This window comes from Aeromonas sp. 600724 (genome assembly GCF_049175135.1).
Classification (GTDB): domain Bacteria; phylum Pseudomonadota; class Gammaproteobacteria; order Enterobacterales; family Aeromonadaceae; genus Aeromonas; species Aeromonas veronii_A.
Window position 1 is genome coordinate 56,476 of the sequence record NZ_JAAKUM010000006.1, and the last position, 115,343, is coordinate 171,818.

Annotated in this window: 106 protein-coding genes and 1 tRNA gene (1 of these 107 running past the window's edge); 49 read left to right on the forward strand and 58 right to left on the reverse strand. The window is 59.3% G+C overall.

Annotation, left to right across the window (positions count from 1 at the left end; translation table 11 throughout):
• Positions 1–30: 30 nt before the first annotated feature.
• A complete protein-coding gene (gene rluD / locus G5168_RS07315) occupies positions 31–1,011 on the reverse strand; it encodes a 23S rRNA pseudouridine(1911/1915/1917) synthase RluD (protein WP_139461818.1) in 981 nt (326 codons plus the stop codon).
• Positions 1,012–1,128: 117 nt separating this feature from the next.
• On the opposite strand from rluD, the gene G5168_RS07320 reads away from it, so the two are divergent.
• Positions 1,129–1,884, forward strand: a complete 756-nt coding sequence (locus tag G5168_RS07320; RefSeq protein WP_005339769.1) for an outer membrane protein assembly factor BamD — start codon at positions 1,129–1,131, stop codon at positions 1,882–1,884.
• Positions 1,885–2,174: 290 nt separating this feature from the next.
• Here G5168_RS07320 and G5168_RS07325 read toward each other — a convergent pair whose 3' ends face one another.
• Both G5168_RS07325 and G5168_RS07330 read right to left on the reverse strand, forming a co-directional pair.
• Positions 2,175–3,857 (reverse strand): ArnT family glycosyltransferase, encoded by a 1,683-nt coding sequence (locus G5168_RS07325; RefSeq protein ID WP_421231105.1) that lies wholly within the window; start codon positions 3,855–3,857, stop codon positions 2,175–2,177.
• Positions 3,844–5,211, reverse strand: a complete 1,368-nt coding sequence (locus tag G5168_RS07330; RefSeq protein WP_216952253.1) for a UDP-glucose dehydrogenase family protein — start codon at positions 5,209–5,211, stop codon at positions 3,844–3,846. Before G5168_RS07330 ends, G5168_RS07325 begins: the two co-directional genes overlap by 14 nt.
• Positions 5,212–5,612: 401 nt before the next feature.
• Here G5168_RS07330 and arnB point away from each other — a divergent pair, with 401 nt between their 5' ends.
• Genes arnB through arnF form a run of 7 tightly spaced genes read left to right on the forward strand, consistent with a single transcriptional unit; the run spans position 5,613 to position 13,039 of the window.
• The gene (gene arnB / locus G5168_RS07335; RefSeq protein ID WP_421252035.1) at positions 5,613–6,749 is read left to right on the forward strand and encodes a UDP-4-amino-4-deoxy-L-arabinose aminotransferase; all 1,137 of its coding nucleotides are present in this window, start codon (positions 5,613–5,615) and stop codon (positions 6,747–6,749) included.
• A 6-nt stretch (positions 6,750–6,755) separates the two neighbouring features.
• The gene (gene arnC / locus G5168_RS07340) at positions 6,756–7,736 is read left to right on the forward strand and encodes an undecaprenyl-phosphate 4-deoxy-4-formamido-L-arabinose transferase (protein WP_421252036.1); all 981 of its coding nucleotides are present in this window, start codon (positions 6,756–6,758) and stop codon (positions 7,734–7,736) included.
• A complete protein-coding gene (gene arnA, locus G5168_RS07345) occupies positions 7,733–9,724 on the forward strand; it encodes a bifunctional UDP-4-amino-4-deoxy-L-arabinose formyltransferase/UDP-glucuronic acid oxidase ArnA (RefSeq protein ID WP_421172617.1) in 1,992 nt (663 codons plus the stop codon). The genes arnC and arnA overlap by 4 nt, the downstream gene beginning before the upstream one ends.
• Complete coding sequence (gene arnD / locus G5168_RS07350; RefSeq protein WP_227341780.1) at positions 9,717–10,616, forward strand: 4-deoxy-4-formamido-L-arabinose-phosphoundecaprenol deformylase; 900 nt, start codon at positions 9,717–9,719, stop codon at positions 10,614–10,616. Before arnA ends, arnD begins: the two co-directional genes overlap by 8 nt.
• 31 nt (positions 10,617–10,647) lie before the next feature.
• Entirely contained in the window at positions 10,648–12,291 is a 1,644-nt protein-coding gene (gene arnT, locus G5168_RS07355; RefSeq protein ID WP_421206351.1) for a lipid IV(A) 4-amino-4-deoxy-L-arabinosyltransferase, read from the forward strand.
• The gene (locus tag G5168_RS07360; RefSeq protein ID WP_216952259.1) at positions 12,291–12,635 is read left to right on the forward strand and encodes an EamA family transporter; all 345 of its coding nucleotides are present in this window, start codon (positions 12,291–12,293) and stop codon (positions 12,633–12,635) included. Before arnT ends, G5168_RS07360 begins: the two co-directional genes overlap by 1 nt.
• Positions 12,632–13,039, forward strand: a complete 408-nt coding sequence (gene arnF / locus G5168_RS07365) for a 4-amino-4-deoxy-L-arabinose-phosphoundecaprenol flippase subunit ArnF (RefSeq protein WP_216952260.1) — start codon at positions 12,632–12,634, stop codon at positions 13,037–13,039. The genes G5168_RS07360 and arnF overlap by 4 nt, the downstream gene beginning before the upstream one ends.
• Before the next feature lie 72 nt (positions 13,040–13,111).
• Here arnF and G5168_RS07370 read toward each other — a convergent pair whose 3' ends face one another.
• The 7 genes from G5168_RS07370 to yqhD form a co-directional block, all read right to left on the reverse strand.
• On the reverse strand, positions 13,112–14,440 hold the full coding sequence (locus G5168_RS07370) for a CoA-disulfide reductase (RefSeq protein WP_421252037.1): 1,329 nt from the start codon (positions 14,438–14,440) through the stop codon (positions 13,112–13,114).
• 98 nt (positions 14,441–14,538) lie between these two features.
• Positions 14,539–15,939 carry an L-cystine transporter gene (locus G5168_RS07375; protein ID WP_005339766.1) on the reverse strand — a complete coding sequence of 467 codons (1,401 nt, stop codon included), beginning with the start codon at positions 15,937–15,939 and terminating at the stop codon, positions 14,539–14,541.
• Positions 15,940–16,072: 133 nt separating this feature from the next.
• Positions 16,073–17,359 (reverse strand): serine dehydratase subunit alpha family protein, encoded by a 1,287-nt coding sequence (locus G5168_RS07380; protein WP_227341777.1) that lies wholly within the window; start codon positions 17,357–17,359, stop codon positions 16,073–16,075.
• Positions 17,360–17,638: 279 nt separating this feature from the next.
• Complete coding sequence (locus tag G5168_RS07385; protein WP_047440371.1) at positions 17,639–18,415, reverse strand: substrate-binding periplasmic protein; 777 nt, start codon at positions 18,413–18,415, stop codon at positions 17,639–17,641.
• A gap of 98 nt (positions 18,416–18,513) precedes the next feature.
• The gene (gene pntB / locus G5168_RS07390) at positions 18,514–19,998 is read right to left on the reverse strand and encodes a Re/Si-specific NAD(P)(+) transhydrogenase subunit beta (protein ID WP_069526987.1); all 1,485 of its coding nucleotides are present in this window, start codon (positions 19,996–19,998) and stop codon (positions 18,514–18,516) included.
• An 11-nt stretch (positions 19,999–20,009) separates the two neighbouring features.
• Positions 20,010–21,536, reverse strand: coding sequence for a Re/Si-specific NAD(P)(+) transhydrogenase subunit alpha (gene pntA, locus G5168_RS07395; RefSeq protein WP_005357557.1), 1,527 nt, complete (start codon positions 21,534–21,536; stop codon positions 20,010–20,012).
• A gap of 507 nt (positions 21,537–22,043) precedes the next feature.
• Positions 22,044–23,207: an alcohol dehydrogenase gene (gene yqhD / locus G5168_RS07400; RefSeq protein WP_005339752.1), complete on the reverse strand. Its 1,164-nt coding sequence runs from the start codon at positions 23,205–23,207 to the stop codon at positions 22,044–22,046.
• Positions 23,208–23,364: 157 nt separating this feature from the next.
• Between yqhD and G5168_RS07405 the strand changes: the two genes are divergently transcribed.
• The 6 genes from G5168_RS07405 (at position 23,365) to G5168_RS07430 (ending at position 27,982) form a co-directional block, all read left to right on the forward strand.
• Positions 23,365–24,267 (forward strand): AraC family transcriptional regulator, encoded by a 903-nt coding sequence (locus tag G5168_RS07405; protein WP_227341775.1) that lies wholly within the window; start codon positions 23,365–23,367, stop codon positions 24,265–24,267.
• 17 nt (positions 24,268–24,284) lie between these two features.
• On the forward strand, positions 24,285–24,797 hold the full coding sequence (locus G5168_RS07410; protein ID WP_227341774.1) for a lipocalin family protein: 513 nt from the start codon (positions 24,285–24,287) through the stop codon (positions 24,795–24,797).
• A 443-nt stretch (positions 24,798–25,240) separates the two neighbouring features.
• Positions 25,241–25,936: a DUF969 domain-containing protein gene (locus tag G5168_RS07415; RefSeq protein ID WP_421252038.1), complete on the forward strand. Its 696-nt coding sequence runs from the start codon at positions 25,241–25,243 to the stop codon at positions 25,934–25,936.
• Entirely contained in the window at positions 25,936–26,859 is a 924-nt protein-coding gene (locus G5168_RS07420) for a DUF979 domain-containing protein (protein ID WP_421212409.1), read from the forward strand. Before G5168_RS07415 ends, G5168_RS07420 begins: the two co-directional genes overlap by 1 nt.
• 14 nt (positions 26,860–26,873) lie before the next feature.
• A complete protein-coding gene (pcp, locus tag G5168_RS07425; protein WP_421212410.1) occupies positions 26,874–27,521 on the forward strand; it encodes a pyroglutamyl-peptidase I in 648 nt (215 codons plus the stop codon).
• Positions 27,518–27,982: a gamma-glutamylcyclotransferase family protein gene (locus tag G5168_RS07430; RefSeq protein ID WP_421249601.1), complete on the forward strand. Its 465-nt coding sequence runs from the start codon at positions 27,518–27,520 to the stop codon at positions 27,980–27,982. The genes pcp and G5168_RS07430 overlap by 4 nt, the downstream gene beginning before the upstream one ends.
• A 64-nt stretch (positions 27,983–28,046) precedes the next feature.
• Here G5168_RS07430 and G5168_RS07435 read toward each other — a convergent pair whose 3' ends face one another.
• Positions 28,047–29,939 (reverse strand): methyl-accepting chemotaxis protein, encoded by a 1,893-nt coding sequence (locus tag G5168_RS07435; RefSeq protein ID WP_421249602.1) that lies wholly within the window; start codon positions 29,937–29,939, stop codon positions 28,047–28,049.
• A 207-nt stretch (positions 29,940–30,146) separates the two neighbouring features.
• A complete protein-coding gene (locus tag G5168_RS07440; protein WP_421252039.1) occupies positions 30,147–30,644 on the reverse strand; it encodes a lactoylglutathione lyase family protein in 498 nt (165 codons plus the stop codon).
• 100 nt (positions 30,645–30,744) lie between these two features.
• Here G5168_RS07440 and G5168_RS07445 point away from each other — a divergent pair, with 100 nt between their 5' ends.
• Complete coding sequence (locus tag G5168_RS07445) at positions 30,745–31,617, forward strand: LysR family transcriptional regulator (protein ID WP_421206333.1); 873 nt, start codon at positions 30,745–30,747, stop codon at positions 31,615–31,617.
• Between the two features lie 146 nt (positions 31,618–31,763).
• Here the strand turns inward: G5168_RS07445 and G5168_RS07450 are convergent.
• Positions 31,764–31,840, reverse strand: a tRNA-Trp gene (locus G5168_RS07450).
• Positions 31,841–32,041: 201 nt separating this feature from the next.
• On the opposite strand from G5168_RS07450, the gene G5168_RS07455 reads away from it, so the two are divergent.
• From G5168_RS07455 to G5168_RS07475, 5 genes are all read left to right on the forward strand, one after another.
• Positions 32,042–32,584, forward strand: coding sequence for a hypothetical protein (locus G5168_RS07455; RefSeq protein ID WP_421252040.1), 543 nt, complete (start codon positions 32,042–32,044; stop codon positions 32,582–32,584).
• A 99-nt stretch (positions 32,585–32,683) separates the two neighbouring features.
• Complete coding sequence (locus G5168_RS07460) at positions 32,684–32,878, forward strand: hypothetical protein (RefSeq protein WP_013724188.1); 195 nt, start codon at positions 32,684–32,686, stop codon at positions 32,876–32,878.
• Entirely contained in the window at positions 32,859–33,779 is a 921-nt protein-coding gene (pyrB, locus tag G5168_RS07465; protein WP_421252041.1) for an aspartate carbamoyltransferase, read from the forward strand. The genes G5168_RS07460 and pyrB overlap by 20 nt, the downstream gene beginning before the upstream one ends.
• Before the next feature lie 15 nt (positions 33,780–33,794).
• Positions 33,795–34,259, forward strand: a complete 465-nt coding sequence (gene pyrI / locus G5168_RS07470) for an aspartate carbamoyltransferase regulatory subunit (protein ID WP_005339730.1) — start codon at positions 33,795–33,797, stop codon at positions 34,257–34,259.
• Between the two features lie 200 nt (positions 34,260–34,459).
• Positions 34,460–34,951, forward strand: a complete 492-nt coding sequence (locus G5168_RS07475) for an arginine repressor (RefSeq protein ID WP_005339728.1) — start codon at positions 34,460–34,462, stop codon at positions 34,949–34,951.
• Between the two features lie 131 nt (positions 34,952–35,082).
• On the opposite strand, the gene G5168_RS07480 is transcribed toward G5168_RS07475, so the two are convergent.
• From G5168_RS07480 to arcA, 4 genes are all read right to left on the reverse strand, one after another.
• Positions 35,083–36,489 carry a YfcC family protein gene (locus G5168_RS07480; RefSeq protein WP_005339725.1) on the reverse strand — a complete coding sequence of 469 codons (1,407 nt, stop codon included), beginning with the start codon at positions 36,487–36,489 and terminating at the stop codon, positions 35,083–35,085.
• A gap of 123 nt (positions 36,490–36,612) precedes the next feature.
• Positions 36,613–37,617, reverse strand: a complete 1,005-nt coding sequence (gene argF / locus G5168_RS07485) for an ornithine carbamoyltransferase (RefSeq protein ID WP_005339721.1) — start codon at positions 37,615–37,617, stop codon at positions 36,613–36,615.
• Between the two features lie 79 nt (positions 37,618–37,696).
• Positions 37,697–38,623 carry a carbamate kinase gene (arcC, locus tag G5168_RS07490; RefSeq protein WP_421252042.1) on the reverse strand — a complete coding sequence of 309 codons (927 nt, stop codon included), beginning with the start codon at positions 38,621–38,623 and terminating at the stop codon, positions 37,697–37,699.
• 62 nt (positions 38,624–38,685) lie between these two features.
• Positions 38,686–39,906, reverse strand: coding sequence for an arginine deiminase (gene arcA / locus G5168_RS07495; RefSeq protein WP_005339718.1), 1,221 nt, complete (start codon positions 39,904–39,906; stop codon positions 38,686–38,688).
• Positions 39,907–40,653: 747 nt separating this feature from the next.
• On the opposite strand from arcA, the gene G5168_RS07500 reads away from it, so the two are divergent.
• From G5168_RS07500 to G5168_RS07510, 3 genes are all read left to right on the forward strand, one after another.
• Entirely contained in the window at positions 40,654–40,830 is a 177-nt protein-coding gene (locus G5168_RS07500; protein WP_216952272.1) for a hypothetical protein, read from the forward strand.
• 97 nt (positions 40,831–40,927) lie between these two features.
• Positions 40,928–41,575 carry an AAA family ATPase gene (locus G5168_RS07505; RefSeq protein ID WP_216952274.1) on the forward strand — a complete coding sequence of 216 codons (648 nt, stop codon included), beginning with the start codon at positions 40,928–40,930 and terminating at the stop codon, positions 41,573–41,575.
• Position 41,576: 1 nt separating this feature from the next.
• Positions 41,577–41,945, forward strand: a complete 369-nt coding sequence (locus G5168_RS07510; protein ID WP_216952276.1) for a CopG family transcriptional regulator — start codon at positions 41,577–41,579, stop codon at positions 41,943–41,945.
• Between the two features lie 735 nt (positions 41,946–42,680).
• Here G5168_RS07510 and hemN read toward each other — a convergent pair.
• The 4 genes from hemN to G5168_RS07530 all read right to left on the reverse strand — a co-directional run bounded on the left by hemN (position 42,681) and on the right by G5168_RS07530 (position 46,579).
• Positions 42,681–44,054: an oxygen-independent coproporphyrinogen III oxidase gene (gene hemN / locus G5168_RS07515; RefSeq protein ID WP_216979906.1), complete on the reverse strand. Its 1,374-nt coding sequence runs from the start codon at positions 44,052–44,054 to the stop codon at positions 42,681–42,683.
• Between the two features lie 31 nt (positions 44,055–44,085).
• The gene (locus G5168_RS07520; RefSeq protein WP_005339712.1) at positions 44,086–44,526 is read right to left on the reverse strand and encodes a DUF2489 domain-containing protein; all 441 of its coding nucleotides are present in this window, start codon (positions 44,524–44,526) and stop codon (positions 44,086–44,088) included.
• An 11-nt stretch (positions 44,527–44,537) separates the two neighbouring features.
• Positions 44,538–45,125, reverse strand: a complete 588-nt coding sequence (yihI, locus tag G5168_RS07525; RefSeq protein ID WP_216979905.1) for a Der GTPase-activating protein YihI — start codon at positions 45,123–45,125, stop codon at positions 44,538–44,540.
• An 836-nt stretch (positions 45,126–45,961) separates the two neighbouring features.
• Positions 45,962–46,579 (reverse strand): c-type cytochrome, encoded by a 618-nt coding sequence (locus G5168_RS07530; RefSeq protein ID WP_005339710.1) that lies wholly within the window; start codon positions 46,577–46,579, stop codon positions 45,962–45,964.
• 142 nt (positions 46,580–46,721) lie between these two features.
• On the opposite strand from G5168_RS07530, the gene yihA reads away from it, so the two are divergent.
• On the forward strand, positions 46,722–47,378 hold the full coding sequence (gene yihA, locus G5168_RS07535) for a ribosome biogenesis GTP-binding protein YihA/YsxC (protein ID WP_064337553.1): 657 nt from the start codon (positions 46,722–46,724) through the stop codon (positions 47,376–47,378).
• 776 nt (positions 47,379–48,154) lie between these two features.
• Here the strand turns inward: yihA and G5168_RS07540 are convergent.
• The 9 genes from G5168_RS07540 to G5168_RS07580 form a co-directional block, all read right to left on the reverse strand.
• The gene (locus G5168_RS07540; RefSeq protein WP_019445781.1) at positions 48,155–48,415 is read right to left on the reverse strand and encodes a DUF1488 domain-containing protein; all 261 of its coding nucleotides are present in this window, start codon (positions 48,413–48,415) and stop codon (positions 48,155–48,157) included.
• Positions 48,412–49,233: a shikimate dehydrogenase gene (aroE, locus tag G5168_RS07545; protein ID WP_227341767.1), complete on the reverse strand. Its 822-nt coding sequence runs from the start codon at positions 49,231–49,233 to the stop codon at positions 48,412–48,414. The genes G5168_RS07540 and aroE overlap by 4 nt, the downstream gene beginning before the upstream one ends.
• Before the next feature lie 103 nt (positions 49,234–49,336).
• Entirely contained in the window at positions 49,337–50,245 is a 909-nt protein-coding gene (hemF, locus tag G5168_RS07550) for an oxygen-dependent coproporphyrinogen oxidase (protein WP_043823181.1), read from the reverse strand.
• Positions 50,246–50,357: 112 nt separating this feature from the next.
• Entirely contained in the window at positions 50,358–50,918 is a 561-nt protein-coding gene (locus G5168_RS07555) for an L-threonylcarbamoyladenylate synthase (protein ID WP_227341766.1), read from the reverse strand.
• A 135-nt stretch (positions 50,919–51,053) separates the two neighbouring features.
• Complete coding sequence (purE, locus tag G5168_RS07560) at positions 51,054–51,557, reverse strand: 5-(carboxyamino)imidazole ribonucleotide mutase (RefSeq protein ID WP_005341951.1); 504 nt, start codon at positions 51,555–51,557, stop codon at positions 51,054–51,056.
• 74 nt (positions 51,558–51,631) lie between these two features.
• Positions 51,632–52,189 (reverse strand): type I DNA topoisomerase, encoded by a 558-nt coding sequence (locus tag G5168_RS07565; protein ID WP_042054851.1) that lies wholly within the window; start codon positions 52,187–52,189, stop codon positions 51,632–51,634.
• Positions 52,190–52,244: 55 nt separating this feature from the next.
• A complete protein-coding gene (locus G5168_RS07570) occupies positions 52,245–52,718 on the reverse strand; it encodes a DUF494 family protein (RefSeq protein ID WP_227341765.1) in 474 nt (157 codons plus the stop codon).
• Positions 52,711–53,826, reverse strand: a complete 1,116-nt coding sequence (dprA, locus tag G5168_RS07575) for a DNA-processing protein DprA (RefSeq protein WP_227341764.1) — start codon at positions 53,824–53,826, stop codon at positions 52,711–52,713. The genes G5168_RS07570 and dprA overlap by 8 nt, the downstream gene beginning before the upstream one ends.
• 1 nt (position 53,827) lies before the next feature.
• Complete coding sequence (locus G5168_RS07580; RefSeq protein WP_227341763.1) at positions 53,828–54,922, reverse strand: LysM peptidoglycan-binding domain-containing protein; 1,095 nt, start codon at positions 54,920–54,922, stop codon at positions 53,828–53,830.
• Positions 54,923–55,030: 108 nt separating this feature from the next.
• On the opposite strand from G5168_RS07580, the gene def reads away from it, so the two are divergent.
• The 5 genes from def (at position 55,031) to G5168_RS07605 (ending at position 60,856) form a co-directional block, all read left to right on the forward strand.
• A complete protein-coding gene (gene def, locus G5168_RS07585) occupies positions 55,031–55,543 on the forward strand; it encodes a peptide deformylase (RefSeq protein ID WP_216952294.1) in 513 nt (170 codons plus the stop codon).
• Between the two features lie 12 nt (positions 55,544–55,555).
• Complete coding sequence (gene fmt, locus G5168_RS07590) at positions 55,556–56,500, forward strand: methionyl-tRNA formyltransferase (protein WP_421172637.1); 945 nt, start codon at positions 55,556–55,558, stop codon at positions 56,498–56,500.
• Positions 56,501–56,560: 60 nt separating this feature from the next.
• On the forward strand, positions 56,561–57,853 hold the full coding sequence (rsmB, locus tag G5168_RS07595) for a 16S rRNA (cytosine(967)-C(5))-methyltransferase RsmB (RefSeq protein ID WP_421252043.1): 1,293 nt from the start codon (positions 56,561–56,563) through the stop codon (positions 57,851–57,853).
• Positions 57,854–57,940: 87 nt separating this feature from the next.
• Positions 57,941–59,317 (forward strand): Trk system potassium transporter TrkA, encoded by a 1,377-nt coding sequence (gene trkA, locus G5168_RS07600; RefSeq protein ID WP_005339689.1) that lies wholly within the window; start codon positions 57,941–57,943, stop codon positions 59,315–59,317.
• Between the two features lie 96 nt (positions 59,318–59,413).
• Complete coding sequence (locus tag G5168_RS07605) at positions 59,414–60,856, forward strand: TrkH family potassium uptake protein (RefSeq protein WP_421172639.1); 1,443 nt, start codon at positions 59,414–59,416, stop codon at positions 60,854–60,856.
• 239 nt (positions 60,857–61,095) lie between these two features.
• Here G5168_RS07605 and typA read toward each other — a convergent pair whose 3' ends face one another.
• Positions 61,096–62,907, reverse strand: coding sequence for a translational GTPase TypA (gene typA / locus G5168_RS07610; RefSeq protein WP_106844305.1), 1,812 nt, complete (start codon positions 62,905–62,907; stop codon positions 61,096–61,098).
• Positions 62,908–63,258: 351 nt separating this feature from the next.
• On the opposite strand from typA, the gene glnA reads away from it, so the two are divergent.
• From glnA to G5168_RS07640, 6 genes are all read left to right on the forward strand, one after another.
• A complete protein-coding gene (gene glnA / locus G5168_RS07615; protein WP_005339672.1) occupies positions 63,259–64,668 on the forward strand; it encodes a glutamate--ammonia ligase in 1,410 nt (469 codons plus the stop codon).
• A gap of 115 nt (positions 64,669–64,783) precedes the next feature.
• Positions 64,784–65,359, forward strand: a complete 576-nt coding sequence (locus G5168_RS07620; RefSeq protein WP_421252044.1) for a DUF4124 domain-containing protein — start codon at positions 64,784–64,786, stop codon at positions 65,357–65,359.
• Between the two features lie 86 nt (positions 65,360–65,445).
• The gene (gene glnL / locus G5168_RS07625) at positions 65,446–66,501 is read left to right on the forward strand and encodes a nitrogen regulation protein NR(II) (RefSeq protein WP_005356202.1); all 1,056 of its coding nucleotides are present in this window, start codon (positions 65,446–65,448) and stop codon (positions 66,499–66,501) included.
• A 9-nt stretch (positions 66,502–66,510) separates the two neighbouring features.
• Positions 66,511–67,929: a nitrogen regulation protein NR(I) gene (glnG, locus tag G5168_RS07630; RefSeq protein WP_227341761.1), complete on the forward strand. Its 1,419-nt coding sequence runs from the start codon at positions 66,511–66,513 to the stop codon at positions 67,927–67,929.
• 141 nt (positions 67,930–68,070) lie between these two features.
• Entirely contained in the window at positions 68,071–69,072 is a 1,002-nt protein-coding gene (add, locus tag G5168_RS07635; protein ID WP_421231118.1) for an adenosine deaminase, read from the forward strand.
• Between the two features lie 157 nt (positions 69,073–69,229).
• Entirely contained in the window at positions 69,230–69,895 is a 666-nt protein-coding gene (locus G5168_RS07640) for a class I SAM-dependent methyltransferase (protein ID WP_421231119.1), read from the forward strand.
• Positions 69,896–69,990: 95 nt separating this feature from the next.
• Here the strand turns inward: G5168_RS07640 and rmuC are convergent, their stop codons facing one another.
• Together rmuC and G5168_RS07650 are read right to left on the reverse strand one after the other, a co-directional pair.
• Positions 69,991–71,331: a DNA recombination protein RmuC gene (gene rmuC / locus G5168_RS07645; RefSeq protein WP_421231120.1), complete on the reverse strand. Its 1,341-nt coding sequence runs from the start codon at positions 71,329–71,331 to the stop codon at positions 69,991–69,993.
• A complete protein-coding gene (locus tag G5168_RS07650) occupies positions 71,328–71,543 on the reverse strand; it encodes a hypothetical protein (protein ID WP_071913737.1) in 216 nt (71 codons plus the stop codon). Before G5168_RS07650 ends, rmuC begins: the two co-directional genes overlap by 4 nt.
• A 141-nt stretch (positions 71,544–71,684) precedes the next feature.
• Here G5168_RS07650 and G5168_RS07655 point away from each other — a divergent pair, with 141 nt between their 5' ends.
• The gene (locus tag G5168_RS07655; RefSeq protein ID WP_033114761.1) at positions 71,685–72,206 is read left to right on the forward strand and encodes a ferredoxin-type protein NapF; all 522 of its coding nucleotides are present in this window, start codon (positions 71,685–71,687) and stop codon (positions 72,204–72,206) included.
• A gap of 53 nt (positions 72,207–72,259) precedes the next feature.
• Here G5168_RS07655 and G5168_RS07660 read toward each other — a convergent pair whose 3' ends face one another.
• The 6 genes from G5168_RS07660 to G5168_RS07685 all read right to left on the reverse strand — a co-directional run bounded on the left by G5168_RS07660 (position 72,260) and on the right by G5168_RS07685 (position 78,879).
• On the reverse strand, positions 72,260–72,712 hold the full coding sequence (locus tag G5168_RS07660) for an Rrf2 family transcriptional regulator (RefSeq protein ID WP_033114760.1): 453 nt from the start codon (positions 72,710–72,712) through the stop codon (positions 72,260–72,262).
• A gap of 344 nt (positions 72,713–73,056) precedes the next feature.
• Complete coding sequence (locus tag G5168_RS07665) at positions 73,057–73,896, reverse strand: PfkB family carbohydrate kinase (RefSeq protein WP_279486379.1); 840 nt, start codon at positions 73,894–73,896, stop codon at positions 73,057–73,059.
• A 106-nt stretch (positions 73,897–74,002) separates the two neighbouring features.
• Positions 74,003–74,974 carry a LysR substrate-binding domain-containing protein gene (locus G5168_RS07670; protein ID WP_058052042.1) on the reverse strand — a complete coding sequence of 324 codons (972 nt, stop codon included), beginning with the start codon at positions 74,972–74,974 and terminating at the stop codon, positions 74,003–74,005.
• Between the two features lie 183 nt (positions 74,975–75,157).
• A complete protein-coding gene (locus tag G5168_RS07675) occupies positions 75,158–75,886 on the reverse strand; it encodes a glutamine amidotransferase-related protein (protein ID WP_005341988.1) in 729 nt (242 codons plus the stop codon).
• An 83-nt stretch (positions 75,887–75,969) separates the two neighbouring features.
• Complete coding sequence (locus tag G5168_RS07680) at positions 75,970–77,466, reverse strand: CoA-acylating methylmalonate-semialdehyde dehydrogenase (RefSeq protein ID WP_421252045.1); 1,497 nt, start codon at positions 77,464–77,466, stop codon at positions 75,970–75,972.
• Positions 77,467–77,547: 81 nt separating this feature from the next.
• Positions 77,548–78,879, reverse strand: coding sequence for an aspartate aminotransferase family protein (locus G5168_RS07685; RefSeq protein ID WP_216952313.1), 1,332 nt, complete (start codon positions 78,877–78,879; stop codon positions 77,548–77,550).
• Between the two features lie 186 nt (positions 78,880–79,065).
• On the opposite strand from G5168_RS07685, the gene G5168_RS07690 reads away from it, so the two are divergent.
• The 5 genes from G5168_RS07690 (at position 79,066) to G5168_RS07710 (ending at position 83,807) form a co-directional block, all read left to right on the forward strand.
• A complete protein-coding gene (locus G5168_RS07690; protein ID WP_042012327.1) occupies positions 79,066–79,608 on the forward strand; it encodes a cupin domain-containing protein in 543 nt (180 codons plus the stop codon).
• Between the two features lie 125 nt (positions 79,609–79,733).
• Positions 79,734–81,230, forward strand: a complete 1,497-nt coding sequence (locus G5168_RS07695; protein ID WP_421252046.1) for an aldehyde dehydrogenase — start codon at positions 79,734–79,736, stop codon at positions 81,228–81,230.
• A 125-nt stretch (positions 81,231–81,355) separates the two neighbouring features.
• Positions 81,356–81,526, forward strand: a complete 171-nt coding sequence (locus G5168_RS07700) for a hypothetical protein (protein WP_005341999.1) — start codon at positions 81,356–81,358, stop codon at positions 81,524–81,526.
• A 118-nt stretch (positions 81,527–81,644) separates the two neighbouring features.
• A complete protein-coding gene (rarD, locus tag G5168_RS07705; protein ID WP_216952315.1) occupies positions 81,645–82,568 on the forward strand; it encodes an EamA family transporter RarD in 924 nt (307 codons plus the stop codon).
• Between the two features lie 129 nt (positions 82,569–82,697).
• Positions 82,698–83,807: a YeeE/YedE thiosulfate transporter family protein gene (locus G5168_RS07710; protein WP_421252047.1), complete on the forward strand. Its 1,110-nt coding sequence runs from the start codon at positions 82,698–82,700 to the stop codon at positions 83,805–83,807.
• Between the two features lie 129 nt (positions 83,808–83,936).
• On the opposite strand, the gene mgtA is transcribed toward G5168_RS07710, so the two are convergent.
• The 3 genes from mgtA to G5168_RS07725 all read right to left on the reverse strand — a co-directional run bounded on the left by mgtA (position 83,937) and on the right by G5168_RS07725 (position 89,735).
• Positions 83,937–86,699: a magnesium-translocating P-type ATPase gene (gene mgtA, locus G5168_RS07715; protein ID WP_421252048.1), complete on the reverse strand. Its 2,763-nt coding sequence runs from the start codon at positions 86,697–86,699 to the stop codon at positions 83,937–83,939.
• 1,248 nt (positions 86,700–87,947) lie between these two features.
• The gene (ompA, locus tag G5168_RS07720; protein ID WP_421252049.1) at positions 87,948–89,042 is read right to left on the reverse strand and encodes a porin OmpA; all 1,095 of its coding nucleotides are present in this window, start codon (positions 89,040–89,042) and stop codon (positions 87,948–87,950) included.
• 126 nt (positions 89,043–89,168) lie between these two features.
• Positions 89,169–89,735: a TetR/AcrR family transcriptional regulator gene (locus tag G5168_RS07725; RefSeq protein ID WP_182963048.1), complete on the reverse strand. Its 567-nt coding sequence runs from the start codon at positions 89,733–89,735 to the stop codon at positions 89,169–89,171.
• Between the two features lie 76 nt (positions 89,736–89,811).
• Between G5168_RS07725 and G5168_RS07730 the strand changes: the two genes are divergently transcribed.
• On the forward strand, positions 89,812–90,264 hold the full coding sequence (locus G5168_RS07730) for an HPP family protein (protein ID WP_227342965.1): 453 nt from the start codon (positions 89,812–89,814) through the stop codon (positions 90,262–90,264).
• A 68-nt stretch (positions 90,265–90,332) separates the two neighbouring features.
• Here the strand turns inward: G5168_RS07730 and ilvA are convergent, their stop codons facing one another.
• From ilvA to ilvG, 5 genes are all read right to left on the reverse strand, one after another.
• Positions 90,333–91,853, reverse strand: a complete 1,521-nt coding sequence (ilvA, locus tag G5168_RS07735) for a threonine ammonia-lyase, biosynthetic (protein WP_167570662.1) — start codon at positions 91,851–91,853, stop codon at positions 90,333–90,335.
• Positions 91,854–91,856: 3 nt separating this feature from the next.
• Positions 91,857–93,698, reverse strand: coding sequence for a dihydroxy-acid dehydratase (gene ilvD, locus G5168_RS07740; protein WP_041209479.1), 1,842 nt, complete (start codon positions 93,696–93,698; stop codon positions 91,857–91,859).
• Positions 93,699–93,841: 143 nt separating this feature from the next.
• Positions 93,842–94,786 carry a branched-chain amino acid transaminase gene (locus tag G5168_RS07745; protein ID WP_227341748.1) on the reverse strand — a complete coding sequence of 315 codons (945 nt, stop codon included), beginning with the start codon at positions 94,784–94,786 and terminating at the stop codon, positions 93,842–93,844.
• A 12-nt stretch (positions 94,787–94,798) separates the two neighbouring features.
• Positions 94,799–95,077 carry an acetolactate synthase 2 small subunit gene (ilvM, locus tag G5168_RS07750; protein ID WP_005342011.1) on the reverse strand — a complete coding sequence of 93 codons (279 nt, stop codon included), beginning with the start codon at positions 95,075–95,077 and terminating at the stop codon, positions 94,799–94,801.
• Positions 95,074–96,720 (reverse strand): acetolactate synthase 2 catalytic subunit, encoded by a 1,647-nt coding sequence (ilvG, locus tag G5168_RS07755; RefSeq protein ID WP_227341747.1) that lies wholly within the window; start codon positions 96,718–96,720, stop codon positions 95,074–95,076. The genes ilvM and ilvG overlap by 4 nt, the downstream gene beginning before the upstream one ends.
• Before the next feature lie 384 nt (positions 96,721–97,104).
• Between ilvG and G5168_RS07760 the strand changes: the two genes are divergently transcribed.
• The 3 genes from G5168_RS07760 (at position 97,105) to G5168_RS07770 (ending at position 100,617) form a co-directional block, all read left to right on the forward strand.
• Positions 97,105–98,619 (forward strand): YifB family Mg chelatase-like AAA ATPase, encoded by a 1,515-nt coding sequence (locus G5168_RS07760; RefSeq protein ID WP_227341746.1) that lies wholly within the window; start codon positions 97,105–97,107, stop codon positions 98,617–98,619.
• A 126-nt stretch (positions 98,620–98,745) separates the two neighbouring features.
• Positions 98,746–99,645, forward strand: coding sequence for an acyltransferase (locus tag G5168_RS07765; protein WP_005339610.1), 900 nt, complete (start codon positions 98,746–98,748; stop codon positions 99,643–99,645).
• A 6-nt stretch (positions 99,646–99,651) separates the two neighbouring features.
• Positions 99,652–100,617 (forward strand): acyltransferase, encoded by a 966-nt coding sequence (locus tag G5168_RS07770; protein WP_227341745.1) that lies wholly within the window; start codon positions 99,652–99,654, stop codon positions 100,615–100,617.
• Here the strand turns inward: G5168_RS07770 and G5168_RS07775 are convergent.
• A complete protein-coding gene (locus G5168_RS07775) occupies positions 100,542–101,048 on the reverse strand; it encodes a DUF523 domain-containing protein (RefSeq protein ID WP_227341744.1) in 507 nt (168 codons plus the stop codon). The two genes, G5168_RS07770 and G5168_RS07775, sit on opposite strands and share 76 nt — an antisense overlap.
• On the reverse strand, positions 101,045–101,695 hold the full coding sequence (locus G5168_RS07780) for an NUDIX hydrolase (RefSeq protein WP_005339607.1): 651 nt from the start codon (positions 101,693–101,695) through the stop codon (positions 101,045–101,047). The genes G5168_RS07775 and G5168_RS07780 overlap by 4 nt, the downstream gene beginning before the upstream one ends.
• Positions 101,696–101,769: 74 nt before the next feature.
• Here G5168_RS07780 and G5168_RS07785 point away from each other — a divergent pair, with 74 nt between their 5' ends.
• Both G5168_RS07785 and pncB read left to right on the forward strand, forming a co-directional pair.
• Positions 101,770–102,405 (forward strand): nicotinamidase, encoded by a 636-nt coding sequence (locus G5168_RS07785; RefSeq protein ID WP_005357452.1) that lies wholly within the window; start codon positions 101,770–101,772, stop codon positions 102,403–102,405.
• 89 nt (positions 102,406–102,494) lie between these two features.
• Complete coding sequence (gene pncB, locus G5168_RS07790; protein ID WP_042062464.1) at positions 102,495–103,673, forward strand: nicotinate phosphoribosyltransferase; 1,179 nt, start codon at positions 102,495–102,497, stop codon at positions 103,671–103,673.
• A gap of 72 nt (positions 103,674–103,745) precedes the next feature.
• Here the strand turns inward: pncB and G5168_RS07795 are convergent, their stop codons facing one another.
• From G5168_RS07795 to rph, 9 genes are all read right to left on the reverse strand, one after another.
• Positions 103,746–104,354, reverse strand: coding sequence for a thiol:disulfide interchange protein DsbA/DsbL (locus G5168_RS07795; RefSeq protein WP_005339604.1), 609 nt, complete (start codon positions 104,352–104,354; stop codon positions 103,746–103,748).
• Between the two features lie 229 nt (positions 104,355–104,583).
• Positions 104,584–105,573, reverse strand: a complete 990-nt coding sequence (locus G5168_RS07800; protein ID WP_421252050.1) for a serine/threonine protein kinase — start codon at positions 105,571–105,573, stop codon at positions 104,584–104,586.
• 103 nt (positions 105,574–105,676) lie between these two features.
• Positions 105,677–107,128 carry a cytochrome c oxidase accessory protein CcoG gene (gene ccoG / locus G5168_RS07805; protein ID WP_040067623.1) on the reverse strand — a complete coding sequence of 484 codons (1,452 nt, stop codon included), beginning with the start codon at positions 107,126–107,128 and terminating at the stop codon, positions 105,677–105,679.
• 155 nt (positions 107,129–107,283) lie between these two features.
• Positions 107,284–107,547: a YihD family protein gene (locus G5168_RS07810; RefSeq protein WP_005339598.1), complete on the reverse strand. Its 264-nt coding sequence runs from the start codon at positions 107,545–107,547 to the stop codon at positions 107,284–107,286.
• Positions 107,548–107,577: 30 nt separating this feature from the next.
• Entirely contained in the window at positions 107,578–108,732 is a 1,155-nt protein-coding gene (locus G5168_RS07815; RefSeq protein WP_005339596.1) for a GGDEF domain-containing protein, read from the reverse strand.
• Between the two features lie 127 nt (positions 108,733–108,859).
• Positions 108,860–109,249: a Cu(I)-responsive transcriptional regulator gene (gene cueR, locus G5168_RS07820; protein WP_005356117.1), complete on the reverse strand. Its 390-nt coding sequence runs from the start codon at positions 109,247–109,249 to the stop codon at positions 108,860–108,862.
• Positions 109,250–111,679 carry a heavy metal translocating P-type ATPase gene (locus G5168_RS07825; RefSeq protein ID WP_421252051.1) on the reverse strand — a complete coding sequence of 810 codons (2,430 nt, stop codon included), beginning with the start codon at positions 111,677–111,679 and terminating at the stop codon, positions 109,250–109,252.
• 180 nt (positions 111,680–111,859) lie between these two features.
• The gene (gene pyrE, locus G5168_RS07830; RefSeq protein WP_216952344.1) at positions 111,860–112,513 is read right to left on the reverse strand and encodes an orotate phosphoribosyltransferase; all 654 of its coding nucleotides are present in this window, start codon (positions 112,511–112,513) and stop codon (positions 111,860–111,862) included.
• 75 nt (positions 112,514–112,588) lie between these two features.
• A complete protein-coding gene (gene rph, locus G5168_RS07835; RefSeq protein WP_005339589.1) occupies positions 112,589–113,305 on the reverse strand; it encodes a ribonuclease PH in 717 nt (238 codons plus the stop codon).
• A 147-nt stretch (positions 113,306–113,452) separates the two neighbouring features.
• Here rph and G5168_RS07840 point away from each other — a divergent pair, with 147 nt between their 5' ends.
• Positions 113,453–114,316: a YicC/YloC family endoribonuclease gene (locus G5168_RS07840; protein ID WP_042031958.1), complete on the forward strand. Its 864-nt coding sequence runs from the start codon at positions 113,453–113,455 to the stop codon at positions 114,314–114,316.
• 177 nt (positions 114,317–114,493) lie between these two features.
• On the forward strand, positions 114,494–115,343 hold the 5' portion of the coding sequence (locus tag G5168_RS07845; RefSeq protein WP_421252052.1) for a tyrosine-type recombinase/integrase. It continues 356 nt past the right edge of the window; only the first 850 of its 1,206 coding nucleotides appear in the window; it begins with the start codon at positions 114,494–114,496; the stop codon falls past the right edge of the window.

Below are 115,343 nucleotides of genomic sequence, written 5' to 3' on the forward strand. Positions count from 1 at the left end.
GAAGTCGTCGCAACGCTGCCAGATTCACCACTATTTCCAGACCAATTCATCCGGATTGGCGAGGGTATCCGCGCGCAACACCTCCATCAGCTCCACCATATCTTGCGGTGTAGCTGAGTGCCACTGCATCACTTCACCCGTGATGGGGTGAGCCAGTTGCAGCATGGTGGCATGCAACGCCTGGCGGTTGAAGTTGCGCAGTGCCAGGGTCAGCTCGGGGGTCGCGTTGCGCAGCGGGCGCAGACGGCCACCGTAAGCGGGGTCGCCCACCAGCGGGTGTTTGATGTGCGCCATGTGGACACGGATCTGGTGGGTACGACCGGTTTCCAGCCGCAGACGCAGACGGGTGTGGCCGCGGAACTTCTCGTGAACCCGGTAGTGGGTGACGGAAGGACGGCCATTGGGCACCACGGCCATATGGGTACGCTGGGTCGGGTGACGGCCGATGGGCGCATCGACGGTGCCGCCGGCGGTCATGTGACCGATGGCGATCGCTTCGTACTCACGGGTGATCTGGCGCGCCTGCAACGCTTCCACCAGATGGGTCTGGGCGGGTACGGTTTTGGCAACCACCATCAATCCTGTGGTGTCTTTATCCAGACGGTGCACGATACCGGCGCGGGGCACCTCGGCAATGCCGGGGTAGCGGTGCAGCAGGGCGTTGAGGATGGTGCCATCCGGCGTACCTGCGCCCGGGTGAACCACCAGACCGGCCGGTTTGTCGATCACCAGAATGTGTTCATCTTCATAAACAATGTTGAGCTCGATATCCTGGGCATCCCAGCGAGTATCATCTTCCAGCTCGACATTCACATGCACCTGCTGCCCGGCCAGAATCTTCTCGCGCGGGGTGTTGGCAACCTGACCGTCCAGGGTCACTCTGTCCTGTAAAATCCACTCCTTGATGCGGGTGCGGGAGTAGTCTGGAAACAATTCGGCCAGGGCCTGGTCGAGTCGCTGCCCGAATTGGTGATCCTGGAATTCGCCTGTCAGTTCAATATGCTGGCTCATGTATGGTCTCTTGAGCGGGGGGTATCAATTCGAAATAATCCGGGTATTCTAGCTTTTCTTTTAGCCAAGCATAACGGATACTTTGCCAATTTCGTGGAAATGGACCGGATGTTGTTGATGGGAAAGAAGTCTCACCTGCTGATGTCGCTCGCCTTGGTCGCTACCTTGATCACAGGCTGTTCCAGCACCAAACCCAAGGTACCCGACGAACCGCCGGAGACCCTGTACCAGAAAGCACGCCTCAAACTGGACGTTGGCAATTACGTGCAAGCCACTGAATTGCTGGAGGCTTTGGACTCTCGCTATCCGTTCGGTGCCTACTCCAACCAGGTGCAGCTTGACCTCATCTATGCCTACTACAAGCAGGATGATACCGCTCAGGCGATCGCCAATATCGACCGTTTTATCCGCCTCAATCCGGCGCATAAAAATATCGATTACGTCTTCTATATGCGCGGCCTGACCAACATGGCGGCGGATTACAACTTCTTCCAGAGCCTGTTCGGTATCGGTCGGGACGACAAAGACCCTGCTTATGCCCGTCAGGCATTCCAGGACTTCAAGACCCTGCTGCAGAACTACCCCAACAGTGTCTATGCCGCCGATGCCCGCGCCCGCATGATTGGCCTGAAGAATCGTCTGGCCCGATATGACCTGAGCGTGGCCGAGTATTACGTGAAGCGTGATGCACTGGTCGCAGCCGCCAACCGGGCCAAGCTGATTGTCGAAACCTACCCCGACACAGCCGAAACCGAGAAGGCACTGGAGATCATGGTCGAGTCTTACGACGCCCTGAAGATGCCGCAGCTGGCCAAGCATGCCCGCGAAGTGCTGGCCAAGAACTACCCGGAGAACCGCCTCGGCCGTGGCTGAGTGATACGGATAAACCGGTAATAAAAAAACCGATGCCAAGGCATCGGTTTTTTTATCTTTGCAATCCACCAATCCGGCTGGGTGAAGTTCCTGCAACCCATAGCGGTCGCGGCCCCTCACACCCCATCTATCCCATTCATTAGCCACCTGCGAGATGGCCGCATCGTGAAGTTCGCTTATCACCAAGGGTTGCAAACCCGCTGTCAGCCCGACGCCAGGCCGGGAAGAGCGGAACCGTCACCACACGGCCATATTGCCTCATACAGTGCCCCTGAATGGGAATAGATGGCTTAATGGCACTGTAATCCTGTCACCAGAGTCAGTAGTTGCCCTTTGTCCGAGCGCAGAGCGGTCTGGGCCAGCAACTGATAGGGAATCCCCTCCAGCAGCTTGACCCTCTCCCCGGCCGTACCATTGACCAACACGGCATCAAACCGGGCATCACGACAGGCAACCACATCCCTCACTTTCTCCCTGTCCAGATTCATTACCCGCATCTCTTCATAGGCAGATAGCAGACCAAGCTCCGTCTCCCCCAATTGCCAGCCGGCGATGCGATCCCGCTTCTCGAGCGGTATTCCCTCAAGCAACCGGGCCATCTTTCCCGATACTCCCTTGGCGGCATCGATCAAGGGGTAAACCAGTGTAAAGGTGAGCAGAAACATGATGGCCACCGAGCTGGCAACATGAGTAGCGCCATGCACCTCCTTGCGCCGCAACAACAGCGCCAGCGCAATCACGAAGAGCATACTGGCGGGGATATAACGCCACCCCAGCTTGCTGGCGACCTGTAGCACGTCTGCCGGAACATGACTGGCCACCGGTAGTGAAGGGCCCAGCAGAGGTAGCCCTATGACCACGACACAGAACAGCAGCATGAAACAGAGCCATCCCCGACCATAGCGAGCCGTCCATCCCGGCCAGTTCAGGCTGACCTGACCCAGCATGATGGCAAATACCGGCAACAACGGAAAAAGATAGAGGGTGCGCTTGGTGGATGAGAGGGTTAACAGCAAAAGGGTGCCCACTGCCCAGCACAACAGAAATAACCTCTCACGACTCCAGCGTCGCTGTTTGATGGTTTGCCAACCCCAATAGAAAATGAATGGCAACCAGGGGATGGTATATTCAGCCATCCCCAATAAATAATAGAGATAGGCCCCTTTCTTGATATGGCCGAGTTCGGTCGAGGTGCCTGTCAGGCGGCCTACCTGATTCTGCCAGAACCACTCATTCCATAAAGCATCGCCATCGAGATGATTAATTAATTCACGAATCCACGCTGCCACTGGCAATATAAAACAGAGCAGCATCAGCAGATGCTGCCAGATAAATCCTGGCAGTTTTTTGTCGATGGCGGCACATCTTGCAGCGAAGAAGAATAGCGGGAACCAGCCAAAAAAAACTGTCAGTGGCCCAATAGGACCTTTTGCCATAAAACAGCCCGCCAACCCTATTCCGGCCAGTATCGCCATCCACCGACGGCTTACAAGGTAATATTCTGAAAATGCCCAAAGGGTAAATATGACAAAGAAGGCAAGCGCACTGTCCGTTCTGATCCAGTGCGTGTTGATGATAAATCCTTCCATGGTGCCCAGTGCGATCACCGACCAGATCGCGGCCGATCTATTGCCAAGCAGGCGATAGGCCAGCAGGCCGGTAAAGAGCAGCATACCCGCCGCCCAGACCACGCCCGCCAACCGCAGGCTATTGGTCACCCCCAGCCAGGATTCAAACCCATCAAGAAACGGCAGAGCGGCCATATAGAAGAGCGGCGGCTTCTCGATAAAGCTGTGCCCGCCAAGGGTCGGTACCACCCAATCGCCATTGCGGTACATCTCGAGTGCAATGGCTGCCTCACGCGGCTCGTCAGGGGTCCAGAGCTGATGGTCAAACTGGCCAAACAGCAGCACCAGCGTAACCAGCAGCAACATCCAGCAGAGCGTGCGCTCCGAAATATCAGCACTCTGCATGGCTCATACCTTCTGTAATGGTCTCCCCACGCCCGATGGCATAGTAGGAAAAGCCCAGCCCCTTCATCTTGAGCGGATCGTAGAGATTGCGACCATCGACGATGAGGGGGTGCGCCAGCATCTTCCTGATCTGGGCAAAATCGGGCGCCTTGAACTCGTTCCACTCGGTACAGATGACCAACGCATCCGCCCCCGCCAGCGCTGCCTCCCTGGTCCCCATCAGCGACAGCTCGGGCTGGCAACCATAGATACGCTGTGCCTCCTTCATCGCCACCGGATCGAAGGCCTGCACCCGGGCCCCCTCCTGCCAGAGCGCCTCCATCAACACCCGGCTCGGCGCTTCGCGCATGTCATCCGTATTGGGCTTGAAGGCGAGTCCCCAGATGGCGATGGTCTTGCCCGCCAGCGACTCGCCTCGCTCGTGAAAGTGGCAGGCCAGGGTGTCGAAGAGCTTGAACTTCTGCCGCTCGTTGACCCGCTCCACCGCACGAATAAGCGGCGTGTCGTAGTCGAGGGCCGCTGCAGTCGCCAGAAATGCCCTCACATCCTTGGGGAAACAGGATCCGCCATAACCACAACCGGGATAGATAAACTGGTAGCCGATGCGCTGGTCGGCACCAATCCCCTGCCGCACCAGTTCGATATCGGCACCGACCCGCTCGGCCAGCCCGGCCATCTCGTTGATAAAGCTGATCTTGGTGGCCAGCATGCAGTTGGCGGCGTATTTGGTCAGCTCGGCACTGCGAACATCCATAAACAGAATGCGGTCGTGATTGCGATTAAATGGCTCATACAACTCGCGCATCACGGCTCTGGAACGCTCCTTGCCGGTGCCGATAACAATGCGATCCGGGCGCTGGCAATCCCTGACGGCCGCCCCCTCTTTCAGAAATTCCGGATTGGAGACCACATCGAATTCAAACTGCTTGCCAAGTTCGGCCTGCTGCTCCCTGACCCAGTAAAACACCTTGTCTGCCGTACCAACCGGCACGGTGGATTTGTTGACGATGATCACCTCATCTGCACGATGCTGGGCAATCGATCTCGCCACCGCCCTGACGGCGCTCAGATCGGCCGAACCATCCTCATCAGGGGGCGTACCGACGGCGATAAATTGCACGTCACCATGGGTAACCGCCATGGGAATATCCGTGGTGAATGTCAGCGAGCCATTTTGCAATGTCTGGTGTAATAACACATCCAGTCCCGGCTCATATATTGGTAATTCGCCATGGGATAATCTATTTATTTTATCTGCATCGAGATCGATACAAACAACCTGGTGCCCTACATCTGCCAATACAATTGCCTGTACCAGTCCGACATAGCCACTGCCAAACACTGTGATATTCATAACGATTTTTCCATAATGCGTAATGATGGAAACTTTACATCCTTTACTCAATTGCACTACGGGCAATTTGTAACAAGCAATGTCAATTCTGAATGACACCCAACCTGTTGAGCAATAGCAGATGATTTAGATGGCGACAGTCAAAAAAGTGGCTAAACACCAACCTAAAATAAAGCCAAGCGATTTTTTGTTACGAGATATTTCCATATTAAGCCACGCCATCAAAACGGCAGTAATTGTTACCAAGTGTTGCTATGCGCTTGAATAAAAACTCGTTATTCAGCTACTTTCAAAATATATCGAGCAATCTCGACACTTTCCCCAAGCATATTTCCAGTGAAAATCAGCAATGCAGATTTTCATCGTCATTTTATTTTTTGCGACATTAAGACCGGAGTCGTATGAAAGACTTTCTGCCATTCTCAAAGCCTGCCATGGGCGAGGCCGAGATCCGTGCCGTCAGCGAGGTGTTGCAATCGGGATGGATCACCACGGGCCCGAAAAATCATGAGCTGGAGCAGCGTTTCTGCGAGACCTTTGGCTGCCAGCATGCGGTCGCGCTTTGCTCCGCGACCGCGGGCATGCATGTCACCCTGATGGCGCTGGGGATTGGCCCGGGTGACGAGGTGATCACGCCCTCCCAGACCTGGGTCTCCACCATCAACATCATCACCCTGCTGGGGGCCACCCCGGTCTTTGTCGATGTGGACAAGGATACTCTGATGGTCAGCGCCGACCAGATAGCGCAGCTCATCACCCCCAACACCCGGGCCATCATCCCGGTCCACTACGCAGGGGCACCGGTCGACCTCGACCCCATCCTCGCCCTGGGTCGCCAGCACGATATTCCAGTCATCGAAGATGCCGCCCATGCAGTCGGCACCCGCTATCGCGCGCGCTGGGTCGGGGAAACCGGCACCGCCATCTTCTCTTTCCACGCCATCAAAAATCTTACCTGTGCCGAGGGAGGAATGCTGGTGACCGATGACCAGGCGCTGGCCGACAAGGCTCGCATGCTGAAATTTCACGGCCTGGGAGTCGATGCCTTCGACCGCATGACGCAGGGACGCAAGCCGCAGGCGGAGGTGATCATGCCGGGCTTCAAATACAACCTGGCCGACATCAACGCCGCCGTCGCCCTGGTGCAGCTGGCCCGCCTGCCCGAGCTCAATGCCAAGCGGGTCGAACTGGTGTCTCGCTACCATGAACGTCTGGCCAACCTGCCGCTGGCACCGCTGGCCATCCCCACCTACCCCCATCTGCATGCCTGGCACCTCTTCATGGTGCGGGTCGACCCCGAGCAGTGCGGCCTCGATCGCGATCAGCTGATGCAGGCGCTGCAGGAGCGAGGCATCGGCAGTGGCCTGCATTTTCGCGCCGCCCACACCCAGAAGTACTACCGGGAGCGCTATCCGGATCTTTCGCTACCCAACACAGAGTGGAACTCGTCACGGCTCTGCACCCTGCCCCTCTTCCCCGACATGACGCTCTCCGACGTGGATCGGGTTGTGGCAGCCCTGACCGACATACTGGAGTAACAATACGTGAACCATAACGACATCAAACGGGTCTCAGTCATCATCCCCGTCTACAACGAGGAGGCGAGCCTGCCGGAACTGGTGCAACGGGTGACCGACACCTGCGAGCAGCTGAGCCAGGATTACGAAGTGATCCTGATCGACGACGGCAGCAACGACCGATCCGCCACCATCATCAGCGAAGCCGCCAATCGCGAAGGGAGCAAGCTGGTCGCCGTGCTGCTCAACCGCAACTATGGCCAGCATGCCGCCATCATGGCCGGCTTCGAGACGGCAACAGGGGATCTGGTGATCACCCTGGATGCCGATCTGCAGAACCCGCCGGAAGAGATCCCGCGGCTGGTCGCCAGCGCCATGGAAGGGTATGACGTGGTCGGTACCATCCGCCGCAACCGGCAGGACTCCTGGTTTCGCAAAACAGCCTCCCGCTTTATCAACAAGTCGGTACAGCGGGCCACCGGCGTCCAGATGAGCGACTACGGCTGCATGCTGCGTGCCTATCGCCGCCACATCATCGACGCCATGCTCTGCTGTCAGGAGCGCAGCACCTTCATCCCCATCCTGGCCAACAGCTTTGCCCGCCGAACCACAGAGCTGGAGGTGGGCCACGCCGAGCGGGCCCACGGCGAATCCAAATACGGCCTGATGCACCTTATCAACCTGATGTACGACCTGGTCACCTGTATGACCACGGCCCCGCTGCGCCTGCTCAGCATCGTTGGCAGCCTGGTGGCGGGGATCGGCTTCACCTTCTCGATCCTGCTGCTGCTGCTGCGCCTGTTACTGGGCGCCGACTGGGCAGCAGATGGCGTCTTCACCCTGTTTGCCATTCTCTTCACCTTTGTCGGCGTGCAGCTGATCGGGATGGGGCTGCTGGGTGAGTACATAGGCCGCATGTATACCGATGTGCGCGCCCGTCCCCGCTACTTCATTCACCAAGTCGTTCGCTCCACACCAGATGCTTCGCAACAGGAAACTCAATCATGAACGTTGTTGTCTTTGCCTATCACGATATCGGCTGCACCGGTATCGAGTCCCTGCTTCAGGCCGGTTATCAGATCCAGGCGGTCTTCACCCACGCCGATGATCCGGGCGAGAACCGCTTCTTCGGTTCGGTGGCCCAGCTCTGCGCCGAACATGACCTGCCGGTCTACTCTCCCGAAGACGTGAACCACCCGCTCTGGGTCGAGCGTATCCGCGAACTGGCGCCCGAGGCCATCTTCTCCTTCTACTACCGCAACCTGCTCAAGCAGGAACTCCTCGATATCCCGACCGTCGGGGCCTTCAATCTGCATGGATCCCTGCTGCCTGCCTATCGTGGCCGGGCGCCCATCAACTGGTGTCTGGTCAACGGCGAACGCGAAACCGGCATGACCCTGCACCGGATGACAGCCCGTGCCGATGCCGGCGATATCCTTGCCCAACAGGCAGTAACCATTGCCCACGATGACACCGCGCTGACCCTGCATGGCAAGATGCGCCAGGCAGCCCGCGCCCTGCTGGAAGGGGAGCTGGTCAAACTCAAGCGCGGTGACGCCACCTTCACCCCGCAGGACGAGAGCAAGGCAAGCTACTATGGTCGCCGCACCCCGGCCGATGGCGAGCTGCACTGGGATAAGCCCGCCAGGGATCTCTATAACCTGGTACGTGCCGTTACCCAGCCCTACCCGGGAGCCTTCAGCTTCGCCGGTGATCGCAAGCTGACGGTCTGGCAGGCAAAGCCGCTGGCGATCCAGAGCGACCAGCAGCCGGGCACCATTCTCTCCCACGACCCGCTGCGGGTGGCCTGTGGTGAAGGGGTGCTGGAGATCCTGGCCGGTCAGGTCGAAGGGGGGCTCTATGTACGCGGCGCCCAACTTGCCCGCGAGCTGGGGCTGATGGAAGGGATGAAGATCGGCGACAAGGCGAGCAAGGCCATGCGCAAGGCACGGCTGACCCGGGTGTTGATCCTCGGCGTCAACGGCTTTATCGGCAACCACCTCACCGAGCGCCTGCTCAAGGATGGCGGCTACGAGGTCTATGGCCTCGACATCGGCTCCAGCGCAGTGGAACGCTTCATCGGCCACCCCCACTTCCACTTCGTGGAGGGGGACATCAGCATCCACACCGAGTGGATCGAGTACCACATCAAGAAGTGCGACGTGATCCTGCCGCTGGTGGCCATCGCCACCCCCATCGAGTACACCCGCAACCCGCTGCGGGTGTTCGAACTCGACTTTGAAGAGAACCTCAAGATCGTCCGCTACTGCGTCAAGTACCACAAGCGCATCATCTTCCCCTCCACCTCCGAGGTGTACGGGATGTGCGACGACCACAGCTTCGACGAAGATGAATCCCGCCTCATCGTCGGCCCCATCAACAAACAGCGCTGGATCTACTCGGTCTCCAAGCAGCTGCTGGATAGGGTGATCTGGGCCTACGGCAAAAAAGAGGGGCTCAACTTCACACTGTTCCGTCCCTTCAACTGGATGGGCCCACGCCTCGACAGCCTGGACTCTGCCCGCATCGGCAGTTCCCGCGCCATCACCCAACTGATCCTCAATCTGGTGGACGGCACCCCGATCCAGCTGGTGGATGGCGGCGCCCAGAAACGCTGCTTCACCGATATCGAGGATGGCATTGAAGCCCTGTTCCGCATCGTCGAAAACAGTGGCAATCGCTGCAACGGCCAGATCATCAACATCGGCAACCCGGATAACGAGGCGAGCATTCGCGAGATGGCCGAGGTGCTGCTCGCCAAGTTCGAGGCCCACCCGTTGCGCCACCACTTCCCGCCATTTGCCGGCTTCAATCTGGTGGAGAGCAAGTCCTTCTACGGCGACGGCTATCAGGATGTCTCCCACCGCCGCCCGAGCATCCGTAATGCCCGCAAGCTGATCGACTGGGAACCGACCATCGAGATGGAAGAGACCATCGGCAAGACGCTGGACTTCTTCCTGCAGGGGGCGGTCACGACGGGAGTCGAGCATGACTGAAGTGGGTCTGCGGATCGACGTCGATACCTTCAGGGGAACCCGTGACGGGGTTCCCCGCCTGCTGCAACTGCTCGACAAGCATCAGGTGAAGGGGAGTTTCTTCTTCTCGGTCGGTCCGGACAACATGGGGCGCCACCTGTGGCGCCTGCTAAAACCCCGCTTCCTGCTCAAGATGCTGCGTTCCAACGCCGCATCCCTCTATGGGCTCGATATCCTGCTGGCTGGCACCGCCTGGCCCGGCAAGTCCATCGGCAGAGAGCTGGGTTCCCTGATGCGCGACACCGATAAGGCGCACCATGAGGTGGGGCTGCATGCCTGGGATCACCACGGCTGGCAGGCCAATATCGGTCGCTGGGACGAAGCCGAACTGATCCGCCAGACCCGGCTCGGAGTCGATGCCCTGAGCGAGATCCTGGGGCGCGAAGTGGATTGCTCCGCCGCCGCCGGCTGGCGAGCCGATCCCCTCACCACCCAGGCCAAGGAGCAGTTCGGCTTTCGCTACAACAGTGACTGCCGCGGCTGCGGCCTGTTCCGTCCCATTCTGGAGGATGGTCGGCCCGGCACCCCGCAGATCCCGGTCAACCTGCCCACCTTTGACGAGGTGATTGGCAGCCAGGTGACGGCCGAGCGCTTCAACCACTTCCTGCTGGAGCAGCTGACTGCGGCACCGCAACCGGGCCCCCATGTCTACACCATCCACGCCGAGGTGGAGGGGATCGTCATGGCCGAGCAGTTCGATCTCCTGCTCGATGAAGCCAGGTCGCGCGGCATCCACTTCATCCCCCTTGGCAACCTGCTTCCCCCCGACCCAGCCCTCTTGCCGACCAGCCATCTGCTGCGCGGCTCCCTGCCAGGACGCGAAGGGTGGCTCGGTTGCAAGATGACGCCATGAACCCGCTCGCCAGATTGCAACAGAGAATCTCATGAAGATGACCCGATGGGCCCTGCCCCTTTTCTTCCTCGCCTTTTACCTGCTGCCACTCAACCAGCGGATGCTGTGGAGCCCGGACGAAAACCGTTACGCCGAGATCAGCCGGGAGATGATCACCACGGGTGACTGGGTGGTGCCCCACTTCCTTGGCCTGCGCTACTTCGAGAAACCCATCGCCGGTTACTGGTTCAACAGCCTCAGCCAGCTGCTGTTTGGCGAGAGCAACTTTGCGGTCCGCTTCGCCTCGGCCGCAGCCACCGGCCTGAGCGCCCTGCTGATCTTCTGGTTCGCTCTGCAGCTGTGGCAGTGCCGGCGTACAGCGTGGTTCGCCAGCCTGATCTATCTCTCGACCCTGATCGTCTACGGCATCGGCACCTACAGCGTGCTGGATGCCATGGTCACCCTCTGGCTCAATGCCGCCATGGTGAGCTTCTACCTCATCCGGCAAGAAGGGCCGCCCGGTCGCAGAGTGGCAGGCTATCTGCTGTTCGGCCTCGCCTGCGGCATGGGCTTTCTCACCAAAGGCTTTATCGCACTGGCGGTACCCGTGGTAGCCATCATGCCCTACGCCATCTATCAGCGCCGCCTGCGCGAGCTGGTATGTTTCGGGCCGCTGGCCATCCTTAGCGCGGCTCTGCTGGTCGCCCCCTGGGCCATCGCCGTACACCTGCGCGAGCCGGACTACTGGCACTACTTCTTCTGGATTGAGCACATCCAGCGCTTCGCCTCGGAAGATGCGCAGCACAAGGCGCCATTCTGGTACTACCTGCCGATGGGGCTGCTCGGCACCCTGCCCTGGCTCGGCCTGCTGCCGGGGGCACTGAAGCAAGGATGGCAAGCGCGCAAGAACAGCCCGGAAACCCTCTATCTGTTGGCCTGGGTGGTGTTGCCGCTGCTCTTCTTCAGCATTGCCAAAGGCAAGCTGCTCACCTATATCCTGCCCTGTTTCGCCCCGCTGGCCATGCTGATGGCCACCAGCGCCGTGGACAAAATCAAGGAAGGTAAAGAGCGGGCCTTCAAACTCAACGCCTGGCTGAACGGCCTGTTCGGCCTCATCGGACTGGTAGTGCTGACCGTGCTGGCTTTATCCCGCGACCAAGCCATCTACGGTGAAGAGGATCACGGGGCACTGTCGGTGGCCATGGCCATCTTTATCGGCTGGTCCCTGCTCGGACTCATCCAGTTGCAGGCGGTCAGTCGCCGCTGGGTCCTGAGCGCGCTCTGCCCCATGATACTGGCCATCGGCCTGCCCTGGGCGCTGCCGCAATCACTGATCGACTCAAAGCTGCCAGAGCGTTTCATCGAGACCAATCAGGCCGTGCTGCAGGGTTCAGAGACTCTGCTGGCCAGCGATCCGGGACTGGCATCCGCTCTCGCCCGGAGCACACGGCGCGGCGAGATCATGCTGTTCGACGACAAAGGAGAGCTAGCTTACGGCCTGGGCTATCCGGATGCCAAGGGCCGCTATGTTGCCCGTGCAGAGTTCCCGAGATGGTTGGCACAAGCGCGCGAGAAGGGGCAAGTTGCCCTGCTGATGAAGACCGATCACGACGGAGAGACCGGCCCTCTGCCCCCTGCCGACGAGACCCTCGTCAGCCACCGGCTGACCCTGCTCATCTACCATGGAGTACGCTGATGGATATAGTGCTGCTATTACTGGTGTGCCTGCTGACCAGCAGCGGCCAGATGCTGCAAAAGCAGGCCGTTATCTGCTGGCAGCGTAACCCCTGTAACCACCTGCAAAAGCTGCGTTCCCCCTGGCTTGTTGCCAGCGTGGCAGCACTTGGCAGTGGCATGCTGCTCTGGATTTATCTGTTGCAACGACTGCCGCTGAGCATGGCCTACCCCATGCTCAGCATTAATCTGGTGCTGGTGCTGCTCGGCTCACGCCTCTTTTTCCACGAGCCGGTGAGCAGCCACAACTGGCTGGGGGCTGCCACCATCATCGTCGGCGCCCTGCTGCTGGGAGGCCTGCGATGAAGGGCTATCTCTACGTGTTAGGCAGCATAGTGCTGGTGACGGTGGCGCAGCTCTGCATGAAGTGGGGAGCGATCAGCCTCCCTGCATGGCAGGCCGATCCCGCCGTGATGCTGGCTCACCCCCTGCCACTCCTCACCATCGTCATCGGCATCCTCTGCTACGGGCTATCGCTGCTCTGCTGGCTGGCCGCGCTGCACTCCACACCGCTCAATATCGCCTACCCACTGCTCAGCACCAGTTACGGGCTGGTCTATCTGCTGGCGGTGAGCATGCCGGTCTTTGCCGAACCGCTGGTGGCAAGCAAGGCGGCAGGTGTTGCGCTTATCTTCTTCGGCGCCGTGCTGGTCGGCAGCAAACCGGCGACAGGCAAGCCGGAGCGGCAAGATCCCCCTGCCAATCCCTGAGGCAGCTTTAAACAAAAAGAAGAGGCGGCACTCTGTGCCGCCTCTTCTCATTTTCCGCCTGACCAGCGCCTGTTACTTCGCGACGTTGCCCGCCACGTTCAGGGCATCCCAGGTGCGGGAGAAGGGGGGCGCGTAGGCAAAGTCCAGCATGCCTAGCTGCTCGGTGGTCACCCCCATGGTGATGGCAACCGCCAGCGCGTCGATGCGGTGTACCGCCCCCTTGCGACCGAGGATCTGGCCCCCCAGCAGCCGCTTGCTGCCCGCCTCGTAGACCAGCTTGACGTGAATGTCGGACTGACCCGGGCAGTAGTTGGTGTGGCACTTGTCCTTGATCACCACGGTGCGATAGTCGATCCCCATCGCCCTGGCTTCCTGCTCGGAGAGGCCGGTACGGCCCGCCTCCAGCCCCAGCACCTTGAGCGCGGCAGAGCCGAGGGTGCCCGGGAATTCCTGCTCGGCACCCGCCAGGTTCTCGCCCACCATGCGCCCCAGCTTGTTGGCGATGGTGGCGAGCGGCACATAGACCTGCTGCTGCTTCACGGCGTGCCAGACGCTGGCACAGTCGCCGGCCGACCAAACATTGGCCAGCGAGCTGCGCCCCTGCCGGTCCACCTTGATGGCGCCGTTGCCGAGCCGCTCGATGCCGGTATTAGCCAGAAACTCGGTGTTGGGCTTCACCCCGGTGCAGACCACCACGATATCGGCCTCGTACTCGCCCTGGCTGGTGCGCACGCCGGTCACCCGACCATCCCCCAGCAGCGCTTCAACTCGATCACCCAGATGGAGAGAGACCCCCTGCTCGCGCAGTTCGGTTTCGATGTGCTGGGTGATCTCGCAATCAAACGCGTCGGGGATGACCCGATCCGCCAGCTCGATAAGACGCACCTCTTTGCCTTGATGGACCAGCGCCTCGACCACCTCCAGCCCGATAAAGCCGGAGCCAATCACCACGGCGCGGCGATTGTTCTTGTCTTGCACCGCCGCCTTCAGCGCCAACCCGTCGGCCATCCGGCGCAGACCGAATACCCCTTGCTGCTGCAGACCGGGGATGGGGGGCATCACTTCGCGGGCACCGGTGGCAATCATCAGGCGATCGTAGCGATCGGTGAAGGTGTCGCCGTTGTGCTCCACCACCAGAGTCTGGGCAGCCGCATCGACGCTCAGCACCCGATGGCCAATCTTGACCTCGATCCCCTTGGCGGCGAACTGCTCGGGGGTGAACTCGGCCATGTAACCGGGCTCCTGAAACTCGTCACCGACGAAGTAAGGCAGGCCGCAGGCACCGAAAGAGATCACTTCGGAGGCCTCATACACCACGATGTCGGCATCTTTGGCCAGACGGCGCGCCTTGGCGGCCGCACTCATACCGGCGGCTTCGCCACCGATGATCAGAATTCTCATTGTTTTTCCTCTCAATGGCGCAGGGAGGGCATGCCCTCCCTGCGGTCTATGACGGGAAAGAGTCGCCCCTTTCCACGGGCAGATCAACCGACAGCAAATCAGACGGTGGACTCTTCGCCGTCCAGACTCACTTCGTGATCGCTGTTGAACACATGCATGTCGGTCTCGCCCATCAGGCGGCTGGTGACCGTCCCTGCGGTGATGGAACCGGAAACGTTGAGCGCGGTACGGCCCATGTCGATCAGCGGCTCGATGGAGATGAGCAGACCGGCCAGCGCCACCGGGAAGTCCAGCGCGGAGAGCACGATCAGCGCGGCAAAGGTGGCGCCACCGCCAATCCCGGCCACCCCGAAGGAGCTGACTGTGATGATGGCGATCAGGGTCATGATAAAGCCGGGATCCATCGGGTTAACCCCGACGGTCGGCGCAATCATCACGGCCAGCATGGCCGGATAGATACCGGCACAGCCGTTCTGGCCGATGGTGGAACCGAAGGAGGCGGCGAAGTTGGCGATCCCCTCCGGAATACCCAGCGACTTGGTCTGGGTCTGCACGTTCATCGGGATGGAGCCCGCACTGGTGCGCGAGGTGAAGGCAAACGCCAGCACCGGCGTGATCTTCTTGAGGAAGCGCAGCGGGTTGATGCCGACCATGCTCACCAGCAGCAGGTGCACGACAAACATGATGGCGATGGCGCCGTAAGAGGCCATCACAAAGCTGAGCAGGTTGAGAATATCTGCATAGTTGGAGCCGGAGACCACCTTGGTCATCAGCGCCAGTACGCCAAACGGGGTCAGGCGCAGCACCAGAGTCACCATTCGCATTACGATGGCATGAGCCACTGCCACGAAGTGGCTGAAGCTGGCGAAGATCTCCGGCTTCTTGCGGGCGATGCCGGTAGCGGAGAGGCCGATGAAGATGGAGAAGATCACCACAGCGATGGTGGAGGTCTTGCGCGCCCCGGTCATGTCGAGGAAGGGGTTGGCGGGAATGAACTCCAGCATCATCTTGGCGAACGACATGCTCTCGACGCTGCCAAGGGTGGTCTGCAGCGCGGCGCCACGAGCGCTCTCGGCGGCACCGGAGGTGAGCCCTTCAGCAGTCAGGCCAAACAGGTTGGACATCAGGATGCCCGCCCCGGCGGCGATGGCGGTGGTGAAGATCAGCACGCCGATGGTCATGGCGCTGATCTTGCCCAGCGCAGTGCCGCCATTGAGCTTCAAGATAGCGCTGATGATGGAGACCATGATGAGCGGGATGATGATCATCTGCAGCAGCTTCACATAGCCGCTACCCACGATATCCAGATAGTCGATGGTCTGAACAATGACGGACGAACCAGCACCGTAAAGCAGTTGCAACGCGGCGCCGAACAGAATACCGAGCCCCAGACCGGCAAATACCCGGCGGGTGAAGCTCACATGTTTTTCCTGTAACCGGTAGAGAAAGAACAGCAAGATGGCGGCGATGGCCAGATTGCCGATAACGCTAAATGTCATGGTATGACTCCCCAAAAAGCGGGCTTGGGCCCGAGAAACAAGAGCAAGCGCCATGCTTGCCCTGGCAACCGTGTCAGACGGTCTGCGCCGTCGTGACAAGAACAAGGGGGTCTATCGCCCCCTTGTCACAGATTCACTGCTTCTGCTGTTTCGCTCGCATGATGTTGATGATTTCGATGTCGGTATCCAGCATCCCCTCTTTGGAGAGGCGGCCCAGATTGGCGATGGTCTGGTCCACATCGTCGGAGACGATCCCCTCGCTCTGGGGGACATGCAGGTTGTTGATAGCCATCAGCGAAGACTTAACCGCCGCCGAGGTGGAGGTAGAGACCTTCATGGAGCAGGCGCTGCCCGCGCCGTCGCAGATGATGCCGGAGACATCGCCAATCATGTTGTTGATGCAGTGGCTGATCTGCTGATACTGGCCGCCCAGCAGCCAGGTGATGGCCGCGCCGGAGCCCATGGCGGCTGTACTGGCGGCGCAGAGGGCCGACAGCTTGTTCTGGTAAGTCTTGATGTAGATGGCCACCAGATGGCTCATCACCAGCGCCCGGGTCAGCTGCTCGTCACTCGCCTTGAGGAAGCGGGCAGCCGCGACCACAGGCATGGTGGCGGCAATGCCCTGATTGCCGGAACCGGAGTTGGACATGGCGGGCAGCATGGCGCCATCCATCCGCGCATCGGAAGCGGCGGAAGAGAGGCGCATCGCCAGGGTCATCAGGTCATCGGAGAGCAGCTTGCGCTCCACCTGTTCGGTGAGGATCTTGCCGATCTTCAGGCCGTAACCCTGCAACCCTTCGTCCGCCAGCGCCTGATTCATGGTGGCGGCCTCGCGGATAAAGTCGATCTCCGCCAGCGGCACTTCCAATGCAAAATCGACGATCTCCCGCAGGGTCATGGTCGGTTTGGCGGATTTGGCTGGCTGGATCTGCACGCCGGGGGCACTGGCCTGCTCCATCAGCACCTCGCCATCCTTCTCCATCAGGATGATGCGGGTGTGGTCGGTACAGATCACCACCCGGGCACTGTGCCCTTCAACTTCAGCCAGCACCTCGGCGTAGAGCACGTCCGGCACATCCTTCACATCCACCTTGATCACCGGCAGCAGCGCCTTGGCCGCTTCCACCTGTTCTGGTGTGAGGGTCTTGAGCACCTCCAGCCCGGCATCGGGATTGCCGCCGGTGATGCCGACCGCAGCGGCCACCGGCAGACCGATCATGCCGGTGCCCGGTACTCCGACCCCCATGCCGTTCTTGAACAGATTGCCACTGACCCAGACGCTGATGCGAGTCGGGGTCTCCCCCAGCAACTTGCGGCAGTTGGCCGCTGCCAGCGCCACCGACATCGGCTCGGTACAGCCCAGGGCCGGCACCACTTCACGCTTGAGCAGGGTAATAAAGTCGGTCCATTGTGGTTTCATCTGTGCATTCTCATCTTGGTGGCGCAATGCCTGTCATCGCCACAGGCAACAGCATGGCAAAAAAGGGTGACACGGGATCAACATCAAGCAGGAGCGCGTCGCCAAGGCGTCGCGAGAGAGGTGGCCGTCTGATGACTGCCCCATGCAAATCAACTTAATTTGATTCTAATATCAATAAAATCAAATTAAGTTGCGCAACATCGCTTTTTTAGCGCCATTATGCCCGTCTTTTAACAAAGCGCGACAATTTGTGATGCAACGCACAGACGATGGAGTCACCTAGAGATGATAGCGGGCCAGCAGCTGCTGGTAGGCCGGGGTCTGCTTGAACTGTTTCAAGGCGGCCGAGAAGCGCCTCGCCAACTGGTCATGGCCGGGCTTGTGGGTAAATCCGAGAAAGTTGCGGTTATCGTCGGTCAGCAGGCGGCGACCATTGAACACCTGATCCTGCAGCCCCTGGGTACGCAGCAGATAACGACCAACTTGTTCATTGAGCACGACACCATCCAGTCGGCCGGCCATCATCAGATGCAACTGCTTGACCATCTTGCCATCGCCCGTCATGGCGACCCTGATCACCCCTTCATCGGCCAGAAAATCGGGGCTGTAGGCATAGTCGGCCTGAATGCCGATCCGCAACCCCTTGAGGTCGGATAATTGCTCGAATTTCACCGGACGATCCACCGGATAGAAGAGCACTTCGCCACTACGAGAGAGCGGCTCTTCGGGATAGTGGAGCCACTCTTGGCGATCCTTGTTATAGAAGACGTCGAGTACCGCATCCCCCTGCCCGAGGCGGGCCTGTTGCAACACCCGCTTCCATGGCAGCACCTTCACCTCGGTGCGATAGCCGAGCTGCTGCAGCACGGTGCGAGCCAGCTCGAGATCTGCGCCCACCAGCTCCCCCTTGTCGCTGTGCATCACATAGGGGGGCCACAGTTCTGTCAATATGGTCAGGGTCGGCTTGTCATGAGCCATAGCCATGCCACCGACGAGAAGAGATGCCAGCAGCCAGCCGTACCACCCGATCCTTCGCCAACCCTGACACCACATCATGGAGATCCCTCATGGTCCGTATGGATTGAGGATATACAAGGGATGGGCAATAAAAAAGGAGGCCGAAGCCTCCTTGATATCCACTCTCTGAATGGCACTTACAGTGCTTTCAGGATTGCCTCGACGCTGGCCTTGGCATCGCCAAACAGCATCTGGGTATTTTCCTTGAAGAACAGCGGGTTCTGGACACCGGCGTAGCCAGTGTTCATGGAGCGCTTGAAGCCGATGACATTCTGCGCTTTCCACACTTCCAGCACCGGCATACCGGCGATCGGGCTGCCCGGATCTTCCATCGCGGCCGGGTTGACGGTGTCGTTGGCACCGATCACCAGCACGGTGTCGGTATCGGCGAAGTCCTCGTTGATCTCGTCCATTTCCAGCACGATGTCATACGGGACTTTCGCTTCCGCCAGCAGCACGTTCATGTGGCCAGGCAGACGACCGGCAACCGGGTGGATACCGAAGCGCACCTTGACGCCGCGGTCACGCAGCTTCTGGGTGATCTCGGCAACCGGATACTGAGCCTGTGCCACCGCCATACCGTAGCCCGGGGTGATGATGACGGAGCTGGAGTTCTTCAGCAGGTCAGCCACTTCCTCGGCGCTGGTTTCGCGGTATTCGCCCATCTCCTGATCAGCCGTGGAGGCCACGCCATCGGAGCCGAAGCCACCGGCGATCACGGAGATGAAGGAGCGGTTCATCGCCTTACACATGATGTAGGAGAGGATCGCACCGGAGGAACCCACCAGGGCACCGGTGACGATCAGCAGGTCATTGGAGAGCATGAAGCCCGCCGCCGCCGCCGCCCAACCGGAGTAGGAGTTCAGCATGGAGACCACCACCGGCATGTCTGCGCCACCGATGGAGGCAACCAGATGCCAGCCGAAGGCGAAGGCGATCAAGGTCATCACCAGCAGGGCGAAGGTAGAGCCGCCCGCGTTGACGAAGTAGACCATCAGCGCCAGAGAAGCGACCACGGCCAGCAGGTTCAGCTTGTGGCGGTGCGGCAGCATCAGCGGCTTGGAGGAGATGAGACCACGCAGTTTGCCGAAGGCAACCACGGAACCGGTGAAGGTCACGGCACCGATGAAGACGCCCAGGAAGATCTCGACCAAATGGATGTTCAGCATGGCGCCGGTCAGGTGCTCGACCTGAGCAACGCTGTTGGCCTGCTCGAACGCCGCACGGGCGGCTGCCAGGGTGGCATCCAGGTTGGAACCGACGGAGACGACCACCTCAGCAGGTGCAGAGGGGTGCAGATCGATGAAGCTGTTGAAGCCCACCAGCACTGCCGCCATACCCACGAAGCTGTGCAGCACGGCCACCAGCTCGGGCATCTCGGTCATCTCGACCTTGAGTGCCAGACGCACGCCGATGGCACCGCCAATCACCATGGCCAGGATGATCCAGTGAACACCGCTGGTCTCCGGGTTGAATACGGTAGCGAGCAGGGCGATAGCCATACCCGCGATACCGAACAGGTTGCCATGCTTGGCCGTTTCTTGCTTCGACAGTCCCGCGAGACTGAGGATGAAGAGCACGGCGGCAACGATATAGGATGCTGTTACCAGTCCTTGAGACACGTTAAACCCCCTTAATCCTTACGGAACATCTTCAGCATGCGCTGAGTGACGGTGAAGCCGCCGAAGATGTTGATACTGGCAATCAGCACGGCGACGAACGCCAGCGCGGTGACCAGGGTCGACCCTTGCCCGATCTGCAGCAGGGCACCGACCACGATAATGCCGGAGATGGCATTGGTGACCGACATCAGCGGCGTATGCAGGGCGTGCGATACGTTCCACACCACGTAGTAACCGACCACACAGGCCAGGATGAATACGGTGAAGTGGGAGAGGAAGGCTGCCGGGGCAACGGAGGCGATCCAGCCGAAGGCGGCGATGCCGAGGGCACCGAACACGAACTTCTTGTTGGAAGGCTTGGCCTCTTCCTTCTTGGCTGCCGGTTTGGCGGCGGCCGGTTTCTGCGGGGCAGCAGAGACGGAGATGGCGGGCGGCGGGAAGGTCACTTCACCGGCCTGGATCACCGTCATGTTGCGCTGAACCACATCTTCGAAGTCGATGGCAACGTTGCCGTCCTTCTCCTTGCACATCAGCTTCATCAGGTTGACCAGGTTGGTACCGTAGAGCTGGGAGGATTGGGCAGGCAGACGGCCCGGCAGATCGGTGTAACCGATCACCTTGACGCCGTTGTCGGTGACATGCAGCTCACCCGGCACTGTGTATTCACAGTTGCCGCCAGCCTGAGCGGCCATGTCCACGATGACGGAGCCCGGCTTCATGCTGTCGACCATCTCTTTGGTGATCAGCTTGGGAGCCGGCTTGCCCGGGATCAGAGCGGTGGTGATGATGATGTCCACCTCTTTGGCCTGCTGGGCGAACAGCTCCATCTCGGCCTTGATGAACTCATCGGACATGACTTTGGCGTAACCATCGCTGGATGCACCATCTTCGCCACCGAAGTCCAGCTTGAGGAATTCCCCACCCATGGATTCGATCTGCTCGGCCACTTCCAGACGGGTGTCGAAGGCACGCACGATGGCACCGAGGGAACCGGCCGTACCGATGGCAGCCAGACCGGCCACACCGGCACCGATCACCAGTACCTTGGCAGGCGGCACTTTACCGGCTGCGGTGATTTGACCGGTGAAGAAGCGACCGAACTGGTGCGCAGCTTCAACCACAGCGCGATAGCCACCGATGTTGGCCATGGAAGAGAGGGCATCGAGGGACTGGGCACGGGAGATCCGCGGCACCATATCCATCGCCATCACATTGATGTTGCGCTCGGACAGCTTCTTGACCAGCTCAGGGTTCTGGGCAGGCCAGATGAAGCTCACCAGAGTGGCGCCATCTTTAATTTGTGCGATCTCGGCATCGGTCGGCGCATTGACCTTGAAGATAAGGTCGGCTTGCCAGACATTCGGCACCACGCTGGCACCGGCAGCCTCGAAGGCGGCATCATCGAAGCTGGCCGACAGGCCTGCGCCGGTCTCGATGGCGACCTCGAAGCCGAGCTTTTTCAGCTGCTCGACGGTAGCCGGGGTCGCTGCGACCCGGGTCTCACCGGCGAGACTCTCTCTCGGTATTCCAATCTGCATGACTATTCCCTGATGGTTAATAAACAATCGCTGCCCAGTGTCTCACTTCTGACGAAACAAGACATGACCAAAGTGCAGGTCCAGGGCTCTTTGTTATGAAAATCAGTAGGCTTTACCTCAACCTCCTGTCATGGTCAGGCCCCCGCTTTTCAGGCGCGAAGGTGATTAGTATCAAATTTTGGAGTTTTATTACAACCGCAGTCCCGACGGCACTCGTACAGAATTCAGCCCATCCCTGGCTACGATTAAAAAAAACAAACCAAATTAGAGGCTTATACCAGTAAAAACGGCTGAAAAAAGTGATCCAACCAGTCAAAAAAAATGTTTTACCGGCCCTCTATCTTAGCGTTTTTTGTTCTTACGAAATCCGCTTTCGTCTCACTTCTCGCAGCGAAACGCCGAAAAGTAACATTTTCCCAACAAAAGCGGGGTCGCTCAGCCGCCAGATGGCGGGAGAGGGCCCCGGCAATTCAATCGTTTCGCCCGTTTGGCACCGATTGGCGGCCCTTACCAGGCCGCTTCATAAATATGCTGGCTCTGCACCAGATCGATATCGCCGTGCTCGCCGATGGCAGTCATACCGTGCTCCCCCAGCTTGCCGATCAGGGTGTCGATACCCAGATCTTTCAGACCGTAGTCGCGCAGTCGGGTCTTGACCCCCATCCGCTCGAAGAAGTCGCGGGTCGCGGCGATGGCATCGTCGATGCGTTCCGCTTCGCTGCCGCTGTTCAGACCCCACACCCGCTCTGCGTATTGCAGCAGCTTGGCATGCTTCTGTTTGCGCTTGGCCTGCAGCAGGGCAGGCAGCACCACCGCCAGAGTCTGGGCATGGTCAAGGCCGTGCAGAGCGGTCAGCTCGTGACCCAGCATGTGGGTGGCCCAGTCCTGCGGCACACCGGCACCAATCAGGCCGTTCAGCGCCATGGTGGCACTCCACATGATGTTGGCGCGCACCTCATAGTTGTGCGGTTCGGCCAGCGCCTTGGGGCCCTCTTCAATCAGGGTCAGCAGCAAGCCTTCGGCGAAGCGATCCTGCACCTTGGCGTTGACCGGATAGGTGAGGTACTGCTCCACGATGTGGACAAAAGCATCCACCACCCCGTTCGCCACCTGACGCTCGGGCAGGGTGTAGGTGAGCACCGGATCCAGCACGGCGAAGCGCGGCATCACGAACGGCGAGAAGAAGTGCACCTTGTCGCCACTGCTGCGACGGGTGATGACGGCGCCCATGTTCATTTCGGAACCGGTCGCCGGCAGGGTCAGCACGGAACCAAGCGGGATGGCGGAGCGCACTTCGCTGCCGACGGTCTCGAGAATGTGCCAGGGATCCTTGGCCAGATCGTAGTGCGCGGCAGCAGCGATAAACTTGGTGCCATCGAGCACGGAACCACCACCAACGGCGAGCAGGAAGTCGACCCGCTCGGCACGGGCCAGCTCCACGGCGCCCATCAGGGTCTCGTAGGCCGGGTTCGGCTCGATGCCGCCAAATTCAAACAGGGTCATGCCAGCCAGCTCGTTACGGATCTGCTCCAACAAGCCGCTGCGTACCACGCTGCCACCACCGTAGGTGATCATGACGCGGGCATCGCTCGGAAGCTGCTCGCGCAGCTGGGCGATCTGCCCTTGGCCGAACAGGATTTTGGTCGGGGTATGGAGAGTAAAGTTGTTCATCGACATTGCCTTCTTCTGATAGTCAGGGCGGCCTGGCCGCGAAATCGTGATTGCATTTTTCTCCAGAACAACACTACCATCAAGACAACATCCTGCTTGATTCTTGCCTATTTCTACAAAGCAGCGAAAACCGGAACTGTCGAATCAAAGAGCACCCATGCAAAACCGTTACAGCGACCTCGCCGCCAGATTGACCCGCCACGTCACCGCACCCGGCATCACCCCATCACCGGTGAAACAGGTCAACCTCATCTATACCACCGAGCACCATGGCCGCACCCCGGTGCTCTACCAACCGCGGATGATCGTTATCCTGCAGGGACACAAGGTGGGTTATCTGGCGGATCAGGTGTTTCGCTACGACCCCAACCACTATCTGCTGATGACCCTGCCGCTGCCCTGCGAGTGCGAGTGCTTCGCCTCCCCCGAGCAGCCGCTTATCGGTTTTACCATCGAGATCGATCTGGTAACCCTGCAAGAGCTGTTGCTGGAGCTGGGCGATGCCCTGCCCGCCCCCGCGCCACAAAAGAGCGGTGTCCACTCGGTCCCCCTGTCGGAAACCATGTTTTGCGCCGCCGAGCGACTGATCGAGCTGATGGATAACCCGTTGCACGCCAGGGTGCTGGGGCCGCAGACGGTGCGGGAGATGCTGTTCCACGCTCTCACCGAGGTGGGCGGCCCGGCGCTGCAGGCGCTCGCCAATCGCCACAACCATGTGGGCCAAATCGCCCGGGTGCTGCGTATGATAGAGTCCCGTTATGCCGACAACCTCACCATGGAGGAGCTGGCGCGGGAGGTGAACATGAGCGTCTCCGCCTTTCACCACCACTTCAAGGCGGTCACCGCTACCTCGCCGCTGCAATACATCAAGTCGTTTCGCCTGCACAAGGCGCGAATGATGATGCTGCACGACGGCATCAAGGCGGGTACCGCGGCGGCCAGAGTCGGTTACGAGAGCAACTCCCAGTTCAGTCGGGAGTACAAGCGCTTCTTCGGCAGCACGCCGACGGATCAGGCCTCCCGCTTCCGGGATGGCCAGCTGCGCATCATCGAGGGATAACGAGAGAGGGATTACCTATGCGTTCACTGCTTTGTCTGTTTACCGTCTGGCTGCTGACGGCCTGCACCGGGATTGCCGATGGCATCCGCCCCGTTACCGGCTTCCAGCTCGATCGTTATCTCGGTACCTGGTACGAAATCGCCCGCCTCGACCACAGCTTCGAGCGGGGGCTGGAGCAGGTGAGCGCCACCTACAGCCTGCGGGACGATGGCGGCGTCAAGGTGCTCAACCGCGGCAAGCAGAGCGATGGCAGCTGGCGCGAAGCCGAGGGCAAGGCCTACTTCGTCGGCAACCCTGACGAGGCGCGGCTCAAGGTGAGTTTCTTCGGCCCCTTCTACGGCGGCTACAACGTCATCGACCTCGACCCCGATTACCAGCTCTCGCTGGTGACCAGCTACAACCACGACTACCTCTGGATCCTCTCCCGCTCACCCAACCCGCCCAAGGCGAAGGTGGATGCGCTGGTCGCCAAGGCGAAGTCGCTGGGCTTTGCCACCGACCAGCTGATTTGGGTCAAGCAGACCCCCTGAGACAGCACCGGTGGCGATGCCATCGCCACCGGTTCTCTCCGCCTTTCCCTCTCGAGTTCCTCAACCCTGCTCCGCACAACCACCGCCATACCCAGCCATTCGCTGACGGTTGCCAGATAGACATTGCGCAACAATCCCCATCACCCATCACCCATCACCCATCACCCATCAATGGAAGAGAATAGCGATCATATTGTCAGCCCAATATTTATTGTCGCCAGGCTCCCCAAAATAATCTGAATGAATGATTAGGGGGCAACAAAATAGCCTGGACGGTGCAGGACTCACCATTTACCAACGAACGATAAACCGACAAAAAGCCCCAACAAGAAACCAATCGAATCCCTTTTTGGGGATTTTTTGTTGCCATCGCAGTAACCAGATGATAAACAGCTCGGCCACCCCAAAATGCATATAAATATTCACTTTAACGAGGTGATTAATTGGAATTTATTAAATTAAGCGGAATTCTTATTATTTTATTGGGATTTTATTTCAAACTCGACACTCTGGCCGTCGTACTGGTGGCCGCCGTCACCACGGCGCTGGTCTCCGGCCTATCCATGACCGATTGCCTCTCCCTGCTGGGTGAAGCCTTCGTCTCCAACCGCATGGTGACGCTGTTTCTGCTGACCCTGCCGATGATCGGCATCTGTGAACGCTACGGCCTCAAACAGCAGGCAGTCACCCTGATCGAGCGGATCAAGAAACTCACCCCGGGCAAGTTCATGACCCTCTATATGTTTATCCGCGAACTGGCCGGCCTCTTCTCGGTGCGGGTTCAGGGTCACACCCAGTTTATTCGTCCGCTGGTCAACCCTATGACTCAGGCTGCAGCTACCAAGGTGCACGGCAAATTAAGCGAAGAGGATGAGGAATATGTCAAGGCGCGGGTTTCCGCCACCGAAAACTACGGCAACTTCTTTGCCCAGAATACCTTCGTCGCCTCAGCCGGGGTATTGCTGATCGTCGGTACATTTGAATCTCTTGGATATAGCGTCTCTGCCGTCGATATTGCCAAGGCATCCATGCCAATAGCCATTATTGCCCTGCTGATGGTGGCTATTTCCAATATGTGGTTTGACCGCCGGATGGCCAAGACATATACCGTGAGCAGCGACAAGGAGGGGCAACAATAATGGCGACTCTCATCCCCAACATGCTCGAATTCTTTTATGTGCTGATCGGCGTCATCCTGTTCAGCAGCGCCTGGCGCGTCCTGCGTGACCCCAGCCACCCGGCCAAGATCGGCACCGCCCTGTTCTGGACCATCCTGGGTGTGCTGTTCGCCTTCGGCAGCTATATCCCCAATGTCATCAATGGCGTGCTGATCCTCGCCATGGGGGCCATCACCCTGCTCAAGCAGGTGAAGATCGGCAAGCTGGAGCAGGCGAGCGAGGAGGAGTCCCAGCGCCACGCCAACCGCATCGGCAACCGGATCTTCCTCCCCTGCATCCTGCTGGCCGTGCTGGCGGTGGTGATCGCCCAGTTCACCCCCCTTGGCGGTCAGGTCGGTATCGGTCTGGCGGCGGTCATCGCCTTCGTCATCACGGTACTGCTGACCCGGGCCACCCCCTCCACCGTAGTGGGTGACTCCGACCGGATGATCCAGCAGGTCGGCATCACCGGCATTCTGCCGCAACTGCTGGCTGCGCTCGGGGTGATCTTCAACACATCCGGCGTCGGCGATGTCATCTCCCACGGGATCTCAACCGTAGTGCCGGTCGGCAGCCCCTTCGTCGGGGTGGTGGCCTACTGCCTCGGCATGATGGTCTTCACCATGATCATGGGCAACGCCTATGCCGCCTTCACCGTCATCACCGCCGGCATCGGCATCCCCTTCGTCATCGCCCAAGGCGGTGACCCGGTGGTAGCCGGTGCGCTGGCGATGACCGCCGGCTTCTGCGGCACCCTGATGACCCCCATGGCCGCCAACTTCAACGCCCTGCCCGCCGCCCTGCTGGAGATGAAGGATCTCAACAAGGTGATCAAGGTGCAGGTGCCGATGGCGCTGACGCTGGTGCTGATCCATATCGCCCTCATGTATTTCTGGGCATTCTGACCATTCGGGAGAAGATGATGAAAGTACTGATTACCGGTTTTGACCCCTTCGGCGGCGAGCCCATCAACCCGGCATGGGAGGCGGTCAAACGCCTGCCGGAAACCATTCTGGACGCCACAGTGATCAAGGCGCAGATCCCCACCGTCTTTGGCAAGTCAGCCACCCTGCTGGCAGAGCTGATGCGCCAGTACCAGCCCAACGTGGTGATCAACGTCGGTCAGGCGGGCGGCCGCTTCGCCATTACCCCGGAGCGGGTCGCCATCAACATCGACGATGCCCGCATCCCCGACAACGAGCAGCAGCAGCCCATCGACGAAGTGATTCAGGCCGATGGCGCACCGGCCTACTTCTCCCGTCTGCCCCTCAAGGGAATGGTGCAGCGCATCAAGGAGAACGGCATTCCGGCGGCGGTCTCCAACACTGCCGGCACCTTCGTCTGCAACCACATCATGTACCAGCTGCACTACCTGATCGAGAAAGAGTTCCCGGCGGTGCGCGGCGGCTTTATCCACGTTCCCTACATCACCGAGCAGGTAGCGGACAAGGTGAACCAGCCCTGCCTCGCCATGAGCGAGATTACCCGCGCGCTGGCGCTGGCCATCGAGGCGGTGGTGCTGCAGCAGGATGGCGATATCAAGGTCGTGGGCGGCGAGATCTCATGAGCCTTTGCCAGCCACACCCGCTGTTCGTCTATGGCAGCCTGATGGACGGGCTGTTCAACTACCGCCGCTATCTGGCTCACCACGTGAGCCAGACGCCCCGGCGCGCCCGGGTGCGCGGCGCTCTCTATCACCTGCAGCACAAGGGCTACCCCGCCCTGTTGCAGGGGGATGACTGGGTCTATGGCGAGCTGTTTGTGCTGGACGACTTCCCTGCCGCCATCGCGGCGCTCGACGAGATGGAGAACTTCCACGGCGAGGATGATCCCCAGAGCGAATATCTGCGCCAGCTCATCGAGGTGGAGATCTTCGACCCGGTGCAGGGGCGTTATGTCGGCCAGCAGCAGGCCTACCACTACCGCTACGTGGTGCAGCACGATCCCAAATGGCAGCAGGGCAAGCACTACCTGCCCGACGGCAACTGGCGTGCCTTCCATCTGGCGCAGCTGGAGAGCGCCGCCTGACGGTCAGCGACAATAACAAAGGGCAGCCCGCGGGCTGCCCTTTTCATGGAAGATGGCCTGAGGATCATAGCCGGAAACGGCCGATCTCCTGTTCCAGCCGCTCGGTCAGCGCCTTCAGCTCTGCCGCCTGCGCCGCCTCCTGATTGGCCTGCTCGGCCAGCTCCTGCGAGACGTGGCGGATATTCTCGGTATTGCGGCTGATCTCGCTGGTCACCGAGGTCTGCTCTTCGGCCGCCGCCGCGATCTGGGTCGCCATGTCGCTGATGGAGCCGATCGCCTCGTTGATCCGCGCCAGACTCTGGTTGGCGGACTCCGCATCCTCGACGCTGGTGCCCGCCAGCTGGCGGCTGGTCTCCATACCACCCACGGCGCGGCGGGTGGTCTGCTGCAGGGTCTCGATCATCTGCTGGATCTCGTCGGTGGAGTCATGGGTGCGGCGCGACAGCACCCGCACCTCGTCCGCCACCACCGCGAAGCCACGGCCCTGCTCACCGGCCCGCGCCGCCTCGATGGCGGCGTTGAGCGCCAGCAGGTTGGTCTGCTCGGCAATGCCGCTGATGGTGGCCAGAATGCCGCTGATCTTCTGGGCATGGGCATCCAGCTCGTTGATGATCTGGCTGGCATCAGCCACCTCATCCGCGAGCCCGGTAATGCTGCGCTGGCTCTGACCGACCTGCGACTGACCCGCGACCGCCAGCTTGACCGCCTCGCCGGAGGTGGTAGCGGCAAACTCGGCGTTGCCGGCGATCTCCTGCGTAGCGGAGGCCATCTCGGTCACCGCGGTCGCCACCATCACGATCTCGTCCTGCTGCTGACGCACCCGCTGGCTGCGGGAGTGGGCGCCGGCCGCCTGAGCACGGGACTGGGCCGCCAGCTCGACGGTGACATCGCGCAACCGGCTGACAATCCCGTGCAACCGGGCCACGAACTGGTTGAAGTTGCGTGCCAGCTGACCCACCTCATCCTGACTGCGGGTGTCGATATGGACGGTGAGATCCCCCTCGCCGTGAGCGATGTCGTGCAGCGCACCGGCCACCCGGCCCAGATCGGCAAACAGATACTTGAACATGGCGGTGAGCAGGGCGCTGAACACCAGCATCAGCAGCAGCGTCAGCCCCACCAGCTGCCACAGCAGGGAGGCGAGCGGCGCCTCCAGCACGTCGCGGTACATCACCATGGCCAGCAGCCAGTCGGTGCCCGGCACCGGCTGTACCGCCAGCAGCACGTCGCGCCCGTCGAGGGTAGCTGCGTGCAGTTCGTTGTTCTCGCGGCCCCACTGCTGGAAGGTGGCCGCCGACAGATCGGGGGAGAGCTCGCCAATCTGCTTGAGCGCCAGCTCCTTGTTGGGGTGACCGACGATGAGGCCGCTGCTGTCGAGCAGCATGGCGTAGCCCTCACCCTGCACCTTCATCGCCAGTACTTCATCGATCAGCTTGTCGAGCGCCAGGTTGGCCCCCACGGCGCCGACCAGCTCGCCCTGATGGCGCACCGGCTCGGAGAGAGTAACCACCAGCTTCTGCATGGTGACGCTGACATAGGGGGCAGTGACGATCAGCTGCCCCGCCTTCACCGCATCCTGATACCAGGGGCGCTCGCGCGGGTCATAGTTGCCGGTGTTGAGGGAGGGATCCTGCCGGGTCATCACCCCCTGCGCGGAGCCAAAATAGGTGAGGCCGAAGCCGCCGGAGGTGTAGGCCTGCTTCAGGTGCGGCACCAGCTCGGCTTGGGGGTTATCGCTGATCAGGTTGACCAGCGCATGGACGGTGTTCTTGCGATCCGTCATCCATTCGCCGATGGCGACCGAGTAGGCGTGGCCATAGTTGACCGCCTCGCTCTGGATGGCGCTCATGGTGCGGGATTTTAGGGTGTGAAAGGCAACGATGCCGAGCAGTGATGCCATCAGCAGCACTACGCCAAGACTGGTGGCCAGCAGCTTGCCGCGCAGAGAGAGGGTCATGACGACGAATCCTTGTTGTTGTGTCAGGCAGGGAAAACCCTGATGTATCAAAGGCTATCGGCCGCAATATGAACAGACTTTAGTGAATCTGTATATTTTCCCATCTATCAACAACAGAACGCGCTATTCGTGTGAACCAGATCGCTATTCCATGCTACTGACTCTTGTAACAATAAAGCAGCAGGCCGCCCTAAGGCGGCCTGTTACTTACCCCTGATATGCACCGGCGGAGTAGGTCAGCTCATAGCTGTGGCTGTAGATCTCGACGATATTGCCGAAGGGATCTTCCATGTAGACCATGCGGTAGGGCTTCTCGCCCGGGTAGTACTCGCGCACCCGCATCCGCTGCTTGCCGCCCGCCGCGACGATGCGCGCCGCCAGCCCCTCGACATCCGGATCCTGCACGCTGAAGTGGAACACTCCGGTCTTCCAGAATTCGAAGTTGTTCTCACGGCGCTCGCTGTTGGGAAACTCGAACAGCTCGATGCCGATCTTGTCGCCGGTGGAGAGGTGGGCGATGCGGAAGGAGCCCCAACCCGGGCCAAACACGTCGTTGCACATCACGCCGATGGCGGAGTCATCCTCGGTGATGGTGGTCGCCGGCATGATGAGATACCAGCCCATCACCTTGGTATAGAACTCGACCGCTTTGTCGAGGTCAGTCACCGTGATGCCGATGTGGGAGAAGTTGCGTGGGTAAGTCATAAGTCACCTTGAAATTGTGTGTGGGAAACAGGTGACATGATAGGAAGGAGAGCCATAATGAAAAATAAGGTCAAACTAATGGAAGGCATAAATTAAATTTATGGTTAATCCACTCTGGCTCCACACCCTGGTGGTGGTGCATGAAACCGGCAGTTTTACCCGTGCCGCCGATCGGCTGGATCTCACTCAGGCCGCCGTCAGTCAGCATATCTCGCGCCTCGAGGCCGAATTTGGCCCCCTGCTGCTGCGCAAGCCTCGTCTGCTGGAGCTCACCCCGCGCGGGCTGGTGCTGCTCGACTTCGCCCGCCAGCAGGAGCAGGCCGCCGAACAGCTGCGGGCACGCCTCTCGGACGACGACCCTCACCACGGCGCCATCACCCTGTCCACCCCGGGTAGCATTGGTCTGCTGCTCTATCCCCTGCTGCTCGACCAGCAACAAGAGCACCCCGGACTCACCATCCAGCACCGCTTTGCCCCCACCCCCGACATAGTGCAGGCGGTACTGGCGGGGCGCAGCGATCTGGGACTGGTGGATCAGCCGCCTGAACACCTCAGCATCGCCGCCGAGCCCTTCGCCCGCGAACCCCTCTGTCTGGTGGTGCCCAACGATGGCAAGGAGCCGAGCTGGCAGTACCTCTGTCAGCTCGGCTTTATCGACCACCCGGATGGCCGCAGCATGGCACAACGCCTGTTGGGACGACGCTACCCCGGCCAGCGCGTTGACGAGATCCCGCAGCGCGGCTTTACCAACCAGATCGGCCTGATCCTGGAGCCGGTCGCCCGCGGCCTCGGCTTTACCGTGCTGCCCCGCTTCGCCGTCACCGCCTTTGCCCAGCAGGAGAAGATCCGGGTGATCCAGAGCAGCATTGAAGTGATCGACACCCTCTGGCTGATCTACCGCGCCGAGTGGCCGCTCCCCGCCCGCCACCAGCGGCTGGTCACCGTCCTGAAACAGCGGGTTGCTGCACATTGAACGCTCTTGCGGCAGACATCGAGATCAATGTGACCACAGTCACCGAGGGCTAGCGGCAGGAACCGGAGAAGAGAAAGGAGAGAGGGATAAATTGGCGAACGCCGGAAATGCGAAAGGCCAGCTCAATGAGCTGGCCTTTCTTAAAATGGCAGGGGCGGCAGGACTCGAACCCGCAACCATCGGTTTTGGAGACCGCTGTTCTACCAATTGGAACTACGCCCCTGCAACAAACGAGGCGTAGTATACAAAGTGGAGATCAAAGGTAAAGGCTTTTTTTACGCTTTCGATGCGATTGCACAAATCCCGAACAAGTCGCGCCGATTTGTGCAGCAACGAGGGGTAACTTGCTGTATTTCCAGACTCAGCGGGGTAGGAATGGGGCATAAATGGGGGTAGGGTGAAAGCAGGTACCGGGAGGCTGCTTATGCTCAATTACCGACTGCTACAACAACTTGCGCCTCTCAACTTCAGGGACGAACGCAAAACAGAGTCCCTGCCCGCCTATCTTGAACGGGTCGCGCCGCTGGTGCCCTTCATCCCCGAAAATGTGCTTTCCCAGTGGATTTACCGTCATTGGCGCGGTTTTGAGTCCAACTGGAGCTTTATCGATCTCGCCAGCCATCAATTCACCTGTGAAAGCTGGCCCACCGCGCAACTGGTGGATCAGGTGGACTCCCGCCATATGGAGGTGATCGAGCGCTGGGGCGAGATGCTGCGCAGCAACCGGTATGTCCGCCGCTCCTGGCTCGGCGAGAAGATGCTGAGCGACGGCACCTGGCCCGAACCTGTCATCGTGCTGGTGCCGGAAGAGGGTGCCAGCTACCCGAACGGGCAACCGCTGCCGCAACCCTACTGCCTGCTGGAAGGACACCACAGACTCGGTTATTTGCGCGCCATGGCCCGCGATGGGGAATCGCTGCAAGAAACGCACAAGGTGTGGATTTGTCGTCATGTTTCCGTCACTTAAACGTTTTTCATGCTGAAATTGGCATCGTAAATAAAATTTTGACAATTAAAAAAGCGGCCCTATAATCTGTCCGGTTTTGAAAAAGGTCGGGACGAAACGATGCAGTTTTTGATTCAGAAAACAGCCTTGCAGACGGGTGGTGCGCACCAGAGCGGCCCCGTTGTTTCCGGTTCCCACCCCAACGATCCCCAGTTATTTTTAAAAAAAGCCCCTGTTTCAGGGGCTTTTTTTTGTGCCCGAAAAACCTCCAATGATGTCAAAGGGAATGCAGACGATGACCAATCCACTCTATAAGAAACATGTCATCTCCATTTCGGACCTGACCCGGTCAGAAATGGAACTGGTAGTCTCAACCGCACAACGGTTGAAGGCTGAACCTGACGCCAGCCTGTTGAAAGACAAGCTGGTTGCCAGCTGCTTCTTCGAAGCCTCCACCCGCACCCGCCTCTCGTTCGAGACCGCGGTACAGCGCCTTGGCGGCAACATCATCGGCTTCGCCGACGGTGGCAACACCAGCGCCAAGAAGGGCGAGACGCTGGCTGACTCCATCAAGATCATCGGCTCCTACTCGGATGCGGTGGTGATGCGCCACCCGAAAGAGGGCGCGGCCCGTCTGGCCTCCGAGTTCTCCCGCGTGCCGGTCATCAACGGCGGCGACGGCTCCAACCAGCATCCGAGCCAGACCCTGCTCGACCTGTTCACCATCCATGAGACCCAGGGCCGTCTGGACAACCTCAACGTCGCCTTCGTCGGTGACCTGAAATATGGCCGCACCGTGCACTCGCTGGCCCAGGCCCTCAGCCTGTTCAACTGCCGCTTCTTCTTCATCTCCCCGGAAGCGCTGGCGATGCCGGACTACATCTGCGAAGAGCTGGAAGAGAAGGGCATCCAGTTCAGCGTCCACCAGACCATGGAAGAGGTGATGCCGGAGCTGGACATCCTCTACATGACCCGCGTCCAGAAAGAGCGCTTCGACGAGACTGAATACAAGCACATGGCCGCCAAGTTCATTCTGGAGCTGGCGACTCTGGAAGGTGCCAAGCCCACCATGAAGATCCTGCATCCCCTGCCCCGCGTCGACGAGATCGATGTAGCGGTCGACAAGACTCCCCACGCTTGCTACTTCCAGCAGGCGGAGAACGGGGTCTATGCACGCCAGGCGCTGCTGGCACTGGTACTGAACGAAACTGTCTGAGCTTAGGGGAATATCATGTCTGACAAGAACCAACTGCAAGTCGAAGCCATCCGTCACGGCTCCGTCATCGATCACATCCCCGCTGGCCAGGGCATCAAGATCCTCAAGCTGTTCCAGCTGGTCGAAACCCAGGAGCGGATCACCGTCGGCTTCAACCTGAAATCCGGTGCGCTGGGCAAGAAGGATCTCATCAAGATTGAGAACACCCGTCTGACCGAACAGCAGGCCAACCAGCTGGCGCTGTTCGCCCCGAAAGCGACCGTCAACATCATCGAAGACTTCAATGTGGTGAAGAAGCACCAGCTGGAGCTGCCGGAGTTCATCGCCGGGGTGTTCCACTGCCCCAACTCCAACTGCATCTCCCATAACGAGCCGGTTGACAGCTACTTCCGGGTGCGCGAAGTGAAAGGCGTGGTACGGATGAAGTGCAAATATTGCGAGAAGTCCTTCACTCAGGACATCGTCAGCGAGCGTTACTGATATCTGATTGGGCCCCGCGGGGCCCATTTTTGAACCCTGTCACATCACCGAATTTCCAGTCAGCTATAATTTGCCATCGCAAGATGGTAATGCCCGCTCATTCCCTGCATATAGGCTGATTATCAGTGTTTTTACCTGATAACTGACTGCTATGGCAGATATCGCGCGTTTACCTCCGGTCATCATCAAAGGAATTCGCCGTGGTCAAAACCCTCAGTCGTCCCGTTGCCCAAGAGCCCGATCTGGCCCAGCTGGATGCCTGTCGCCAGATCATCGGTCAGCACTGCTACAGCACCCAGGAAGAGATCCGCCGCGAGCTGTCGGAGCGCGGCTTTGCCGACATCAGCCAGTCCACCATCTCCCGCCTGCTGCGCCGCCTCGGCGTGGCCAAGGCCCAAAATGCCAACGGCAAGAAGGTCTACACCCTGGTCGACGAGCAGCTGGAACCCGCCGGCAGCACCCGCTCGATCCACGACATGGTGCGCGAAGTGGTACACAACCAGCAGATGGTGCTGATCCACACCACTCCGGGAGCCGCCACCGTGGTGGCTCGCCTGCTGGATCGCAACGCCAATCCCGAGATCATGGGCGCCGTCGCGGGCAATGACGTTGTGCTGGTCGCGCCGCGCCATATCAGCCGCACCCGTCAGGCCCACGCCGCCGTGGTGCGCACCCTGGCGCAGGCCCGCTAACCCCTTCCATCGAATGCATCGAGGCGACCTGCGGGTCGCCTTTTTGTTGCCTGCGACTTTGTGTCCATCACTTCTTGCGCCCATAAAAAACGGGAGCCCGCAGGCTCCCGCTTCATCTTGCATGTCATCCCTCAGGAGAGCACGGCACCCAGGCTCAGGCAGACCACGATCAGCACGGTCAGGATACCGAGCAGCGGAGCCACCCATTTCAGCCAGCGCACATAAGGCACCTTGGCGATGGCCAGACCACCCATGACCACGGCGGAGGTCGGGGTCACCAGGTTCACCAGACCGGAGGCAGACTGGTAAGCAGTCACCACCAGATCGCGGCCCACGTTGGCGAAGTCGGCCAGCGGCGCCATGATCGGCATGGTCAGTACAGCCAGACCGGAGGAGGACGGCACCAGGAAGGAGAGCACCACTTCCAGCACGAACATCACGTTGATAAAGACGATAGTGGAGAGGCCGGTCACGATCCCTTCTGCACTGTGCAAAATGGTGTGAGTGATCATGCCGTTATCCATTACCACCACGATACCGCGGGCGATACCGATGATCAGCGCCACACCCAGCAGGTCGCGGGCACCATCGATAAAGTTGGAGGTCAGCTCCTCTTCGCTCATGCGGGAGATAAGACCAACGATGATGGCGGCAGCCAGGAACACGCCGGAGATCTGCGCCATCCACCAGCCCAGCACGGCCACACCGTAGATCATCACGGCAAAGGCGGCGACGAAGATACCCAGCACGATTTTACGGGTCAGGGTGAACTCCAGCATCTGGTCGCTCTTGTTGCCAAGGAAGTGGGCACGGTTCTCTTCCCACTTGTCAGCTACCAGGGATTTGCTCGGATCGCTGCGCACCATCTTGGCGTAACGCATGACGTAGGCAACGCAGAGCAGCCAACCGGCGACCAGCATGGCGACGCGCAGCCAGATACCGTCGGTGAAGGAGATACCGGCCGCATTGGCGGCAATCACGGTCGCAAACGGGTTGATGGTGGAACCCAGAGTACCGATACCGGCCCCCAGCAATACGGTTGCAGCCGCCACCACAGGGTCGAAGCGTGCGGCCATCATCACCGGCACCAGCAGGGTGTAGAAAGGCAGCGACTCTTCGGCCATCCCGTAGATGGTGCCACCTGCGGCAAACAGCGCCATCAGGATCGGGATCATCCACTCTTCACGGCCGCGCAGGCGGTCGGTCACACGTTCAATACCGGCATCAATGGCACCGGTCTTGGTCACAATGCCAAGAAAACCACCGATGATCAGGATAAAGAGGGAGACGTCGATGGCGCCTGCCTCATAGGTGTCGTGGTTATAGAGGCCATCGATAGGTGCCAGCAGCACATCGACGATCCCCTGGGGATTCCCCTCCACCAGTTTGTAGGTACCCGCCACCGGCACTTCTTTGCCGAGGGCTTCGTTCATGGTCATCTCGTATTTGCCGGCCGGCACTATCCAGCTCAGGGCGGCCACCAGGGCGATCAGCACAAACAGTATCGTGTAGGCTGACGGGAACTTGAATTTGGTCATGGTCCAGCTTCCTTCTGTGGGTGTGGTATCCATGCAGGCTGCGGGTTGTAGGGTTAGAGGTATTATGCCGCTGTCACATGGTCGAAAAGCCGGGGGTCGCCCCCCGGCACCACTACTGCGACCTTAGTCGCCCAGCGTAGCAACCATCACTGCCTTGATGGTGTGCATCCGGTTTTCGGCCTCGTCGAACACGATGCTGTGCTCGGATTCGAACACGTCCTCGGTCACTTCCAGGCCTTTCATGCCATATTTGTCAGCCACTTCCTTGCCCATGGTGGTCTCGTCGTTGTGGAACGCCGGCAGGCAGTGCATGAACTTCACATCCGGGTTCTTGGTGGCGTTGATGACATCCATGTTGACCTGATACGGAGTCATCAGTTTGACGCGCTGATCCCAGGCTTCTTTCGCTTCACCCATGGATACCCAGACGTCGGTGTAGAGGAAGTCAGCACCCAGCACACCCTCTTTCACATCTTCGGTCAGGGTGATGCGTGCGCCGGTCTCTTCGGCGATCAGGCGGCACTTGGCAACCAACTCCTCTTCCGGCCAGAAGGCTTTCGGCGCAACCAGGCGGATATCCATGCCCATTTTGGCGGCGCCGACCATCAGGGAGTTGCCCATGTTGTTGCGGGCATCACCCAGGTAGGCGAACTTGATTTGATCCAGACGCTTGCCCTTGCCGTGCTCCAGCATGGTCATGAAGTCGGCCAGGATCTGGGTCGGGTGGAATTCGTTGGTCAGGCCGTTCCAGACCGGGACACCGGCGTAGGCGCCCAGCTCTTCCACGATCTCCTGACCGTAGCCGCGGTATTCGATACCGTCATACATGCGACCCAGTACACGGGCGGTGTCCTTCATGGACTCCTTGTGACCGATTTGGGAACCGCTTGGGCCAAGGTAGGAGACTTGCGCGCCCTGGTCGAAGGCCGCCACTTCAAACGCACAGCGGGTACGGGTGGAGGTCTTCTCGAAAATCAGGGCGATGTTCTTGCCGACCAGATGCTTGCGCTCGTAGCCACCGTATTTGGCTTTTTTCAGGTCGATGGCCAGGTCGATCATGTATTGGATTTCGCGCGGGGTGAAGTCCAGCAGTTTCAGGAAGTTACGGTTACGCAGATTAAAAGCCATGATGAGTTCTCTCTATATATGTTTCAGACCAGTTCGGGCAGTAGTGTTGACTACGCATTCTCAGTACAGATATCGGTAATTACGCATGTACGGTGCGGGTGGCGACGATATTGGTGCCGGCTTCACCCTTGAGGATGGCAAGACCATCTTCCAGCGAGCCGATGCCGACCATGCCGCCGGTCGCTTTGACAAATTCACAAGAGGCTTCGACTTTCGGCCCCATGGAGCCGGCATCGAACTTGACCCCGGCCAGCTCGTTCGGGCTGGTGACTCGCAGCGGACGCTGGGTCGGTTTGCCCCAATCCAGATAGACGGCATCGGCATCGGTCAGGATCAGCAGGGCGTCGGCCTTGATCTGCTTGGCCAGATAGGCGGCAGACATGTCCTTGTCGATGACGGCTTCGATACCGGTCAGGCTCTGGCCATCCCAGGTCACCGGGATGCCGCCACCACCGGTACAGATGATGAGGTGGCCCTGGGCAATCAGAGTTTCGATGGCGTCGCCTTCAACGATGCGCTGGGGCAGCGGGGACGGCACTACACGGCGGAAGAACTTGCCGTCAGCCTTGACCACCCAGTGCTTCTCTTCTGCCAGGGTGCGGGCTTCAGCCTCTTCATAGACGGGGCCGATAAATTTGGTCGGATTGGCAAATGCCGGATCCTCGGGATCGACCTGCACTTGGGTCAGCAGCGCGGTGACGTTGCGGCTCGGCATCAGGTTTTTCAGCTCCTGGATCAGCATGTAGCCGATCATGCCCTGAGACTCGGCACCCAGCACATCCAGCGGATAGGGGGATACCTTGGTGTAGGCGCTGTTTTGCAGGGCCAGCAGGCCGACTTGCGGGCCGTTGCCATGCACCAGCACCACGTTGTACTCCTGAGCAATCAGGGCGATGGTCTTGGCGGCCGTTGCGATATTCTTGCGCTGGATATCCGCTTCCAGTGGCTCACCACGACGGAGCAGTGCATTGCCACCCAGAGCGACGACGACAGTTGGTTTTTTCATAGTGGTTAATCTCGAGTTTGGTTCTGTGTGGCGCCAGCTTCTGCCGGCGCCACGCCGTCTCATCAGATGCTGTCGCGTTCCATCGGGCAGCTCATGCAGCGGGCGCCGCCGCGGCCACGGCCCAGTTCATCACCCGGGATGGAGAGAACTGTGATACCGGCTTTGTCATATTTCTCGTTGGTGTAGGTATTGCGCTCGTAACCCACCACCACGCCGGGACGCACGGTCAGCACGTTGTTGGCGTCGTTCCACTGCTCGCGTTCGGCTTCGAAGCTGTCACCACCAGTGGTGATGATCTTCAGCTGATCCACGCCCAGCGCTTTCTCGATGGCGGTGACGAAGTAACCCTCTTCCTTGATGTTCATGCCGGTGGCGCCGCCCGGAGTCAGGCTCCAGCACTGCACATCCTTGCGGATCACTTCCGGATAGACGGAGAAGGTGTCGATGTCCATGTGGGTCATCACGGTATCCAGGTGCATGCAGCTGCGGTGTTTCGGCAGCTCCATGGCGATGACCTGCTTGGCCTGACCGTGTTTGAACAGGCTGCGAGCCAGATGCTCGACACCTTGCGGGGTGGTTCGCTCGGACATGCCGATCAGCACGGCACCGCGGCCGATAACCAGTACGTCGCCACCCTCGATAGTGGAGTTGTCGTAGTCACGCTCCTCGTCACCGAAGTACTTGATGAAGTCCTGGCCGGCAAACATCGGGTGCCAGCGGTAGATAGCCTTCACGTGGTTGGTCTCGCGGCGACGGGCCGGCTTGGCCATCGGGTTGATGGAGACGCCACCGTAAACCCAGCAGGAGGTGTCACGAGTGAAGAGGTGGTTGGGCAGCGGCTCGATGATGAAATCGGTCGGAGCGTGCATGCCCACTACCATGTTGACACCGCTGTAGGGCATCTCGGAGTAAGTCAGGCCGCCGGAGAGAATGCGGGCCAGTTCGCGGTGCGGCATGTCAGCCAGGAAGCAGCGCACGTCGTTGGCAAAAGAAGAGCCGAGGCGGTAGTCGGAGACCTGATGTTGCAACAGCCAGGTTTTGGCTTCCGGCACATCCAGGGTTTCGGCCAGCAGATTGGTCAGCAGGAAAACTTCGACATTCTGATCGCGCAGTACCTGAGCGAATTTGTCGTGCTCCTGACCGGCGCGTTCAACAGACAGGACGTCATCGAACAGCAGATCCTGGCAGTTGGAAGGAGTCAGACGCTTCAGACTGAGGTTGGGGCGGTGCAACATGACACGGCGCAATTGGCCAACTTCAGAACCTACATAAAATTTGCTCATGATTATATTCCGTCTAGCAATGGTCCCTGCGAGTGATTGAATAGATTCCTTCTATTCATGCTCGTGGCTAAGGCGGGATATTCTTTATGTAGGGTAATCGGCTTGTGTTCTATCCTGCCCTTGCCTTTCGAGACCGAGGTTAGCCCTGCGAATCACGACAAACTTAGACATTGATCACATTCACTTTGAACTGAATATATTCACCTTTCAATCTATGACTCCAGTAGCAATTTACGCATTTTCCTCCCAGCAAACCCTGAATCTTCATGCAAAACCACCCCGATATATTTCAGGTTGATTCAACTTTTATTCATGCCAACTCACTGGAAAGATTAAAAGAAAAAACAAAAAAACATTAAAAAACAATGAAATGGGCGACAACTAAAATAATATCTGAATATTACTACCTGTGTATTGAATACATCGCCGTAACGAGAGGAACGCGGGAGAAATAAATACTCACATCGACCACATTCACTGCATAAATCTTTTCTTGTTCCAGATCATGGCATTGATGCCAACCCCATCAGGCCCAGCCTCATAAGTCACCACCTCTTTTTGCGGTTCAACTTAATATGCACAAAGTCCGCATCAAGGTGGGCAGCCATCCTCGTCGGTCACCACAACGCCTTTTGATACTTTTTTCATTAATTGAATTTATTCACCTCACCTTGCGCTGGCGCCAACCTCGACTTAACTCAGAAAGTGATCCGGATCACACAGGAATGGCACTACCAAGGAGTTGTTATGAAGATGAAACCCATGCTGTTGCTCGCGACTTTGCTGCTCTCTGCGCTCCCCACCCTCAGTCAGGCTGAAGGAGCCCCTGCCATACCCATGGTGGTATGCCATGTCGACAAGACCCCCCAGATGCTGGTGCCCGACTATGTCTGCCGCTGGCATGGCGGCAGTGTTCACTATTAACCTGCAGAACGAGAGGAGCATCACTCCTCTCGCCTTGTGATGAGCCAACCCCCTCCTATACTGAAATCAACGGTTTTCTCATGGATAGGGGAACGTCATGATCTTGTTGGTCGGTGGGGAGAAGGGTGGCAGTGGCAAGAGCTGCCTGGCGCAAAATCTGGCGGTCTACCTCAGATCCCAATTTCAGGGAGAGGTGTTACTGGTCGACTGCGACCCGCAACGCACTACCTCGGACTGGATTCAGGAACGCAATGACAACCCGGATCTGCCACAAATCAACTGCGTTCAGCTCTATGGCAATATTCGCAACGATCTGCTTAGCCTGAAAAATCGCTATGACTACGTCATCGTCGATTGCGGCGGGCAAGACAACCGGGCACTGCGCTCCACCATGGCTGTCGCCACCCACGCCCTGATCCCCTTGCGCCCGAAACGCCGCGACCTCAAGACCCTACCCCACATGGAAGATCTCATAACCACCTGCAAGATGGTCAATCCGACCCTCAATGCAGCCGTTGTATTGACCCAATGTCCATCTTTGCCCAATCAGGTAAAGCGGATTCTCGAGGCCAAAGAGGTATGTGCCTCGTTCGGAGTCGACGTACTGAATTCCATCACCTATGGCCGCAACGTCTACGACGATAGTGAGGAAAAGGGATTATCGGTGATGGAGATAGAACCGGATGGCAAATCTGCCGAAGAGATCCGGGCCATCGCCAAAGAGTTCCTGAAAGTGGGGGTATGAGATGGGCTTGGCGGACCTGAAGAAAAAGCATCAGCTGCATCACCAGAAGAAGTTCACTGTCGATGAATTTATCGAAGATGCTGAGTTCTACGCCAAGGGTAAACCCAAGGTTGTCAGCCTTGAGTTGAGTCTGCATAGGGATGAAGCCTTGTCGGCACTGGCCTTTATCGAGAGTGGTGAGCATCTGAAGCCCAGCTTTAAAAAAGCGACCTTCTCCATGAGTACAGTGGCCATCGATGAGCTGGGTAATCTGACCCAACAAGACGGCATGAACAAGTCCCTGCTACTGCGCCTCTTTACCCACTACTTCTCTTCGCTCACCCCTGAAGAGCGCCAAACCATCTATGAGCGCCTCAACCAGCACCTATAAATACCCCATTCACTGCTCTTTTCCTGCCGTCACACCCACATTGGGTGATCACCATCAGAGCACAGAATCTGTTTCCAAAGTAACCAAAATCCCGTGTAAGAGATCTGCCATTGCACATGTAAGCAAACAGCCTAAAAGATCCTCGAGATAATCGGAAAATAGGATCTTAAAACGTGAAGGCGATTAACTTAAGCAGCTGTTTATAAATGAATAAATCGAAGCACACCACTTTCGAAACAGCTAATAGAAAAAACGTTTTCCATTCTGACGTTGTAGCCGGTTAGAAAATCCTTATAGTTACTCATGCACGGACGCAATGAAGTCGGTCAGGAAGACTGGCTGCCAGGGTTGGGCAAATGGACTCGCCACAGGATGTGGTAAAGGACACCTCCCGGGACGGAGAAAGTGCGACGGGACAGGATGACTCGTCAGGCCAAGATGGCTAAAGGACACCCCAAAGGATTGGGAAGGGGAAACCTAAAGGAAGAGGTAAACAGTCAGGGATTGCAGGGAGCAACTTCGTTCAAGGATCTGAGCGATACGACTACCGGGGGCGACGCAAGTCGCCCCCATCTTTTTATCTGCATTTCACCGTCCCCTTGCTTGGCTCTCAATTGCTTGCCTCAGCGCAGAGACTTCTTACCAGAACCTTTCCGACCCGCTGCTTAAGCAAAAATACATATGAAAAGGGCGCCACGATGGCGCCCTTTTCTGTTTTCTAATCGGCAAACAAGCTTATATCACGCGAGAGAACTGTTGCTGGCGCGCCTTGTTGCGCAAGTACACGTCGAAACACATGCAGATATTGCGGATCAGCAGCTGCCCCGTGGAGGAGACCTCCAGACCATCCTCCGTCATACGCACCAATCCATCGTTGATGAAGGTCTGCAGCAGCTTGAGATCGTCGGCAAAATACTCTCTGAAATTGAGACCGTGCGCCTGCTCGACAGACGCAAAGTTCAGACGGAAATCACAGATAAGCCGCTTGATCACCTCACGGCGGATCAGGTCATCCTGATTGAGCGAGCAGCCTTTCCACTGGGCATGACCCAGCTCTGCAACCTGTGCGTAATACGCCTTGAGCTCTTTCTGGTTCTGGGAATAGGCATCACCGATCATGCTGATGGAGGAGACACCCAACCCCAGCAGATCGCAATCACCTTGAGTGGTATAACCCTGGAAGTTGCGGTGCAGCTTGCCCTCGCGCTGCGCCACTGCCAGCTCGTCATCGGGTTTGGCAAAATGGTCCATGCCGATGAACTGGTAACCCTGGCCAGTGAGGAAGGCAATGGTGTCCTGCAGCATGGCCAGCTTCTCCTGCGGCGCAGGCATATCAACCTCTTTCAACTTGCGCTGGGCAGCAAAGCGACTCGGCAGATGGGCATAGTTGAAGATGGAGAGGCGCGCCGGATCCGTCTTGAGCACTTCTTCCAGCGTATGGTGGAAGCTGACACGATCCTGATGCGGCAGGCCATAGATAAGGTCGAGGTTGGTCGAGCGGAAGCCTAGTTCACGGGCCCGTTCCAACATGGCTTTAATAAAGTCGTTGTCCTGCTCGCGGTTGACTGCGACCTGTACATCCTTGTTGAAGTCCTGCACCCCAAGGCTGATGCGGTTGAAGCCGACATCTCGCAGCACATCCAGCATGGTAATGGCAATCTCGCGCGGATCGACCTCGATGCTGAACTCCCCCTCTTCGGCGAAATGGAAGTGCTCACGCAGCATGGCCATCAGACGGCGCGTTTGCGCTTCATCCAGATAGGTGGGTGTACCGCCACCCCAGTGCAGCTGGGTGACCAGACGATGCTTGAAGAACGGGGCTTGCGCCTTGATCTCCTGCTCCAGGTAGTCGAGGTACTCGTCAGCCTTGTGCTGATGACGGGTAATGACCTTGTTGCAGCCGCAGTAGTAGCAGAGCTTGTGACAGAAAGGGATATGCACGTAGAGCGACAGATTGCGCTCGGGATACTGGCCAGCAGCGTGGACAAAATCCGGATAGCCGAAGCTCTCGTTGAACTCCAGCGCAGTGGGATAAGAGGTGTATCGCGGGCCACTGTAGTTATATTTTTCGATCAGGGCCTGATCCCACACAATCTGTTCTGCTTGCACGCTCGCTTCCTCTCTTGTTGTTATTGTTGGCTCACCGACCTAACTGAAAATCCTTCAGCTGGGCCACATCCTTGAGGATCTGAGCCTCCAGCTCGGCCTCGTAGCCGCTGCGTTCGAGATCCATCTTCATCACTTCATTGCGCTTGAGGGCACGTCTGGCCTCATGAGTCGGCATATCTTTCACCTTCTCATACAGCCCGTACAGACCCGGGAACTCGGCAACAAACGCCCGTCCCCCCTTGATCTGCAACGCATCCAGCAGATTGGTCAGCCGAATGGCGCCTTCGGAGTAATCACACTGCCCCTCCTGCACCGCATGAGCAATGACCCGCACGCTCTCCAAAATTCGTTCATTGCGAGCGGTAATCGCCTGCCACTGCATCGCTTGCTGTCGTCTCAGCCTGGCCAGCAGCATGCCTGCATAGATGGCCAATCCTGACAAAATCAGGCCGCCCAACAGGGCGGCCAGCATCCATCCACTCATCACTTTTTCTTCGGCTCAGGCTTGGGTTCCGGCTTGAAATCGACCTGGTTGAAACGGTCCCACAACTCCTCTTCGGAGGCTGGTTTCTGCTCGTCGAACTCGGCGTCATCGCCATCATCAAACGGCAGCTCGTCATCTTCATCATCGTCGTTGTCGATGATGCCCAGCTCATCCATCAGCTCCTGATAACGGTCGACACGCTGATCAACCCAGGCCTGCTCGGCCGCTTCCAGGGTTTCACCGGCATCAAGACGATCCAGCAGATCATTCAAGCGGTCATCGTTTTCGATGGACGCCAGCTCCTGCTCGGGCGTCATCACCAGCGTCTTCTCTTTCACCGCCTTGGGGGCTGTCGGCTTCTTCTGTTTGTCATCCACCACCAGTACCACCGGCTTGCGGGAACCGATACGCGGATCTTTGGACTGGCTGTTGCCAGACTTGCTCTTCGGCTGTTCAACTTGCTGACGAGAACCAGCCTTCAGGCCCTTGCGCTTGGCAGCCCGTTTACGCTCACGGCCTTCCTGAGCACTGACATCAGATTCTTTGCGCTTGCCAGTAGGCTTGCGAGTGGGTTGTTTGGCAGACATGAATGGCTAACTCCGAAAATAACTGGTTTGACCCGTACCCGGGATGATCTAACCCGGTGGGATACGATGCGAGGAACAGTAAGGCTGGAACAAGAGCAGGATCCCGCACCAATCAGGCCCAATCAGGCCACTGAACACCGCAGGATCGGTATCCTCTGGGCATGTTGCTGGTATTTTGACACAGAATGGCTAATCGGGTTAATGACCCAAAAGAAAAAAGGCAGCCGAAGCTGCCTTGATATGTTCATGCGTGCGCCATCCTGAATGGCAAAACAGTCTGTTTCGTCCTCTCCATGACAACTTGTCGCCGCATCATATCGTTGTGTGGTCATCCTGACCTTATATTGGTCGTTCCTGAATGTGCGTGTACCTGTTTGACCCGTCTCGACCGCATCCTGCCATCGTGCCGGGGAGTCTGCATCCCGCAACCCCATCCCGCTCCGGAGATGGTCACCATCCTGATCCTTCAATCCTTTGCCAGCTCATCCGAGCCCATGGCATCCCGCCACGCCAGCCATCCTCTGCTCACAACACCCTGTCGTGAAACCGCCACCCAATCCGTGGGTGAATCCATTAAGCCTACTGTACCAACTCTATAAAGCGGCTCAATCCACTCAAAACATTCTCAACATGTCGAAAAATATCAATATTTATATAATTCATTGATAAATAATGATTATTTAATATTTTATGCAATTTTATGAGCCTTGGCCTGCCTTGAGAATGGGAGATCTCTTACAGAACGGGGGGATTAAACCGAGAATTATCTGAAAGCCATAAAAACAACGGGGAGCCCAGGCTCCCCGTTTCAACTCAAATCGACCGTATCGACTATATCAGTGCAGACCCGCCACATATTTGGAGAGGGCTTCGATATCCTGATCAGTCAGTTTCTTGGCAACGTCCCGCATCATGCCATTCGGATCGTTGTCACGCGTCCCGGCACGGAATGCGGTGAGCTGAGCCTTGATATAGGCAGGATGCTGGCCGGACAGGTTGGGATACTTCGCCTGTTCGACACCCGAGCCACGGGGACCATGGCAAGCCGTACAAGCTGCCAGACCGCGACTCATGTCACCACCCATATAGAGTGCCTTGCCCGCTTCGACCACGTCGTCAGGGACAGCGATAGGGGTAACCTTCAGGCTGGAGAAATAAGCCGCCAGGTCATCCATGTCCTGTTCCGACAAAGGTAACGCCATCGGCCCCATCACTGGCGCAACCCGGCCAATTTGACCAGAAGCGGCAGCCTTCAGTTCAACTAACTGTTTTTTGATATATGATGCGTGCTGACCAGCAATTTTGGGGTACATATCAACCAGGCTGTTTCCGTCCGGTCCATGACAAGCCGCACAAACGGCAGCCTTGGTCTGTCCCGCAGCGGCATCGCCCTTGGCTTGTGCCATCCCCGTTACGCCAACCATCAGAGCAAGAGTAATGACTAGGTTCTTCATGGCGTTCCAACTTTTCGTTATTAGGCTTCCAGATCCCATGCCGCTGAAGGCATGTTAAAATAAACGCGTTTAAGCGACGCTATTTTACACCATTTTACAAAAAAGTAACTCTATAACCCTCTATCTCCATGGGGAATTTACGTTGGATACACAAACTCTGAATTTCAATAAGGTGCATTTTGTGACCAGCGCACCCGACATCCGTCACCTGCCAAATGATGGGGGTGTCGAGATCGCGTTTGCCGGCCGTTCCAACGCCGGTAAGTCATCTGCATTGAACACCTTAACCAAACACAAGAACTTGGCGCGCACCAGTAAGACACCCGGTCGTACCCAGCTGATCAACCTGTTTGAGCTGGAACCGGGCAAGCGTCTGGTCGACTTGCCGGGTTATGGTTATGCGCAAGTTCCGCTGGAAATGAAGCTCAAGTGGCAAAAGTCACTGGCAGAGTATCTGCAGCGCCGTGAGTCATTGAAAGGTCTGGTGATCCTGATGGACATCCGCCACCCGCTCAAAGATACCGACATGAACATGCTGGAGTGGAGCTCGCACCGTCAGTTGCCCGTCATGCTGCTGCTGACCAAGGCTGACAAATTGAGCCCAGGCCCACGCAACAACCAAGTGATCAAGGTGCGCCAGGCCGTTGCCAACCTCGGTTCCCAGATCCAGGTCGAAGCGTTCTCCTCCCTCACCAATATCGGTGTGGAAAAGCTGGCGAAAACCCTGACCGAATGGTACGTCAGTGGTGACGATACCGACCTGCTGAACGCTGACGAACAGCAACCTGCCGAGGAGTAATCTACTCCTCGCTCTCCTTGCAATTGGCGGAGCACTCCTCCGCTGATTGAAAGGGTTTCAGATTGCCGCTTTCACCTGCCTCACGACAAACACCCCGCATTCGCCTCCCCGGCTATATCCATTACTGCTTACAGTTCATATAGATAGGTAGTTGATTCACGCAAGAAATTAACATCTAAAGACGTTGAGAGCGTTTTCAAATTCGTTCTTTCAAAACGAACAATAATTACAAAAATAGACAAAAATGAAATTTAATTACAAGATCTAACCAAAAGGGATAAAAATGAGGCCGGACGACAGTGATGCCATCCAGCCTGAAATAATAAGTTCAAAAAATTGGGAAGAAGCTGAATCTTGAGTACCAGACGACAGGTATTCCTCAAGAAGCAGCCTCATTCTATCAAATGCATCGCCAATTTAAAGCATTTACTCTAAATGGCGCGCATAAAAAAACACCCCGACGAGAACCTCATCGGGGCAGCTATTCAGCCACATTCAATTACGTGAAATAAAAGGTCTGAAAGATAGAACATCTTACCTCTGTACCCTACGCAGACAACTGTACAGCAAAGCAGCAGAAAGTGAAAGTAATTTATGTAATTTAGTTTCACAGCTTATAGATTAAGAAAAAATCTTTTATTTTCATGCAGATAAAAAAATCCCCAGTACGAATACCGGGGAGTTATAAAGGTGACTAGCTAGCACTTCCTCAACTATCTAGTTAGTCAGCGTCATTTCAAAGTAGTTCCGCTACAAAACAAAAAAACTTTGAAAAATCAGAGATAGATAGCGCCATCTTCAGCAAACTCTTGTTCTTCAATGAGTTTTTCAGCCATGTCTTCAATATCAAAACGTACACTTTCGAAGGCTCTGACGATGTCATCCTCCCTCGTCAGCGCCAGACCTGTCATTCTCTCCAGCCGCCGCTGACTGATGTAACAATCTATCAGCGCCCCCATCTGCTGAGCAGGAAAACGCACCCGCTGTTCGTCAGCCTGCCACTCCATCAGGTCAGGAAACAGAATACCCTGGTTCATATGACCCCCAAGTTACGCTTCAACTCTCTCAATACCTGTTTAGTCCCGGGACGAATTCCGCGCCACACGGTAAACGCTTCGGCGGCCTGTTCCACCAGCATGCCGATTCCATCCATGGTTTGACGGGCCCCATGCTGTTTGGCCCAACTGATAAACGCCGTATCCGAGGCGCCATACATCATGTCGTAGATGGCAATATCAGTGTGGATCAGGGCGGGGGCCAACGGCGGCAGCTCCCCTTGCAGGCTGGCGGAGGTAGAGTTGATGACGAGATCGAATGACCCTGCCAACTGCTCATAGGTCTGGGCAGTCACAGGCCCCAGATCGCAGAATTCGGCTGCCAACTGTTGCGCTTTTGCGTGGGTGCGGTTGGCGATCACCAGCTCGCTCGGCAACTCGGCCAGCAGCGGCGCCAATGCACCGCGAGCCGCGCCACCGGCACCCAGCAGCAGGATCCGGCTATCCGCCAGCGTCACACCATGGGACTTGAGATCGGCGACCAGACCGGCGCCATCGGTATTATCCCCCAGCAACACGCCATCATCGGTCAGCTTGATGGTATTGACCGCGCCCGCCAGCTTGGCCCTTGGGCTCAAGCGATCGACCAGAGTAAATGCCTGCTCCTTGAAGGGAACGGTGACATTACATCCCTTGCCCCCTTGGTCAAAGAAGGTGCGCAGGGCGTGGGCAAACTCGTCGACGGCGGGTTCAGCCAGCCCATACTCCAGCTCTTGCTGGGTTTGTCTGGCAAACAGGGTGTGAATGAAGGGGGACTTGCTGTGGCGCACCGGGTGGCCAAAAACCAGATAACGATCCATCAAAGAGTTCCATCAGAGGGCAATATTCCGATTTAACGGGTTTTCACTCTCGGGAACAAGCCGAATAACGGCCAGTAAAAAGGGACCATCATGGTCCCTCGGGTCACAGCCATTCTCGCGGCGTGAGGTAATCGGTGTAGAGCAAGGCTTCAGGAGTGCCCGCCTCCGGCTGCCAGTCATACTCCCAACGTGCCAGCGGTGGCATCGACATCAGGATCGACTCGGTACGTCCGCCGGTCTGCAACCCGAACAGGGTGCCTCGGTCATACACCAGATTGAACTCCACATAACGGCCGCGACGATAGAGCTGGAACTCCCGCTCCCGCTCGCCATAGGGCAGCGCCTTGCGTCGTTCAATGATCGGCAGGTAAGCATCGAGATATCCCCGACCTACCGCCTGCATAAAGGCAAAGCAGTCGGCAAAGGGCCAGCGATTCAGATCGTCGAAGAAGAGGCCGCCCACCCCTCGCGTCTCGTTGCGGTGTTTGAGGAAGAAGTAGCGATCGCACCAGGATTTGAACTCGGGGTAGATCTCATCACCAAATGGCTGGCAGAGATCACGGGAGACCTGATGCCAATGCTGCACATCCTCGGCAAACGGGTAGAAAGGCGTCAAATCGAAGCCACCGCCAAACCACCAAATGGGCTCTTCACCCTCTTTCTCGGCAATGAAGAAACGGACGTTGGCGTGGCTGGTCGGCACATAGGGGTTGTGCGGATGGATCACCAGCGACACGCCCATAGCCTCGAACTTGCGACCGGCCAACTCTGGCCGATGGGCTGTAGCAGAGGCAGGCATGGCATCGCCATAGACATGGGAGAAGTTGACGCCCCCCTGCTCGATCACCGCGCCGTGGCGCAGCACACGGGTGCGACCACCGCCACCGCCTTCACGGCTCCAGGCATCTTCCACAAAGTGTCCGGCACCGTCGGCCATTTCCAGACCACGGCAGATCTCGTCCTGCAACTGCAACAGGAAGGCCTTGACCTGGGCCACATCCGGTTTGCTCATCTTGTCTCCAGTCAGGCAGGATCGTGAACGCCCTGTCCATTTTTATAGTTAAATCAATCCGATGAGCTCACCGCTCAGCGGATTGATAGCAAATCATGACGTATCCGCCTGTTCAGGAGGGGCGAATAATGGCGCCGGTTCGGGCGTCCTTGATCTCGGATGGGTTAGCTTGACCACCCACTTCCCCGGGCAGGATATAGGCTAACTTGCTTGCCAGCCGCTCACCAATATCGGCCACGCGGCGAGCCGGCTCCTCACCGGTCAGGTTGGCGCTGGTAGAGACCAGCGGCTTGCCAAAGGCACGGCACAACGCCTGTACCTGAGGATGAGCCGTCACGCGTACCGCGAGGGTCTCGAACTGCCCGGTCAGCCAGGCTGGCGTCGTCGCACGGGCAGGCATGATCCAGGTAAAAGGACCGGGCCAGCTGGCTTCAACCAGAGCCAGTTGCTCACCGCTAAGCTGACTCAGATCGATGTAATCCTGCAATTGCGCCACGTCGGCAGCAATCAGGATCAACCCTTTCTCTACCGGACGCTGTTTGATGGCCAGCAGTCGCTGCACCGCCACTTCGGAGTCGGGATCACAACCCAGACCAAACACAGCCTCGGTCGCATAGGCAATCACCCCTTCCTGCTGGAGGGCGGCAACCGCCTGTTCAAATTCATTTGGCATAGGAAAAATGCGGCAGCCAGGCTGCCGCCTCGTCACTTAGTAGCAAGTTGAATCCATACGGCGGCGACCACAACAAAGTGACGTTTTGCTGTAGCACAGGAAAAATACGACACATCCGGATCGCCACCCGTTCACTTACTTGAGTTGAGCCTGCAGGGCGGCATCCTTGGCCATCACCTCTTCGGCATTCTTCTGGCGTTCGGCCCGAACCTTGGCTGCCAGTTCATCATCGGCTACTGCCAGCATCTGGGCTGCCAGATAACCTGCGTTCTTGGCACCGGCTTTGCCGATCGCCACAGTCGCCACCGGTACACCACCCGGCATCTGCACGGTGGAGAGCAGCGCATCCAGCCCCTTGAGCGGGCCACCATCGATGGGCACCCCGATCACAGGACGAGTCGTGATGCCGGCTACGGCACCCGCTAGGTGCGCAGCCAGACCGGCAGCACAGATAAAGACCTTGCAGCCACGGGCCTCGGCATCGGTCACATACTGATGGGTCGCAGCCGGCGTGCGGTGCGCGGAGGTGACTTTGACTTCCACTGCGATATCAAATGACTTGAGCACCTCGAGGGTGCTCTGCATCACGGGGAAATCAGAATCAGAGCCCATCAATACGGCAACAAAGGGTTTATTCATGGTGGGAATTTCCTTACTCCAAGTGGGGGGTTGAAGTTCACCGAAAACGTTTCAATCCGGTTGCGGCGGCGGGATTATACCTGCTCACTTTGGTGGCCGCATTTCTTTTGCGGACAGACCCAACGCAGCGTTCCCCTCACTTTTTTCTCGACCATGATGCCCCAACCACACGCGGGACAAGGCATGGGGATCGGCTTGTCGTTCACCACATATTTGCAATGGGGATAGCCATCACAGGAGTAAAATTGCTTGCCATAGCGGGAGGTCCGGCTCACCAGATGACCCTTGCCGCACTCGGGGCAGAGGATCTGGGTATCATCGCTCTCCTGCAGGGATTCGATGTGCTGACAGGCCGGATACTGAGTGCAGCCGACAAACAGACCGTAACGCCCCTTCTTGATCGCCAGCGGCTGTCCGCAATCGGGACAGGCAGAGCCTTCGAGCACCTTTTCGATGTCGCGGCCGGATGGCGTCAGGGAGCGAATGTAATCACAGGCAGGATAGGCAGAACAGCCGAGAAAGGGGCCATGTTTGCCCTGGCGGATCACCAGCTCGGCCCCGCACTGCGGGCACGGCTCGCGCTCGAAGGCATGTTCGTGGGCTGAAAAGAGGTGATGATCGATTTTTGACATGGGCCGCGCCTTGAAATCCAGATGGCCTGAATTCTACCAGCGCGGCACCGGACTGTCAGTGAATGACGCCGTCTGACTCATCAAACACCAGCTCTTCCATCTGCTGGTAGGCATTTTCACTGCCCGGTACGTTGAACAGCACCATCATGACGACCCACTTCAGGTCATCCAGCTCGATATCCGGTTTGTCCAACTCGAGCAGACGCTCGATACAGATCTCGCGGGTTTCGGCATTCAGTACCTGGGCCTGTTCCAGAAATAGCAGGAAGCCGCGGCACTCGGTGCTGAGGCGTGCCAGCTCTTGCGGGGCATAGATACGCATCGAGCCTTGCGCGCTGGCGGCCACATAGACCTCCCGCTCGCTATCATGCAGATTGGCCAGTCGCTCCAACCAGTCGAGCGCCTTGTCGATCTCTTCCTTGTCAAAACCGGCTCGGCTCAACTCGTCGGTGAGTTCATTCTGCTCGACCATCACATCTGCATCGCTGTGGATGTAGGTCTCGAAAAGGTACATCAATACATCAAACATGATTCGCCCTCCTCGCTCTGACGTATCCACCGGCTACCGCCATCACTGCACCGACCAACTCCAGCTCTACCAACCTGCCCAATACCACTTCGACAGGAAGCTGGGTCCGCTCGGCAACGGTATCCACGCTCGTGGTCTCGTAATCTACGTTATCCAACAAATCAGCATAAGGCAATTCGCTATTATGCTGTTGCTCAGATGGTATGGCCGACGGATCTGGCCGTGCGAACCACTCTGGCAACTCTTCCACTATATCGGCCGCACTCAGCACAAGTTTGGCCCCCTGCTGAATTAATCTGTTGCACCCTATCGCCTGGGCGTTTTGCGGGGCGCCGGGTACCGCAAACACTTCGCGCCCCTGCTCCAGTGCATAGCGAGCGGTGATCAGCGAACCACTCTGCTCGGTCGCCTCCACCACCAGAGTTCCCAACGACAGACCACTGATAATACGGTTGCGACGAGGAAAATGTTCAGCCAGCGGCCCTTTATCCGGCGCCAGCTCGGAGATAAGCAAACCACCTTTCTCCAGAATCTGACCTGCCAGTCCCTGATGGCGTTTGGGGTAGAGGCAATCCAGCCCGGAGCCCAACACGGCAAGGGTGATACCACCACAAGCCAGCGCCTGCTGATGGCAAACACCATCGATACCGAGCGCAAGGCCCGAGGTGATGGCGAACCCGCATCTAACCAGTTCGCTACAGAGACGGGACGCGTTATCTTTGCCTGCATAGGTGGGATGACGTGTCCCCACCATCGCCAGCTGGGGTAGCGACAGCGCTTCAAGATCGCCACGGCAGTAGAGCAACAGGGGGGCCGCGGGAATTTCACGCAACAAGGGCGGATAAACAGGGTGATCTTGCGGAATAAGGAGATTGCCAGGTAACGCGGCCCAAGCCAGACTCTGCTCAACAACCGGCGAGGGCCAGCGCAGTTGTTTGATCTGCTCTGACGACAGCCCCATACCGTGCAGCTGTGTTTCATCGCTCTGAAACAGGGCATCAATCGAACCGCCGATCTGCTCCAGCAGCCGAACTGCGGTTACAGGGCCGATTCCGGTAACCGCATTGAGGGTTAACCAGAGCGCCAAGCGCTCATCGGGGTAATTCACGTCAGAAGTGAGTGACCTGATAACCCGAGCTCACCATGTCCTTGCTCTGCATGATGAGGCCATAACTCAGCTTGTCATACACCTTGAACAACATGACGCGGGCAATCGCTTCAGAGGGCAGTGGTGCCTTCTGGTTGCCACTACTGTAGAACACCTTGTCGTAGACAGAGGAGAACTCCTTGTATTTCACTGCACCATTCTTGGTGACCAGCGCAGCCCCCGGACGCCGAACATCGAGCACATCGCCCGCGGAGAGTTGATCCCGAGCGCCTTTGTTAATCAAGACCACATCAAACTTGCCCCCTCCCCTGGCTTTGCTCGGCAAGTCGATGATGTAGCCAGGGGCAATCGCCGGGGCAGCCTTGGGCATGAAAACCGCAGGCATGTTCTCCTGAGGGGGCAGCTCCATAATCTTGTCACCCTGCAATACTTCACGCTGGTTGTGGGTGAGAGTAACTTCGGTCCGATCACCATCCAGCAGCGCTACCGCACGCACCACGCCTGCAAAGATGGCCTCCTGACCCAAAAGCTCACCTGTCTCGCGATCCTTGTAGACCACCCCGGGATGATAGATGCCATACATCTTGCCCGGTATCAGAGCTCCCTGCACATAGAGGGTGTCCCCCTCAAGCATTCCAAGGTGCTTTTCGTCTGAACCCAGCAAATAGGGCAGCATTTTCTGCTGCTGACTGTCGGCCAAAATATGGTCCGTCTGCAAAAAGGGACCTATCTCGCTGAAGGGCAGAGTAGGGATAGGATTTGCCTTGCTCTCATAACGGGTTTTCGGGCCGAGACGGATGACCTGTTTGTCCCCCTGCATCGCTTTGCCCAGCCGGGGCTCACCATTGACCCAGCTCAGGTGCAGCACGTCCCCTGGGTAGATCCAGTGCGGATTGGCAATCTGTGGATTGATGTTCCAGAGCCGGGGCCACAGCCATGGCTCAGAGAGATATTTGCCGGAGATATCCCACAGGGTATCGCCTTTTTGCACTACATAGCTTTCGGGATAACCCGCTTTCAACCTCAGCTGATCGGCCAGAGCAGCTTGGCTCATGGTCACCAGCAGGCAGGTGAGGATGGTTTGCTTCAGATACATAACACTCCCTGTTACCTCTGCGCGCAAAGTGTTGCTGTTTTTTGTCGGCGTAAATGACTAGAATTACGCCAATATTGACTGCATTTATACGAAACTAAAGAAAAAACTATGGCCATTCTAGATGTATTGCGTTTTCCCGATGAGCGTCTGCGTACTATCGCAGCCCCTGTCGAGACCTTTACACCCGAGTTACAACAAATTGTAGATGATATGTTCGAAACCATGTATGCGGAGGAAGGCATTGGCCTAGCCGCAACGCAGGTGGATATTCATCAACGCATCATAGTGATCGATGTCTCTGAAAACCGTGAAGATCCTCTGGTATTGATCAATCCGGAAGTGATCTCCCAGTGTGGCAGCACCGGCATTGAAGAGGGTTGTCTCTCCGTGCCTGGCAGCCGCGCTCTGGTGCCTCGCGCTGAGCAGATCAAGATCCGCGCCCTGGATCGCCACGGCAAACCGTTCGAGCTGGAAGCGGACGACCTGCTCGCCATCTGTATCCAGCACGAGATGGACCACCTGATGGGCAAGTTGTTCGTGGATTACCTGTCCCCGCTCAAGCGCCAGCGCATTCGCCAGAAGCTGGAAAAGATGGCCCGTGAAGATCGCAAAGTCCTCTGAGGATCTGCCCCATTGAATAAGCTGAAACTGATTTTTGCCGGTACTCCCGACTTCGCCGCCCGTCACCTGGCGGCGTTGTTGTCTTCCGACCACGAGGTCGTTGCCGTTTATACCCAGCCCGACAAGCCCGCCGGCCGTGGCCAGAAGCTCACCGCCAGCCCGGTCAAAGAGCTGGCACTGGCCCACAACCTGCCGGTTTACCAGCCCGCTACCCTGCGCAAGGAAGAGGCGCAAGCCGAACTGGCCGCCCTTGGCGCAGACCTGATGGTCGTGGTGGCCTATGGCCTGATCCTGCCCAAGGCGGTACTCGATACCCCGCGTCTGGGCTGCATCAACGTCCATGGCTCCCTGCTGCCCCGCTGGCGTGGCGCGGCACCGATCCAGCGCTCAATCTGGGCGGGCGATAGCGAAACCGGCGTCACCATCATGCAGATGGATGTGGGGCTGGATACCGGCGCAATGATCCGCAAGGTAAGCTGCCCCATCGCCGCCGACGAGACCTCTGCCAGCCTCTATGACAAGCTGGCAGAGCTGGGTCCGCAGGCGCTGGTCGACACCATCGATGCCATGGCTGCCGGTGAAACCGCTGCCGAGGCGCAAGATGATGCGCTGGCCAACTACGCCGAAAAGCTCTCCAAGGAAGAGGCCCGCATCGACTGGTCGATGGAGGCTGTTGCCATCGAACGCTGCATCCGCTCGTTCAACCCCTGGCCCATCAGCTGGTTTGAAGTAGCTGACCAGACCATCAAGGTATGGCAAGCCGCCGTCATCGACATCGACCACGGCCAACCCGCCGGCACCCTGCTCAAGGCCGACAAGCAGGGGATCGATATCGCGACCGGCAAAGGGGTACTGCGCCTGCTGACCCTGCAACCGCCCGGCAAGAAGGCGATGTCCGTTTCGGATCTGCTCAACTCTCGCCGCGACTGGTTTGAACCCGGCACGCAATTGAATTGAACTGGATTGAATTGACACAAGCGGGGCCCAGGCCCCGACTTGCGCATCTAAGGTAACTCTATGAAAACACGTGCACAGGCCGCTCTCGTTATTCAACAGGTGCTGGATCAGGGTCAATCCCTTTCCGCTGTTCTGCCTGCTGCCCAGGAGAAGGTTGCACCTCGCGATCGCGCTCTCCTGCAAGAACTCTGCTACGGCACCCTGCGCTGGCTACCCCGCCTCGATGCGGCAGTCAACGAGATGATGGACAAGCCGCTCAAGAACAAGAGCCGCATTTTCCACTACCTCATCCTGGTCGGTCTCTATCAGCTCATCTACACCCGCATTCCGGCTCACGCCGCGGTGGCCGAGACCGTCAACGCCGTTAAACTGCTCAAGGGCACCTCACTGCGTGGCCTCATCAACGGCGTGTTGCGCAACTTCCAGCGCAGCGCCGAAGTCATTCTGCTGCGTATCGACCGCGTGCCGAGCGTGCGCCTGGGTCATCCTGAGTGGCTCACCAAGCGCCTGCGTCAGGCCTATCACGATGAGTGGGAATTCATCATGGAGGCGAACAACCAGCGCCCTCCCATGTGGATCCGCAACAACAGCCAGCGCCAGAGCCGTGATACCATGCTGGCTCGCATGGCTGAAGTCGGCATCAATGCCGTGGCCGGTGAAGAGGGCGAGGATTGCATCCTGCTGGAGCGTCCCTGCGATGTGACCAAGCTGCCCGGCTTCGAAGTCGGTGACTGCTCGGTACAGGATGGCGCAGCACAACAGGCGGCCGCCCTGATCGACCCGCAACCGGGTGAGTGGGTGCTGGATGCCTGCGCCGCTCCTGGCGGCAAGACTGCCCACCTGCTCGAGCGTCAGCCCAAGCTGGCTGGCGTGGTTGCCGTTGATGCCGACGAGAACCGCCTCAAGCGGGTGCAGGAGAACCTGGATCGCATCGGCCTGACCGCCAAAGTGATCCACGGCGATGCCGCGGCACCGGAACAGTGGTGGCCGGAGGGGCTGTTCGACCGCATCCTGCTGGATGCCCCCTGCTCCGCCACCGGCGTTATCCGTCGCCACCCCGACATCAAGTGGTTGCGCCGTGATCAGGACATCCGCGAGCTGACCGAGCTGCAGCGCCGCATTCTCAATGCCCTCTGGGGCAAGCTGAAGAGCGGTGGCACCCTGCTCTACGCTACCTGCTCCGTCCTGCCGGAAGAGAACCGCGACCAGATCCGCGCCTTCCTTGCCGCGACCAAAGATGCCAAATTGGTACCGTTGCACGAACAGGACACTCCGGATTGCCCTGGTCGCCAGTTCCTGCCAGGTGAAGCCGAGATGGATGGCTTCTACTACGCCAAACTGGTCAAGCTCTGAGCCGGGCATGACAAACCTCATTCGGGAGAGCCGCCAGCTCCGTTCTGGCGCTCCCCTTTACAGCCTCAACGTGAGTAGACGTTCCCTATGAAAATCATCATTTTGGGAGCCGGCCAGGTCGGCGGCACTCTGGCCGAGAACCTGGCCGGAGAGAACAACGACATCACCATCGTCGATACCGACAGCGAGCGCCTGCGCGAACTGCAGGACAAGTTTGACCTGCGGGTGGTCAACGGCCATGGCGCTCACCCCAAGGTGCTGCGCGAAGCGGGGGCTCAGGATGCCGACATGCTGGTCGCCGTCACCAACAGTGACGAGACCAACATGATCGCCTGTCAGGTCGCCTACTCCCTGTTCAACACCCCGAACAAGGTGGCGCGGATCCGTTCGCCCGCCTATCTGACAGAGCGGGATCGCCTGTTTCTGCCGGAATCGGTGCCGGTGGATCACCTGATCGCGCCGGAGCAGTTGGTGACCGACTATGTGCGTCGCCTGATCGAATATCCGGGGGCCCTGCAAGTGGTTGATTTTGCCGGTGGCCGCGTCGGTCTGGTGGCAGTCAAGGCCTACTACGGTGGCCCGCTGGTGGGCAACGCCCTCTCCACCCTGCGCGAGCACATGCCCAATATCGAAACTCGCGTAGCGGCCATCTTCCGTCAGGGCCGCCCGATCCGCCCGCAAGGCACCACCATCATCGAAGCGGATGACGAGGTCTTCTTCGTCGCCGCCGCGGGCCATATCCGTGCCGTGATGTCGGAGCTGCAGCGCCTCGAGAGCCCCTACCGCCGCATCATGATCGTCGGTGGTGGCAACATCGGCGCCGGCCTCGCCCGCCAGCTGGAGAAGCGCTACAGCGTCAAGCTTATCGAGCGCAATCAGAAACGGGCGGAGCAGCTCTCCGAACTGCTGGAAAACACCATCGTCTTCTGCGGCGATGCGGCGGATCAGGAGCTGCTGGCCGAGGAGCACATCGACCAGATCGACGTCTTCATCGCCGTCACCAATGAGGATGAGGCCAACATCATGTCAGCGCTGCTCGCCAAGAAGATGGGCGCCAAGAAGACTATGGTGCTGATCCAGCGCGGCGCCTACGTCGATCTGGTGCAGGGTGGCTCTATCGATATCGCCATCTCGCCCCAGCAGGCCACCATCTCGGCCCTGCTGACACACGTGCGTCGGGCCGATATCGCCAACGTCTACAGCCTGCGCCGCGGCGCTGCCGAGGCGATCGAGGCGATTGCCCATGGTGACGAGAACACCTCCAAGGTGGTCGGCAAGACGGTGGGCGAGCTCAAGCTGCCGCCGGGTACCACTATCGGTGCCGTAGTGCGCGGGGATGAGGTACTGATCGCCCACGATCGCACCAAAATCCAGCAGGATGACCACGTGGTCATGTTTCTGGTGGACAAGAAGTACATCCCGGAAGTGGAGCGGCTATTCCAGCCAAGCCCCTTCTTCCTGTAACGTCTTCATGCGCACAGGCTGTCAAACCAGACCCGGCTCAGCTCCCCCAAGGGGATGGTCCGGGTCTTTTGTTAATCAACGACCAGGTTATCGAACATGATCAAGCTGCGTCCCATTATCTTCACCCTCGGGCTGGTGCTCTCCAAGCTGGCGCTCTTCATGTGGCTGCCCACCTTGCTGGCACTGCTCACCGGGTCAGAGGGATTTGTCGAGTTTCTCAAGTCCGTGCTGATCACCCACGGCGCCGCCCTGCTCTGCCTCCACTATGGTCGCAAGGCGGAGTTTCATCTGGGGGTGCGGGAGATGTTCCTGCTCACCACCTCGGTCTGGGTGGTAGCCTGCGCCTTCGGCGCCCTGCCTTTTGTTTTCATCACCCACATCAACTTCACCGACGCCTACTTCGAGACCATGTCGGGGGTGACCACCACGGGCTCTACCGTGCTCTCCGGCCTCGACAACATGGCTCACAGCATCCTGTTGTGGCGTTCCATCCTGCAGTGGCTGGGCGGGGTTGGCTTTATCGTGATGGCGGTTGCCGTGCTGCCCTACCTCAACGTCGGCGGCATGAAGCTGTTCCAGACCGAGAGCTCGGACTGGTCGGACAAAAGCGCCCCGCGTGCCAAGACAGTCGCCAACAACATCGTCGTGGTCTATCTGGTGCTCTCCATGCTCTGCTTCATGGCCTACTGGGCCAGCGGCATGAACATGTTCGAGGCGATCAACCACGCCATGACCACTCTCAGTACTGGTGGCTACTCCACCTCCGATCAATCCATGTCCCACTTCTCCAACTCGGCCCACTGGATTGGCACCCTGTTCATGTTCCTCGGCGGCCTGCCCTTCCTGCTCTATGTGCAGAGCCTCAACCACAGGGATTACAGTCTGTTCAAGGATGCCCAGGTGCGAGGCTTCTTCTGGCTGGTGGTCTGGGTCACCGTCATCATGACCTTCTATCTGTGGGAGAGAGACCTGTTCGGCTTCTGGGATGCCCTGCGTATCAGCTGCTTCAACATCGTCTCGGTGCTCACCACCACCGGCTACGGCCTTGGTGACTTCGGCACCTGGGGGCCGCTCGCCAGCATCGTCTTCATCGTGCTGCTGGCTCTTGGGGCCTGCTCCGGCTCCACTGCGGGCGGCCTCAAGATCTTCCGGGTACAGGTGGCCTTTGCCCTGTTCAAGAAGCAGATGCGCCAACTGATGCACCCTTCCGGCGTATTTCCCCAGAAGTACAACGGCCGGACAGTCAATGACGCCATCATCCGCTCAATGATCTCCTTCGTGCTGGCCTACTTCGCCATCATTCTGATGATAGCCGCACTGCTGGGCGCCATCGGGCTTGACCCCCTGACAGCCATATCCAGCTCCATCACCGCCGTTGCCAACGTCGGCCCGGGCATGGGCCCGGTGGTCGGCCCCAGCACCAACTTTGCCAGCCTGCCGGAATCGGCCAAATGGCTGCTGTCATTCGGCATGCTGCTGGGACGACTGGAGATCCTGACGGTCGCCGTGCTCTTCTTCCCCTCCTTCTGGCGCCAGTAACGCTCACCGTAAGCAAGCAAAAAGCCGCAGCGTTCACCCGCTGCGGCTTTTTTATCTCGTCCATCCCCACGACTTTCCCTCAACGCTCATCAACCCCATTACCGGTGGCCTGAACGACCTCATCGGCATGGCCAGAGCGGATCACAAGCATAAAAAAACGGACCCAAACCAGAGGTTTGGGTCCGTTTATCAGTGAGCCGTCAGTGGCCGCGAGGGCTGCCGAGACTCAGCACATGGCATTAACCACGGCCAGAGCGCTTACGATCCAGCTCGGTCAGCAATTTCTTGCGGATACGGATGTTCTTCGGAGTCACTTCTACCAGTTCATCGTTATCGATGAACTCGAGAGCCTGTTCCAGAGTCATGCGGATCGGCGGAGTCAGAACCTGAGCTTCGTCGGTACCGGAGGCACGCATGTTGGTCAGCTGTTTGCCTTTCAGGCAGTTAACAGTCAGGTCGTTGGAACGGGAGTGGATACCTATCACCTGACCTTCGTACACTTCGGTCGCGTGACCGATGAACAGACGACCGCGGTCTTGCAGACCGAACAGGGCGTAGGTCAGGGCCTTACCGGTTGCGTTGGAGATCAGCACGCCGTTCTGACGCTCGCCGATGCTGCCACCCTTGTGCGGACCGTAATGGTCGAAGGTGTGGTAGAGCAAACCGGTACCGGAGGTCATGGTCATGAACTCGGTCTGGAAGCCGATCAGGCCACGGCTCGGGATCATGAAGTCCAGGCGGACACGACCCTTGCCATCCGGGGTCATGTTGGTCATTTCGCCTTTACGCAGACCCAGCTGCTCCATCACGGAACCCTGGTGCGCTTCTTCAACGTCCACAGTTACAGTTTCGAACGGTTCTTGCAGTTCGCCGTCAACGGTACGCAGGATTACTTCCGGACGGGATACCGCCAGCTCGTAACCTTCGCGACGCATGTTTTCGATCAGGATGGAGAGGTGCAGTTCACCACGACCGGATACACGGAACTTGTCCGGATCATCAGTCTCTTCCACGCGCAGGGCCACGTTGTGGACCAGCTCCTGGTTCAGACGCTCCAGAATGTTGCGGGAGGTCACGAACTTGCCCTCTTTACCGGCGAACGGTGAAGTGTTGACCTGGAAGGTCATGTTCACGGTCGGCTCGTCAACGGAGAGCGGCGGCAGGGCCTCAACGGCACCGTTGTCACAGATGGTGTCGGAGATTTTCAGCTCGCCCAGACCGGTGATAGCGATGATGTCACCCGCTTGCGCGTCGGCAACTTCAGTACGGGACAGACCCAGGTAACCCAGCACCTGACCGACTTTACCATTACGGGTCTTGCCGTCAGCACCAACGATGGTGACTTGCTGGTTGGTCTTGACGCGACCACGAGTGATGCGGCCGATACCGATAACGCCCACGTAGGAGTTGTAGTCCAGCTGGGAGATCTGCATCTGGAAACCACCTTCGGCATCAGCCTTCGGCGCTTCAACGTTGTCAACGATGGCCTGGAACAGCGGCTCCATGTTTTCGGACTCGACGTCCTGATCCATGGTGGCCCAACCGTTCAGTGCAGAGGCGTAAACAACTTTGAAATCCAGCTGTTCGTCAGTCGCGCCCAGGTTGTCGAACAGGTCGAATACCTGATCCATTACCCAGTCAGGACGAGCACCCGGACGGTCAACCTTGTTGATGACCACGATCGGCTTCAGACCCTGAGCGAACGCTTTCTGGGTCACGAAACGGGTTTGCGGCATCGGGCCGTCTACGGCGTCAACCAGCAGCAGCACGGAGTCAACCATGGACAGTACGCGCTCTACTTCACCACCGAAGTCGGCGTGACCCGGGGTATCAACGATGTTGATGCGGTAGTCATTCCAGCGGATCGCAGTGTTCTTGGCGAGAATGGTGATGCCACGTTCCCGTTCCAGATCATTGGAGTCCATGATCCGTTCCTGGCCTTCCGTGGAGCGGTCCAGGGTGCCGGACTGCTGCAGCAGCTTATCAACCAGAGTCGTTTTGCCGTGGTCAACGTGCGCAATAATCGCAATATTGCGTAAATTCTCTAACATTCTCGCCTCAATCACCGGGTAAAATTGGGCGCTAATTGTACTCTTGCCTTTGTGATCTGCCTAGCAGAATTGCAGTACATTCGCGCATAACAACAGATCTGGATCATAGACCTCTCTGACAAACCCTGCTTAGATGGGCGGTGACCGTATTTCGCGCACCATTACAGTGCACCAAAACGATCCACCATCGCACTAAATTGATGCAACGCGAGTCGAGATCGCCTGATTTTGGGGAGCCTCTTCAGTGAGATTGCCCTGAAATCAAGCTGTCACAAACTTGGCACGATACTGGCTTATGTGAATACGACGACGCATTCACCCAGAGAGTTTTAACACCGGAGGTTACTTAGCATGTCAGCCCAGAACGTTTTGGCCCTGATCCAGGAACACGAAGTCAAGTTTGTTGATCTGCGCTTTACCGACACCAAGGGTAAAGAGCAGCATGTATCCATCCCTGCTCACCAGGTTGATGAAGATTTCTTCGAAGACGGCAAGATGTTCGATGGTTCCTCCATCGGCGGCTGGAAGGGCATCAACGAATCCGACATGGTACTGATGCCGGACGCAGCCTCCGCCAAGCTGGACCCGTTCACCGAAGAGACCACCCTGAACATCGTTTGTGACGTACTGGAGCCTGCCACCATGCAGGGCTACGACCGCGATCCACGCTCCATCGCCAAGCGTGCAGAAGATTTCCTGAAGTCCAGCGGCATCGCTGACACCGTGCTGTTCGGGCCGGAGCCGGAATTCTTCATGTTCGACAACATCACCTTCTCCAACACCATGGGCCACAGCTTCGTGAAAATCGAATCTGAAGAAGCCGCATGGAACTCCGGCACTGCCTATGAGCATGGCAACAAGGGTCACCGTCCGTTCGTGAAAGGCGGTTACTTCCCGGTTGCACCGGTCGACTCCTCCCAGGATATCCGTGCCGCCATGTGTCTGGTGCTGGAAGAGATGGGCCAGGTCGTTGAAGCTCACCACCACGAAGTGGCCACTGCCGGTCAGAACGAAATCGCTACCCGCTTCAACACTCTTACGCTGAAAGCAGATGAAGTACAGGTACTGAAGTACGTGATCCACAACGTGGCCCACGCCTACAACAAGACCGTCACCTTCATGCCGAAACCCATGTTCGGTGACAACGGCTCCGGCATGCACTGCCACCAGTCTCTGGCCAAGAACGGCGTCAACCTGTTCGCCGGGGACCTGTATGGCGGTCTGTCCGAGATGGCGCTGCACTACATTGGCGGTATCATCAAGCACGCCAAGGCCATCAACGCCTTCGCCAACCCGACCACCAACTCCTACAAGCGTCTGGTTCCGGGTTATGAAGCCCCTGTCATGCTGGCCTACTCTGCCCGCAACCGTTCTGCCTCCATCCGTATCCCGGTGGTACCGAGCCCGAAAGCTCGTCGTATCGAAGTGCGCTTCCCGGATCCGGCTGCCAACCCGTACCTGGCCTTCGCTGCCCAGCTGATGGCCGGTCTGGACGGTATCATCAACAAGATCCATCCGGGCGATGCCATGGACAAGAACTTGTACGACCTGCCGCCGGAAGAGGCTGCAGAAGTACCGACCGTTGCCGGCTCTCTGGACGAAGCACTGGCTGCTCTGGATGCTGACCGCGAGTTCCTGACCCGTGGCGGCGTGTTCAGCGATGACTTCATCAACTCCTATCTGGAACTGAAACAGCAGGATGTTGACCGTGTGCGCATGACTCCGCACCCGCTGGAGTTCGAACTGTACTACTCCGTCTAAGTCGCAGCAGACAGCCCATTTAGATTGGGGCAGCTTGCCGAATCGTGACAAAACCCGCCAGATGGCGGGTTTTTTCTCTGATAGGATTAAGCAAGATACCGTCAAGGAGAGATGGATGAACAAGATACATGGCATAGGAGCAATTACCCTCCTGTTACTGACCTCATTCAGTACTCATGCGGCCAAGGTCTACTCTTGGGTCGATGGCAATGGCATTACCCACTACACGGATGCCCCTCCTCCCGGCAAAAACGTAAAGGAGGTGGATCTGCGGGCTGCTCCCCTGCTGGGTAGCGCCCCCAGCTCGGTACAGGTAGACAACTTCAACAGCCTGACTGGCGCCGATGCCAAGAAGGAGCAGGAGGCGGCCAAACTGGTGATCGAGCTGCTCTCCCCTGAACAGGGCAGCACCCTGCGCGACAACACAGGCAATATCGTCTTTCAGGGTCAAATCAGCCCCAAACCGCCAACCCAGTATGATGTGCGCCTGACCCTAGATGGCAAGGCTGCCCCCATCGTCAGCAACAGCCTCTCTATCCGGGTCGAAAATGTCGATCGCGGTGCCCACGAAGCTCAGCTAGAACTGCTCGCCAAAGACGGTACGATCCTTGCTAAATCTACACCAGTCACCTTTTACCTGCATAGAGCGACCGTGACTCCGGCTCCCAAACCCACCCCCAAAGCCGACTAGGGGTGATATAGCGCACCGATGCGGGTAAACTCTATGCACCATATCGGTGCATAACAGGTGTGTAGCACCGTTTTAGGGAGAAACCTGTGCCAACCCGCTCGGACAACGCCAAAACACTCTTGGATAATTTGCTGACCGCCGTGATCCTGATGGATGAGCGGCTCTGCATCCAGTTCGTCAACCCGGCGGCTGAACAGCTGCTCTCCCTCAGTGAACGCAGGCTGATCGGCATCGAACTGCCCCATCTGCTGGAACATATCTCCCTCGATTTGCAGCGGCTCAAGCAGTGCCTCGTGTCAGGGCAAGGCTTTACCGACAGCGAAGTGACTCTGGTGGTAGAGGGAGAACCGCGACTGGTGGAGCTGAGCGCCACCCCGATGGCCGACCACGAACAGCGTCTGCTGGTAGTGGAGCTGCGCAAGATCGACCAGCAGAAGAAGATCAGTCAGGAGCAGCAGCAACATGCCCAGCAGCTGGCGGCCAAGGAGCTGGTGCGCGGCCTGGCACACGAAATCAAGAATCCCCTCGGCGGCCTGCGTGGCGCGGCCCAGCTGCTGCAAAAAGAGCTGCCGGATCCGGCCCTGCGCGAATATACCGGCATCATCATCGAACAGGCTGACAGGCTGCGGGTACTGGTCGATCGGCTGCTCGGCCCCCAGCGCCCCGGCCGTCACCAGATGCACAATGTCCATTCGGTGCTGGAGCAGGTACGCCGACTGGTGGAGCTCGAACTCCCTCCCTCTGTTCGCATCGAGCGGGATTACGATCCCAGCATCCCCGAATTCGAGATGGAGCCGGATCAGCTGCAGCAGGCGTTTCTCAACATAGTGCGCAACGCCGCCGAAGCACTGGGGGATCAGACCGGGCTTATCCGCATCAAGACCCGCACCGCGTTCCAGATCACCATCCACGGCCAGCGTTACCGGCTGGCGGCGGAGATCAAGATCATCGACAACGGCCCCGGCATTCCCGATGCCATTCGCGACACCCTGTTCTACCCGATGATCACCGGCAAGGAGGGGGGAACCGGGCTCGGCCTCTCCATCGCCCAGAACCTGATCGACCAGCACAAGGGGCGGATCGACTGCATCAGCTGGCCGGGTCACACCGAATTCACCATTTTTCTACCGCTTCGCAAGTAAGGGAACCCCATGACCGCCAAAGTGTGGATCGTCGATGACGACAGTTCTATCCGCTGGGTGCTGGAGCGCACTCTCGGCAGCGAAGGCTTCAACTGCGAGAGCTTTGCCGATGGCGAAGCCCTGCTGCACGCCCTTGAGCTGCGCTCGCCCGATGTGATCCTCTCCGATATCCGGATGCCGGGCATCGACGGCCTGAGCCTGCTTGAGCAGATCCACCGCCGTCAGGCCGATCTGCCCATCATCATCATGACCGCCCACTCGGATCTCGACAGCGCGGTCAACGCCTACCAGCGAGGCGCCTTCGAGTACCTGCCCAAGCCGTTCGACATCGACGAAGCCGTGACCCTGGTGCGGCGCGCCGAGAATCACCTCAAGGAGCAGCGCACCAAGCGCAAGTCTCGCCAGCAAGAAGCCACCGCCACTCCCGAAATCATCGGTGAGGCACCGGCGATGCAGGAGGTGTTCCGCGCAATCGGCCGCCTGTCTCGCTCCAGCATCTCGGTGCTGATCAACGGCCAAAGCGGTACCGGCAAGGAGCTGGTCGCCCATGCGCTGCACAAGCACAGCCCGCGCGCCCACAAGAACTTCATCGCCCTCAACATGGCTGCCATTCCGAAAGACCTCATCGAATCGGAACTGTTCGGTCACGAGAAGGGGGCCTTTACCGGCGCCAACAACATCCGCCACGGCCGCTTTGAGCAGGCCGACGGCGGCACCCTGTTTCTCGACGAGATCGGCGACATGCCGATGGATGTGCAGACCCGGCTGCTGCGGGTATTGGCCGACGGCCAGTTCTACCGGGTCGGTGGCCACCAGCCGGTGCAGGTGGATGTACGGATCATCGCCGCCACCCACCAAAATCTGGAGAAGCGGGTCGCCGATGGCGAGTTTCGCGAGGATCTGTTCCACCGCCTCAACGTCATCCGCATCCACATCCCCGCCCTCAAGGAGCGCCGTGAGGATATCCCCCAGCTGGCCCGCCACTTCCTGCTGCGCGCCGCCAAGGAGCTGAACGTCGAGGCCAAGAGCCTGCACCCCGATACCCAGGCCTATATCAGCCGCCTGCCCTGGCCGGGCAACGTGCGCCAGCTGGAGAACGTCTGCCGCTGGCTTACCGTGATGGCCTCGGGGCAAGAAGTGCTGGTCGGCGACCTGCCTGCCGAGCTGCTCACCCCCATCACCCACAACGCCGAACCGGGCCAACCGGCGCTGCCCGGTTGCTGGCAGCAACAGTTGCAAGAGTGGGTGGCCAGCAAGCTGGCGCTGGGAGAGACAGACATCCTGGCCGATGCCATGCCTCAGTTCGAGCGGATCATGCTGGAGACGGCACTGGAACACACCCACGGCCACAAGCAGGAGGCGGCGCGCCTGCTTGGCTGGGGTCGCAACACCCTCACCCGCAAGCTGAAGGAACTCGATCTCTCCTGAGTCCCGGGAAAAAACGATTCCCATCACGCCCTGACAAATCACCGCCTGCCAGAGCCCCGTTTAACCATAAACGGGGTATCTTTTTTGAAAGCCCCGCCTAGAATGGCAGGCTTTCAAACCTGACTCGACGAGGGCGCCCCCATGATTGACAGATCTCTCCCCCTGACCGACCTGCACCGCCATCTGGACGGCAACATCCGCCCGCAAACCATCCTCGAGCTGGGTCGCCAACACAATATCCAGCTGCCCGCATTCGAGCTGGAAGCGCTGCGCCCCCACGTACAGATCATCGAAAACGAGCCGAGTCTGGTTACCTTCCTGAAGAAACTGGACTGGGGTGTGGCCGTGCTGGCTGACTATGACGCCTGCCGCCGGGTCGCCTACGAGAACGTGGAAGATCTGCTGCGCGCCGGTATCGACTATGCCGAACTGCGCTTCAGCCCGGCCTATATGGCGATGGCCCACAAGCTGCACCCGCAGGGCGTGGTGGAAGCCATCATCGACGGCGTGGCCGCTGGCAGCCGCGATTTCGGTATCAAGACCAACCTGATCGGCATCATGAGCCGCACCTTCGGTACCGAGCAGTGCAATCAGGAGCTGGCCGCCTGCTTGGCTCACCGCGACAAGCTGGTCGCCATCGATCTGGCCGGTGACGAACTGGGTTTCCCGGGCGAACTCTTTGTCGACCACTTCCGCAAGGTGCGCGATGCAGGCATGCGCGTCACCGTACACGCCGGTGAAGCCGCTGGCCCCGAGAGCATGTGGCAGGCCATTCGCGAGCTGGGCGCCGAGCGTATCGGCCACGGCGTCAAAGCGATTCAGGACCCGGCCCTGATGGCCTATCTGGCCGAGCACCGCATCGGCATCGAGTCCTGCCTCACCTCCAACGTCCAGACCACCACGGTAGCGAGCCTGACCGAGCACCCGATCCGCCAATTCCTGGCTGCCGGTGTACTGGCCTGCCTCAACACCGACGACCCGGCAGTAGAGGGCATCGACCTGCCCCACGAATATGAGGTGGCCGCTCCGGCCGCTGGCATGACCGCCAGCGAAATCCGCACTGCCCAGCAGAACGGCCTGACCCTGGCCTTCCTGAGCGATAGCGAGAAAGCCGAACTGAGCGCCCGCGCAGCCAGCCGCTGATCCACACCGGCACTGCAAATAGAAACGGCCCACTTCGGTGGGCCGTTTTTATTTGTGGCGGAGATCCCGCAACTTCAAGCCCGCGGTTCGATTAACAGATGTCATATCGTATACATGAAAATATTCCTGCCGATTACAGCATTATGGGGAGCTGGTCATGTTGAAAAGTCTGGATCTATTTGGCAAGGCGCTGAAAGAGCACTATCAGAACAGGGGTGATGAAACCTTGCAGATCAATATCAGCGGGCAAGAACCATATTGTCTCCCGCTCGCTATCTTTTTTCGACCAGCCGACTACTACCAGATTGATCGCCGGGCGTTATCTTTGTGCAGGGGAAAGACGCTGGATATAGGAGCTGGAACGGGTGAACACTCGCTCTTTTTGCAACAGCAGCTTTTTGATGTGACCGCCCTCGATATCTCGCCATTGGCCTGTGAGGTGATGCAAGCCAGAGGCGTCAGCAGAGTCATCAATGCCGATATCTTTTCGGCTAGTTTTGACGCCCCGTTTGATACCTGGTTGCTACTCGGTCGCAGTATCGGAGCCGTGGGCAACATTGAAATGTTGGGGAAATTTTTCGAACTTGCTCATCAATATATTTCGCCGAAAGGTCAAATCATTTTGAACTCAACGAACGGGAGTACTAACCAGACCGTTATACGAGAGCTCTCTTTTACCTATAAAGGAGAAACCGAGGCGCCCATCAGTTGGCTGGATATCGCTCAGGATCAGCTGAGCAGGGAGGCGGCTAAATATGATTTTTCTACTGAAATAATCGATATGGAAACTGATGGGAATTATCTGGCGGTGTTAAAGAAATAGTCCTACTTATCGTTCTCTTCTTAAAAAAAGAGCCCAAATCAGCAAAAGGCCCAAACCGGGTTTGGGCCTTTTGCTGATAGCTGTAAGGGGAAAAACTACTCCCGCTCCTTGTCACGCTCCAGCGCCCGCTCAACCAGCGGCTCGGGCAGGCTCTTGGTCACCTCAACCCCCAGCTCGCGGAAACGCTCGACCTGCGCAATCAGGTTGCCACGGCCGTTGACCAGCCGTCCCATCGCCTTGTCGTAGCTCTCCTGCGCCTTGTGCAGGCTGCCACCCATCTGCTGCATCTCCTCGACGAACAGCCGCAGCTTTTCGTAGAGGCGACCGGCCCGCTCGGCGATCTGGCGGGCATTCTGGTGCTGCCGTTCGTAGCGCCACAGATTCTCGATGGTGCGCAGCGCCACCATGAGATTGGTGGGGCTCACCAGCAGGATATTGTTGTCGAGACCGTAACGCACCAGCGAGGGATCGGCCTCCATCGCGGTGAGGAAGGCGGGCTCCACCGCCACGAACATCAGCACATAGTCGAGAGTACGCACCCCGGGCAACTGCTGGTAATCCTTGCGACCCAGCTCGCGGATATGGTTGCGCACCGAGGCGACGTGCTCCTTGAGCGCCACCGCCTTCTCCAGCTCTTCATCAGCGTTGTACCAGCGCTCGTAGGCGGTCAGCGACACCTTGGCGTCGATGATGATGTCTTTCTCTTGTGGCAGGTGGACGATCACGTCGGGCTGGTAGCGCTTGCCCTTCTCCACCTCGATATTGACCTGGGTGTGGTACTCGTGACCCTCGCGCAGACCGCACTCGCTGAGGATCCGCGCCAGCACCACTTCACCCCAGTTGCCTTGCTGCTTGCTGTCCCCCTTAAGGGCACGGGTCAGGGCCGCGGCCTCTTCGGTCATGCGGGCATTGAGCTCGGCGAGGCGCTCCAGCTCGAACTTGAGACTGTGGCGCTGGGCCGTCTCCTGTGCATGAGTCTCCCCTACCTGACGGCGGAAGCCCTCCAGCTGCTCTTTCAGCGGAGTGAGCAGCAGATCGAGGCTGTTCTGGTTCAATTCGCGGAAGTTGCCGGAGTTTTGCTCGAAGATTCGGTTGGCAAGGTTCTCGAACTGCTGGCTGAGGCGCTGCTCCGCCTCCTGTTGCAGTTGCAGCTTCTCGGCGGCAGCCAGCCGTTCGCTGCGCAAAGTTGCTTCCGCATCCTTGAGACGGGCGGTGAGTTTGATCAGCAGGGTCTGCTGCTGATCCAGCTTCTGCTGCCCCTGTTGACGCTCATCCTGCAACTCGTCAAAACGCTCCTGCAGCGCCTGATAACGCTCCTGTGCCAGCAGCAGCTCCTGAGCCTGCGCCGTGGCTGCCCGCCGCCCGATCAGCCAGCCAAGCCCGAGGGCCAGCACGGCGGCGGGCAGCAAGATCCCCCAGAGTCCGGGGTCAATCATTTGCGGCTCCGCTGACGCAGGAAGAGTTCGAGATAGCGGTTGGCCAGCAGCCAGAGCAGCACGTAGATGAGGTAGGCGGCGAGCACCACCCACTTGTGGCTGTTAACCCCGGTATCGAGCTCGACGAACTCGATGCCCTTGATGCGACAGTAGCCCCACATCAGCAGGGGAAAGACATAGAGCAGGGACGAACGCCAGAGAAATAACCACATATGTTTTCATTCAACCACGGAAAAGAGACCCGCCTAGCTTACACAAGGGCAACAGCCCTTGCGATCCTGACGGCTGCTATTCTCTGGCCTGCCCTCGCAAACTTCGATAAAATTAACCCCTAATAGGTATCAGGGGCGAGCATGACTCATTATTTCCTCCGTTGGCTGACACAAGGTTGGCAAGCTTCGCGCAAACCCGCAGTGGTTTGCCATGAAGCGCGCCCGCCGTGGGCGATCGAGGAGTCCCAGTACCTCACCCTCTGCACCCGCTGTGGCGAGTGTTTCAAGGCCTGCCCGCGCGGCCTGCTCAAACCGGCCACCCAGGAGGAGTACGAGGGGAGCCCGATTGCCGGCACCCCGGTGCTCGATCTCGCCTGCGGCCAGTGCAGCTATTGCGGCAGCTGCGCCAGAGCCTGTCCGACCGGTGCGCTCGACTTGCAACTGGGCCGTCAGGTGCAGACCCGGGTCCAGATTGAAGAGAGTTGTCAGGCCCGTCAGGGCTTCTACTGCCTGCTCTGTGAAGATGCTTGCCCCCAGCAGGCAATCAAGGCCACTGCCGATGGCATCAACGTCAACATGGATGCCTGCAATGGCTGCGGTGCCTGCGGCCTCGCCTGTCTGCACGGCGCCATTACCCTGATCCGCCAGCCGGGCAATCGCTGACAAACAAAAGGGGCCATCAGGCCCCTTTCCTATCTGTTCTTGCTTCCTGCCCATCAGGCCATTGCCAGAATGGACTCCTGCTCAATGCCCAGCAGATGGCAGAGACGGTTCGGATCGCGCACCGCATCGGCCAGGGTGTACTCACCCAGCACTTCGAGGAAGGCGTTCATGGCGCGGCGCAGAATGCCCTGAATGCGGCAGCCACCGGAGAGACGGCAGTTCTCGCGCTTGCAGTCGACCGGACAGAGCACGTGCTCCATGTCCATCACCACATCGCGCAGGTTGATGGAGACCGCGGAGCGACCGAGGCGGATACCGCCATGCTTGCCACGCACCGTCTCGATATACCCCTTGATGCCGAGCTGGTGCACTATCTTGACCACGTGGTTGCGAGAGATGCCGAAGGTATCGGCCACTTCGGTAATGGTCGACAGGCGATCCCCCGGCTGAACCGCCAGGAAGGTCAGGGTACGCAGGGCGTAGTCGGTAAATCGTGTCAGTTGCATGGTCGCACTTGCCTCTTACTACAAGCCAGGAATCAGGACGACAACATTGAGCTAAGAGGCAGGAGACAACCGGTTTGCCTCTGTTTGCCAATTGGTTCGCCAGAGGGGGCCTGTCTCTTAATCTGAGTTGCGGAGTGACAGGTTAAGAGCAGCACAACCGGGTGTCGATGAAGATGCACATAAATCGACACTTTCTTTGATTGATCGCAAACTTGCTGGGTTAGCCCGGCGTTTGCCCGCTTTATGGCGGGTAAATCTCCCGAATAGTCCCCCTCGCCAAGCCCCTTCGACCAGCAGCCATATGGCCCGCAAACCGACCCTCAATCGACCGTCAAAGAGGTGGTTCAGTGGGGTTGTTTCAGCCAATTTTTCAGTGCGACCGAGGGGATGGAGCTCTCGGAGGCGACGGCAAACGCCCCCCAGTCCACCGCGCACTGTAGCGCATCCTTGATCGCCATGCCCCTCGCCAGACCATGGATCAATCCGCCGGCGAAAGCATCCCCAGCCCCCGTAGTATCGACCACCGAGACGGGCCGGGCGGCGACTCGGATCTGCTCGTCACCATGGATGGCGAGCGCCCCCGCTTTGCCCTCAGTCAACACCAGCCATTCGAGCTGCTCCCCCGCCAGCTGGCGGGCATGCTGCCAAGGGTCGCTCACCTCGCCGAGATCGGAGCGGGAGGCCACCAGCACATGGCAGGGACGGCGCGCTTGGCCGCCCTTGGGATACTGGGCCACCACGAAGCTCTTGCCGAGCATCTGGCGCATGTAGCTGATGATGGCGGTGCCGGGATAGTTCACATAGAGGCAATCCACCCCATCCAGCGGCAGATCGCCGGGCAGGTCGGGACGCCGCGGCCGGCGCAGTATGGTGCGTTCACCGGTGGAGTCCACCAGGATCAGCAGCTCACCGGTCTCGCCACCAAAGCGCTCCACATGGCTGCAATCCAGCCCGTAACCGGCCGCCTGCTCCAGCAGCCAGTCACCGGTCTCGTCCAGCCCGATACGGGAAGCGATAGTCACCTCGTGACCCGCCCACACCAGCCCGATGCCGGTGTTGGCTGCGCCGCCTCCCAGCCTGCGCCCCTGATCCACATATTGCAGCCGGGCCCCCGCCACCAGCGGTTCGGAGAGGGAGAGCACATGATCACAGTTGAGATTGGCAAGCAGCAGAATGCGGGACATAGAGACCTCGGACGATGGAGATAGCCCAAAAGAGACAGGCTGAACCCAGAGTAGAGCCCAGCCTGACAGAAGAGACAACCGGCAGCGATCGGGAATCCGATCGGGATCAATAGATGGGCAGCTCCACCCCGGCCAGCAGTTCGTCGATGCGCGCCTGGGTCGGCTGCTGCATCACGCTCTGGATCACCTCCTTGGTGAGGTGGGGCGAGAAGGAGCTGATGAAGTCATACATGTAGTTCTGCAGCAGAATGCTCTTGCTGAAGCAGATCTGGGCCGGGCATGGCTTGAACAGGTGCTCCAGATTGATGGAGACCAGTCCGGGGCTGTCGGTGTCGTTGGCCACCAGCGAGGAGATGATGCCGATGCCAAAGCCCAGCTCCACATAGCGCTTGATCACACCGGCATCCATTACCGTCATGTAGTAACTCGGGGTCAGCCCCGCCGCCTGAAACACCTCGTCCTGCACCTGACGACCGGTGGCACCGCTCTCGTAACTGAGGATCGGGTAGTGGCAGAGCTGCTCCAGCGTCGGCTTCTTCACCTTGGCCAGCGGGTGATCCTGCGGCACCACCAGCGAAAGGGTCCAGAGGTAGGCGGGCAGCGCGATCAGCTCCTTGTCGAAGCCAATCTCGTGGGCAACGATGGAAAAATCGGAGTAACCCTTGCTGATCTGCTCCTTGCTCGCCGACATCACCGGATGGAGGTGGAACGAGATCTTGGGGTACTTCTTGGTGAAGTAGGTAACCGACTTGGGTAGCAGATAGCGGGCGATGGTGTGGGTAGTGTGGATGTTGAGAGTGCCCACGGTCGGATCCAGATACTCGCGGGAGATCGCCTTAATCTTGCTCTCGATGTTGAGCATCGCCTCTGCACACTTGATGATCTCCTCCCCCACCGGGGTGATGCGATGCAGATGCTTGCCACGACGCTCGAAGATCCGCACTCCCAGCTCGCTCTCCAGCAGGCCAATCTGTTTGCTGACCCCCGGCTGACTGGTGAAGAGCGCATCGGAAGCCACGGACACATTGAGGTTGTGGTCCCGGATCGCGATCAAATACTTCAATTGCTGTAGTTTCAAGGCGTCACACTCTCACACTGGTTTGGCTCAGACAGGTTTGGCTCAGGCCGGGACGGCAATCAAGCCAGACAAACAGGCCGCCACATGGGCGGCCAGTGTACCATCCGATCCCGATATCGCAGCGCTTGATCCTTCATTTTGCTACAAAATCTAGCATCCGAAGGGGTGGCTGACAAACCGGGCTCAGGCCGCGCCAGCCCGCAGCGGCAGGATCCCCAGAAACTGCAGCAGCCACTGCATCATGGTCGCCGAATCCACCTCCCCCTCCAGCGAGGAGAGGCTGCTCTGGTAGCGCTCGTCGGGCAACAGGCCACGGCGCCGCTCGATCAGCGCCCGGTTGTACTCCACCGAGAACTCCGGATGCCCCTGAATGGCGACGATGTGATCCCCCTGCAAAAACATGAAGTTGGGACAAAAATCGTTGCCCGCCAGCCGGGTCGCCCCCGGCGGCAGCAGGGCCACCTGATCCTGATGGCTGGCCAGAATGCGGATCTGATCCCGCGCTGGCGCCATCCAGGGCTCATCTGCCAGCATGGGATGCACCGACACTCCCAGCCCCCATCCCTTGGTGGACTTCACCACCTCTCCGCCCAGCGCTTGGGCGATCACCTGATGACCGAAGCAGACACCGGCCAGCTTGACGTCGGCATCGTGCGCCTGACGGATCCATGCCCGCAGTGCCTGAATCCAGGGGATATCGCTGTAAGCATCGTGGCGCGAGCCGGTGATGAGCCAGGCATCGCACTCGTGCAGATCCTCCGGCAGCTCCCCATCGATGGCTGACCAGACCCGAAACTCCAGCTCGGGTGCCAGCGGCTGAAACCCCCTGATAAACATCTCGGAGTAGACGGGGCCAAAACGATCCGCCAGATCGGGATCCAGCCGGTCACAATCGAGAATTCCCAATCGCATCTGTTGTTCCTTTACAGAGTTCGCCCCCGCCAATCATCGACCGGCGGGGGCAAGAGGTTAGGCCATGAGCACGTGCCAGCACGTCACTTCATGGTCGGCATGGAGAACTCGGCACCACTGCGCAGGCTCTGGGGCCAGCGCGCCGTCACCGTCTTCATCCGGGTATAAAAGCGAACCCCGTCCGGCCCGTGCATGTTGAGCGGCCCGAAGATGGAGCGCTTCCAGCCGCCAAAGCTGTGAAACGCCATCGGCACCGGAATGGGAACGTTCACCCCTACCATACCGACCTGCACCCGCGCCGTGAAGTCCCGCGCGGTGTCGCCGTCGCAGGTAAAGATGGCGGTGCCATTGCCGTACTCATGTTCATTGATGAGTCGCAGCGCCGTCTCGTAATCCGGTACCCGCACGATGGAGAGCACAGGGCCGAAGATCTCCTCGCGATAGATGCGCATCTCTGGCGTCACCTGGTCAAACAGGCAGCCACCGATGAAGTAACCCTCGTCGTGGCTCAGCGTGCGACCATCGACCCGCAGCGTGGCCCCTTCGGCCACCCCCTGATCCACATAGCCGCGCACCTTGGCCAGATGCTCCTTGCTGATGAGCGGCCCCATTTCGTTCTCCGGGCTCTGGCCCAGCCCCGGGCCGACCCGCAGTTTTTCCACCAGCGGCGTCAGCTTGGCCACCAACGCATCAGCGGTCTCGTCCCCCACCACCACGGCCACCGAAATAGCCATGCAGCGCTCACCCGCCGCCCCATAAGCAGCCCCCATCAGGGCGGAGACCGCCTGATCGAGGTCCGCATCCGACATCACCACCATGTGGTTCTTGGCGCCGCCCAGCGCCTGTACCCGTTTGCCGTGGGCCGAGGCGGTGGCATAGATGTACTGGGCGATGGGGGTGGAACCGACAAACGACACGGCACCCACTCGCGGGTCGGTCAGCAGCACATCCACCACCTCCTTGTCACCGTTCACCACGTTGAGCACGCCGTCCGGCAGACCGGCCTCCTTGAGCAGCTCGGCCATCCGCAACGAGAGGGAGGGATCCTTCTCGGAGGGTTTGAGAATAAAGGTATTGCCGCAGGCGATGGCGACCGGGAACATCCAGAGCGGCACCATGGCCGGGAAGTTGAACGGGGTAATACCGGCGCAAACCCCCACCGGCTGCATCATGGAGTAGCTGTCTACCCCACGGCCGACGTTGAGGGAGTGCTCCCCCTTGAGCAGATGGGGAATGCCGCAGGCAAACTCCACTACCTCCAGCCCGCGGGTCAGCTCACCCTGCGCATCGGAGAAGACTTTGCCGTGCTCGCGGCTGATGAGCTCGGCCAGCTCGTCCCTGTGCTGCTCCATCAACTCTTTGAAGCGGAAAAAGACCCGGGCCCGCACCAGCGGCGGGGTTTGCGACCAGTCGGCAAAGGCACGCTCGGCGATGGCGATCGCCTCCTGACACTCGGCGGCGCTGGAAAGCCCGACGCTCCCCTGCTGCTTGCCGCAGGCTGGGTTGAAGATGGCGCCCTGGCGCTCGCTACGACTCTCCTGCGGCTGGCCGTTGATGAAGTTGCTGACCCTGTATGTCATGTATCCTCCGTGATAATTGATGTGGTGATTGCGCTGAACAAGACAACGCAAGGCCCCGCCAGCGCGGGGCCATCAAATGGGTTAGGGTTGTGCCTGCAGGGCATCCTGCAGCAGGGTGAAGAGATCATCGATCTGGCTGCGCTCGATGATGAGGGGTGGCGACAGGGCGATGATGTCGCCGGTCACCCTGATCAGCGCCCCCTTCTCGAAGCAGCGGACAAACACCTCATAGGCGCGCTTGCCCGGCGCATCCGGCATGGATTCAAGTTCGATACCGGCCACCAGCCCGTAGTTGCGCACATCCTTCACATGCTTGCAGCCCTTCAGCGAATGGGCCGCCTCCTCCCAGTAGCCCGCCAGATCCGCGGCGCGGCTAAGCAGGTTCTCGTTGCGATAGATCTCGAGGGTCGCCAGACCCGCAGCAGCAGCCACCGGATGACCGGAATAGGTGTAGCCGTGGAACAGCTCGATAGCCCCCTTACCTGCCGCCATCATGTCGTCATAAATATGCTTTTGCACCAGCACAGCTCCCATGGGGATAGCGCCGTTGGTGAGCCCCTTGGCGCAGGTGATCATGTCGGGGATGACATCGAACTCCTGCGCGGCGAAGGGAGAGCCAAGGCGACCGAAACCGGTGATCACCTCGTCAAAAATCAGCAGGATGCCGTGTTTGGTGCAGATCTCCCGCAGCCGCTTGAGGTAGCCTTTGGGCGGCATCAGCACGCCGGTACTGCCGGCGATGGGTTCGACGATCACCGCCGCTATGTTGCTGGCATCGTGCAGAAAAACGATCTTCTCCAGCTCGTCGGCCAGCGCCACATCCTCCTCAGGCAACCCTTTGGTGAAGGCATTTTTGGCGATGTTGAGGGTATGGGGCAAATGATCCACCCCGGTCAGCAGGGAGCCAAACCACTTGCGATTGCCAGGAATGCCCCCCACCGAGATGCCGCCAAAGCCAACCCCGTGATAACCCCGCTCGCGACCAATCAGCCGGGTGCGGGTGCCCTGACCGCGAGCCCGCTGCCAGGCCAGTGCGATTTTGAGCGCGGTATCAACCGACTCTGAGCCGGAGTTGGTATAGAAGACATGGCCAAAGCCCTGGGGAGCGATCTCCACCAGCCGGTTGGCCAGCTCGAACGGCAACGGGTGGCCCATCTGGAAAGTGGGGGCGAAATCGAGGTGGGAAATCTGCTGGGAGACCGCCTCGGCAATCTCGCGCCGACCATGGCCCGCGTTGCAACACCAGAGTCCGGCAGTGCCATCCAGTATCTTGCGGCCATCCTCTGAGTGATAATACATCCCCTCCGCCGACTTCAGGATGCGCGGCGCCGCCTTGAACTGCTGGTTGGCGGTGAACGGCATCCAGAAGGCGGACATGTCGGAGGGAGTATTGATGTCGCTGATCGGTTTCATGGTCACCTCATCCTTAAGGTGTTTAGCAACTATTGGCCATTGCCTATTAAATTAAACACCTGAATCCATAAAAAAGGGCTCATTATCGCCCTGTCTGATGCCACCCCTAGCTAGATGACTCTACAGGGTGGTATAAGATATTTAACACAAATTTAATAATAGTAAACAGTCAAGGAGTGTCTATCGATGGATATCGGTCACCGTCTCAAGGCGGTTCGCACCAAGGCGGCCCTCTCCCAGCGCGAGCTGGCCAAACGCTCGGGCGTGACCAACGGATTCATCTCCCAGATCGAAAAGAATCAGGTGAGCCCGTCAGTTGCCTCCCTGCGCAAGGTGCTGGAAGGGATCCCCATGTCACTGGCCAGCTTCTTTACTGACGAGACCGAAATGGACTCCGAAGTGATCTTTCGCGCCGCCGATATGCCGGATCTCGGCACTCACCCCATTAGCTACCGGCTGGTGGGCCACAGCCGTGCCAACCGTGCCATCGGCATGTTGCAGGAGGTGCTGCCACCGGGCGCCGACACTGGCGACGACATGCTGAGCCACGAGGGTGAAGAGTGCGGCATCGTCATCAAGGGCGAGGTTGAAGTGACCGTGGGTGAGCAGATCTACCTGCTGACACCGGGGGACGGCTACTACTTCGACAGCCGCACTCCTCACCGTTTTCGCAATGTGGGCGAGCAGGAGTGCGTATTGATTTCGGCCAATACCCCCGCCAGTTTCTAACAGGGTGATAAGGGGCCAGCCAGCCGCCAATGTTTAATGAATTGTTACAAAATGGATTTACAAGTGGCAGGATGTTTAGCATATTGATACGCGGACAATGACTTTTGCCGGTTCAAGGAGTGAACATGAGTGACCTGACCCTGGCCCAGTGGCAACACAAGGCCGCCCATCTGACCCTGCCCTCACAAGCCTTTATCAACGGTAGCTATCGGGATGCCGTCAATGGTGCCACCTTCGACTGTATCAACCCGGCCAACGGCAAGCTGCTGACCAAGGTAGCAGCCTGCGATGCCGCCGATGCCGAGCTGGCGGTACAGGCCGCGCGTGATGCCTTCAACGACAAGCGCTGGAGCGGCCTGCCGCCGAAACAGCGCAAGCTGATCATGCAGCGCTTCGCCGAACTGATGCGTCTCAACAAGGTGGAGCTGGCACTGCTGGAGTCGCTGGACATGGGCAAACCCATCGGCGATGCCATGGGCTACGATGCCCCTGCCGCCGCCAACTGCATCGCCTGGAACGCCGAAGCGATCGACAAGATCTACGATCAAGTCGCGCCGGTCGAGGAATCCGCCCTGGCGCTGGTGACCCGGGAACCGCTCGGGGTCGTTGCCGCCATCGTGCCGTGGAACTTCCCGCTGGTGATGGCCTGCTGGAAGCTGGGGCCGGCGCTCGCTACCGGCAACTCGGTCATTCTCAAACCTTCCGAAAAGTCCCCCCTGACCGCCTTGCGTATCGCAGGTCTGGCCAAGGAGGCAGGCATTCCTGACGGCGTGTTCAACGTACTCCCGGGCTTTGGCCATACCGTGGGCGAGGCGCTGGCCATGCACATGGATGTGGATTGCATCACCTTCACCGGATCCACCAAAATCGGCAAGCACCTGGTGGAGTGTTCCGGCAAGTCCAACCTCAAGCGCGCCTTTATGGAGTGCGGCGGCAAGAGCCCCAACATCATACTGGCGGATGCGCTGGACCTGGATGCCGCGGCCAAGAGCGCCGCTGGCGCCATCTTCTACAACCAGGGCGAGGTGTGTACCGCCGCCTCTCGCCTGCTGGTGCAAAACAGCATCAAGCCGCAATTTATGGAGCGACTGCTGGCCCATGCCCGCGAGTGGATCTCGGCCAACCCGCTCGACCCTGCGACCCGCATCGGCGCCATTGTGGATCACATCCAGATGGAGCAGGTGCTGCGCTATGTCGAGATTGGCAAGCAGGAGGGAGCCAAGCTACTGCTGGGAGGCAAACGCACCAATCTTGAGAGCGGCGGCTTCTATATCGAGCCCACCATCTTCGACGAGGTGACACCAAAGATGCGGATCTTCCGCGAGGAGATTTTCGGCCCTGTGCTGGCAGTGACCGGTTTCGACACGCTCGAAGAGGCCATTGCACTGGGCAACGACACCGACTACGGGCTGGCAGCAGCGATCTGGACCGCGGATCTCAACAAGGCGGTGAAGGGTTCCCGCGCCCTGCGTGCTGGCACCGTATTCGTCAACAACTGGGATGGCGGCGACATGACCATGCCGTTTGGTGGCTTCAAGCAGTCTGGTAACGGTCGTGACAAGTCGCTGCACGCGCTGGAGAAGTACACCGAGCTGAAAAGTACCTGGATCCAGCTCGAATAAAGGTATAAATAGCCATCATCATCAGCAATGGGGGAGAAATCCCCCCTTTTGCATTTTGGTCTTCCATCAGGCGGCACAATCGATATAATCATCAAATAAGCAAACCATTAAATATAAAGACAAAAATGCTATTTTTTCTGGGAAGCGTACTTTTTCTGGTGATCGGGTTGCCCCTGCTGTTTTTCGTGCTGGGGCACGGCGAGGCCTACGTGACCTGGGGCCCCTGGATCTCCGCCATCGCCCTGATGTTGTGGCTGTTGATGGACGTCGACAAGATCCGTCGCGGCAAAGGCTGACCAGCTTCCAACCGTATTCTCAAACTTCGTTTATTCGCTTCTTTCCTCGATAAAGGATCGCTACACTGATTTTTTGCGATGTTTTCCCGCATCCAACGCATCAGTAAAGGTCATCCGCATGCCGCAACAGATCCAGCGCCAGGGCGTCATCTACGCCCTGTGCGCCTATACCCTTTGGGGCATAGCCCCCATCTATTTCAAGACCATCTCTGCCGTCCCGGCCGCTGAAATTCTGACCCACAGGATGATCTGGTCCTGCGTGCTGCTGATGGTGCTCACCCTGGCTGGCCGCCAGTGGCACAAGGTGCAGGCAGTGCTGCGTCAGCCAAAAGTGCTGCTCACCCTGGCGTTTACCTCGGTCACCGTTGGCGGCAACTGGCTGCTGTTTATCTGGGCCATCAACAACGGCCACATGCTGGATGCCAGCCTCGGCTACTACATCAACCCGCTGTTCAACGTGCTGCTGGGGATGGTGTTTCTGAGCGAGAAACTGCGCCGCCTGCAGTGGTGGGCGGTGGCGCTGGCCTTTGCCGGGGTGACGATCCAGCTTATCGCCTTTGGCTCCCTGCCCTGGATTGCACTGGTGTTGGCATCGAGCTTCGCCATCTATGGCCTGGTGCGCAAAAAACTGGCCCTCGATGCACTTACCGGTCTGCTGATCGAAACCATGATCATGCTGCCACCGGCAGCAATCTATCTGTGGGGCATTGCCGACAGCCCCACCAGCCATCTCACCCAGAACGACTGGCACCTCAACCTGCTGCTGATCGCTGCTGGCGCCGTCACCACAGCCCCTCTGCTCTGCTTCACCGCCGCCGCGACACGGCTCAAGCTCTCCACCCTGGGCTTCTTCCAGTACATAGGCCCCAGCCTGATGTTCATCCTCGCTGTCACTCTCTACGGCGAGGAGCTGGCAATGGACAAGGCTCTTACTTTCGCCTGTATCTGGAGCGCGCTGCTGATCTTCACGCTGGATGGGCTGCGCAACGGCAAGCGTCCTGCTGCAACGAGCAATATAAAGCCTTCAAAATCAAATCAGTAGCTAACAAAGTCATCAGAAGCGATATGCCATTTTCTCGCCCCCTGACCTGTTAAACCGGTAGCCTTGGACTCAATGTGGGAATAGGATCCGCACTCCCTATTCTCCATCCAGCTATAAGGAATTACAGCTATGACTCGAAAATGGTCGCTCCCCATCGTGGCAATCGCGGGGGGAGCGTTACTCTGGCTTGGCAACACCTTTGGTATGAAATGGGCCCTGATGGCCCTGATCGGATTCGGCTTTGGCTTCACCCTCTCCTTCAGCCGCTTCGGCATCGTGTTCGGTTGGCGCGAAATGCTGACCAAGCGCAACAGTTACTATGTGCGGGTTCACCTGCTCACCATCGCCATCGAAATTCTGCTGTTCACCACCTTCCTCTCCTTTAGTCACGCCCTGTTTGGCGATGCCATGGTGGGCAACGTGATGGCTATCGGCATTCCCTTCATCGTCGGTGCCTTCCTGTTCGGCATCGGCATGCAGCTGGCAGGCGTCTGTGCCACCGGCACTCTTTATTGCTGCGGCGAGGGACAACCCCGCTTCTGGCTGGTGCTGATCTGCTACGGCATCGGCACCCTTATCAGCAACCAGTTCCGCCCCGAACTGGAGGCCACCTTCTCCAGCCATGTGGTGCTGGCCAAGGATTTGACCGGCAATATCTGGAGCGGCATGCTGCTCAACCTGGCGCTGGTCGCCGCGCTATTCCTACTGTTTCGCAACAGTGAACTCAAGCGTACCGGCGAACTCAAGCCCCTCTTCAGCGGCGGCAATCTGTTCTGGCGCGATGGCCGCTTCACCGTGCTGACCGGCGGCATCATCATCGCCCTGCTCAACTCGTCCGTGGTCGCTCTGCACGGCTCGGCCTGGACCATCACCGGCGCCGTCTATGACATGGCGCTGCGTAGTGCCTCCCTGTTTGGCCTGTTCGAGGGCAACCCCAAGCTGGCCCAGCCGCTCTTTATCAACCCCATGGTCGGCATGTTCTGGCTCGGTATTCTGGGGGCCATGCTGGCGCGCTGTTTGAGCGGTGGCGGCAACTTCGCCCCGATGCGACTCGGCAACAGTCTGGCCTCCATCATTGGCGGCCTGTTGATGGGGATGGGCGCCATGTACGCCGCCTGCAACCTCGGCGGCTTCTTCGATGGCACCGCCTCTGGCAGCCTGCACGGCTGGGTCTGGATGCTGATGGCCCTCGCCGGCAGCCTGATCGGTATTCGCCTGCGCCCGCTGTTCAAGCTCTAAGCCACAGGCCGGTACTCGCCAACAAGGGAGTCAGGTCACACCAAATAAAGAGAGCCAGTCCGCTTGCGCGGGCTGGCTCTCTTTTTTCTCTCGCGCCGGGATCACACCGGCCCGTCAGCTAGCACGTCATCAGAACCACTGGCCGTGGCGCTTGATGTAGATGCTCTTGACGGTCTGGGTCAGCCCCATGTAGGCCAGCATGGTGATCACCAGCCACATGAAGTACTTGGGCCCATCCAGAGTGATGAAGCCGAAGTGCTCAGCCACCGGCGAGAAGGGCAGGTAACAGCCGATAGCAATGGCGATCGAGGTGGAGAGCAGCACCGGCAGGGTAGCGGTACTCTGCAGGAACGGGATCTTGCGGGTACGCAGCATATGTACCACCAGCGTCTGCGACACCAGCCCCTCGATAAACCAGCCGGAGTTCATGATGGCCTGACCGTTGACCAGCGGATCCATGCTGCCGTTGGCGGTGGCATAGAGGGCACCGGCACCGAACACGAACCACATCAGGCAGTAGGTGCTGATATCGAACACCGACGAGGTCGGGCCAAGCCAGAGCATGAAGCGCTTGATGTTGCTCGCCTCCCACTTGCGCGGCCGCTTGAGAAACTCGGGGTCCATCTTGTCCCACGGCAGCAGCATCTGGGAGACGTCATACACCAGGTTCTGGATCAGCATCTGCATCGCCAGCATGGGTGCCCATGGCAACCAGGCGGAGGCGACCAGCACCGAAAAGACGTTGCCGAAGTTGGAGCTGGCGGTCATGTTGAGGTACTTGAGAATGTTGCCAAAGGTCTCGCGCCCCTTGATCACCCCCTCCTCCAGCACCATCAGACTCTTCTCCAGCAGGATGATGTCGGCAGTCTCCTTGGCAATGTCGGCACCGCTATCCACCGAGATCCCCACGTCCGCATCCCGCAGCGCCGGCGCGTCATTGATGCCGTCACCGAGGAAACCGACGGTGTTGCCGTTGGCCTGCAGCGCCTTCACCACCCGCGACTTCTGCAGCGGGGTGAGCTTGGCGAAGATGGTAGTCTGCTTGACCACCTCGCACAGCGCCACGTCATCCATTCCTTCGATATCCTTGCCGAGCAGCGGTAAGCCGGGCTCCAGCCCTACGTCACGACACACCTTGCTGGTGATGATGGGATTGTCACCGGTCAGCACCTTGACCGCCACACCATAGTCGTTCAGCGCACGGATGGCCGGTGCGGCCGAATCCTTGGGCGGATCGAAGAAGGTGAGGAAGCCGCGCACCACCAGATTGACCTCATCACTGGTACGATAGCTCTGCTTGCACTCGCCTGCCGGGATCTCGCGGGTCGCCACGATCAGTACCCGATAGCCCTCGGCATTGAACTCCTCGCTCTGGCGCAGCAGGGCAAGGCGATCGGCGTCGGTCAGATCCCGCACATCCTGGCCATCGGCGATCTGGCTGGAGACGGCCAGCATCTCTTCCACCGCCCCCTTGGAGACCATCAGCTGCTGGCCACGCTCATCCTGTACGATCACCGATAGCCGGCGGCGCACGAAGTCGAATGGCAACTCATCCACCTTGCTGTAACCAGCCGGCTTGCAGCCAGCTCCCAGCACATCGGCATGCTCGATCACCGCGATGTCCATCAGGTTCTTCATGCCGCTCTGATGATAACTGTTGAGCCAGGCCAGCTGCAGGATCCGGTCGTCCCGGTTGCCACGCACGTCGTAGTGGTGCTCGAGGATGATCTTGTCCTGGGTCAGGGTACCTGTCTTGTCGGTGCAGAGCACGTCCATGGCACCGAAGTTCTGCACCGAGTTGAGCCGTTTGACCACCACCTTGCGCTTGGCCATGGCCACCGCCCCTCGCGCCAGGTTGGCGGAGACGATCATCGGCAGCATCTCGGGGGTGAGCCCTACCGCCACCGCCAGCGCGAAGGTGAGCGCCGACATCCAGTCACCACTGCTGATGCCACTCAGCATAAAGACGATGGGCACCATCACCAGCATGAAGCGGATCAGCAGCCTGGTAACGCTATTGACGCCGCGATCGAAACTGGTCTCGATGCGCTTGTGGCTCACCACGTTGCGGGCCAGCGAACCGAAGTAGGTGTCGCTGCCGGTGGCCACCACCACAGCCTTGGCTGTACCGCTCACCACATTGGTGCCCATGAAGCAGATGTTGGGCTGGTCGAGCAACCCCACGTCCCCTGTGCTGTTGCCGTCTGCCGACTTCTCGGCCACTGCGCCCAGGGTGTCGTACTTCTCCACCGGCAACGCTTCACCGGTCAGCACCGCCTGGCTGATAAAGAGATCGCGGGATTCGATCAGCTTGATGTCAGCGGGGATCATGTCCCCCGCCTGCAAGTGCACTATGTCTCCGGCCACCAGCTCGGTCATTGCCACCTCCTTGCGCTGGGGGGTGGCGCCCGGCGAGGGACGACGCTGTACGGTGGCGGTATTGCGCACCAGCGACTTGAGCGCCTCGGCCGCCTTGGCGGAACGGTACTCCTGCCAGAAGCGCAGCAGACCGCTCAAGCCCACCATGACACCGAGGATGATCACCTTGACCCAGTCCTCGTCGCCGGGCTCAGCCATCAGTACGTCCATCACGTAACTGACCAGCCCGAGCACGATCAGCACCATCACGAAGGGGTTCTTGAACGCGTGCAGCAGCTGGATCAATGGATGAGGCGGTTTGTCGTGGGTCACCTCGTTGGGGCCAAACTGGACCAGACGGTTGGCCGCCTCGGTCGCGGTCAGGCCGTCGATATTGCCGCGCACGGCAGTGAGGGTGTATTCGAGGGACTTGTCGGCCTCGTCGAGCACCCGGGAGGAGAGCTTCTCATTGGCACGGCCCGGGGCGACGAACCCCTGTTGCTTGTGCCGGCTGGCAGTATGTTGTTGCTTCATAACTTTAAATCCTGATTTTCGCTTGCAGAAGGGCCCTGTCGCGGGCCAGGCCAGGCGTCAGTACTGATATCGAAAGCTGTGAACCCGACTCGTTGCCGGCACGCTCAACTGGCGCGCACGGGGCGGCTCGTCAGACAAATGTCTGCCGTCGAGCTAACCTGCATGGTTGGGTCAGATCAGGGGTCAGAACACCGCATCCCGTCCCCGCAGGGGGGATCAGGAGTGGGGAGACGTGAACCCCGAGGGTCGAGGTTTGGGCTCTTCGGTCATACGATATCCTCCGAGTGGGGTGGAGAGAGGGCCGGACGAACCATGGACAGCGATACACACTGTCGTTGGCAGGCATGGCCGCGAGTCTGCATTATCAGCGGACCAATCCGGTGATCCCGCAACTAGAGCGGCATCACCCATAAAGAAAATCAGGATTACGACAGTTTGAAATAACTGGATGCGGGCAGGAAATAGTATCAGTGATATCTGGCGGGTAAGAACATCGGAGAAAACCACGCCTATAGAAATATTACAGCGCGACCCTTGCCACCGCCGAAATATATTAATCAATCACATCATTTATTTTAATGTGCAACCTGCCATATCGAAAACGAAATAGTTTTCAATATGAGATTATCCATCTTGTTATTTTACGCTTGATCCCTTCCCGACCACGGCACGGATGCATGGTTCCGACGCTGTGACGGCCCTGACGGGCAGTACCGGGATGCATGATGAAGCGTTCAATTGCAGAGGTCGCGAGGCGCGCATGGCTCGCATGGCTCGCATGGCTCGCATGGCTCGCAGATGAGCGGAACGATCCAGATTTACAACCGTAATCCCTGATGAAGGCGGGATAAAGAGGTTGTGAGAGTCGATGCTGACTCATATAGATGCTGCACTCTATGCTTGTGATTCGAGCAATCAGAGTGAGAGAGAAGATAAAATATTCGGCCTCAGCTCTGGTAAACCCGCATCGCGATTTGCAATCGGCTACAACTGTCGCAGTCCATAATATTTACCTGTCTATTGATAACACGCAGAGATTCTAACCAAAAGAATCTTCAGGCGCAAAGTTTAATTCTATTTTTTTATCCTGTAATTTCCTGGAAATATAATAACTATTCCTATTAGGAAAAGATTCGATAACTCATGATGTTGGCAAATCAGGTCTGCACCACCATCCGATCACGCTGACCATAGAAAACGGGAGGCCTGGCCTCCCGTTCTTCTCGAATCCCATCTCTAGCCGCAGCATCACTGCGCCGGCTGGGAAACCCCCTCCAGATGGATTTCAACCCGACGATCCGGTGCCAGACAGGCAATCAGCTCCTGTTTGGAACGGCTGGCGCAGTTGTTGCCAGTAACCGGATTGGCCTTGCCACGCCCTTCGACCCGCACCTTGTCAGCATACAAGCCTTTGGCTACCAGATAGCTGGCCACGCTCTGGGCCCGCTTCTCGGAGAGGGCCAGGTTGTAGTTGTCGGAGCCGATGCGGTCGGTATAACCGACCACGGTCGCGACGCCATCCTTCGGATTGGCCGCCACAATCTGGCTGAACAGGGCATCGAGCGCCTGGCTGGCGGCAGGTTTCAGGGTCGCCTTGTTGAACTCGAACAGCACATCGGAACTAAGGCTGAAGGTCTTGGGCTCCACCACCACAGCCGGGGCAGGCTCGGCTGCCGGAGCTGGCGCCGGCACAGCAACCTCACCACCTTGCTGACCGAAACGATAGAGCATGCCGAACGAGATCAGGCCGTTATCCAGCTCGATGCCTGAGCGATCGAGAGAGGCATCTCCCAGCGGCGTAGTGTACTGGTACTCCAGACGGGCGGCCCAGTCACGATCGATGGCGTACTCGGCACCCAGCGCCCCGACAAATGCGGCGCCATACTTTTTACCGGTCTCGCTGCTATTGGCGAAGCTGATCTCGCTATCCGTCCAGGCATAGGCACCGCCGAGCCGGCCATAAAGATCGAGCACATTCGTTGCCGGGAAGCTGATCTTCATGGTGGCCTGAATCATCTGGCTCTTGGCTTCGGTATTGAGGGTATTGGCGCCGGTGCCCGAGGTGGTGTCGTATTTGCCAAGCCAGTCATAACCCAGCTCGAACCCCAGGTTGGGGTTGAGCTGGTAACCGGCGAACAGACCCAGACCCAGATCATCCGTGTTCTCGCTGGTATTACCCAACGTCTGGGCAATCGACTCGGCATACTGGTTGTGGTCAACGCCATAGTAATTGGACCAACCGGCCTTGCCACCGACATACCAGGTATTGTCCTGAGCAGCGGCCTGCACGGCTCCGGCCGCCAGCAAACCACTGACCAATACGGCAAGCATGGATTTATTCATATTTTCGCCTCTGCAATAAGTCGTTATGGGCGCCTGAGTGCGCACTCTTCCCTGTGTGAAGCCGTCAGGCGGCCTCTCCGCTATTCAGGGTATCCCATCCGAACGCAGCCTCAAATGACCAGCATCTCAGGAGTGTGAAGCGGCCTGCATTATCGCGCCATCGTCGGCCAAAATGGTCTTTGCCAGCATTCTGGCCTGCTCCAACGCCAGTGGCTGCTGATAGCTGTGAGCCATCACGATCGCCCCCTCCAGCAACAGGCAAAGCTCGGTGGCCTGTGCCAGAGAACAGTTGAGCTGGTTTATCACCCAGCCCAATAACGCCTGCTTGTGGGCCATCACCAGCTTGCGCACCGGATGGCGTGGGTCGGCAAACTCGGCGCTGGCGTTGATAAAGTTGCAGCCATAGAAATCAGAGCGGCCAAACCACGCCGCGAAACCATCGAACAGCGCCTGGAGGCGAGCTTCACGTCCGCTCACACCGGCCAGCCGCTGGTCAAGCAAGGCGAAGAACTCCCGGTCACGAGCGAGCAGCACCTCCTCAATCAAGGCATCCTTGGTCGGGAAGTGGCGATAGAGGGTGCGCTTGGTACTCCCCGCCTCGGCCCAGATGCGATCTATGCCGGTGGCATGAAAGCCATGACGGTTGAACAGACGGTAGGCCGTCGCCACCAGTTGTTGACGCTTCTCACTCATGATTTGCCTCTTGAAGTACACCGATCTGTCTACCTAATGTGCCTAATCAGTTCTGGCAAACCAAGAGGAAAGCATGATGACAAAATGGTATGGCCCGTTATGGGCAGGTGTGGGCGCCGCACTCACCATCGGCATATTGGGATGGCTCAATCTGAGCTGGCATGTCGCGCTAGTCATGGCACCTTTCGGGGCCAGCTGTGTGTTGTTGTTTTCCCTGCCAGATAGTCCGCTGGCGCGCCCCAAAAACGTGCTGGGTGGACACCTGCTGACGGCCTGCGTCGGACTGGTCATCGGCCTGCTTCCCCTCCCTGCTGAAATGCAGATGGCTCTGGCAACCGGGCTGGCCATCGCCCTGATGCAGGGACTGAATATTCTTCACCCTCCGGCGGGCGCCAATCCCTTGCTGATCCTGATGACAGGACAAGAGCCAGCCTTCCTGTGGCAAACGGTGCTGCCCGGCACCCTGCTGCTGATGGCACTGGCCCATGGATTTCAATGGCTCAGACAGAAGTTCCCAATTGCAGCCTAAAAACAGAGGGAGGACAACAAAACAGAGGGAGGACAACGCCTCCCTCCTGCTTCATCGCGATCCCGCCATCAACTAGCCAGGAATAGCCGGTAGGCGGGGTCGTCGCTCACCTCTTTCCAGCCGTAGCCAATCTCGCGCAGGTAGTCGTGGAAGGCTGCCACGTCTTCATCCGGCAGCTCGAAGGCGCAGAGCACGCGGCCGTAGTCGGCACCGTGGTTACGGTAGTGGAACAGGCTGATGTTCCAGCGACAACCCAGTGTCTCGAGGAAGCGCATCAGGGCGCCAGGCTGCTCCGGAAACTTGAAGCTGTAGAGACGCTCACCAAGGGGCCGGGCCGGGCGGCCGCCAATCATGTAGCGCACATGATTCTTGGCCAGCTCGCTCTCGGTCATGTTGACCACTGGATAGCCGTTGCCACCGAGCTGATCGATGATCTGGCCGAGCTCTTCGTCACCGCCGGTGAGGCGCACCGAAACGAACAGCGACGCCTGTTCGGCATCGGCGTAGCGATAGTTGAACTCGGTCACCATGCGGGGGCCAAGCTGACGACAGAAGTCGAGGAAGGCCCCCTTGCGCTCGGGGATGGTCACCGCCAGCATGCCCTCGCGCTTCTCGCCGATCTCGCAGCGCTCCGACACGTAGCGCAGGCTGTGGAAGTTAACGTTGGCGCCGGAGAGAATGGCCGCCATCCGCCCCCCTTTGACCTGCTCCCGCTCGCTGTAGGCCTTGAGGCCCGCCAGCGAGAGGGCGCCCGACGGCTCGGCGATGGCGCGGCAGTCGTCGAAGATGTCTTTCAGTGCGGCGCAGATCTGGTCGTTGGAGACGGTCACCACCTCGTCCAGATACTGGTTGCACAGGCGGAAGGTCTCCTCGCCGATGCGCTTGACCGCCACCCCGTCCGCAAACAGCGAGACCCGCTCCAGATTGACCGGCTCGCCGGCCGCCAGCGCGGCCTTGAGACAGGCAGACCCTTCAGCCTCCACCCCGATCACCTTCACATCCGGCAGCAGTTGCTTGATATAGACCGCCACCCCGGCGGCCAACCCACCGCCGCCCACCGGCACAAAGACGTGAGTGAGGTGGGTATCCTGCTCCAGCAACTCCTTGCCGATGGTGCCCTGCCCGGCGATCACCTCGACGTCGTCAAACGGCGGGATCAGGGTGTAACCCTCCAGCTCGGAGAGGCGGCGGCTCTCGCCGTAGGCCTCGTCGAAACTGTTGCCAAACAGCATGACGTTGCCGCCCTGCCGGCGCACCGCGTCGATCTTGATATCCGGCGTGGTCTTGGGCATCACGATGATCGCCTTGATGCCGAGCTTGGCGGCCGACAGGGCGACCCCCTGTGCGTGGTTGCCAGCAGAGGCGGCGATAACGCCGCGCGCCTTCTGCTCCTCGGTCAGGGTGGCGATCTTGTGATAGGCGCCGCGCAGCTTGAAGGAGTGGACCGGTTGCAGATCCTCCCGCTTCAGGCTGACATGGTTGCCGAGCCGCTCGGAAAGTTTCTTCAGGGTTTGCAGGGGGGTCACCCGCGCCGCCTCATAGACGGGGGAGAGCAACACCTTGCGTAGATAATCCGCCGCAGAGACCATGGTTTATTCCCCCAACAGGGTGCGATCACGCACCGCGCCCTTGTCGGCGCTGGTGGCGAACATGGCGTAGGCGCGCAGGGCAAAGGAGACCTGACGCTGACGATCGAGCGGCTTCCAGCCACGGGCTTCCACGGCGACACGGCGGGCGGCCAGCACGCTGTCGGCCACCTCCAGCACCATGCTGCGAGCCGGGATGTTGATGCTGATGATGTCGCCATCCTCCACCAGACCTATGGTGCCGCCGGAAGCGGCCTCCGGCGATACGTGGCCGATGGAGAGGCCCGATGTGCCGCCGGAGAAGCGGCCATCGGTGATCAGGGCACACGCCTTGCCGAGTCCCATGGATTTCAGATAGGTGGTTGGGTAGAGCATCTCCTGCATACCGGGGCCCCCTTTCGGCCCTTCATAGCGGATCACCACCACCTCGCCCGCTTTCACGGTGCCGTCGAGGATGCCGTTCACCGCGCTCTCCTGACTCTCGAATACCCGGGCCGGGCCACGGAAGGTGAGGTTCTCCTCATCCACCCCGGCGGTCTTGACGATGGCGCCGTTGACCGCGAGGTTACCGGAGAGCACCGCCAGACCACCCTCTTGGCTGTAGGCGTTGTCCAGCGAGCGGATGCACCCTTCGGCTCTGTCCAGATCCAGCTCCGGCCAGCGACAATCCTGACTGAACGCCTTGGTGGTACGGATGCCGGCAGGGCCTGCGCGGTAGAAGTCCACCACCTCCTGACTCGGCTGGCGGCTGACATCATATTCATTGAGCTGTTCGACGAGGGAGCAACCCAGCACGGTACGGGTATCCCCATGCACCAGACCCGCTTTTTCCAGCTGGCCCAGAATGGCGACCACGCCACCGGCGCGGTGCACATCTTCCATATGGTACTTCTGGGTGGAGGGCGCCACCTTGCAGAGCTGCGGCACCTTGCGGGACATGCGGTCGATGTCGGCCATGGTGAAGTCGACACCGGCCTCCTGCGCCGCCGCCAGCAGGTGCAGCACGGTATTGGTGGAGCCACCCATGGCGATGTCGAGCGCCATGGCGTTCTCGAACGCCGCCTTGGTGGCGATATTGCGCGGCAGTGCCGAGGCATCGTCCTGCTCATACCAGCGCTTGGCCAAAGTCACGATGCGCTGACCCGCCAGCTTGAACAGTTGCTCGCGGTCGCTGTGGGTCGCCAGCAGCGAGCCGTTGCCCGGCTGGGAGAGGCCAAGCGCCTCGGTCAGGCAGTTCATGGAGTTGGCGGTAAACATGCCGGAGCAGGAGCCGCAGGTGGGGCAGGCACTGCGCTCCACCTGTTCGCTCTGGGCGTCCGACACCTTGGGGTCGGCACCCTGGATCATGGCGTCCACCAGATCCAGCTTGATGATCTGGTCGGAGAGCTTGGTCTTGCCCGCTTCCATCGGGCCGCCGGAGACGAAGATCACCGGAATGTTGATGCGCAGGGCCGCCATCAGCATCCCCGGGGTGATCTTGTCGCAGTTGGAAATACAGACCATGGCGTCGGCGCAGTGGGCGTTGACCATATACTCCACCGAATCGGCAATCAGCTCCCGCGATGGCAGGGAGTAGAGCATGCCACCGTGGCCCATGGCGATGCCGTCATCCACGGCGATGGTGTTGAACTCCTTGGCCACCCCGCCAGCGGCTTCAATCTCGCGCGCCACCAGTTGCCCCAAGTCCTTGAGATGCACGTGGCCCGGCACGAACTGGGTAAAGGAGTTGACCACGGCGATGATGGGCTTGCCGAAATCCTGATCGGTCATTCCGGTGGCACGCCACAGGGCGCGGGCCCCGGCCATGTTACGTCCGTGGGTGGTGGTGGCGGATCTCAACTTCGGCATGTCTCTACTCCCTGAATGCCCATATGGGCTCGATGCGTTATGCGGTGATGATACGAGTGGATCGGAATCGATCCTGGTGAAGACTCCTATGGGAAGCACTCACCGGAAGCGACTCGGGGAGGCTCCGCGCCTCCCCTCTCTCATCAGTCGTTGACGGGTGTCAGCCAACCCCACTTGTCCTCGGTCTGGCCGTTGAACAGACCGAAGAAGGCATTCTGCAGCTGCTCTGTCACCGGGCCACGGCTGCCAGCGCCCACCGTCATCCGATCGACGGAGCGCACCGGGGTCACCTCGGCGGCGGTCCCGGTCATAAAGATTTCGTCTGCGACGTACAGCGCCTCACGGGGCAGCGCCTGCTCGCGCACCTCGTAACCCAAGTCACGCGCCAGCGTCATGATGGTGTCACGGGTAATGCCGGGCAGGATGGCGGCGGTAGCAGGTGGAGTGAAGAGTACGCCGTTCTTCACCAGGAACAGGTTCTCACCCGCCCCTTCGCTCAGGTAGCCATTCACGTCCAGCGCCAGCCCCTCGGCGAAGCCGTTGCGCTTGGCCTCGCGGCTGATCAGCTGGGATGACAAATAGTTGCCGCCCGCCTTGGCGCCGGTGGGAATGGTGTTGGGCGCGAGCCGGTTCCATGAGGTGACGCACACATCCACCCCGTTTTTCAGCCCCTCTTCCCCCAGATAGGCGCCCCAGGGCAGGGCAGCCACTATCAGATCAGCCTTGGCATCCAGCGGCGGATGCAGCCCCAGCCCCACGTTGCCGACAAAGGCCAGCGGGCGCAGGTAGCCGCTCTTCAGGCCGTTCTCGCGCACCACGGTGCGGCAGGCTTCATTCACTTCGGACTCGCTGTAGGGGACGTCCATCCAGTAGATTTTGGCGGAGTCGAACAGGCGGCGAGTATGCTCCTGCAGACGGAAGATGCAGGTGCCTTTGGGGGTATCGTAGGCTCGTACCCCCTCGAACACCGAGGAGCCGTAGTGCAGGGCGTGGCTCATCACGTGCACCTGGGCATCCTGCCAGGGCACCAGTTTGCCGTTGAACCAGATGTATTGCGGGTGAGTGGCAGATTGGGAAGGCTGTGACATTGGCTTGGCTCCTTAAGCTCTGATCCGGGGTTGCTGTTCCAGTGCATCGACCCGGGAGACGTCCACCAGCTTCACCAGCTGGCTCCACAACTGCTGGATGGGACGCACCGACTCGACAGTAACCGTGATCCGCAGCTGTTGGCAATCCTGCTCCATATTCAAGGCGCAGAGATTGAAGCCGCGGTGACGCACCACCCGCAGCACCCGCTCCATCACTTCCGGTCTGGGCTGGGCGTGGATATGCAGGGTGTGTTGTGCAAATGCTGGCTGGGCAAGGGTGTGCGGGTTCATGGGCGTTGCTCCATCATCTGGTGGTTGGCGACTCCCGGCGGAACCAGGGGCCAGACGTTTTCTTCCTCTGAAATAGCCACATGCAGCAAGTAGGCACTCTCGCTTGCCAGCAGGCGATCGAGGGCGCCGGCTATCTGCTCCTTGCATGTGATGGTTTCGCCGGGGATGCCGAAGGCGGCAGCCAGGGCGACGAAATCGGGGTTGTCGGAAAGGATGGTCTCGCTGTAGCGGCCGTCGAAGAATAGCTCCTGCCACTGGCGCACCATGCCGAGGCGCTGGTTGTCCAGCAGCACCATCTTCACCTTGAGTTGGGCGCGGCGGATGGTGCCAAGCTCCTGCACGTTCATCATGAAAGAGCCGTCGCCGCTCACCAGCACCACTTCATCATTGGGGCGCGACATCTTGGCCCCGATGGCGGCCGGCAGACCGAAGCCCATGGTGCCGAGACCGGCGCTGGAGAGGTGGTTGCGCGGACTGGTGAAGCGCATGTGCTGGGCCACCCACATCTGGTGCTGACCCACGTCGCAGGCGACCACGCTGCTCTCCGGCAACCTAGCGGAGAGCTGCTTGAGCAAAGCCGGAGCGTAGATGGCATGACCGGGATGGTCGTAGCGAAAGGCATATTCGCGGGCCATGGCGGCGCAGTGCTCACGCCAGGGGGCGATGTCGAGAGTCATGGCGAAGCGCGGCAGCACCTGTTTGAGATCCGTGGTGATACCCACCTCGGCGGCGCGGCGCTTGCCGAACTCGGCAGCATCCACATCGAGATGGATCACCTTGGCTTCGGGGGCGAACTCCTCCAGCTTGCCGGTCACCCGATCATCGAAACGGGCGCCCACCACCAGCAGCAGATCGCACTGCTGCACCGCGTAGTTGGCGGCCTTGGTGCCGTGCATGCCGAGCATGCCCAGATAAACGGCGCTATCGGGGTCGAGCGCGCCAATCCCCTTGAGGGTGGTGACCGCAGGCATGCCGGTTGCGGCGGCAAAGTCACGCAACTGCTGCTCGGCATTGGCCATACCCACCCCGCCACCGACGTAAAGCACCGGACGCTCGGCGGCAGCCAGCAGGGTGCGGGCCGCGGCCAGATCCGAGGGATTGAGCACCTCCGGCTCTTCCACCGCAAACAGCGGGCTCTGGGGAGGCACTGCGGCCAGCTGCACATCCTTGGGCAGGTCGATCAGCACAGGCCCGGGGCGCCCTTCGGTGGCGATGGCGAAAGCTTCTGCCAGCACCCGCCCCAGATCAGCGGCATCGGTCACCATAAAGGAGTGCTTGGTACAGGAGAGGGACATGCCGAGCACGTCGACCTCCTGAAACGCATCGGTGCCGATGGCGGAACAGGGCACCTGACCGCTGATGGCCACCAGAGGCACCGAATCGAGCAGCGCCTCCGCCAGACCGGTCACCAGATTGGTGGCGCCGGGGCCGGAGGTGGCGATGCAGACTCCCACCTGACCGGAGGCGCGGGCATAACCCACCGCCGCCATGGCGGCACCCTGCTCGTGGCGACAGAGCTGATGGGCCAGACCACCGTCATACAGGGCATCGTAGACCGGCATGATGGCCCCGCCCGGGTAACCAAACACCTGGGTCACACCCTGTTTTTTGAGAGCCTGTACCAAAAACTGCGCGCCGTTCATGTGGAAAATCCTGTCCTTTGGTCGAAAAAAAACCCCCGGGCTGTGAGGCTCGGGGGTCGCTTGTTTCGTTCTGTCCGGTGGTGGGTCTATCCCTTGTTCCGTGCAGCTAAACGAGCCCCGAGCGGTGAGATAATAATCACCACTAGGACCACAATAATGCTGACGAAACGGGAGGCCATGTTCATAGTTACAACCGGAAATCCTGTGAAATTGGGGCGGTTTCTACCGCGAATGGCTATTAGAACTAGCACGGTGATTTTTATTGGGCAAGCCTTTTTTCTGTGACAACCCACTGATTTTGGCTATTCCCCAGCCGGAACTCTGGAATAAAAAACCAACAACAAGCAGTTAGTCAGAACATATATCAACTCAAGGACGGGATTTATGTCATTAGCTGTGGTTTATAGCCGTGCCAGCCTCGGGATCGCGGCCCCGCAAGTTACAGTGGAAGTTCACCTCTCCAACGGCCTGCCTGCCTTCAACATGGTCGGCCTGCCGGAAACCTCGGTGAAGGAGTCGCGAGACCGGGTGCGCAGCGCCCTGCTCAACGGCAATTTCGAGTTCCCGAGCAAACACATCACAGTCAATCTGGCTCCCGCCGATCTACCCAAGGAGGGGGGCCGCTTCGATCTGGCCATCGCCATCGGCATTCTCGCTGCTTCCAAGCAGATACCGGCAAAATACCTGCTCGATCATGAATTTTTGGGGGAGTTGGCCCTGACCGGCGAAATTCGCCCCGTGCTCGGGGTGCTGCCCGCCGTGCTCGCCTGCCGGGATGCGGGGCGCACTCTGCTGGTACCGCGGGAGAACGGCCCCGAAGCGTCCCTCATTCAGGATGCCGAAGTGCGCACCGCCCATCAGCTGCTGGCCGTCACAGCTTGGCTGGCAGGCCAGTACGAACTGCCGCTGCCGGATCCCCAAAGCGCGGAGAGCCTGCCCAATGTGCCGGACCTGCAGGATGTGATCGGCCAGTCACAGGCCAAGCGGGCGCTGGAGATCGCCGCCGCCGGCAGCCACAACCTGCTGTTCATCGGCCCGCCCGGCACCGGCAAGAGCATGCTGGCGAGCCGATTGCCCGGCATTCTGCCGCCGCTCAGCGAGCAGGAGGCGCAGCAGACCGCCGCCATCCACTCCATCGGCGGCCTCACTCCGCGCGCCGGTCACTGGCACCACAGACCCTATCGCACGCCCCACCACAGTGCCTCCGCAGTAGCGCTGGTGGGCGGCGGCAGCCACCCAAGGCCCGGCGAAATATCGTTGGCCCACAACGGGGTGCTGTTTCTCGACGAGCTGCCCGAATTCGAGCGCAAGGTGCTCGACTCCCTGCGCGAGCCACTGGAGACGGGGCACATCACCATCAGCCGGGCCGCCCGCCAGGTGGATTTTCCCGCCCGCTTCCAGCTGGTCGGCGCCATGAATCCCAGCCCCTGTGGCCACTATGGCGACGGCCAGACCCGCTCCAGCCCGGATCAGATCTTGCGCTACCTCGGCAAGCTCTCCGGCCCCTTTCTCGACCGCTTCGATCTGACTGTGGAAGTGCCACTACTACCCAAGGGGAGCCTGACCGGCAAGGCGGAGCGGGGGGAGTCGAGCCAGCAGATCCGCGATCGGGTACTGGTGGCACGGGAGCGCATGCTGAGTCGCAACGGCAAGCTCAACAACCTGCTGGATAGCCGTGAGATAGAGGATATTTGCCGCCTATCACCGCAAGATGCCGAATTTTTGGAGAACGCCATCCAGAAGCTGGGGCTCAGCATCCGGGCCTGGCATCGCATCCTGCGGGTGTCACGCACCATCGCCGATCTGGCCGGGCAACCCGCCATCGGCAAGGAGCATCTTATCGAGGCGCTCGGTTATCGCGCCATGGACCGGCTGCTGTCGCGACTGCGCAGCAGCTGACAGAAGGGAAAGGGTGAGTCCAACCCCGTAACGGCTCTGAATGGTCTCACGGGCAATCGGCTGATATTATGGCCACAGATCTGACCACTTGATGGCCCTTTATCGACAGCAAGACGGACCCGACTCATGCCCAACAAGCTGACAGAGCGACTGCGCGGCAGCCTCTCCACCCTGCTCTATTTTTTCAACACCCTCTTCTGGTTTGTCCCCATCTTTTCGCTGGGTCTGCTCAAGCTCCTGCTCCCCCTCAAGGGATGGCGCACCCTCTGCAACTGGCTGCTGGATGGCTGTGCCAGCTGCTGGATCGGTTTCAACAATCTGATCCAGAAAACCATCATAAAAACCCCTTTCGAGGTGGTCGGAGTGGACAAAGGGCGCCGGAATGAGTGGTATATGGTGATTGCCAACCATCAATCCTGGGTCGACATACTGGTACTGCAGCGGGTTTTTAACCAAAAAATCCCCTTCCTGAAGTTTTTCCTCAAGAAAGAGCTGATTTGGGTACCTTTTCTCGGTCTGGCATGGTGGGCGCTCGACTTCCCCTTCATGCGGCGATATTCCAGGAAATTTCTGGAAAAGCATCCCCATCTGAAGGGAAAAGACATAGAAACAACCCGTAAAGCCTGTGCCAGGTTCCGCCACATTCCGGTGAGTGTGATGAACTTCGTCGAAGGCACCCGCTTCACCAAGGGCAAACATCAGAAGCAGGGTTCGCCCTATCGTCACCTGCTCCACCCGAAAGCAGGCGGCATCGCCTTTACCCTGGCAGCCATGGGTGACCAGTTGCATCAACTGGTGGATGTCACCATCGCCTATCCGGACGGCATTCCCAGCTACTGGGACTTCATGTGTGGCCGGGTCGGGCAAATCAAGGTTCAGGTCCGCTATTTGCCGATCGACCGCAAGCTGGTGGGGGATTACTTCAATGACCCCGAGTTCCAACAAGAGTTTCAACAGTGGTTGAACGGGATCTGGCACGAAAAGGACCAGACCCTGAGCCAACTGCTGGCAACCAAGGCGCAGTAAACATTCATGCTATCCCTGCTTCCCGGCCCGCTGGTGCTGATCATCAGCGCGGGCCTGACCATCCTTTTCACCGCCTTGTGCGCCAGTCTGATCCTGCTGGTGTCGCTGGCCAAACTGTTGCTGCCGATCCCGGCCTTTAGCCGCGCCTGCAGCCGGCTCAACAACCGCTTCATGCGCCTGTGGCTGGCCTGCAATGCGCTGGTGATCCGCCTCACTACCCGCATTGACTGGCAGGTGGAGGACAACACCCGACTGCGCAAGGATGGCTGGTATCTCATCATCAGCAACCATATGAGCTGGACCGATATCGTGGTGCTCGGTCACCTGTTCAGGGATAGGTTGCCGGTGCCCAAGTTCTTTATGAAGCACGAGCTCATCTACATCCCGCTGCTGGGGCTCGCCTGCTGGGGGCTCGATATGCCCTTTATGCGCCGCTACTCACGGGAGTTTTTGCTGAAGAACCCGCACCTGCGCGGCAAGGATATCGAGACCACCCGCAACGCCTGCGAGAAGTTTCGCCACATCCCCACTACCGTCATCAACTTCGTGGAAGGGACCCGCTTCACCGAGCAGAAACGGGACGCATCACGCTCCCGCTATCGTCACCTGATGCCGCCCAAGGCGGCGGGGCTGGCCTTCACGCTGGCCGCCATGGGCGAACAGTTCGACAGCCTGATCAACGTCACCATCCGCTATCCGGACAACGCCGAGACTCCGTTCAAGGACTTCCTGATGGGGCGGGTAAAACGCATTCAGGTGCGGATTGAGGAGCTGCCGGTGAATGAACAGCTGATAGGAGATTACTTCAACGACAAGCAGTTCAAACGCGGTTTTCAGGAGTGGCTAAACCAGCGCTGGCAGGAGAAGGACGAGGTGCTGGAGGGGTGGCAGAGCGGTCAGTCACCGCTGCCGGTTGCCGCCAAATCCGGGGAGGAATCCAAAGAAAGCGCAGAAGCCAACTCGGCCAACTGATCTTCGGAAAAGACTGCAATCCCGTGGCGGCGCAGCAGAGCAGTGGTCTTGCCCTCGCCCGCCACAGAAACACCTTCGAAGCGGCCGTTATAGATACGGCCGCTGCCACATGAGGGGCTCCCCTCTTTCAGCAAGGCGAAGCGAATGCCCTGCGCCTGACAGAGCGCGAGGGTCAGCTCGGCGCCGCGATCAAACTCGGCGGTCACATCCATCCCGCTCGCCGTCACTACGCGCTCGCCCTGTCGCTCGGCAGGGGGGCGTGGGGTCGGCAAACCGCCCGCCACTTCGGGGCAAAACGCCAGCACCCGTCCTTCGGCTCCCAGCGCACTCAGCCAGTCGCTGACGATCCCCTTGCTCTGACCGTCGTAACGCACCGGCTGACCCAGCAGGCAGGCACTCACCAGCACCTTGTGCACACCGGTCTCACTCATGCTTCCGCTCCGTGCATCACCTGATCGAACATCACGCAGCAGGGGCTCTCCAGCCGGTAGAGGATGGCAGGACGCTGTTTGCCGGTGCGCTTGCGGCCGGTATCTACCAGAATGTCGGCGCGATGGATCCGCTTGCGAAATGCCGCCGTATTCATGGGTGTTTGCAGGATGATTTCGAAGGCGCGCTGCACCTCGGAGAGGGTGAACTCGGGCCCCAGCAGTTGCAGCGGCAGGGTGCTGTAGCGGCTCTTGATCCGCAGCCGCTCCAGTCCCTTGGCGATAAGCTGGACATGGTCGAAGGCGAGGCTCAGCCCCGGCAGGTTGGCGAGCGGATGCCAGCAACCGTGGATCGCCTCCACTTCCGGATCCACCAGACAGAGATAGACCAGGGTCGTGGACCAGCCGCGGGGATCCCGCTCCAGATTGCCGAGAGTGCAGACCTGCTCGCTGTAGCAGTGACCAAGCCCCCACTCCGCCAGTAGACGGCGCTGGGCGGCATCGAGATCCCGATCCCGGGTCTCGTCGATGCGCAGCGCCGGCAGTTGCCAGCAATGGGCAAAGGGGGGGCGATCGCGGGTCTCGAGCAGCAGCTCGAGCCGCTCCTCATGCAACCGCAGCACCACCATATCCAGACTCATTCTCAGCATGCCGATCGCCCTGCTCGCCTTCCATTAATGTTTGGTAGATAATATCACACGAATAGTATGTGCAGGAGCCAATCATGGGAACCGTCGCCAGCCTGGATATTGATGCGCAGAAGGGCTTTACCCCCCTCTGCCCGAACGAACTGCCCGTCGCGGGCGGTGATGATATTGTGGCTGCGCTCAACGCTCAGGCCACCCTCGCCACGCTGCGGATCGGCAGCAAGGACTCTCACCCTGCCAATGCCGACTGGGCCGTCTCTGACCCCGCTGGCATGCTGCTGCCGCTGGATCTGCCCAACGCCGACCTCACCTGGCCGGTGCACTGCGTACCGGGCAGCAAGGGCTTCGAGCTGCTCGACGGCCTGCCCGCTCCCATCGACTATGACTTCTTCGTCTGGAAGGGGGTCGAACCGGATCTCCATCCCTACGGCACCTGCTTCCACGACCTGGCCGAACGGCGCAGCACCGGACTCATCGAATTCCTGCAAGCCCGCAAGGTCGATACCGTACTGGTCGGCGGCCTCGCCACCGACTACTGTGTCAAAACCAGCGTGCTGCAACTGCGCCGCGCCGGTTTCCGGGTAATCGTCCATCTCGATGCCTGCCGTGGCATTGCACCCGCGACGGTTGCCAGCGCCCACACCCAGATGATCGAGGCTGGCGCCGAACTGGCCCAGACCCTGATCGATGTACAACGCCTGCTGGACGCCTGATATGCCCCTCATCCTCACCAGCCTGTCCGATAGCGGCGCCTGCAATTTACCTATGCAACTGGCGTTCGCCCGCCTGCGGGGAGCCTGATATGCCACCGATTCTTACCAGCCTGCTCGACACCGACGCCTACAAGCTGCATATGCAGCAGGCGGTGTTCCATCGCTATCCGGATGCCGAGGTGGTGGCCGAGTTTCACAGCCGCAATGAAGAGGATCTGCTGCCCATGATGGGGCAGATCGAGGAGCAACTGCGCCTCGCCGGATCCCTGCGACTGACCAAGCCCGAGCTCGATTTTCTGGCCGAGCGCCCCTTCTTCACCCCTGACTACCTCGACCACCTGCGCCGCAAGCCGCTAGACGCCTCCCTGCTCAAGGTGTTCGAGCAGGATGGTCGTATCAATGTGCGGGTCGAGGGCCCCTGGCAGGATGTGATCCTGTGGGAGATCCCGGTGCTCGCCATCATCAGCGAGATGCGCAACCGCTTCCGCTACCCCCAGTTCGGCGTCAGCCACGCACTGGAGCGGCTCGATCAGAAGATCGACAAGCTGGAGAAGGAGCTGAGCCGCGACGAGATGAGCGAGTTCAACCTCATCGACTTCGGCACCCGCCGCCGCTTCTCCCACGCGGTACAGGATGCGGTAGTGGGTCGCCTCAAGGAGCGGCTGCCGGCGTTTCGCGGCACCAGCAACTACATGCTGGCCCAGAAGTACAAGCTGCCCGCTGTCGGCACCCAGGCCCATGAGTGGTTCCAGGCGCACCAGCAGCTCGGCTTCCCGCTGGAGCACAGCCAGCGCGCCGCCCTCACCAGCTGGCTGGACGAGTTCACCGACCATCTCGGCATCGCCCTGACCGACTGCATTACCATGGATGCCTTCCTGCGCGACTTCGACTTCGAGCTGGCCAGCAGCTATCAGGGCTTGCGTCACGACTCCGGCGATCCCGTGGTGTGGGGCGAGAAGGCGATCAGCCACTATCAGCGCCTTGGCATCGACCCCACCGACAAGACCCTGGTCTTCTCCGACGGGCTCAACCTCGACAAGGCGGTGCAGCTGTTCCGCCACTTCCGTGGCCGCATCAACACCAGTTTCGGTATCGGCACCAAGCTCACCTGCGATCTGCCCGGTGTCAGCCCGATGAACATCGTGTTCAAGCTGATCGAGTGCAATGGCGGCCCGGTCGCCAAGATCTCCGACAGCCCGGGAAAGACCCTCTGCCGGGATGCGGAGTTTATCCGCAACCTCAAACAGGCGTTCCACGTCGGGGTCTGATCTTCGAGATCGCCAGAAGACAAAAAGCCCGCCGGTTCGCACCGGCGGGCTTTTTTATCGACTCAAGGGGTATCAGTCTTTCTTGGCCAGCAGGAACTGCACCAGCTTGTTGAACTGCTCTTGAGAGGTGATGGATTCAATCTTCACCATGTACTTTCCGTTCACCAGGAAGGCCGGTACACCGCGAATGTTGTAGCTCTCGGTGTTGCGATCGAACTGGGAGACCATGCCGGAGACGGCGAAGCTGTCGACGGCACCGTCGAACTCTTCAGCCGGTACGCCGTTGTCCACGAAGATCTTCTTCACATCGTCACGGCTCATAGGCGGCTGACGTTGGGTGTGGATCTTGGTGAAGATGGCCGGAGTCAGCTTGGCTTCGGCATTGAGCAGGCTGGCAACGGCATAGGCACGCTGCATCTCGGGGCCCATCTCGCGACCGAGGAAAGCAACCGGGTTCTTCTTGAGGGGAACACCCTCTGGCAACCCGGCCTTCAACTGTTCAACGATCGGTTCGAAGGTAGCGCAGTGCGGGCAGTAGTAGGAGAAAAACTCCATCACTTCCGGCTGGGCACTGCCAGTCTGTTTGACCACATCGTAGTTGACGCCTTCCTTGAACTCGGGGGCGGCGTGAACCATGGGGATCATCAGCATGGCAGCAAGGAAAAATAGAACTTTTTTCATGATGTTTCCTGTTAAGGGATCACTGTGAGGCACGCCCGGCGAACCGAAGCAGTGCCAAGCCTATTGTTTCGCCATGCTAACGTCAATGGTCAGGGCCGGAGATCGAGTCCCCCTTGCCGCACAAGATCCCTTCTATTTCACCAGTTTGGCATCAGACTCAACGGCGGTGCCTTCAGTGCTTCCAGCTGATCGTGCCAAAGGTGGGGCTATCTGCTGGCCGCCGGATAAGTTACCACCCCGGCATAAGGGTCAACGGCGGTGCCTTCAGCGCCTCCAGCTGATCGTGCAGTGTCGCTATCTGTTGACGCCAGTAGTGATCGGTATTGAACCAGGGGAAGTGACGGGGGAAGGCAGGATCTTCCCAGCGCCGTGCCAGCCAGGCCATGTAGTGAACGATGCGCATCGCCCGCAGCGGCTCGATCAGCGCCAGCTCCCGCGAGTCGAACTCCATAAACTCCTCGTAGCCCGCCAGCAGGGTATCGAGCTGGATCTGCTGCTCGTGGCGCTCGCCGCTGAGCATCATCCAGAGATCCTGAATCGCGGGACCGGTGCGGCAATCATCGAGGTCGACAAACATGGGGCCATCGCGCCAGAGGATGTTGCCCGGGTGGCAATCGCCATGCAGGGAGATCTGCGCCACATCCAGGGTCATGGCGTCGCTGACATGCTTGATCAGCTCGTCGAGTACCCCGAAGAATTGCTTCGCCAGCCCGCTTGGCAGCCACTCGCCAGACGCCAGCAGATGACGCGGTTCATGCAGCATGCTCTCCACATCGAGCCGCACCCGATGGTGAAACGGCTTGCTGGCGCCGACCTGATGAATGCGACCGAGGAAACGCCCCACCCACTCTAGCTGATCGAGGTTATCCACCTCGAACTGGCGACCACCGACGCTCTGCCAGATGGCAAAGGGGTAGCCCTCGTGCTCCAGCAGGGTCTCGCCCGCGAAGGCGAGCGGCGCGGCGACCGGGATCTCAGCCTCTGCAAGGCGGGTGGCAAACTCGTGCTCCTCGAGGATCTGGGCTCGGCTCCAGCGGCCGGGACGGTAGAACTTCACCACATAGCGACGACGATCCTCATCCTGAAACTGGTAGACCCGGTTTTCGTAGCTGTTGAGCTCGATAAGGCCGGAGTCGAGCCGCAGGCCACTGAGATCGAGCGCATCCATGATGAGGTCGGGATTGAGGTCGGAATAGTTGAAACGCATGTCATCCACCATAAGAAAGGGGCGCCGTTGCGCCCCATTCTATCACTACTGACCGGCATTGCCGTGCTCGCTGGTGACCGGACTGGTGTCACGCCCCGCCCGCAGCCACACGCAGTTACAACCGGCTGATAAACTTGCTGCCCTGGCGCAGATTGCCCTTGCTGTCATCGGGCGCCGCCCCCTCCCGTTTCAGCACGAACTGGATATCCAGCGCCGGCCGTTTCAGGTTGTATGGATCGACCGCCAGACTGACCGGCAGGGTGTAGATCTCGCCCGCCTTCAGGGTCACTTCACGGGGGCCGAACCACTGATACTCGGGCAAGCCCTCCACATCCAGCTGGTAGGTCTGGGACTGCAGGGTCTTGTTGAGGATCTTGAGGGTGTAGGTGTTCTCAATCAGCCCCTCGCTGTTTTCGCGGAACAACTGGTTGCGATCCCGCAGGATATCGAGCCCCATCGGCATGATGGACATGGCGTTGTAGACAAATACCCCCAGCATCACCGCCATCACCAGCCCGTAACCAATCAGCTTGGGCCGAGCCACATGGGTGGAGTCGTTGGCCAGCTTGTGCTCTGTGGTGTAGCTGATAAGCCCTTTCGGATAACCCATACGTTCCATGGTCTGGTCGCAGGCATCGACGCAGGCACCGCAGTTGATGCACTCGTACTGCAGGCCGTCGCGGATATCGATACCGGTCGGGCAAACCTGCACGCAGAGATCGCAGTCGATACAGTCACCCAATCCCATCGCCTTGGGATCCGCCTTGCGGGAGCGGGCACCACGGGTCTCGCCACGCTTGGTGTCATAGCCGACGATGAAGGTGTCCTTGTCGAACATGGCGGACTGGAAGCGGGCGTAGGGGCACATGTGGATACACATGATGGCACGCATCCAGCCTGCGTTGCCGTAGGTGATGATGGTGAAGAAGAGCACCCAGAACAGCACCCATCCGCTGGCCTGCAGGGTGAAGAGATCCGGCACCAGTTCAGTCACATCCTGGAAGTAGGCGACGAAAGTCAGGCCGGTTACCAGCGAGATCGCCAGCCAGGCCAGATGCTTGGCTCCCTTGCGAGCCAGCTTCCCGCCGCTCCAGGGCGCCTCGTCCAGCTTGCGCCGCTTGTTGGCGGGCCCTTCCAGCTTCTCTTCAAACCAGATGAACATAAAGGTCCAGACCGTCTGCGGGCAGAGATAGCCACACCAGACCCGACCGAGGAAGGTGGTAATAAAGAAGAGTCCGAAGGCGGCGATCATGAAGAGCCAGGCGAGCAGGGTCAGATCCTGCGGCCAGATGGTGGCGCCAAAGATATGGAACTGCTGGTGACCGAGGTCGAACAGCACCGCCTGTCGCCCGTCGTAACGCAGCCAAGGCAGCAGCACGAACAGCGCCACAAAGAACCAGCCCATGGCCTTGCGCATCCGCTGCCAATACCCTTTCTGGGCCCGCACATAGATGCGGTTGCCCGGGTTGAATCTGTCGTCGCTGGCTTTGAACGTATTGGGGTTGAAGGTCCCGGTTACGCCCTTGTCGGTGACGTCCTTGATATCGATTTTATCGTGGTCGGCCATTGCAAGACATCGCTCCCTTATTTGTTATGGAGCGGATTATATCTTAAACAGCATGCTAATTGTGTGGATTAGATGTATCTAATATTGGGGTTGGATCGCAATTTTCGGCAACAAAAAAGCGCATCACCCCAGGGTGATGCGCTTCCGCTAAAGATTCACTTGATTCCGCGAGCCTTGAGCAGTGCCTCTTTGAAATCGGGCACATGATCCTTGGCCAGACCGGGGATCATCGCCTGCTTGTCGGATTCCCGCATCTTGAGGTGATAGATCAGCATGTCGTCGGTCAGCTCGGACAGAGGCCCTTCAAATCCCGCTTCTTGGGCCAGTTTGGCAACAAACTGCACCAGGCTGAGATCCTGTTCCTTGATCCAGGCAGGCTGCAACAACTCCAGCAGCTCTTCGATACGATGACATTGCATAGACAACCTCTTTAATCTGTCACGTTAAATTCAGGCAACCTTACCCATCAAGGCTACTTCGATTCGATCCCGCCCATTATGCTTGGCCTGATAGAGTGCCGCATCCGCTTTTTGGATCAAATCGGCGATTTTCATACTGTTGTCCGGTATCAGTGTCGCAACACCAAAACTACATGTGACCCGACCGGAGACCAGTGACTTCTGGTGCGGGATGGCCAGCTCCTTGAGCGCCTGCCGCACATTGTCCGCCACCTGCAACGCCCCCTGCATGCCGGTGCAGGGCAGCAGCAAGGCGAACTCTTCGCCGCCGTAACGGGCCGCCAGATCGTCCTCGCGCCGCTCCACCTCGGCCAACAAGCCCGCCACCTGTTGCAGGCAGTCATCCCCCAGCTGATGGCCGTAGAGATCGTTGAACTGCTTGAAGTAATCCACATCCACCAGCACCAGCGACAACGGCGCCCGGGCGCGGTGACAGCGCCGCCAGGCCCGCTCCAGAGAGTCGTCGAGATGGGCACGGTTGGCGATGCCGGTCAGGCCATCGAGGCGGGAGGTGAGACGCAAATGCTCGGAGACCGCCTTCAGCTCGGCCACCAGCTCGGCGTTGGAGAAACGGTGGTGGAGCGAGGCGATCTGATCCCGCCGCATCCGGCGCAGCAGGGTCGGCAAAAAGACAAACAGATAGCCCGCCAGCATGCAGGAGACGATCCGCTCCTGCTCGTTACCGTTGCCCAGCTCGAACAGCATCGCCATGCCCAGCGGCAGGGCGGAACCATAGAGGGTGCGGCGGCTACCAAACAGCATGATGGCGCTGCCGGTAAGAATGAGGCTGGAGAGCATCATCATGGCGGCCCGGTAGGTATCGGGCAGCTTGTCCATGTAGAGCAGCACCCCGAGAGCCCAGATGATGGAGGTGATGGTGGCTCCGATAAAGAGCTCCCGCTCCAGCACTGGCAGCGGTGTCTGGTGCAGGCGGGCTCGGCGCCAGCGCAGGTGCCAGCCCCGACCCAGCAGCCACAGGAAAGTGCCTGCCAGCCAACCGAGCGCTTCGATGGCGGGTAGATAGTCGTGAAACAGTAGACTCCAGCCAAATGCCAACACGCCCAAACAGGGGAGACTGAACGATGCATGGGTATAGAGCTGGGCCATAATGGCCTGCTTAACCTGGCGTGTCACACTCTGGGTCAACTGAGTACTCCTGTACAAGAGCCGAGCAGTCTACCATTACCCCCTGACCCGCAACAATAAAGCGCCGCTTATTAAGAAGTTAATCAATCAATAACGATTTCTTCTGCGCTGGCAGGTGAGTTCTTGCTCACCCCTTCTCCAATTCGTCGAGGATCGGGCACTCGGGATTTTCATCCCCGTGGCAGCAGCAAACCAACCCTTCCAGGGAGGTAAGCATGGCCTGCAAACCGGCAATGCGAGCGCGCAGATCGACGATCTTCTCCTGCGCCAGCTTCTTCACTTGGGCGCTGGTTCTGTGTTCGTCCCGATAGAGCGCCAGCAGCTCCTGACACTCCTCCAGATTGAAGCCGGTCTCCCGCGCCCGCTTGACGAAACGCAGCTCCCGCAGCGCCCCCTCGGTGTAACTGCGATAGCCGTTGTCACTGCGTACCGGGGCTGTGATGAGGCCAATGCTCTCGTAATAACGGATGGTCTTGGCGGTCAGCCCAGTGGCCTTGGCAACCTTGCTGATGTTCATTTATGCCTCCTTACTGATCGGGTTGGATGCTGGCCCGTGCGCCGCCCTGGGCTGCCAGCGTTTCAATAACAGGGAATTGCTCAAAACGGTAATGCTGCTCAGGGCCATGGCCGCCCCCGCTAACTCGGGGCTGAGGTAGCCCAACGCCGCCAGCGGAATACCGATGATATTGAACACGAAGGCCCAGAACAGATTCTGCTGTATGGTGCGCCAGGTCGCCGCCGAGATGTCGATGGCATCGGCCACCAGCCGCGGGTCAGATCGCATCAGAGTGATGGAAGCAGTCTCCATCGCCACATCGGAGCCGGAGCCCATGGCGATGCCGACGTCCGCCGCCGCCAGCGCCGGGGCATCGTTCACCCCGTCCCCCACCATGGCTACCAGCCCGCGAGTTTGCGCCCGCAGCGCCTCCACTTTCTCCACCTTGCCCGCTGGCAGCACGGAGTCAAAGGCCCCGTCCAGCCCCAGCTTGGCGGCGATATGGGCCACCGGTGCCGGTGCATCGCCACTCACCAGCCAGCTGGCGATGCCGCGCTGACGCAGGGTGGCGATGGCTTCCGGACTCTCGGGGCGCAGGGTATCGGCCAGCGCCGCGATACCAGCCACCACGCCGTCGATGGCCACCCAAACCCGGGTCGCCCCATCGGCGGCTTGTTCATCCTGTTGCGGCATTTCAATCTCGAGCTGGGCCAGCAGGGAGCCATTACCGATGGCGACCCTGTGGCCCGCCACCTGACCGACAATACCGGCCCCGACCCGCACCTCCACTGCCTCCGGCTGGGGCAACGCCACTTCTGTGCCGACGGCCTCCCGCATCGCCAGTGCCAGCGGGTGTTCGCTCGCCTGCTGCAGGGCGGCGGCCAGATGCAACTGCTCGTCATTGCCGCTCCAGCTGGCCAGCACCGGCTTGCCCTGAGTCAGGGTGCCGGTCTTGTCGAAGATCAGCGCCTTGATGGCGTGGGCCTTCTGCAGGGTATCCACATCCTTGATCAGAATGCCGTGGCGCGCCGCGACTCCGGTACCGGTGACGATGGCCGCCGGGGTCGCCAGCCCCAGCGCACAGGGGCAGGCGATCACCAGCACCGCCACAGCCGCCAGCAAGGCCTGACCGAAGTCGTTGCTGATGGCGTACCACACCAGCAGGGTGAACAGGGCGATGGCCATCACCACCGGCACGAACACGGCGGAGACCTTGTCCACAAGCTGCTGCAGCGGCGCCTTGCCCATCTGGGCGCTCTCCACCAGCGCGATGATCTTGCTGAGGCTGGAATCCTCCCCCACGGTAGTGGCTTCGATCTCCAGCACGCCGGAGCGGTTGATGGCGCCGCCCAGCACCTTGTCGCCCGCACTGCGCGGCACCGGCAGACTCTCCCCGGTGAGGATCGACTCGTCCAGCTCGCTGGCGCCGCTCAAGATTTTGCCGTCCACCGGCACCCGCTCACCTACCAGCACCCGCAGCCGATCGCCACGCAGCACCTCGTCGATGGCGACGCTCTGCCAGCTCTCGCCACGCCAGACGGTGGCGGTTTCCGGCCGCAGCGCCATCAGTTCGCGAATGGCGGACTGGGTGCTGCGTCTGGCCCGAGCTTCCAGCAGTTTCCCCAACGAAATCAGGGTAATGATGATGGCGCTCGCCTCGAAATAGAGCTTGCCGCTGGCAGCCATCCCCAGCGTCAACAACAGATAGAGACTGTAGAAGTAGGCGGCGCTGGTGCCGGTAGCCACCAGCACATCCATATTGGCTGCGCGGTTCTTGATGGCGAGCCAGGCACCGCGATAGAAGCGGGCGCCGATCCAGAACTGCACCGGGGTGGCGAGCACCAGCTCCAGCCAGGCGGGCAGATGCCAAGGGAACAGTCCGGCCATGGCCAGCATCCCCACCAGCAGCGGCAAGGTCAGCAAAGCCGAGACGATGACCCGGGTCTGCGCCTGACGGGCAGTGGCGGCTTCCTGCGCTTCCCGCTCCAGCAACTGTTGGCGGCGGCCGCTGGCCGAGCCTTGTGCCAGCTGGGCGCCAAAGCCGAGCGCCTCGATCTGCTCGCGCAAAGCGGCGGGCGTCTGCATCCCGGGGACCAGTACGATCCGGGCCTGCTCGATAGAGAAGTTGACCTCGGCCGAGATAACGCCGGGCAGCGCGGCCAGCATCTTGTTCAGCCGAGCCGAGCAACCGGCACAGGTCATGCCGGTGATTTGAAACTGGATGGTCTCGCTGCCGTAGTCGTAACCCTGACTCTTGATGCTGTCGAGCACCGCAGGCAGGCGATCGGGGCTGGCCAGCTCGATGGCAGCCTGCTCCAGCGCGAAGTTGACGGTGGCCGATACCCCGTCGAGTTTGTTGAGACTGGCTGCGATGCGGCCTGCGCAGTTGGCGCAGCTCATGCCGCTGAGCGGCAATTGCAGATGAATGGGTGATTGAAGATGAGTGGTCATGTTGTTCCTCCCCGGAACCCGTCGGCACCACAAAACGCCGACTGGCAAACCCTAACCTTTACCGCAAGGGTAAACTCAAGCCACATGATCCACTTTTTGCAGATGAAAAAAACGGCGCCCGTTTGCTGCCAGAGAGCCAACGGGCGCCGCCTTCAACTATTGTGCGGTGTGAACTGCGACTCAGATACCGTACTGGGCGCGGTAAGCCTTCATGGCAGCCAGTTGCGCCGCCAGATCCGGCTGCTCGGCCTGCTTCTCTTCCAGATAGGCAATCAGGTCGCTCATCTGAATGATGGCGATGATGTGGGCGCCGTAGTCACGCTCCACCTCCTGAATGGCGGAGAGCTCGCCCTTGCCCTTCTCCTGACGGTCCAGCGCGATCAGCACGCCCGCCAGCGAGGCGCCGTTGGCCTGGATCAGATCCATGGATTCACGGATGGCGGTGCCGGCGGTGATAACGTCGTCCACCAGCATGATGCGCCCCTTGAGCGGGCTGCCCACCAGATTGCCACCCTCGCCGTGATCCTTGGCCTCCTTGCGGTTGAAGCACCAGGGCACATCCACATCGTGTTGCTCCACCAGCTGCACGGCGGTGGCGGAAGCGATGGGGATCCCCTTGTAGGCCGGGCCAAACAGCACATCGAACTCGATGCCGGCATCCATCAGGGCGGCGGCATAGAAGCGGCCGAGACGGGCCAGATCGCGGCCGCTGTTGAACAGACCGGCGTTGAAGAAGTAGGGGCTTTTACGACCGGATTTCAGGGTAAATTCACCGAATTTGAGAACCTGTTTCTCCAGGGCGAACTCGATAAATTGACGCTGGTAGGCTTTCATTCTGGCTCCTTGCTTGGCTTGTCGTTGTCTTGTGTGGGGGTATAAAAAAACGCGGTCAATGCCGCGTTTTTAAAATTATGAAAGTGACTGCTTCTGCAACGCAATGATGTCGGCGATGCCGCCCTTGGCGAGCGCCAGCATCTCCAGCAGCTCCTCATGGGTGAAGGGCTCGGCCTCCGCGGTGCCCTGCACCTCGATGATGCGACCATCTTCGGTCATCACCACGTTCATGTCGGTCTCGGCGGCGGAGTCTTCGATGTACTCCAGATCGCAGATGGCTTCGCCCTGATACATGCCGACGGAGACGGCGGCGATCATCTGCTTGAGCGGGCTCTGCTTGATCATGCCCTTCTCGACCATCCAGTTCAGCGCATCCACCAGCGCCACGCAGGCACCGGTAATGGAAGCGGTGCGGGTGCCGCCATCGGCTTGCAGCACATCACAGTCAACTGTGATGGAGTGTTCGCCCAGCGCGGTCAGGTCTACCGCCGCGCGCAGGGAGCGGGCGATCAGACGGGAGATCTCCAGAGTACGGCCACTCTGCTTGCCGGAGGCCGCTTCGCGGTTCATCCGGGAGTGGGTGGAGCGCGGCAGCATGCCGTATTCGGCTGTCACCCAGCCCTGGTTCTTCCCTTTCAGGAAGCGAGGCACGCTGGTGTCGACGCTGGCGGTGCAGAGCACGCGAGTGTTACCGAACTCCACCAGCACTGAGCCTTCTGCATGTTTGGTGAAATTGCGGGTAATGGTAACCGGGCGAAGTTGCGCGGCACTGCGATCGCTTGGACGTGACATGGAACGGACCTCTGGGCTGGCTCAAATTGGCGGGGGATTATAAGTGATCCCGCCCCAAATATCAGCCGCTAAAACCACGGCATCGGCTGACGAGCAGGGCCGGGCTGAGTATACTGGCCGCACACTTCATCAAGCCCGGAACAATCAATGATTCACAGCATGACCGCCTACGCCCGCAAGGAACTCAAGGGCGACTGGGGCACAGCCGTTTGGGAAATCCGTTCGGTCAACCAGCGTTATCTGGAGACCTACATTCGCCTGCCGGAGCAACTGCGCAGCCTGGAGCCGGTTCTGCGTGAGCGTTTCCGCGCCAAACTGCAGCGCGGCAAGGTGGAGTGCAACCTGCGCTTCGAGGCCGCTCAGGCCGCAGCCAGCCAGCTCCATATCAATGAAGAGCTGGCCAAGCTCATCATCGACAGCGCCAGCTGGGTAATGAAAGAGGCGGGTCAGGGCCAGCTCAATCCGGTCGACGTACTGCGTTGGCCGGGCGTCATGGCTGCCGCCGAGCAGGACATGGACGCGGTCGCCACCGAGCTGCTCGGCGGTTTTGACCAGACCATGGAAGATTTTCTCGCCTCCCGCGCCAGCGAAGGGGCCAACCTCAAGGCGCTGATCGAACAGCGTCTGGCCGGTATTCAGGTGGAAGTGAAGAAGGTGCGCGTCCACCTGCCGCAGATCATCGAGTGGCAGCGCCAGAAGCTCACCGACCGTCTGGCCGAAGCCAAGGTGGAGCTGGATCCGGCCCGCATCGAGCAGGAGATCGTGCTGCTGGCCCAGAAGATCGACGTAGCCGAAGAGCTGGATCGTCTGGAGATGCACATCAGCGAGACCAACAAGATCATGAAGAAGGGTGGCGCCTGCGGCCGTCGTCTCGACTTTATGATGCAGGAGTTCAACCGCGAGTCGAACACGCTTGGTTCAAAGTCGATCAACGCCGAAGTGACCCAGTCCGCCGTCGAGCTGAAAGTCCTCATCGAGCAGATGCGCGAGCAGATCCAGAATATTGAATAGTTTTACCTTACTTTCCAATTCTTTCCGCTTATCGTCAAAGCCCTGTTTTTACAGGGCTTTTTCTTTTCACCCTGTCCTACCTCGTTTCATCTTGTTTCATCCATGCGGTGAGTTAACTGGTGAGTAATGGATCTGTATACTCACTTCAAATGGTGAGTAATAGGAGGATCTATGGCCATGACAGCAAAGCAAGTCGCCGCACTTGCAAAGGCCGGGGAGCCAATACGGAAGTCAGACGGTAAAGGGCTGTACTTCGTCGTCCCGGACTCGGGAAGCCCGTACTGGGCGCTAAGGTACAGCGTGGATGGCAAACGCAAGCAGATGACACTGGGCCAGTATGCCGACATGTCACTGGCAGATGCTCGGACAGAAGCGGAAGTCTTCAAGCGCGAACTCCGCCAGGGAGTCGACCCGCTGATTGCCAAACAACGCCAGAAATGGATCGGGATCAGCAGCGTCGATGACTTGTTCCAGGATTGGTACACGAATGACCTGCTCCCCAGACTGAAGCACCCCAATATTCCGGCCAGGATTTTCAACAAAGACATCAAACCCGTCATCGGTGAGCTCAAGATTCATGATGTAACGGCACTTGATGTTCGAGAAGTCATCCATCGAGTCAGAGACAGCGGGCGTCCAACCGTTGCGAACGACACCCTGGGTTACATGAAGCAGCTCTTCAACCACGCAGTAAAGCTTGAGCTGACCGCAAACAATCCTGCATCACCTTTCACCATCAACGATGCCGGGGGACTCGAAGAATCCCGAGCCAGAGCGCTAAAGCTGGACGAAGTAGAACAGGTATTCAAAGTTTTCAGGAAGCATCTGAACAGCTTTGGCAGAGACAACTACCTGTCATGCTGCCTGTTCCTGGTGCTCGGGAACCGGAAAAGCGAGTTGTGCGAGGCCCCCTGGTCAGAATTTGATCTGGGGCAGTATGTTTGGCACATACCTCAGGAGCGGGTAAAGACCGGAATCCCAATCTCTATACCTCTACCAGGCCAAGCCATGGCGTGGCTGAATGAGC

Coding starts and splice junctions, on each gene's coding strand:
- G5168_RS07330 (WP_216952253.1), bottom strand. CDS start 5,211: ATGAATATCACAGTGTTTGGCAGTGGCTATGTCGGACTGGTACAGGCA.
- G5168_RS07410 (WP_227341774.1), top strand. CDS start 24,285: ATGCGTTCACTGCTTTGTCTGTTTACCGTCTGGCTGCTGACGGCCTGC.
- add (WP_421231118.1), top strand. CDS start 68,071: ATGATTGACAGATCTCTCCCCCTGACCGACCTGCACCGCCATCTGGAC.
- G5168_RS07570 (WP_227341765.1), bottom strand. CDS start 52,718: ATGTTTGATGTATTGATGTACCTTTTCGAGACCTACATCCACAGCGAT.
- pyrI (WP_005339730.1), top strand. CDS start 33,795: ATGTCTGACAAGAACCAACTGCAAGTCGAAGCCATCCGTCACGGCTCC.
- G5168_RS07430 (WP_421249601.1), top strand. CDS start 27,518: ATGAGCCTTTGCCAGCCACACCCGCTGTTCGTCTATGGCAGCCTGATG.
- yihI (WP_216979905.1), bottom strand. CDS start 45,125: ATGTCTGCCAAACAACCCACTCGCAAGCCTACTGGCAAGCGCAAAGAA.
- arnA (WP_421172617.1), top strand. CDS start 7,733: ATGAACGTTGTTGTCTTTGCCTATCACGATATCGGCTGCACCGGTATC.
- G5168_RS07810 (WP_005339598.1), bottom strand. CDS start 107,547: ATGCAATGTCATCGTATCGAAGAGCTGCTGGAGTTGTTGCAGCCTGCC.
- G5168_RS07530 (WP_005339710.1), bottom strand. CDS start 46,579: ATGAAGAACCTAGTCATTACTCTTGCTCTGATGGTTGGCGTAACGGGG.
- G5168_RS07385 (WP_047440371.1), bottom strand. CDS start 18,415: ATGATGTGGTGTCAGGGTTGGCGAAGGATCGGGTGGTACGGCTGGCTG.
- rluD (WP_139461818.1), bottom strand. CDS start 1,011: ATGAGCCAGCATATTGAACTGACAGGCGAATTCCAGGATCACCAATTC.
- pyrB (WP_421252041.1), top strand. CDS start 32,859: ATGACCAATCCACTCTATAAGAAACATGTCATCTCCATTTCGGACCTG.
- G5168_RS07420 (WP_421212409.1), top strand. CDS start 25,936: ATGGCGACTCTCATCCCCAACATGCTCGAATTCTTTTATGTGCTGATC.
- yqhD (WP_005339752.1), bottom strand. CDS start 23,207: ATGAACAACTTTACTCTCCATACCCCGACCAAAATCCTGTTCGGCCAA.
- G5168_RS07725 (WP_182963048.1), bottom strand. CDS start 89,735: ATGAGTGAGAAGCGTCAACAACTGGTGGCGACGGCCTACCGTCTGTTC.
- G5168_RS07540 (WP_019445781.1), bottom strand. CDS start 48,415: ATGAACCAGGGTATTCTGTTTCCTGACCTGATGGAGTGGCAGGCTGAC.
- G5168_RS07775 (WP_227341744.1), bottom strand. CDS start 101,048: ATGAGTGAGACCGGTGTGCACAAGGTGCTGGTGAGTGCCTGCCTGCTG.
- G5168_RS07380 (WP_227341777.1), bottom strand. CDS start 17,359: ATGAAACCACAATGGACCGACTTTATTACCCTGCTCAAGCGTGAAGTG.
- G5168_RS07795 (WP_005339604.1), bottom strand. CDS start 104,354: ATGAAAAAAGTTCTATTTTTCCTTGCTGCCATGCTGATGATCCCCATG.
- G5168_RS07500 (WP_216952272.1), top strand. CDS start 40,654: ATGAAGATGAAACCCATGCTGTTGCTCGCGACTTTGCTGCTCTCTGCG.
- G5168_RS07445 (WP_421206333.1), top strand. CDS start 30,745: ATGGTTAATCCACTCTGGCTCCACACCCTGGTGGTGGTGCATGAAACC.
- G5168_RS07405 (WP_227341775.1), top strand. CDS start 23,365: ATGCAAAACCGTTACAGCGACCTCGCCGCCAGATTGACCCGCCACGTC.
- cueR (WP_005356117.1), bottom strand. CDS start 109,249: ATGAACATCAGCAAGGTTGCCAAGGCCACTGGGCTGACCGCCAAGACC.
- glnG (WP_227341761.1), top strand. CDS start 66,511: ATGACCGCCAAAGTGTGGATCGTCGATGACGACAGTTCTATCCGCTGG.
- rmuC (WP_421231120.1), bottom strand. CDS start 71,331: ATGATTGACCCCGGACTCTGGGGGATCTTGCTGCCCGCCGCCGTGCTG.
- G5168_RS07580 (WP_227341763.1), bottom strand. CDS start 54,922: ATGTATCTGAAGCAAACCATCCTCACCTGCCTGCTGGTGACCATGAGC.
- typA (WP_106844305.1), bottom strand. CDS start 62,907: ATGTTAGAGAATTTACGCAATATTGCGATTATTGCGCACGTTGACCAC.
- G5168_RS07435 (WP_421249602.1), bottom strand. CDS start 29,939: ATGACCCTCTCTCTGCGCGGCAAGCTGCTGGCCACCAGTCTTGGCGTA.
- arcC (WP_421252042.1), bottom strand. CDS start 38,623: ATGAAAAAACCAACTGTCGTCGTCGCTCTGGGTGGCAATGCACTGCTC.
- G5168_RS07505 (WP_216952274.1), top strand. CDS start 40,928: ATGATCTTGTTGGTCGGTGGGGAGAAGGGTGGCAGTGGCAAGAGCTGC.
- ccoG (WP_040067623.1), bottom strand. CDS start 107,128: ATGGCCGACCACGATAAAATCGATATCAAGGACGTCACCGACAAGGGC.
- glnA (WP_005339672.1), top strand. CDS start 63,259: ATGTCAGCCCAGAACGTTTTGGCCCTGATCCAGGAACACGAAGTCAAG.
- G5168_RS07760 (WP_227341746.1), top strand. CDS start 97,105: ATGTCATTAGCTGTGGTTTATAGCCGTGCCAGCCTCGGGATCGCGGCC.
- rarD (WP_216952315.1), top strand. CDS start 81,645: ATGCCGCAACAGATCCAGCGCCAGGGCGTCATCTACGCCCTGTGCGCC.
- G5168_RS07785 (WP_005357452.1), top strand. CDS start 101,770: ATGGGAACCGTCGCCAGCCTGGATATTGATGCGCAGAAGGGCTTTACC.
- G5168_RS07325 (WP_421231105.1), bottom strand. CDS start 3,857: ATGCAGAGTGCTGATATTTCGGAGCGCACGCTCTGCTGGATGTTGCTG.
- G5168_RS07770 (WP_227341745.1), top strand. CDS start 99,652: ATGCTATCCCTGCTTCCCGGCCCGCTGGTGCTGATCATCAGCGCGGGC.
- G5168_RS07745 (WP_227341748.1), bottom strand. CDS start 94,786: ATGTCACAGCCTTCCCAATCTGCCACTCACCCGCAATACATCTGGTTC.
- G5168_RS07370 (WP_421252037.1), bottom strand. CDS start 14,440: ATGAGAATTCTGATCATCGGTGGCGAAGCCGCCGGTATGAGTGCGGCC.
- G5168_RS07680 (WP_421252045.1), bottom strand. CDS start 77,466: ATGACATACAGGGTCAGCAACTTCATCAACGGCCAGCCGCAGGAGAGT.
- argF (WP_005339721.1), bottom strand. CDS start 37,617: ATGGCTTTTAATCTGCGTAACCGTAACTTCCTGAAACTGCTGGACTTC.
- G5168_RS07665 (WP_279486379.1), bottom strand. CDS start 73,896: ATGTCCCGCATTCTGCTGCTTGCCAATCTCAACTGTGATCATGTGCTC.
- G5168_RS07605 (WP_421172639.1), top strand. CDS start 59,414: ATGATCAAGCTGCGTCCCATTATCTTCACCCTCGGGCTGGTGCTCTCC.
- G5168_RS07710 (WP_421252047.1), top strand. CDS start 82,698: ATGACTCGAAAATGGTCGCTCCCCATCGTGGCAATCGCGGGGGGAGCG.
- arcA (WP_005339718.1), bottom strand. CDS start 39,906: ATGAGCAAATTTTATGTAGGTTCTGAAGTTGGCCAATTGCGCCGTGTC.
- G5168_RS07765 (WP_005339610.1), top strand. CDS start 98,746: ATGCCCAACAAGCTGACAGAGCGACTGCGCGGCAGCCTCTCCACCCTG.
- G5168_RS07730 (WP_227342965.1), top strand. CDS start 89,812: ATGACAAAATGGTATGGCCCGTTATGGGCAGGTGTGGGCGCCGCACTC.
- G5168_RS07565 (WP_042054851.1), bottom strand. CDS start 52,189: ATGTCAAAAATCGATCATCACCTCTTTTCAGCCCACGAACATGCCTTC.
- pyrE (WP_216952344.1), bottom strand. CDS start 112,513: ATGAAAGCCTACCAGCGTCAATTTATCGAGTTCGCCCTGGAGAAACAG.
- ilvG (WP_227341747.1), bottom strand. CDS start 96,720: ATGAACGGCGCGCAGTTTTTGGTACAGGCTCTCAAAAAACAGGGTGTG.
- ompA (WP_421252049.1), bottom strand. CDS start 89,042: ATGAATAAATCCATGCTTGCCGTATTGGTCAGTGGTTTGCTGGCGGCC.
- pntA (WP_005357557.1), bottom strand. CDS start 21,536: ATGCAGATTGGAATACCGAGAGAGAGTCTCGCCGGTGAGACCCGGGTC.
- ilvA (WP_167570662.1), bottom strand. CDS start 91,853: ATGGTCTCTGCGGCGGATTATCTACGCAAGGTGTTGCTCTCCCCCGTC.
- G5168_RS07700 (WP_005341999.1), top strand. CDS start 81,356: ATGCTATTTTTTCTGGGAAGCGTACTTTTTCTGGTGATCGGGTTGCCC.
- trkA (WP_005339689.1), top strand. CDS start 57,941: ATGAAAATCATCATTTTGGGAGCCGGCCAGGTCGGCGGCACTCTGGCC.
- aroE (WP_227341767.1), bottom strand. CDS start 49,233: ATGGATCGTTATCTGGTTTTTGGCCACCCGGTGCGCCACAGCAAGTCC.
- G5168_RS07800 (WP_421252050.1), bottom strand. CDS start 105,573: ATGGTGGATGACATGCGTTTCAACTATTCCGACCTCAATCCCGACCTC.
- G5168_RS07685 (WP_216952313.1), bottom strand. CDS start 78,879: ATGAAACCGATCAGCGACATCAATACTCCCTCCGACATGTCCGCCTTC.
- ilvD (WP_041209479.1), bottom strand. CDS start 93,698: ATGCCGAAGTTGAGATCCGCCACCACCACCCACGGACGTAACATGGCC.
- G5168_RS07660 (WP_033114760.1), bottom strand. CDS start 72,712: ATGCAACTGACACGATTTACCGACTACGCCCTGCGTACCCTGACCTTC.
- G5168_RS07375 (WP_005339766.1), bottom strand. CDS start 15,939: ATGACATTTAGCGTTATCGGCAATCTGGCCATCGCCGCCATCTTGCTG.
- rph (WP_005339589.1), bottom strand. CDS start 113,305: ATGTCACGTCCAAGCGATCGCAGTGCCGCGCAACTTCGCCCGGTTACC.
- G5168_RS07825 (WP_421252051.1), bottom strand. CDS start 111,679: ATGACCACTCATCTTCAATCACCCATTCATCTGCAATTGCCGCTCAGC.
- G5168_RS07320 (WP_005339769.1), top strand. CDS start 1,129: ATGGGAAAGAAGTCTCACCTGCTGATGTCGCTCGCCTTGGTCGCTACC.
- G5168_RS07440 (WP_421252039.1), bottom strand. CDS start 30,644: ATGACTTACCCACGCAACTTCTCCCACATCGGCATCACGGTGACTGAC.
- G5168_RS07480 (WP_005339725.1), bottom strand. CDS start 36,489: ATGACCAAATTCAAGTTCCCGTCAGCCTACACGATACTGTTTGTGCTG.
- G5168_RS07840 (WP_042031958.1), top strand. CDS start 113,453: ATGATTCACAGCATGACCGCCTACGCCCGCAAGGAACTCAAGGGCGAC.
- G5168_RS07695 (WP_421252046.1), top strand. CDS start 79,734: ATGAGTGACCTGACCCTGGCCCAGTGGCAACACAAGGCCGCCCATCTG.
- G5168_RS07620 (WP_421252044.1), top strand. CDS start 64,784: ATGAACAAGATACATGGCATAGGAGCAATTACCCTCCTGTTACTGACC.
- G5168_RS07675 (WP_005341988.1), bottom strand. CDS start 75,886: ATGCGATTGGGAATTCTCGATTGTGACCGGCTGGATCCCGATCTGGCG.
- arnB (WP_421252035.1), top strand. CDS start 5,613: ATGAAAGACTTTCTGCCATTCTCAAAGCCTGCCATGGGCGAGGCCGAG.
- G5168_RS07650 (WP_071913737.1), bottom strand. CDS start 71,543: ATGTGGTTATTTCTCTGGCGTTCGTCCCTGCTCTATGTCTTTCCCCTG.
- pcp (WP_421212410.1), top strand. CDS start 26,874: ATGATGAAAGTACTGATTACCGGTTTTGACCCCTTCGGCGGCGAGCCC.
- G5168_RS07655 (WP_033114761.1), top strand. CDS start 71,685: ATGACTCATTATTTCCTCCGTTGGCTGACACAAGGTTGGCAAGCTTCG.
- purE (WP_005341951.1), bottom strand. CDS start 51,557: ATGAATAAACCCTTTGTTGCCGTATTGATGGGCTCTGATTCTGATTTC.
- G5168_RS07520 (WP_005339712.1), bottom strand. CDS start 44,526: ATGCTGGCCGCCCTGTTGGGCGGCCTGATTTTGTCAGGATTGGCCATC.
- def (WP_216952294.1), top strand. CDS start 55,031: ATGGCCATTCTAGATGTATTGCGTTTTCCCGATGAGCGTCTGCGTACT.
- arnF (WP_216952260.1), top strand. CDS start 12,632: ATGAAGGGCTATCTCTACGTGTTAGGCAGCATAGTGCTGGTGACGGTG.
- G5168_RS07640 (WP_421231119.1), top strand. CDS start 69,230: ATGTTGAAAAGTCTGGATCTATTTGGCAAGGCGCTGAAAGAGCACTAT.
- G5168_RS07555 (WP_227341766.1), bottom strand. CDS start 50,918: ATGCCAAATGAATTTGAACAGGCGGTTGCCGCCCTCCAGCAGGAAGGG.
- ilvM (WP_005342011.1), bottom strand. CDS start 95,077: ATGAACCCGCACACCCTTGCCCAGCCAGCATTTGCACAACACACCCTG.
- hemF (WP_043823181.1), bottom strand. CDS start 50,245: ATGAGCAAACCGGATGTGGCCCAGGTCAAGGCCTTCCTGTTGCAGTTG.
- G5168_RS07460 (WP_013724188.1), top strand. CDS start 32,684: ATGCAGTTTTTGATTCAGAAAACAGCCTTGCAGACGGGTGGTGCGCAC.
- G5168_RS07780 (WP_005339607.1), bottom strand. CDS start 101,695: ATGCTGAGAATGAGTCTGGATATGGTGGTGCTGCGGTTGCATGAGGAG.
- mgtA (WP_421252048.1), bottom strand. CDS start 86,699: ATGAAGCAACAACATACTGCCAGCCGGCACAAGCAACAGGGGTTCGTC.
- G5168_RS07360 (WP_216952259.1), top strand. CDS start 12,291: ATGGATATAGTGCTGCTATTACTGGTGTGCCTGCTGACCAGCAGCGGC.
- rsmB (WP_421252043.1), top strand. CDS start 56,561: ATGAAAACACGTGCACAGGCCGCTCTCGTTATTCAACAGGTGCTGGAT.
- G5168_RS07690 (WP_042012327.1), top strand. CDS start 79,066: ATGGATATCGGTCACCGTCTCAAGGCGGTTCGCACCAAGGCGGCCCTC.
- pncB (WP_042062464.1), top strand. CDS start 102,495: ATGCCACCGATTCTTACCAGCCTGCTCGACACCGACGCCTACAAGCTG.
- G5168_RS07455 (WP_421252040.1), top strand. CDS start 32,042: ATGCTCAATTACCGACTGCTACAACAACTTGCGCCTCTCAACTTCAGG.
- G5168_RS07510 (WP_216952276.1), top strand. CDS start 41,577: ATGGGCTTGGCGGACCTGAAGAAAAAGCATCAGCTGCATCACCAGAAG.
- arnT (WP_421206351.1), top strand. CDS start 10,648: ATGAAGATGACCCGATGGGCCCTGCCCCTTTTCTTCCTCGCCTTTTAC.
- arnD (WP_227341780.1), top strand. CDS start 9,717: ATGACTGAAGTGGGTCTGCGGATCGACGTCGATACCTTCAGGGGAACC.